The organism is Oscillospiraceae bacterium (assembly GCA_022483045.1).
Lineage (GTDB): Bacteria > Bacillota > Clostridia > Oscillospirales > Acutalibacteraceae > Caproicibacterium.
Window position 1 is genome coordinate 1,060,978 of sequence record JAKVOA010000001.1, and the last position, 115,343, is coordinate 1,176,320.

General features: G+C 47.7%; 100 protein-coding genes, 4 tRNA genes, 1 pseudogene and 1 CRISPR repeat array (2 of these 106 only partly in view). Of the genes and pseudogenes, 17 read left to right on the plus strand and 88 right to left on the minus strand.

The annotated features are described in order from the left end of the window. From gatA to LKE53_05155, 4 genes are all read right to left on the minus strand, one after another. A protein-coding gene (gene gatA, locus LKE53_05140; protein ID MCH3972139.1) for an Asp-tRNA(Asn)/Glu-tRNA(Gln) amidotransferase subunit GatA crosses the window boundary here: on the minus strand, nucleotides 1–991 show its 5' portion. It extends 491 nt beyond the left edge of the window; 991 of the gene's 1,482 nt are visible here — the first part of the coding sequence; its start codon is at nucleotides 989–991; its stop codon lies off the left edge, out of view. Between the two features lie 10 nt (nucleotides 992–1,001). Then, on the minus strand, nucleotides 1,002–1,280 hold the full coding sequence (gatC, locus tag LKE53_05145; GenBank protein MCH3972140.1) for an Asp-tRNA(Asn)/Glu-tRNA(Gln) amidotransferase subunit GatC: 279 nt from the start codon (nucleotides 1,278–1,280) through the stop codon (nucleotides 1,002–1,004). Nucleotides 1,281–1,292: 12 nt separating this feature from the next. Beyond that, the gene (gene aspS, locus LKE53_05150; GenBank protein MCH3972141.1) at nucleotides 1,293–3,044 is read right to left on the minus strand and encodes an aspartate--tRNA ligase; all 1,752 of its coding nucleotides are present in this window, start codon (nucleotides 3,042–3,044) and stop codon (nucleotides 1,293–1,295) included. 133 nt (nucleotides 3,045–3,177) lie between these two features. Beyond that, nucleotides 3,178–4,536 carry a PLP-dependent aminotransferase family protein gene (locus tag LKE53_05155; GenBank protein ID MCH3972142.1) on the minus strand — a complete coding sequence of 453 codons (1,359 nt, stop codon included), beginning with the start codon at nucleotides 4,534–4,536 and terminating at the stop codon, nucleotides 3,178–3,180. A 123-nt stretch (nucleotides 4,537–4,659) separates the two neighbouring features. Between LKE53_05155 and LKE53_05160 the strand changes: the two genes are divergently transcribed. Further along, nucleotides 4,660–5,451 carry an ECF transporter S component gene (locus LKE53_05160; protein ID MCH3972143.1) on the plus strand — a complete coding sequence of 264 codons (792 nt, stop codon included), beginning with the start codon at nucleotides 4,660–4,662 and terminating at the stop codon, nucleotides 5,449–5,451. A 178-nt stretch (nucleotides 5,452–5,629) separates the two neighbouring features. Continuing rightward, nucleotides 5,630–7,051 carry an Asp-tRNA(Asn)/Glu-tRNA(Gln) amidotransferase subunit GatB gene (gatB, locus tag LKE53_05165; GenBank protein MCH3972144.1) on the plus strand — a complete coding sequence of 474 codons (1,422 nt, stop codon included), beginning with the start codon at nucleotides 5,630–5,632 and terminating at the stop codon, nucleotides 7,049–7,051. Nucleotides 7,052–7,148: 97 nt separating this feature from the next. On the opposite strand, the gene sigE is transcribed toward gatB, so the two are convergent. The 16 genes from sigE to LKE53_05245 all read right to left on the minus strand — a co-directional run bounded on the left by sigE (nucleotide 7,149) and on the right by LKE53_05245 (nucleotide 23,017). After that, nucleotides 7,149–7,841, minus strand: coding sequence for an RNA polymerase sporulation sigma factor SigE (sigE, locus tag LKE53_05170; GenBank protein ID MCH3972145.1), 693 nt, complete (start codon nucleotides 7,839–7,841; stop codon nucleotides 7,149–7,151). After that, nucleotides 7,723–8,685, minus strand: coding sequence for a sigma-E processing peptidase SpoIIGA (locus LKE53_05175; protein ID MCH3972146.1), 963 nt, complete (start codon nucleotides 8,683–8,685; stop codon nucleotides 7,723–7,725). Before LKE53_05175 ends, sigE begins: the two co-directional genes overlap by 119 nt. A 161-nt stretch (nucleotides 8,686–8,846) precedes the next feature. Continuing rightward, the gene (srtB, locus tag LKE53_05180) at nucleotides 8,847–9,689 is read right to left on the minus strand and encodes a class B sortase (GenBank protein MCH3972147.1); all 843 of its coding nucleotides are present in this window, start codon (nucleotides 9,687–9,689) and stop codon (nucleotides 8,847–8,849) included. Nucleotides 9,690–9,825: 136 nt separating this feature from the next. Beyond that, complete coding sequence (locus LKE53_05185; GenBank protein ID MCH3972148.1) at nucleotides 9,826–10,455, minus strand: hypothetical protein; 630 nt, start codon at nucleotides 10,453–10,455, stop codon at nucleotides 9,826–9,828. A gap of 35 nt (nucleotides 10,456–10,490) precedes the next feature. Further along, a complete protein-coding gene (gene srtB, locus LKE53_05190; GenBank protein ID MCH3972149.1) occupies nucleotides 10,491–11,237 on the minus strand; it encodes a class B sortase in 747 nt (248 codons plus the stop codon). 52 nt (nucleotides 11,238–11,289) lie between these two features. Then, the gene (locus LKE53_05195; GenBank protein ID MCH3972150.1) at nucleotides 11,290–12,360 is read right to left on the minus strand and encodes a QVPTGV class sortase B protein-sorting domain-containing protein; all 1,071 of its coding nucleotides are present in this window, start codon (nucleotides 12,358–12,360) and stop codon (nucleotides 11,290–11,292) included. Between the two features lie 180 nt (nucleotides 12,361–12,540). Then, the gene (gene lepB, locus LKE53_05200) at nucleotides 12,541–13,110 is read right to left on the minus strand and encodes a signal peptidase I (GenBank protein MCH3972151.1); all 570 of its coding nucleotides are present in this window, start codon (nucleotides 13,108–13,110) and stop codon (nucleotides 12,541–12,543) included. Then, nucleotides 13,103–13,354: a hypothetical protein gene (locus LKE53_05205; protein ID MCH3972152.1), complete on the minus strand. Its 252-nt coding sequence runs from the start codon at nucleotides 13,352–13,354 to the stop codon at nucleotides 13,103–13,105. Before LKE53_05205 ends, lepB begins: the two co-directional genes overlap by 8 nt. A 35-nt stretch (nucleotides 13,355–13,389) precedes the next feature. After that, nucleotides 13,390–15,777, minus strand: coding sequence for a VWA domain-containing protein (locus tag LKE53_05210; GenBank protein MCH3972153.1), 2,388 nt, complete (start codon nucleotides 15,775–15,777; stop codon nucleotides 13,390–13,392). 453 nt (nucleotides 15,778–16,230) lie between these two features. Beyond that, nucleotides 16,231–16,965, minus strand: a complete 735-nt coding sequence (gene deoD / locus LKE53_05215; GenBank protein MCH3972154.1) for a purine-nucleoside phosphorylase — start codon at nucleotides 16,963–16,965, stop codon at nucleotides 16,231–16,233. A gap of 76 nt (nucleotides 16,966–17,041) precedes the next feature. Beyond that, entirely contained in the window at nucleotides 17,042–17,713 is a 672-nt protein-coding gene (locus tag LKE53_05220; protein MCH3972155.1) for a class II aldolase/adducin family protein, read from the minus strand. Between the two features lie 155 nt (nucleotides 17,714–17,868). After that, a tRNA-Lys gene (locus LKE53_05225) sits at nucleotides 17,869–17,944 on the minus strand. Between the two features lie 163 nt (nucleotides 17,945–18,107). Next, the gene (locus LKE53_05230) at nucleotides 18,108–19,199 is read right to left on the minus strand and encodes a spore germination protein (GenBank protein MCH3972156.1); all 1,092 of its coding nucleotides are present in this window, start codon (nucleotides 19,197–19,199) and stop codon (nucleotides 18,108–18,110) included. Between the two features lie 7 nt (nucleotides 19,200–19,206). Then, complete coding sequence (locus tag LKE53_05235; GenBank protein MCH3972157.1) at nucleotides 19,207–20,367, minus strand: Ger(x)C family spore germination protein; 1,161 nt, start codon at nucleotides 20,365–20,367, stop codon at nucleotides 19,207–19,209. A gap of 17 nt (nucleotides 20,368–20,384) precedes the next feature. Then, nucleotides 20,385–21,995 carry a spore germination protein gene (locus LKE53_05240; GenBank protein ID MCH3972158.1) on the minus strand — a complete coding sequence of 537 codons (1,611 nt, stop codon included), beginning with the start codon at nucleotides 21,993–21,995 and terminating at the stop codon, nucleotides 20,385–20,387. Between the two features lie 182 nt (nucleotides 21,996–22,177). After that, nucleotides 22,178–23,017, minus strand: a complete 840-nt coding sequence (locus tag LKE53_05245; GenBank protein ID MCH3972159.1) for a C40 family peptidase — start codon at nucleotides 23,015–23,017, stop codon at nucleotides 22,178–22,180. 368 nt (nucleotides 23,018–23,385) lie between these two features. Here LKE53_05245 and LKE53_05250 point away from each other — a divergent pair, with 368 nt between their 5' ends. Next, nucleotides 23,386–23,976, plus strand: coding sequence for a DUF308 domain-containing protein (locus LKE53_05250; protein MCH3972160.1), 591 nt, complete (start codon nucleotides 23,386–23,388; stop codon nucleotides 23,974–23,976). Nucleotides 23,977–24,067: 91 nt separating this feature from the next. Here the strand turns inward: LKE53_05250 and LKE53_05255 are convergent, their stop codons facing one another. From LKE53_05255 to LKE53_05275, 5 genes are all read right to left on the minus strand, one after another. Further along, nucleotides 24,068–24,988: an ABC transporter permease gene (locus LKE53_05255; GenBank protein MCH3972161.1), complete on the minus strand. Its 921-nt coding sequence runs from the start codon at nucleotides 24,986–24,988 to the stop codon at nucleotides 24,068–24,070. Nucleotides 24,989–25,002: 14 nt separating this feature from the next. Next, the gene (locus LKE53_05260; protein MCH3972162.1) at nucleotides 25,003–25,950 is read right to left on the minus strand and encodes an ABC transporter permease; all 948 of its coding nucleotides are present in this window, start codon (nucleotides 25,948–25,950) and stop codon (nucleotides 25,003–25,005) included. Between the two features lie 2 nt (nucleotides 25,951–25,952). Further along, nucleotides 25,953–26,969 (minus strand): ABC transporter ATP-binding protein, encoded by a 1,017-nt coding sequence (locus tag LKE53_05265; protein ID MCH3972163.1) that lies wholly within the window; start codon nucleotides 26,967–26,969, stop codon nucleotides 25,953–25,955. Further along, nucleotides 26,962–27,954 (minus strand): ABC transporter ATP-binding protein, encoded by a 993-nt coding sequence (locus LKE53_05270; protein MCH3972164.1) that lies wholly within the window; start codon nucleotides 27,952–27,954, stop codon nucleotides 26,962–26,964. Before LKE53_05270 ends, LKE53_05265 begins: the two co-directional genes overlap by 8 nt. A 71-nt stretch (nucleotides 27,955–28,025) precedes the next feature. After that, nucleotides 28,026–29,669, minus strand: a complete 1,644-nt coding sequence (locus LKE53_05275) for an ABC transporter substrate-binding protein (protein ID MCH3972165.1) — start codon at nucleotides 29,667–29,669, stop codon at nucleotides 28,026–28,028. A gap of 323 nt (nucleotides 29,670–29,992) precedes the next feature. Between LKE53_05275 and LKE53_05280 the strand changes: the two genes are divergently transcribed. Continuing rightward, nucleotides 29,993–30,250, plus strand: coding sequence for an HPr family phosphocarrier protein (locus LKE53_05280; GenBank protein ID MCH3972166.1), 258 nt, complete (start codon nucleotides 29,993–29,995; stop codon nucleotides 30,248–30,250). A 76-nt stretch (nucleotides 30,251–30,326) separates the two neighbouring features. Here the strand turns inward: LKE53_05280 and LKE53_05285 are convergent, their stop codons facing one another. From LKE53_05285 to LKE53_05295, 3 genes are all read right to left on the minus strand, one after another. After that, on the minus strand, nucleotides 30,327–31,121 hold the full coding sequence (locus LKE53_05285) for an ABC transporter ATP-binding protein (GenBank protein MCH3972167.1): 795 nt from the start codon (nucleotides 31,119–31,121) through the stop codon (nucleotides 30,327–30,329). Between the two features lie 4 nt (nucleotides 31,122–31,125). Further along, entirely contained in the window at nucleotides 31,126–32,130 is a 1,005-nt protein-coding gene (locus LKE53_05290) for an ABC transporter permease (GenBank protein ID MCH3972168.1), read from the minus strand. A 99-nt stretch (nucleotides 32,131–32,229) separates the two neighbouring features. After that, entirely contained in the window at nucleotides 32,230–33,270 is a 1,041-nt protein-coding gene (locus tag LKE53_05295; GenBank protein MCH3972169.1) for an ABC transporter substrate-binding protein, read from the minus strand. A 204-nt stretch (nucleotides 33,271–33,474) separates the two neighbouring features. On the opposite strand from LKE53_05295, the gene LKE53_05300 reads away from it, so the two are divergent. Beyond that, nucleotides 33,475–33,888: a helix-turn-helix transcriptional regulator gene (locus LKE53_05300; GenBank protein ID MCH3972170.1), complete on the plus strand. Its 414-nt coding sequence runs from the start codon at nucleotides 33,475–33,477 to the stop codon at nucleotides 33,886–33,888. A 32-nt stretch (nucleotides 33,889–33,920) separates the two neighbouring features. On the opposite strand, the gene LKE53_05305 is transcribed toward LKE53_05300, so the two are convergent. The 21 genes from LKE53_05305 to LKE53_05405 form a co-directional block, all read right to left on the minus strand. Continuing rightward, a complete protein-coding gene (locus LKE53_05305; protein ID MCH3972171.1) occupies nucleotides 33,921–34,274 on the minus strand; it encodes a helix-hairpin-helix domain-containing protein in 354 nt (117 codons plus the stop codon). Nucleotides 34,275–34,318: 44 nt separating this feature from the next. Beyond that, nucleotides 34,319–35,233 (minus strand): RluA family pseudouridine synthase, encoded by a 915-nt coding sequence (locus tag LKE53_05310; GenBank protein ID MCH3972172.1) that lies wholly within the window; start codon nucleotides 35,231–35,233, stop codon nucleotides 34,319–34,321. Next, entirely contained in the window at nucleotides 35,226–35,699 is a 474-nt protein-coding gene (lspA, locus tag LKE53_05315) for a signal peptidase II (GenBank protein ID MCH3972173.1), read from the minus strand. Before lspA ends, LKE53_05310 begins: the two co-directional genes overlap by 8 nt. Nucleotides 35,700–35,767: 68 nt before the next feature. Beyond that, nucleotides 35,768–38,563 carry an isoleucine--tRNA ligase gene (ileS, locus tag LKE53_05320; GenBank protein ID MCH3972174.1) on the minus strand — a complete coding sequence of 932 codons (2,796 nt, stop codon included), beginning with the start codon at nucleotides 38,561–38,563 and terminating at the stop codon, nucleotides 35,768–35,770. 56 nt (nucleotides 38,564–38,619) lie between these two features. Beyond that, nucleotides 38,620–39,504 carry a DivIVA domain-containing protein gene (locus LKE53_05325; protein MCH3972175.1) on the minus strand — a complete coding sequence of 295 codons (885 nt, stop codon included), beginning with the start codon at nucleotides 39,502–39,504 and terminating at the stop codon, nucleotides 38,620–38,622. Nucleotides 39,505–39,519: 15 nt separating this feature from the next. Then, nucleotides 39,520–40,275 (minus strand): YlmH/Sll1252 family protein, encoded by a 756-nt coding sequence (locus LKE53_05330; GenBank protein ID MCH3972176.1) that lies wholly within the window; start codon nucleotides 40,273–40,275, stop codon nucleotides 39,520–39,522. Beyond that, entirely contained in the window at nucleotides 40,275–40,793 is a 519-nt protein-coding gene (locus tag LKE53_05335) for a cell division protein SepF (GenBank protein MCH3972177.1), read from the minus strand. The genes LKE53_05330 and LKE53_05335 overlap by 1 nt, the downstream gene beginning before the upstream one ends. A 42-nt stretch (nucleotides 40,794–40,835) precedes the next feature. Then, nucleotides 40,836–41,582 (minus strand): YggS family pyridoxal phosphate-dependent enzyme, encoded by a 747-nt coding sequence (locus tag LKE53_05340; protein MCH3972178.1) that lies wholly within the window; start codon nucleotides 41,580–41,582, stop codon nucleotides 40,836–40,838. Next, nucleotides 41,560–42,804 carry a secretion protein HlyD gene (locus LKE53_05345; GenBank protein ID MCH3972179.1) on the minus strand — a complete coding sequence of 415 codons (1,245 nt, stop codon included), beginning with the start codon at nucleotides 42,802–42,804 and terminating at the stop codon, nucleotides 41,560–41,562. Before LKE53_05345 ends, LKE53_05340 begins: the two co-directional genes overlap by 23 nt. Next, nucleotides 42,801–43,748, minus strand: coding sequence for a tRNA (adenosine(37)-N6)-dimethylallyltransferase MiaA (gene miaA, locus LKE53_05350; GenBank protein ID MCH3972180.1), 948 nt, complete (start codon nucleotides 43,746–43,748; stop codon nucleotides 42,801–42,803). The genes LKE53_05345 and miaA overlap by 4 nt, the downstream gene beginning before the upstream one ends. 142 nt (nucleotides 43,749–43,890) lie before the next feature. After that, complete coding sequence (gene mutL, locus LKE53_05355; protein MCH3972181.1) at nucleotides 43,891–45,717, minus strand: DNA mismatch repair endonuclease MutL; 1,827 nt, start codon at nucleotides 45,715–45,717, stop codon at nucleotides 43,891–43,893. A gap of 36 nt (nucleotides 45,718–45,753) precedes the next feature. Then, nucleotides 45,754–46,395 carry an HD domain-containing protein gene (locus tag LKE53_05360; protein MCH3972182.1) on the minus strand — a complete coding sequence of 214 codons (642 nt, stop codon included), beginning with the start codon at nucleotides 46,393–46,395 and terminating at the stop codon, nucleotides 45,754–45,756. Next, nucleotides 46,382–46,879: a GNAT family N-acetyltransferase gene (locus tag LKE53_05365; protein MCH3972183.1), complete on the minus strand. Its 498-nt coding sequence runs from the start codon at nucleotides 46,877–46,879 to the stop codon at nucleotides 46,382–46,384. Before LKE53_05365 ends, LKE53_05360 begins: the two co-directional genes overlap by 14 nt. Next, on the minus strand, nucleotides 46,848–49,499 hold the full coding sequence (gene mutS / locus LKE53_05370) for a DNA mismatch repair protein MutS (protein ID MCH3972184.1): 2,652 nt from the start codon (nucleotides 49,497–49,499) through the stop codon (nucleotides 46,848–46,850). The genes LKE53_05365 and mutS overlap by 32 nt, the downstream gene beginning before the upstream one ends. A gap of 42 nt (nucleotides 49,500–49,541) precedes the next feature. Continuing rightward, nucleotides 49,542–49,946: a YlbF family regulator gene (locus tag LKE53_05375; GenBank protein MCH3972185.1), complete on the minus strand. Its 405-nt coding sequence runs from the start codon at nucleotides 49,944–49,946 to the stop codon at nucleotides 49,542–49,544. A 50-nt stretch (nucleotides 49,947–49,996) separates the two neighbouring features. Further along, entirely contained in the window at nucleotides 49,997–51,409 is a 1,413-nt protein-coding gene (gene miaB, locus LKE53_05380; GenBank protein ID MCH3972186.1) for a tRNA (N6-isopentenyl adenosine(37)-C2)-methylthiotransferase MiaB, read from the minus strand. A gap of 174 nt (nucleotides 51,410–51,583) precedes the next feature. Further along, the gene (locus tag LKE53_05385) at nucleotides 51,584–53,899 is read right to left on the minus strand and encodes a glycoside hydrolase family 25 protein (protein ID MCH3972187.1); all 2,316 of its coding nucleotides are present in this window, start codon (nucleotides 53,897–53,899) and stop codon (nucleotides 51,584–51,586) included. Between the two features lie 165 nt (nucleotides 53,900–54,064). After that, nucleotides 54,065–55,276 carry an aspartate kinase gene (locus LKE53_05390; protein ID MCH3972188.1) on the minus strand — a complete coding sequence of 404 codons (1,212 nt, stop codon included), beginning with the start codon at nucleotides 55,274–55,276 and terminating at the stop codon, nucleotides 54,065–54,067. A 32-nt stretch (nucleotides 55,277–55,308) separates the two neighbouring features. Further along, a complete protein-coding gene (thrB, locus tag LKE53_05395; protein ID MCH3972189.1) occupies nucleotides 55,309–56,205 on the minus strand; it encodes a homoserine kinase in 897 nt (298 codons plus the stop codon). Nucleotides 56,206–56,260: 55 nt separating this feature from the next. Beyond that, on the minus strand, nucleotides 56,261–57,505 hold the full coding sequence (locus tag LKE53_05400) for a homoserine dehydrogenase (protein MCH3972190.1): 1,245 nt from the start codon (nucleotides 57,503–57,505) through the stop codon (nucleotides 56,261–56,263). 254 nt (nucleotides 57,506–57,759) lie between these two features. After that, nucleotides 57,760–60,114 (minus strand): transglycosylase domain-containing protein, encoded by a 2,355-nt coding sequence (locus LKE53_05405; GenBank protein ID MCH3972191.1) that lies wholly within the window; start codon nucleotides 60,112–60,114, stop codon nucleotides 57,760–57,762. 134 nt (nucleotides 60,115–60,248) lie between these two features. Between LKE53_05405 and LKE53_05410 the strand changes: the two genes are divergently transcribed. Then, on the plus strand, nucleotides 60,249–60,647 hold the full coding sequence (locus tag LKE53_05410) for a BofC C-terminal domain-containing protein (protein ID MCH3972192.1): 399 nt from the start codon (nucleotides 60,249–60,251) through the stop codon (nucleotides 60,645–60,647). A 65-nt stretch (nucleotides 60,648–60,712) separates the two neighbouring features. Here the strand turns inward: LKE53_05410 and LKE53_05415 are convergent, their stop codons facing one another. From LKE53_05415 to rpsU, 11 genes are all read right to left on the minus strand, one after another. After that, on the minus strand, nucleotides 60,713–60,922 hold the full coding sequence (locus tag LKE53_05415) for an alpha/beta-type small acid-soluble spore protein (GenBank protein ID MCH3972193.1): 210 nt from the start codon (nucleotides 60,920–60,922) through the stop codon (nucleotides 60,713–60,715). Between the two features lie 268 nt (nucleotides 60,923–61,190). Next, on the minus strand, nucleotides 61,191–63,125 hold the full coding sequence (locus LKE53_05420; GenBank protein MCH3972194.1) for a polysaccharide biosynthesis protein: 1,935 nt from the start codon (nucleotides 63,123–63,125) through the stop codon (nucleotides 61,191–61,193). 118 nt (nucleotides 63,126–63,243) lie between these two features. Further along, nucleotides 63,244–63,861 carry an ATP-binding cassette domain-containing protein gene (locus tag LKE53_05425; protein ID MCH3972195.1) on the minus strand — a complete coding sequence of 206 codons (618 nt, stop codon included), beginning with the start codon at nucleotides 63,859–63,861 and terminating at the stop codon, nucleotides 63,244–63,246. Next, nucleotides 63,858–64,664, minus strand: coding sequence for an ABC transporter permease subunit (locus tag LKE53_05430; protein MCH3972196.1), 807 nt, complete (start codon nucleotides 64,662–64,664; stop codon nucleotides 63,858–63,860). Before LKE53_05430 ends, LKE53_05425 begins: the two co-directional genes overlap by 4 nt. Continuing rightward, entirely contained in the window at nucleotides 64,639–65,676 is a 1,038-nt protein-coding gene (locus tag LKE53_05435; protein MCH3972197.1) for an ABC transporter substrate-binding protein, read from the minus strand. The genes LKE53_05430 and LKE53_05435 overlap by 26 nt, the downstream gene beginning before the upstream one ends. Before the next feature lie 24 nt (nucleotides 65,677–65,700). Next, nucleotides 65,701–66,423 (minus strand): Crp/Fnr family transcriptional regulator, encoded by a 723-nt coding sequence (locus LKE53_05440; GenBank protein MCH3972198.1) that lies wholly within the window; start codon nucleotides 66,421–66,423, stop codon nucleotides 65,701–65,703. A gap of 176 nt (nucleotides 66,424–66,599) precedes the next feature. Beyond that, the gene (locus tag LKE53_05445) at nucleotides 66,600–67,049 is read right to left on the minus strand and encodes a hypothetical protein (GenBank protein MCH3972199.1); all 450 of its coding nucleotides are present in this window, start codon (nucleotides 67,047–67,049) and stop codon (nucleotides 66,600–66,602) included. A 70-nt stretch (nucleotides 67,050–67,119) separates the two neighbouring features. Next, nucleotides 67,120–67,677 (minus strand): elongation factor P, encoded by a 558-nt coding sequence (efp, locus tag LKE53_05450; protein ID MCH3972200.1) that lies wholly within the window; start codon nucleotides 67,675–67,677, stop codon nucleotides 67,120–67,122. A gap of 104 nt (nucleotides 67,678–67,781) precedes the next feature. Further along, nucleotides 67,782–68,222 carry a type II 3-dehydroquinate dehydratase gene (gene aroQ, locus LKE53_05455; protein ID MCH3972201.1) on the minus strand — a complete coding sequence of 147 codons (441 nt, stop codon included), beginning with the start codon at nucleotides 68,220–68,222 and terminating at the stop codon, nucleotides 67,782–67,784. A gap of 7 nt (nucleotides 68,223–68,229) precedes the next feature. Then, complete coding sequence (locus LKE53_05460; protein ID MCH3972202.1) at nucleotides 68,230–68,733, minus strand: YqeG family HAD IIIA-type phosphatase; 504 nt, start codon at nucleotides 68,731–68,733, stop codon at nucleotides 68,230–68,232. Nucleotides 68,734–68,825: 92 nt separating this feature from the next. Beyond that, nucleotides 68,826–69,002 carry a 30S ribosomal protein S21 gene (rpsU, locus tag LKE53_05465; protein ID MCH3972203.1) on the minus strand — a complete coding sequence of 59 codons (177 nt, stop codon included), beginning with the start codon at nucleotides 69,000–69,002 and terminating at the stop codon, nucleotides 68,826–68,828. A 222-nt stretch (nucleotides 69,003–69,224) separates the two neighbouring features. On the opposite strand from rpsU, the gene LKE53_05470 reads away from it, so the two are divergent. From LKE53_05470 to LKE53_05480, 3 genes are all read left to right on the plus strand, one after another. Continuing rightward, a tRNA-Trp gene (locus LKE53_05470) sits at nucleotides 69,225–69,300 on the plus strand. A 3-nt stretch (nucleotides 69,301–69,303) separates the two neighbouring features. Then, nucleotides 69,304–69,380, plus strand: a tRNA-Asp gene (locus tag LKE53_05475). A 3-nt stretch (nucleotides 69,381–69,383) separates the two neighbouring features. Further along, nucleotides 69,384–69,459 (plus strand) — tRNA-Thr (locus LKE53_05480). Between the two features lie 100 nt (nucleotides 69,460–69,559). Here the strand turns inward: LKE53_05480 and LKE53_05485 are convergent. The 5 genes and pseudogenes from LKE53_05485 to cas9 all read right to left on the minus strand — a co-directional run bounded on the left by LKE53_05485 (nucleotide 69,560) and on the right by cas9 (nucleotide 77,001). Continuing rightward, nucleotides 69,560–69,619 (minus strand): annotated as a pseudogene (locus tag LKE53_05485) (hypothetical protein). Nucleotides 69,620–69,882: 263 nt separating this feature from the next. Next, nucleotides 69,883–70,845: direct repeats of the CRISPR family, unit length 36 nt; unit sequence GTCAAAGACCGTTCGTTACTTACAAGGTTCTCAAGC. Between the two features lie 84 nt (nucleotides 70,846–70,929). Then, nucleotides 70,930–71,577: a type II-A CRISPR-associated protein Csn2 gene (csn2, locus tag LKE53_05490; GenBank protein ID MCH3972204.1), complete on the minus strand. Its 648-nt coding sequence runs from the start codon at nucleotides 71,575–71,577 to the stop codon at nucleotides 70,930–70,932. Nucleotides 71,578–71,600: 23 nt separating this feature from the next. After that, nucleotides 71,601–71,921 (minus strand): CRISPR-associated endonuclease Cas2, encoded by a 321-nt coding sequence (gene cas2 / locus LKE53_05495; protein ID MCH3972205.1) that lies wholly within the window; start codon nucleotides 71,919–71,921, stop codon nucleotides 71,601–71,603. Beyond that, entirely contained in the window at nucleotides 71,918–72,793 is an 876-nt protein-coding gene (gene cas1, locus LKE53_05500) for a type II CRISPR-associated endonuclease Cas1 (protein ID MCH3972206.1), read from the minus strand. The genes cas2 and cas1 overlap by 4 nt, the downstream gene beginning before the upstream one ends. Next, on the minus strand, nucleotides 72,790–77,001 hold the full coding sequence (gene cas9 / locus LKE53_05505) for a type II CRISPR RNA-guided endonuclease Cas9 (protein ID MCH3972207.1): 4,212 nt from the start codon (nucleotides 76,999–77,001) through the stop codon (nucleotides 72,790–72,792). Before cas9 ends, cas1 begins: the two co-directional genes overlap by 4 nt. A 515-nt stretch (nucleotides 77,002–77,516) precedes the next feature. On the opposite strand from cas9, the gene LKE53_05510 reads away from it, so the two are divergent. Beyond that, nucleotides 77,517–78,902, plus strand: a complete 1,386-nt coding sequence (locus tag LKE53_05510; GenBank protein MCH3972208.1) for a beta-lactamase family protein — start codon at nucleotides 77,517–77,519, stop codon at nucleotides 78,900–78,902. 180 nt (nucleotides 78,903–79,082) lie between these two features. Here LKE53_05510 and LKE53_05515 read toward each other — a convergent pair whose 3' ends face one another. From LKE53_05515 to LKE53_05545, 7 genes are all read right to left on the minus strand, one after another. Beyond that, on the minus strand, nucleotides 79,083–80,156 hold the full coding sequence (locus LKE53_05515) for an ATP-binding protein (GenBank protein MCH3972209.1): 1,074 nt from the start codon (nucleotides 80,154–80,156) through the stop codon (nucleotides 79,083–79,085). 19 nt (nucleotides 80,157–80,175) lie between these two features. Further along, complete coding sequence (gene urtE, locus LKE53_05520) at nucleotides 80,176–80,868, minus strand: urea ABC transporter ATP-binding subunit UrtE (protein ID MCH3972210.1); 693 nt, start codon at nucleotides 80,866–80,868, stop codon at nucleotides 80,176–80,178. Continuing rightward, nucleotides 80,861–81,616, minus strand: coding sequence for an urea ABC transporter ATP-binding protein UrtD (gene urtD, locus LKE53_05525; protein ID MCH3972211.1), 756 nt, complete (start codon nucleotides 81,614–81,616; stop codon nucleotides 80,861–80,863). The genes urtE and urtD overlap by 8 nt, the downstream gene beginning before the upstream one ends. Nucleotides 81,617–81,646: 30 nt before the next feature. Beyond that, complete coding sequence (gene urtC / locus LKE53_05530; protein MCH3972212.1) at nucleotides 81,647–82,717, minus strand: urea ABC transporter permease subunit UrtC; 1,071 nt, start codon at nucleotides 82,715–82,717, stop codon at nucleotides 81,647–81,649. Nucleotides 82,718–82,729: 12 nt separating this feature from the next. Further along, nucleotides 82,730–83,644, minus strand: coding sequence for an urea ABC transporter permease subunit UrtB (gene urtB / locus LKE53_05535; protein MCH3972213.1), 915 nt, complete (start codon nucleotides 83,642–83,644; stop codon nucleotides 82,730–82,732). A 14-nt stretch (nucleotides 83,645–83,658) separates the two neighbouring features. Further along, a complete protein-coding gene (gene urtA, locus LKE53_05540) occupies nucleotides 83,659–84,876 on the minus strand; it encodes an urea ABC transporter substrate-binding protein (GenBank protein MCH3972214.1) in 1,218 nt (405 codons plus the stop codon). A 233-nt stretch (nucleotides 84,877–85,109) separates the two neighbouring features. Further along, on the minus strand, nucleotides 85,110–87,416 hold the full coding sequence (locus LKE53_05545; GenBank protein ID MCH3972215.1) for an ATP-binding protein: 2,307 nt from the start codon (nucleotides 87,414–87,416) through the stop codon (nucleotides 85,110–85,112). A 311-nt stretch (nucleotides 87,417–87,727) separates the two neighbouring features. Here LKE53_05545 and LKE53_05550 point away from each other — a divergent pair, with 311 nt between their 5' ends. Next, a complete protein-coding gene (locus LKE53_05550; protein ID MCH3972216.1) occupies nucleotides 87,728–88,489 on the plus strand; it encodes a response regulator in 762 nt (253 codons plus the stop codon). Nucleotides 88,490–88,538: 49 nt separating this feature from the next. Here LKE53_05550 and LKE53_05555 read toward each other — a convergent pair whose 3' ends face one another. From LKE53_05555 to LKE53_05565, 3 genes are all read right to left on the minus strand, one after another. Further along, the gene (locus LKE53_05555; protein MCH3972217.1) at nucleotides 88,539–89,714 is read right to left on the minus strand and encodes a sugar ABC transporter permease; all 1,176 of its coding nucleotides are present in this window, start codon (nucleotides 89,712–89,714) and stop codon (nucleotides 88,539–88,541) included. A 5-nt stretch (nucleotides 89,715–89,719) separates the two neighbouring features. Continuing rightward, on the minus strand, nucleotides 89,720–91,258 hold the full coding sequence (locus LKE53_05560; GenBank protein MCH3972218.1) for an ATP-binding cassette domain-containing protein: 1,539 nt from the start codon (nucleotides 91,256–91,258) through the stop codon (nucleotides 89,720–89,722). 80 nt (nucleotides 91,259–91,338) lie between these two features. Continuing rightward, on the minus strand, nucleotides 91,339–92,454 hold the full coding sequence (locus LKE53_05565) for a sugar-binding protein (GenBank protein MCH3972219.1): 1,116 nt from the start codon (nucleotides 92,452–92,454) through the stop codon (nucleotides 91,339–91,341). A 231-nt stretch (nucleotides 92,455–92,685) separates the two neighbouring features. Between LKE53_05565 and LKE53_05570 the strand changes: the two genes are divergently transcribed. Continuing rightward, nucleotides 92,686–93,891 carry an ROK family transcriptional regulator gene (locus tag LKE53_05570; protein ID MCH3972220.1) on the plus strand — a complete coding sequence of 402 codons (1,206 nt, stop codon included), beginning with the start codon at nucleotides 92,686–92,688 and terminating at the stop codon, nucleotides 93,889–93,891. A 632-nt stretch (nucleotides 93,892–94,523) separates the two neighbouring features. Here LKE53_05570 and LKE53_05575 read toward each other — a convergent pair. From LKE53_05575 to LKE53_05610, 8 genes are all read right to left on the minus strand, one after another. Continuing rightward, a complete protein-coding gene (locus LKE53_05575; protein MCH3972221.1) occupies nucleotides 94,524–95,642 on the minus strand; it encodes an iron-containing alcohol dehydrogenase family protein in 1,119 nt (372 codons plus the stop codon). Between the two features lie 210 nt (nucleotides 95,643–95,852). Then, complete coding sequence (locus LKE53_05580) at nucleotides 95,853–96,623, minus strand: glycyl-radical enzyme activating protein (protein ID MCH3972222.1); 771 nt, start codon at nucleotides 96,621–96,623, stop codon at nucleotides 95,853–95,855. After that, entirely contained in the window at nucleotides 96,620–99,094 is a 2,475-nt protein-coding gene (locus LKE53_05585) for a glycyl radical protein (GenBank protein ID MCH3972223.1), read from the minus strand. The genes LKE53_05580 and LKE53_05585 overlap by 4 nt, the downstream gene beginning before the upstream one ends. A 17-nt stretch (nucleotides 99,095–99,111) precedes the next feature. Beyond that, entirely contained in the window at nucleotides 99,112–99,942 is an 831-nt protein-coding gene (locus tag LKE53_05590; protein ID MCH3972224.1) for an ABC transporter ATP-binding protein, read from the minus strand. A gap of 20 nt (nucleotides 99,943–99,962) precedes the next feature. Beyond that, the gene (locus LKE53_05595) at nucleotides 99,963–101,006 is read right to left on the minus strand and encodes an ABC transporter substrate-binding protein (GenBank protein ID MCH3972225.1); all 1,044 of its coding nucleotides are present in this window, start codon (nucleotides 101,004–101,006) and stop codon (nucleotides 99,963–99,965) included. Between the two features lie 22 nt (nucleotides 101,007–101,028). Further along, entirely contained in the window at nucleotides 101,029–101,814 is a 786-nt protein-coding gene (locus LKE53_05600; protein ID MCH3972226.1) for an ABC transporter permease, read from the minus strand. Between the two features lie 13 nt (nucleotides 101,815–101,827). Continuing rightward, nucleotides 101,828–103,162, minus strand: coding sequence for an aminotransferase class III-fold pyridoxal phosphate-dependent enzyme (locus LKE53_05605; protein MCH3972227.1), 1,335 nt, complete (start codon nucleotides 103,160–103,162; stop codon nucleotides 101,828–101,830). A 432-nt stretch (nucleotides 103,163–103,594) separates the two neighbouring features. Next, nucleotides 103,595–103,960 carry a hypothetical protein gene (locus LKE53_05610; protein ID MCH3972228.1) on the minus strand — a complete coding sequence of 122 codons (366 nt, stop codon included), beginning with the start codon at nucleotides 103,958–103,960 and terminating at the stop codon, nucleotides 103,595–103,597. A gap of 779 nt (nucleotides 103,961–104,739) precedes the next feature. Here LKE53_05610 and LKE53_05615 point away from each other — a divergent pair. Genes LKE53_05615 through LKE53_05635 form a run of 5 tightly spaced genes read left to right on the plus strand, consistent with a single transcriptional unit; the run spans nucleotide 104,740 to nucleotide 108,362 of the window. Then, the gene (locus LKE53_05615; protein MCH3972229.1) at nucleotides 104,740–105,624 is read left to right on the plus strand and encodes a hypothetical protein; all 885 of its coding nucleotides are present in this window, start codon (nucleotides 104,740–104,742) and stop codon (nucleotides 105,622–105,624) included. Beyond that, entirely contained in the window at nucleotides 105,621–106,361 is a 741-nt protein-coding gene (locus LKE53_05620; GenBank protein MCH3972230.1) for a hypothetical protein, read from the plus strand. Before LKE53_05615 ends, LKE53_05620 begins: the two co-directional genes overlap by 4 nt. 2 nt (nucleotides 106,362–106,363) lie before the next feature. After that, on the plus strand, nucleotides 106,364–107,161 hold the full coding sequence (locus tag LKE53_05625; protein ID MCH3972231.1) for a hypothetical protein: 798 nt from the start codon (nucleotides 106,364–106,366) through the stop codon (nucleotides 107,159–107,161). Then, nucleotides 107,158–107,805 carry an ABC transporter ATP-binding protein gene (locus tag LKE53_05630; GenBank protein MCH3972232.1) on the plus strand — a complete coding sequence of 216 codons (648 nt, stop codon included), beginning with the start codon at nucleotides 107,158–107,160 and terminating at the stop codon, nucleotides 107,803–107,805. Before LKE53_05625 ends, LKE53_05630 begins: the two co-directional genes overlap by 4 nt. Further along, on the plus strand, nucleotides 107,805–108,362 hold the full coding sequence (locus LKE53_05635; protein MCH3972233.1) for a hypothetical protein: 558 nt from the start codon (nucleotides 107,805–107,807) through the stop codon (nucleotides 108,360–108,362). Before LKE53_05630 ends, LKE53_05635 begins: the two co-directional genes overlap by 1 nt. 35 nt (nucleotides 108,363–108,397) lie before the next feature. Here LKE53_05635 and LKE53_05640 read toward each other — a convergent pair whose 3' ends face one another. The 5 genes from LKE53_05640 to purF all read right to left on the minus strand — a co-directional run. Continuing rightward, the gene (locus LKE53_05640) at nucleotides 108,398–109,450 is read right to left on the minus strand and encodes an IS30 family transposase (protein MCH3972234.1); all 1,053 of its coding nucleotides are present in this window, start codon (nucleotides 109,448–109,450) and stop codon (nucleotides 108,398–108,400) included. 727 nt (nucleotides 109,451–110,177) lie between these two features. Beyond that, nucleotides 110,178–111,725, minus strand: a complete 1,548-nt coding sequence (gene guaA, locus LKE53_05645; protein MCH3972235.1) for a glutamine-hydrolyzing GMP synthase — start codon at nucleotides 111,723–111,725, stop codon at nucleotides 110,178–110,180. Nucleotides 111,726–111,799: 74 nt separating this feature from the next. After that, on the minus strand, nucleotides 111,800–113,077 hold the full coding sequence (locus LKE53_05650; protein ID MCH3972236.1) for an adenylosuccinate synthase: 1,278 nt from the start codon (nucleotides 113,075–113,077) through the stop codon (nucleotides 111,800–111,802). A gap of 177 nt (nucleotides 113,078–113,254) precedes the next feature. After that, nucleotides 113,255–114,685, minus strand: a complete 1,431-nt coding sequence (gene purB / locus LKE53_05655) for an adenylosuccinate lyase (protein ID MCH3972237.1) — start codon at nucleotides 114,683–114,685, stop codon at nucleotides 113,255–113,257. A 15-nt stretch (nucleotides 114,686–114,700) separates the two neighbouring features. Continuing rightward, on the minus strand, nucleotides 114,701–115,343 hold the final stretch of the coding sequence (gene purF, locus LKE53_05660) for an amidophosphoribosyltransferase (GenBank protein ID MCH3972238.1). It continues 815 nt past the right edge of the window; only the last 643 of its 1,458 coding nucleotides appear in the window; its start codon lies beyond the right edge, outside the window; the stop codon is at nucleotides 114,701–114,703.

Genomic DNA, 115,343 nt, shown 5'->3' on the forward strand with positions numbered 1-115,343 from the left:
CTGCCTTCATACCATAGCGAATGCCATCATAACGGCCAAGGTTAGAAGAAGCCTCGGCACAGGCAAGGATATAATAAACCGGCAGCGCATACTTGATTTCCGGAATGGAAAGCGGTACAAGCTGCGCGCCAAGCCGCGTAAAGACCTGCTCGGCCTTTTCAAGGGCAGCACCTACGCCCCCCTGTAAGCCGTCAAAGTACTCAGCAGCAAGGCCAATTCGTTTTCCTTTCAGGCTTTGCTGCAAAGCGGGCACTGCGGCGCAGCGGGCACCCACGCTGGTGCTGTCACGTGAATCCTTTTGTGAAAGCAGGTCAAACAGAATTGCTGCATCCTCGGCACAGCCAGCAAGCGGGCCGATTTGGTCAAAAGAACTGGCGTAAGCAACCAAACCATAGCGCGAAACTGCACCATAGGTCGGCTTTAGGCCGACGATTCCACAGAAAGAGGCCGGCTGACGAATTGAGCCGCCGGTATCGCTACCAATGCCATAGGCTGCAAGTCCAGCAGAAACCGCGCTTGCAGCACCACCGGAAGAACCACCCGCTACACGCTGTACATTGTGCGGATTGCGAGCACCACCGTAGCAGCTGGTTTCACAGCTGGAGCCCATTGCAAATTCATCCATATTGCTCTTACCCAGCAAAACCGCGCCCTGCTGCTGCAAAATCTGCCACACGGCCGCGTCGTACACCGGCTTATAGCCGGCTAAAATGCGGGAACAGCAGTCCGTGTCAATACCGCGGGTACTAATGTTAGCTTTCAGTGTCATGGGAACGCCCTCTACAGGGCCAAGCGGATCGCCATGCGCGATTTTCTCATCGGCTTTTTCAGCCGCCTGCAGCGCAGTTTCAGGCGTAACGCAGGTAAAGGCATTGAGCTCACCGTTTTCTTTTTTAATGGCATTCAGATAGCGCTGAGTCAGCTCTGTGCAGGAACAGACTTTGCTGGTATATAAATTCTGTATTTTTTTAATTGTACTGAATGACTGCATGAGTTCCTCCTTACGCGTGCGGCCGCACGACAAAGCTGCTACCATCCGTATCCGGTGCATTGGCAAGCACTTCATCACAGGTAAGGCCCGGCTGTACTTCGTCTGTGCGCAGCACATTTTCAAGGCCGTTTTGGTCGGCGTACGCTTCTTCTTCGGCACTGACCGAGGCAATGGTGTCTGCAAAAGAGATGATTTCATTCATATCTTTTGTCAGGCCGTCCAGTTCTTCCGGTGCGACCTCCAGCTTGGCAAGCTTTGCAATTTTTAAAATCTCCTCATGCGTAACCATGCTGTTTCCTCCTTACCTAAGCTTAATATGAACTTCACGCAGCTGCTGCTCGGTCACTTTGCCGGGCGCACCCATCATAACGTCCTGCGCATTGGAGTTCATGGGGAACGGGATAACTTCACGGATGCTTTCTTCTCCGGTGAGCAGCATGACCATGCGGTCAATGCCAGGTGCCATGCCTGCATGCGGCGGAGCACCGTACTGAAAAGCATGATACAGTGAAGTGAACTTCGTGCGCAGGTCATCTTCGGTATATCCGGCAATCTCAAAGGCCTTTTTCATGATTTCAAGGTCATGGTTGCGCACAGCGCCAGAAGAAAGCTCTACGCCATCACAGACGATGTCGTACTGGTAAGCCAGTACATCTTCGGGGGCCTTTTCCAGCAGCGCCTGCATGCCGCCCTGCGGCATAGAAAATGGATTGTGCGTAAAGATATACTTTCCAGTTTCTTCATCTATTTCAAACATCGGAAAATTGACAATAAAGCAAAGCTCAAAGCGGCTTTTATCAATCAGCCCTAAACGGCGGCCGAGTTCAGCACGAATCTGCCCGGCAAGCTGCGGCGCATAAGCTTTGTCATCTGCGATAAAGAAGATGACGCTGCCCTTTTCCAATTTTCCGCGGCGAACCAGCTCCGCGCGCTGTTCTTCTGACAGGAACTTATCGATTGGGCCTTTGTAGGTACCGTCTTCCAGTACCTCTATATAGCCAAGGCCTTTCATACCGATAGACTCTGCAAAAGCGAGCATTCCTGCAAAGAAAGAGCGCGGCTGCTTAACGCAGTCCGGTACAGCAATGCCGCGCACGCACTTTTTGTGGAAAGGTTTAAATGCAGTATCGGTAAATAAATCGGAAAGGTCAACGATTTCCAGCGGATTGCGCAGGTCAGGCTTATCAGTGCCGTATTTCAGCATACTCTCTTGATACGGAATGCGGCGAAATGGCGCGGAAGAAACCTCTTTGCCGCCGCCAAATTTGCGGAACGTATCCCCAATTACCTGCTCAGCAATGGCAAAGACATCTTCCTGTGTAGCGAATGCCATTTCAAAGTCGAGCTGATAAAACTCACCGGGAGAGCGGTCGGCGCGGGCGTCTTCATCACGGAAGCAAGGCGCCACCTGAAAATAGCGGTCAAACCCAGAAACCATAAGCAGCTGCTTGAAAATCTGCGGCGCCTGCGGCAGCGCGTAAAATTCTCCTTTGTGTTTGCGGCTTGGAATCAGGTAATCACGGGCGCCCTCTGGTGAAGACGCGCTTAAAATCGGCGTTTGGATTTCCAAAAAGCCGAGGTCGGTCATTTTTTGACGCAGATAAGAGATAATCTGGCTGCGCAGAACGATATTATTGTGAACTTTGGGGTTTCGCAGGTCAAGGTAACGGTATTTCAGCCGGACATCTTCCTTTGTTTCACGGCTGGTAACAACATCAAACGGCAGTACCGCGCGGCACTTGCCCAGCACTTGCAGAGAGTCTGCTTTTACTTCCACTGTGCCGGTCGCAATTTTAGGATTGATAGTGTCTTCATCGCGCAGGATAACTTCACCTGAAGCAGTGAGCGTGCACTCTTTATTGACATTTTGAAGCATGGCTTCATCATGTACAACTACCTGTACAACGCCGTACTGGTCGCGCAGGTCAAGAAACTGTACGCCGCCGTGATCGCGGATATTTTCAACCCAGCCAGCCACACGGACGACTGTGCCAATGTCGGCTTCACTGATCTCGCCGCAGGATTTGGTGCGGTATTTGTTCTTACAGATCATTCCTGAGATTCCCCTTTATCTACAAAACTCAAGCTAAATGCAGCTGCCCACCGCAGAAAAAAAGGCACCTACACTGCTTTATAGTATTAAAGTATAACATCAATTTCATAATGATTCAACATAAAATGCAAGATTATAGGATTTTCCATGCTTCATGTAAAGCCTGCACACCCGGAGCAATATCTTCCAGCGGGATTCCCGCAAAGCCTAGAGTCACCTGGCCCTCAGGGCCGGGGCGCACCTGTACCCCGTGCGCAGCGGCAAGTTCTGTCAGGCGAGCGGGCGATGGTCCGTTTAAAACATGCAGGGTAACACACAGCGGTGTTTCCTGCAAATGCAGCTGCACCCGCGTGCCAAAGGTACTGTGCAGCTGCTGCATGAGCAGACTGCTCTTTTGTGCATAGACCTTGCGCAGGCGGCGCAGCTGCCGCTCAAGCTGCCCGCTTTGTACATAATCCGCAAGGGCAAGCTGCTCCACTTTAGAGGCTGTCTGGTTATAGTGTGCCGCCCGCGCAAGATACAGCGGCAGCAGGCGCTGTGGCAGCACCATATAACCTATGCGCACACTAGGCAGCAGCAGCTTTGAAAAAGAACCCAAATACACAACCCGCCCATCTGCAGCCATGCCCTGCATTGAAGGAATCGGCCGTGCACGGTAGCGCAATTCACCATTATAATCATCCTCAATCAACAGGCCACCGCATTCCGCAGCCCAGCGCAGCAGCTCCTGCCGGCGCAGAAGCGGGATAGGTGTACCGCTGCCCTGCCGACTAGAGGGAGAGACATAGGCAATTTTGACCCCGCTGCTGGAAAGGGCCTCTGGCAGCAGGCCGCTTTTGTCCCCGGGCAGGTGCAGGACCTCCATGCCGCAGTCTGTAAAGACCTGCTCTGCCTGCACAAAGCCTGGCTCCTCTAATGCGACTGCGCCGATATTCCCCTGCAGCAGGCCACAGAGCAGGTAAAGCAGTGGCTGTGTGCCGGCACCGATAACAATCTGCTCTGGCGAACAGACTACGCCGCGTGCGCCGTAGCTGTAGGCGCTCAGCGCCTGCCGCAGGGGCAGCTCCCCCTGATGTGCCCCATAACGGACCAGGACCTGTGGGCGGTTCAGCACCTCACGAATATGGCGGCGCCAAATTTTCAGGTCAGCGCAGGTACTGTCGACGGAATCCGTACCAAAATTATAGCGCAGCTGCGGCTGAGGCGACTGCGGTACAGCCGCTGGCTGTGCACCGCGTTTTCCGCCAACCGTTAAAACAAAAAAGCCGCGCTGAGGCCGCGCCTCTATATAACCCTCGACGCACAGCTGCTGGTAAGCAGTCTCAATCGTTGTGCGCGAAAGGCCCAAATCTTCGCTGAGGCGGCGAATGCTGGGCAGTTTCTGTCCGGGCTGCAGGCTGCCATTTTGTGCGGCTGCACGCAGCTGTTCGTACAGCTGCTCATACAGCGGCGTGCTGCTTTGCTTCTGCAGCTGAATATAATCGTACGTCAACAATATGCCCTCTTTTTAAACTGTACTCTTTGTTTTTTTACAAACTGTAGCTTTTATTATATACAGATTTTCTATATGATTATATCAAACTTCCACTGTGGAGTCAAAACTGGAGGGATTTTTATGGAACAAAAGGTCAAACAGGAAAAAGCAAAGGGAAACGCTGCGCGTACACTCATTTATTGGGTGCTGATTGTGGCATGTGCAGCGCTTTCTGCAGTTTTTTTCAATATGAAATCCTTTAAAGGCGCCAGTGCTTTTGGTTTTGCCGGCGCGATTGGGGCCGTACTCTTAGTGTGCCTGTATTTTGTTTTAAAGCATACGAATTACAACGTAACAGGCATGTCCAGTACGTTTAACCTGGCCTTTGGCGGTATGCTTGCGGCACTGGTACTGGCCGGATACTTTCTGACCATCCGCCTGCCGATAGCCGGAAAAGCACAAATCGGCTTTGGCAACGTTTTCTGCATCTTTTCAGGTCTGATGCTTGGGCCGATTTACGGAGGCCTGGCGGCGGGCCTTGGCAGCTTTTTGTATGACATTATCACTGGCTGGGCAGATAGCTGCGTCTTAACTTTTGTTACGAAATTTGTTATGGCATTTGTCTGCGGCCTGATTGCGTGGGGCCTGAGCGGCCAAAAACTGAATAAAACGGAAAACGGAAAATTTCAGCTTGGGCGCATTATCGCCGCGGCAGTCATCGGTTCTCTGTGCTACAGCGTCCTTTACCTGACGCACGGCTATATAGAGGGCGTTCTTTTGGGCAATGCTGCAAAGGCTTTGAACACGATTATGACTGTAAAGCTCGCAGCAACTGTAACCAACGGTATTATTGCAGATGTTGTTTCCATTCCACTGTTTTACCTAATCCGTGCGGCACTGCGGCGCAGCCATTTGGCTTTTCGCACACAGTAAGTGCTTTATCTTTTCTCTCCGCAGCCATAAGCTGCGGATTTTTTATGCCGCTTTGCCGTGCAAAAGCGTTGACAACCTTTTCGAGGTGCGGTATGCTAAAAGATAATTCCTGTTTTGTTTTAATTGTACGTAATTGTCTTCTTATTACATGGACAGGGCCAGGAGGTATCTGAACAGAATGAGCAAATATGAACTGGTGGCCGGACTGGAAACACACGTAGAATTGGCAACAAAAACGAAGATTTTCTGCGGCTGCACCACAGAATTCGGCGGTGAACCCAATACCCACTGCTGCCCTGTGTGCATTGGTCTGCCCGGCGCCCTGCCAAAGCTGAACCAAAAAGTAGTTGAGTACGCGATTATGGCCGGGCTGTCAACACACTGTGAGATTGCAGAGATCAGCAAAATGGACCGAAAGAATTATGTATATCCCGATCTGCCAAAAGCATACCAGATTTCGCAGTTTGATATGCCTTTGTGTACACACGGCTATATACAGCTTTCAAATGGGCGCAAGGTGCGCATTACCCGCATTCACATTGAGGAAGATGCTGGCAAGCTGGTGCATTCCCGCGGCAGCACCTATGTAGACTACAACCGCGGCGGCATACCACTGATTGAAATTGTCAGTGAACCGGATATCCGCTCGCCGGAAGAAGCAAAAGAATACGTGGAAAAGCTGCAGTTTTTAATGCGCTATATCGGCGTTTCCGACTGCCGCATGGAAGAAGGCTCTATGCGCTGCGACGTAAACGTTTCTGTACGCCCGCAGGGCCGCGATAAGCTGGGTACACGCACGGAAATTAAAAATATGAACAGCATCAGCTTTATCACGAAGGCAATGGCATACGAGTATGACCGGCAGTGCGACCTGCTGGAAAGTGGCGAAGAAGTGGTGCAGGAAACCCGCCGCTATAATGAATCCGAGGACTGCACCGAAAGTATGCGCGGAAAAGAGGATGCGCAGGATTACCGCTATTTCCCGGAGCCGGACCTGCCAACCATTCACATCTCGCGCCAATACGTCGAAAAGCTGCGCAGTGCTCTGCCGGAAGGCCCCACGGCACGTACAGAGCGCTGGACCACACTGCTCGGCCTAAATGAAGTAGACGCACAGCAGCTGCTGCGCTACCGCAACGTCGCAGACTATTTCGACAAAGCTGCTGCTGGACTGAAAAGCGGCAAGGCAGCTGCCTCCTGCATTTTAGGACAGATTTTCCGCCGCATGGAAACAGAGGCTGACAAAGAAACTTTTTCCGTTTCTGTACCGCCGGAAAATCTTAATGCACTGCTCAAACTGCTGGAATCCGGCAAGCTGCGCATGAATTTGGTGAAATCCACACTGGAAAAGATGCTGGACTCCGGCAAGCCCATGAGTGCTTTCCTGAGTGAAAAAGACTTGGCCGGAATTGACGACGAACAGCTGGAGAATCTGTGCAAAGAAGCTCTTGGCAAAAACCCGAAAGCTGCAGAAGACTACCGCGCAGGCAAAGAAAAAGCTGTAAAGGCCCTGGTGGGTTATGTCATGAAATCGACACGCGGCCGTGCGGACGCACAAAAAGCAGAAACCCTGCTGATTCAGCTGATAAAAGAATCATAAACAACGCAAAAACACAAAAAGGCGCCCTCTGTCGCTGTAAAACGCGGCAGAAAGGTGCCTTTTCTTGTTTGCTTTTATATTTTATACTAGAAGACTGTCACCCCGCTTTTTCTAGATCGCGCCGCAAGCGCGCAATAATTCGTTTTTCCAACCGGGATATGTAAGACTGTGAGATGCCTAGCGCATCCGCCACCTGCTTCTGCGTGTGCTCCTGATAGGAGTTTAGCCCAAATCTCATTTCCATAATCTGGCGCTCGCGCTTTGGCAGCGCACACACCGCCACCAGCAGCGTGCGGCGCTCGTTTTCTTCTTCGATACCGGAACTGACTGTATCACTGTCACTGCCAAGAACATCGGCAAGCAACAGTTCATTGCCGTCCCAATCGATATTCAGCGGGTCGTCGATGGAAATTTCGTTTTTTAACTGGCTTGATTTACGCAGATACATAAGAATTTCATTTTCGATGCAGCGGGAAGCATAGGTCGCCAGTTTAATCTTTTTTTCCGGCCGAAAGGTGTTTACTGCTTTGATAAGTCCGATGGTCCCGATGGAAATGAGGTCCTCAGCCCCCGCCCCCGGCGACTCGAACTTTTTTGCGATATATACGACCAGACGCAGATTGTGCGTAATCAGCGGTTCACGAGCATTGGGCACGTTTTCTTCAATTTGTTTATAAATTTTTGCCTCTTCCTCTTTGGTAAGCGGCGGCGGCAGGGTTTCTGGGCCGTTGATGTAGTGTATTGGTACAGCAAACAAATGGCGAAGCCAGTGCTTCAATTTTTCCAGCATATTCTTTTCCCTTTCGTATGATTTTGCCTTGTGGACCGTCATTTTCCTCCCCCTGCAGCAGAGCAGGCGGAACCAGCGCCTGATATGCCCCGCCGGCAAGGCTTTGCTTTGTATAAGCGATATAACAATCGGCCTGAAAAGCCGCTCCGCCCGGAAAAAGGAGTGTGCAGTCTTTTGCACGCCATGCTTTCAACAGTCCCTCACCGCCGACTGAGGTAAACGGCACAACCCGTGGCGCTTCTTTGGGCCGAGGTGGCAGTGCCCTCTCCTCTGCAACAATGACAGGCAGACCAGAAAAGGGTTCCCTCAAGTCACTGCCGGTGTCAATCTGCGCAGAAAGCACTGCGGAACCGCTTTCCAGTGACAGCTGTAGCTGACAACTACTTTGCCGCGGGGCGCGGCGCTCTGCGCTGCGCTGAAATAGGCGCAACAGGAAATAGCCAAAAAGTGTGAGTACCACCAGTAAAAGCGGCGGCACATAGAAATAAATAACGCTGTTCTTCACAAACAGCCCGCCGGGGGCAATAAAGTACCATACTGCAAGGAAGATTCCGGCCAAAGCGAAGCTGAAAAGGAACAGGGTCAGTACTTGACGCATAAATGCCGGAAATCCGCGAAAGCCAAACGACGCCAATGTAATCGGCAGCGAAAGCCCCAGCCGCAACAGCATTTCCGGGAGAGGCGCAAGCGGTGGCAGTAGAATAATCAAGGAGCCACCGGCGCCAATCAGCGCGCCAAAAAGCAGGCGGTAGCGGCGTACGCTGAGATGCAGAAACTTTGCCACAAGCAGCAGCAGAAAGTAATCAATCATTAGGTTTACTGCCAGCAATACATCAACATACACCGTCTGCAATAGGATCACCCCCTTGCTGACAAGTATAAAGCGGGCGCAAAAGAAAATTTGTCAAACCTCCTCCTATAAAACAGATTTTATAGACACTGTTTTCGGCAAAAAAAGAAAAGGCAGATACCTAAAATGAAAAGGTATCTGCCTTGTTTTATAAGTCATTTGGAGGAAGCTGTGCTCGTTTTTAATACTGCCTGCACAATCCAGCGCGTGGCGTGGCCATGCCCTGTACAGGTGGAAAGCGTGAGAACGTGATCGGAAGCCGTTGGGGAAATGCCAGTAGAAATCTGCGACATGATGCCACAAGCACGTAAATAGGACTGCCTAGAAGCAAGGTCCGGAAAACCGATTTGGTAGGTCTGCCCCTCTGTACTGACTTCATAGGCAGCAAAAATTTGGTATGTATGGCAACCGGTTTTATTCGTGATATAAATATTTGGGTGAGCTTTCCAGTAGCTTGAATCTTTATAATCCTTCAGGGAAGCAAACATAGAGCCGTTGTTCATGTGATGCCCGTAAAGAATCGTATTAAAATTTGAAAAATCCGCCGTGTTTTTGCATTCCATAAAAATGGAGCCGACAATCTCCTCATCCCGATTCCACGTATGCGTCAGGTAATAGGAATTATCAGAATGATGCAGAATTGGGTAAGAAATGACCGTATTGGGAATGGTGATCCAGCCAATAACTTCACTGTTTACCTTTTGCAGAGCGGCCAAATCCATCTTTTGCAGAGACGCTGAGTAATCCGCCGCAGCGGCACTCGCCTGCTCGCCACCAGATGATTGACTGCTGCCGCCGGATGATTGACTGCTGCCGCCGGAAGCTGCAACTTCGCTGCTAGAAGTGGAAAGTGTTGGGATTTTCGCAATGTTTGCCGCATTCGTGTATATATCTTTGCCGTTTTTGTACTGCATTTCGTTGTAAATTAGCATACATGCGCTTACCGCAAACACAGCCGCAAACAAAACGATAAAAACGGTCATTACTTTTTTCTTCAAGAGCTGGTTCCTCCATAGAGTCTGAAATTCCCTTTATTATACCAGTTTCCTAGTAGAATGACAAGAAGCCACAAAAACGAAGAACAGGCTCTCACCCATAGGGCAAAAGCCTGTTCTTTATTTAGCAAAGCAGAAATTACTGAACCTTTTTCCGTTTAGCACACAAAACGACTAAGCAGGCTGCACTGATGCAGGCAACTGCCGCAAGCAGACCTGTGTGACTGGAGTCACTGGTTACTGCTGGCTTAGCAGGCTCTGTCACAGCAACCGAAGTCACTGGTGTTGGAACAGAAGATGGTACGACAGGTGCGGCATAACTGTTGGTGAAAAGAACTTGAACGTCTTTGGAACCAACAGCATTTTTCTGAATTTTTGCTTGACTGGCAAGACCGCCATTGCTATCATTCGTAACAATAACTGTCAGCTTGTAAAAAGCCGTGTCATACGTAACGTTCTCTGCTGTGCCTTTTGTCTGGGAAATTCTGTACTCATAGTTACCAGGCATTGTGAAAGTGATTGGGCCAAAGCTAGACTTTCCGCTGCCTGAAATGGTAGCCTGAGTATCTTTGGGCATTGGGGCATTCGCAGTTACAGCAGTAATTGTGTACTGAAAATCAGGTATTTTATTTGGCGTACCTGTGAATACATTCTCGATAGGGCAAGTAAATGTAGTCGAATAATCAGACGACGCTGCTAATGCGGATACCGGAAACAATGCCATTACGAACATAAAGAGCGCTAAAACTGTGCAAAAACGTTTTTTCATAACCATGGTGTTCCCTCGGCACCTCCTTTAATGAACTATTTTTTGGGAACCAGCCGCCCAAACAGGACCGTGCGGCCGTTGGTAGTGGCTGTTGTACACGTAGACATAGCAATTATTTTATCATTTGCAGTAAGGCCCAAGTCGCGATAATTCAGAGATTTGCTTTTTATGTAAGAAAGCATTTCCTGTTTCTCGGCTGTTGTCTTTACTGCGGCAGGTGAGAATATTTTTGAGTCATAAGCGTCAGCTGAAACACAGGCAAACAAAGAAATGGAATATGTTTTGCCTGGCAGATACAGCGTACCGGTCTTGTGAGTATCAAAATATGACTGCTGACGAAAATCGGCTATGTCGCCGAACATTGCGCCATGCTCCATATGGTGACCATACAGAAGCGAATAGAAATCGGAAAAATCCGACGCATTGTTGCAATCCAGAAAAATGGAACCAGAAAAGGAAAACTGACCATATACATCTTTATTGATGTAATCCAAATTTGTTTTGCCCTGCACAACAGGATAATCGATATGCGTGCCATCTACCGTAAGCCATGCACGTACATCCGGGTTGAGCTTCATAAGCTCGGCAAGAGTCGGGTTGGAAGGATTGTCAGCACTTGGCTTATACTTTAAAAGGTCACTGGAAGTGTAAGCGCCCTTATACAGCATATAGGAATTCCATAGCGAATAACCGCCAAACAGCATGACCAGCACGATCGCCAAGCCCACAATGAAATCAAGCACTCTGTTGGCGCCACGGGCTACTTTTGCGGCTGTTTCCAAACCGAGGGTCTCTCCTTTACAGCAATGAAATAACCGATTGCGAAATTATGACTTACTTAGAAGCGCGGCGCTTTTTGGTAAAGTACACAGCTGCGAAACCGCCAGCCAGTACCAGCATGAGTGCATACGGTGCAACATGCATGACGACGCCGGTAATAACTACCTCCTGTTTGTCGTTGGTAACTGTTACAGTTGTTGGAGTAGTAGTATGAGTCTTAGCAGTTGCAGTCTTAACTTCGCCTGTGGTGGTGTAGCCATCTGTGCCAGACTCGATCTCTGTTACAGTATAGGTATCGTTTTTAGAAAGGCCGGTAACCGTGAGATACTCGCCACTTTTTAAGGTGTATGTAACAGCAGTGCCGCTAGTTAAAGAAGCAGCAGTGCTTGTGCCTTCTTTAGTGGTCTTCGAAACTGTGTACTTTTCGCCATCAGCACCCTTAACGGTTACTTTGAAATGAAAGTCTTTGTTCAGGTCGCCCTGGCCGCCGGTAACAGTCTTCTTGACAATCAAGTCATTGACACCATTTTCAGTGCCAGTTTTGTACTCATTGGTGAAAACGCCGTTGGCCTTGTCGGTCGTCTTGCCTTCAAAAGCAACGCCATAAACGACACCAGTGTTGTCAACATAAACATCCAGATACTTTGTAGTTGCATCATACGTAATACCATCGTAATTACCAGCAGTTTCCTTCACTGCATAGCGGAAAATACCAGGCTTAGCAGGATTAGTAAATGCTTCGGCATTAATTGCAATGGTCGCATCTTTCTGTGCGGTATAACCATCAGTTGCCGGGTCAAAAGAAATCGCAGCAGATTTGGCTACGCCGCCCTCAACACCTTTATAGATTGGGTTTGTCGGGCTGTCTATACCAGCTGCTGGCTCAATAGTGAAGTTGAAAGTTGTTTTTGGTGCATAGACATTTTTAGCTTTGTCTACGTCAGTTTTGTCTACGTCAGTTTTGTCTACGATCTTCGTGATCTTAAAACTTGTTACAGGTTTTACAGCTTTTACAGCTGTATCCTTATCATCGATAGCGGATGCGGAAATTGCGAACACGGAAACAGACATGGCGGCTGCTAATGCAACAGCAGCAATGCGTTTGAACATTTTCTTTTTTTGCATTACAATCTTCCTTTCAGGCCTCTAATGATTTGTTGTCTGTGGGCTATTAAGCTTACAACAGAGCTTTTGAACAGGCGAATGAAATCGGCTTATATCAACTGCACGAGGGACAAACACCAAAGGTTTACCTCCTCGCCCCAGGCAAAGCCCCAAGATGCAGTAAATATACGGAATGCAGTGCTAAAAATTGTTGCGGCGCAGGTCAGTAAAGACCTTACCCTTTATTTCGGAGGTATTTACCGCACCAAAATAGCGGCTGTCTTTTGCGCCCTCGCGGTAATCGCACAAAACGAAAACCTGGCCGGCGCCGAGCTTGAGCGGATATTTGACATAGCTGCCATACTGCGGTGTTTGGTAGAAGATTTTATCCTCTGACTGCACGCTGCCGTTGATCTTTACATGGCCGTCTTTCGTAATCTCCACACTGTCGCCGGCTATAGCGACCACGCGGCCGGTGTACGTGACACCGTTTTTCTGAAAGACAATAACATCACTGGCGGCACAGTCTTTATCCAGGCGGTAATACAGGAGTAAATCCCCCGCGCTGATGCGCGGATACATGTCTTCATTTGCAGCAACATGCAGGCCAAAGATAAAACTGAACACCAGCCAAACCACAATAACAACACTGGCAAGCTTCGTAAAGAACGTAATAACAGCATCTTTGTCGGCTAGGCGGCGCAAACGCCCGTCAATCACTTTTTCGGGTGTCAGCGGTTCTGGCGGCTGCTGTGGCTTTTTCTTAGCCATTGGCATCACCATGCCCGGCCTGCAAATCTGCGAGCTGCTGTTTTAGCCGGCAAATGTACGCCTGGCGCTCTTCGAGCAGCGCTTCATAACGCTCTGCCTGTGCGTCAAAGGCACTTTGATACTCCAGCTGAAGGGACTTAAGCTGTTTCCAAACGTCCGCTTCCTCTACCCCGCCAAAAGTTTTTTTGCGGAATTTCATTTCTTTGAGCAGGGCGGCGATCTCTTCCATTGACTTTGCAGGCATTTATACGCTAGACCTCTTACTTTCTGAAATTTTACTTAGACTCTCTTTTTGCGGGAAACAACGTATGCTGCACCTGCGGCAAGAGCGATCCCACAGATCACCGCATACGGTGCGGTATTGCTGCTGACCCCAGTCGGGACAACCGCTTCTTTTTCATTTGTGTAGGTCAAGGTCTGGTCCGAAGCGATTTGGCCATTCACAGAGGGGACCTCAATATCAACATGATTGGAATCAGAAGCTACAATCGTTGTTGTGTAGTCTTTATTATCGTTCTTGTCCTCGGTTACGGTATAAGAATAATTGTAAGGAAGGACAAGAGAAATAGAGTTACCACCTTTGAGTTTAAAGGTATAAGTGCCGTTGCTATTGGCTGCAAGCATTGTATTGCCGCCCTTTAAAGCATCAGTATAGGCTTTTCCATCTTTAGAAAGCGTCAGGGTAAAGGTAAACTCTTTATTGGTTTCACTCATCTTACCGGAAATAACTTTTTTAACAGTTAAAGTAGGCTGAGAATACTGATTCGTGAAACGAGCAAAGTAAGTTTGACCGGCAGTAACCTTTACTGCTACTGATGTGGAAGAAGCAGTTAGCTTATAGCCATCAATTTGGTTATTTGATTCGGTTACCGTATAAGAACCTTCTTTCAGATTCCGTACTAAATAAGAACCATTAGTGAAAGAATCATAAGTAACTGTCTTTACAGTTGCACCTGAAGAATTCTTTACCGTAAAGGTAACTCCTTTTTGCTGATCTGCTGACAGAGTAGAACCTGTAAAAGTTTTGCAGATTCTTATGGCCCCATCAGTTACCTGCAAAACAGGTTTTGCATAATTTGCTGTGCCATTGGTCGAACTTGTAGTATTGCCTTCTGTCCTTACGACCGTGAACGCAACTTTTGCAGTAGCGTTGGAGAAGAAACCGTCTTTGCCGGAACTTGTATTATTGCCTGGGGCATCTGTACCGGTATCGCCTTTATTTGGATAGACACCGTTATTATTCGTAAGATAGTCGCTAGCGGCATCGGTCGGTTTAATATTAAAACTAACCGTGTAGGTAGTGCCCTTTTCCAGAACCATATTCTCGCCGAGGTCCCATGTAAGCGTGTTGCCGCTTACACTTGCCTGCGGTGCAGTGGACCATGTTGTTGCTGTACCAGTTGCGTCTGTCGTTGTGTAAGTAAAGTTGTTTGACGCAAACTGTGCATACTGTGACAGCGTATCGGTAATGCTTACACCTTTATAGGTTGCGGTCTTGGTGATTGTCTTATAAATATTATTAAAAGCAGCATTCAATTTTTTTGCGTCAGTGCCATCATAATAGGCGCCTTTTGTAGCCGTGGCAAAGTCCGTCATTCTTGTGACACCGGCCGCTGCACTGACAGAGAATAAAGCGACACCTTCTCCACGCTTATTGGCTTCATCGACTGCGCACTTGTAGTTGGCGCTATATGGGTCATCATTACCACTGCCGTGAACACCCCAAGTCTGGAACATAAAATCTTCATCATCTCCGTCCTTCTTATTATAGGTGTTTCCCAAAAAATCTGTCTCTGTACTTGTCACCACAGAGGTGTTACGGTAAGTTGGGTCACCATCAGAAAGGAAGATAATATACTTTTCTGCGCCCCTGCGCGCCTGAATGTTGTTTGCAGCTTTCAGGCCAGCTTCCCAGTTAGTGCCGCCACCAGCATGTAAGGCATTAATGGTGGCGGCAACAGCGCTATAGTTGGTTGTAAGGGCCTGTGGTGTTGCGGCCCGGGTAGCAAAGTCCACAACAGCCACCTGGATATTTCCGTTGCTGTTGGTTTTGCTGTCGAGCAATTTTGTGGCAAGACTTTTAGCAGCAGCCTGAGCGGTAGATAAGCGCGTGGAACCGTTTCCACCGCCTTCATTCATACTGCCGGAAGTATCAATGACAAGCACGACATCGGCTTCCCCTGCTGTCTGACTTTCGCTGGACTGCGAGTCACCGGTCACGTTTAAAGACAGCGTATAGGTGCCATCGCTGTTTTTCTTAATGTACTTCTGATGTGCCGGAACACCCAGCTCAGCCTCACCGTTGGAATTCGTTAGGCCGTTGTTGCTGGGAGCGGCAACAGTCGGCACAGACATAATCTTCTTTTTTACCACTTGAGAACTGCTGGAAGACTGTGAAGAAGAAGCCGCGGCTTTTTCTGTCTGCGAAGAGGCAGTGGAAGAAGAACTATCCGCGCTATTTGCCTCCTGTACAGTGGTACTCGGCTCTTCTGTGCCGGAAGACGTACTGCTCTGCTGTGAGGACGCAGATGTGCCGCTGTCCTTGCCAGAGGAAGTGTCGGCGCTTACAGAAAGCACGCCCGCGCCGCTTGCTAAGGCAAGCGCAAGCACCACGGCCAGAGCCTTGCTGAAGCGGCCTTTTTTCTGAAACAGCTTGCTCAAAGTCATCTTTTCCTTTCTCTCCTAAGATTACGGGCAAGCGCCCGCAGGATTAGGTTTTTGTTTTGCTGCAGCTGCCCCGGCAAATTTCCGTAAGACTTACCCGAAAGCTGTAAAAGCAGTGCAGTGCTGGAAGAAACATGGACTTGAAAATTCGGCGCTATTTTCCGTGAAAGAACTTTTTTGCTGGGACAGGCTTTATTCAGCGGAAATACAGCTGTCTTATGTAACTATGCATATACTACCATTTTGTTCAACAACTTGTCAATGTATTTTCACATATTTTCCATATATACGTAAATTTCTTTTTCGCAATATTGCATAATTTTTAGGAGTACTTTTTTAAAAAAATGTCGTAAAATTGTTTTTTTGTACCGATTGATTCACTTTTTTGACAATTTAGTGAAAAGGGAATGCCATAAACCAGCAAAATTGCTGTATAAAATCCCATTAACTTTTATTTTACATTTCTGGTGTTGACTTCCATGCAGTCTCAAGCGCCACCTTCATCATTTCATGGAAAGAGTTCTGTCGGTCTTCTGCAGAAAGGGCCTCACCCGTAAAGATATGGTCGGAAATTGTAAGAATGCTGAGCGCTTTTTTGTGGCAGGCGGCGGCGATCCAATAAAGGCCGGCAGTTTCCATTTCTACTGCAAGATGACCAAAGTCGCGCAGCTTTTGGTTCAGGTCGGGCTGCGGATAGTAGAAGAAATCAGAAGTATACACATTGCCGACAACTGCATGTACCTTGAGCTGCTTTGCGGCCTCTACGGCATGCGCAAGCATTCCGTAGTCTGCAGACGCTGCCAGCTGCCCAGGAATGCCGTATGCGCTGCCGTATGAAGAATTGGTAGAAGCCGCCATAGCAATGACGACATCGCGCACCTTTACGTTGTCGGCCAGACCGCCAGCAGAGCCAATGCGGATAATCGCATCTACATCGAACTGATTATAAAGCTCTGTTGCGTAAATGCCCAGCGACGGCACACCCATGCCGCTGCCCATGACGGAAATCTTTTTGCCGCGGTACGTGCCGGTGTAACCCAGCATATTGCGCACCGTGTTGAAACAAACTGGATTTTCCAGGTAATGCTCGGCCACATACTTTGCGCGCAGCGGATCGCCCGGCATCAGCACGACTTTTGCAATATCTGCGTCCTGTACGGAAATGCTGGCTGAAATGGAGGTCTTTGTCATAATCTACAATCCTTTCTTTACTGACCGTTTGTGTATTGCATGATATAAAATCATTTACTTACATATAAAAATCCGCTTACTTGTTTTGGCCATAGTGATGCAGCAGAAAATCACGCATATAGGCAACATCTGCCGCAGAGATTGGACAGGGCCGGCCGATCTGCAGGGCCATCTGGTAGACGCGGGCAGTCATTTCCAGCACAGTGCAGGTACGAAACGCCTGCTCCATCTCGGTGCCCAGGCACACAGCGCCGTGATTTGCAAGCAGGCACGCCATACCGTCTTTTCCAAGGGCTTTCTGCACATTTTTTGCTAACTGATGCGTGCCGGGCAGCGCATACTCAGTAACCGGCACAGCACCGCCAAGCGCCTGTGCCGCCTCGTCAATGATCGGTGGAATCGGCCGGCGCAGTACGGCAAACACCATAGAATACACCGGGTGCGTATGAATCACAGCGTTTATTTCAGGTCGGCTGCGGTAGACAGCTAGGTGCATTTCCGACTCAACAGTCGGTTTGCGGCTGCCGGAAACAACAGCGCCACTCTCATCCATCACGACAACGTCATCTTCCGTCAATGTATCATACGGCATAGCCGAGGGGGTAACATAAATCAGACCAGCCGCGGGGTCGCGCAGACTCAGGTTACCCCAAGTCTCAACGGTTAGGCCGCTGTGCAGCATCTTTCTGCCCGCCTGCAGCAGTTCTGTCTGAAAATGACGCTGTACAAGCTTTTGATTTTTATTCATTTTTTCTCCTCACAAAATTACTAGTATATTTATAATAACTGACGGTGACAGTACAGTCAAATCCTTTTTTAGGAGATCTGGCTTTTTGATTTAAAAACATATAAAAAGCCGCGCGGCCAAACTACAAAAATAGCTTAACCGCGCGGTCTTTGTTTTGGTGAACCATCGGGGATTCGAACCCCGGACACCCTGATTAAAAGTCAGGTGCTCTACCGACTGAGCTAATGATTCATATCTGTTTTTTCGCTGCTTTTTTGAATCAGCTTTAACAGAATACACCTTTTACAGCCCTTTGTCAAGTGCTTTTCTCTCTTAAAATGAATTTTTTCTATTTCTTTTGCAGTGGTGCTTCCTTTAAGCGCAGAAAAACAGATATTCAAATACTTCCTACTGCTTATGCACAGCTTTCCCGTTTTTTCAGTACCAGTTGAATCCGCAAAAGCGAAATAAGCGGAAGTACTAACTCAAACAGCAGCCAAACCCAGCGCTCTACATTTTGTACCGCCGCAACCTGTGCCGAGACCGACTGAAAAAGGATACGGGAAAAAATGATAATTAGCACCCCTAAAATGACAATCAGCGGCTTTGCCCAAGACTTCTTTTGAAGCAGCTGCGTGATACCTGCTGTAAGAGCATAATACAGAATCGAAACTTTAAAGAACTCGAGCATTATCAATAAAACTGCATAGACAATATCCAGCCCCTGAAAAGCCTCTGAAAAGCCGGCCAGGCGTAGAGTTGCATAAGAAGGTGTTGCCAAGAACTGCGCCATAACACCCAGTACAGCGGTATCTCGGAGAGACACCATCACCAAAAAAACGCTGCCAACCCAAAAGCTTATTTTAAAGCATTTAGAGAGTTTGTCAGGTTGGTCCATAACCGGCGCAATCATCTGAAACACAATCATTCCCAAAGGCACAACCGAAACAATATTTGCACTCTGCAAAAGCTTTTGTGGAGAAGTTGTAAACATGGGAAGAAAGTTGTGCCAGTTCATTCTGCCACTGACCAAAATAGAAGTTAACGCGAAAGAAATAAAAGTGATCCAGGCAAACGCTGTACTGTACCTGACGATAACTTTTATTCCTTTGGTCACTGCCCAGCCACAAACCAATATAAAAGAGATTAAGATAACGAGTGTCGGCGTTTCCGGGAGAATATCCAAACCAACAAAGTTATTCATATCCCTTAGGTTTAAGGAAGAAAGAATAAAGAAGTAAGACAAATAAAGAATGGAAATAATTTTCCCCACTTTTTTACCGTACAGTTGCTCATTGATTTGAATCAGATTTTTTCCAGGGAAATACCGCATCACTGCAAGGTTAATCAACAAAAAGATAAACGCAAATGCACTGCCAAGCAAATAGGCAAACCAGGTATCTTTTCCCGACAGGCTAAAGGAAAAGGACATGAGCAGCGAGAAAGACTGAATATAGCAGATAACCGTATAGAAGAGTTGTGAATAACTGATTTTTTCTTTTTTCATTTTCGCCTCAATCAGTCGCTATATGCGTAATTTTGCCCATATCTTTTATCTGAACCTGAACCGTAATCTGTGGCTGAAGCTTTTTGTAAACCTGCTCCCATTTTCCTTTCAAGGGCTCCCATTTGCCCGGGTACTTTTCATACACCAGTTTTCCAATACCATAAATATCGGCTCCGCAGCGCTGCGTTTCATGAAAACAGTCAAGCATTTTTTTCTTTACAATTTTTTCTGCAGCGCTCTGAAGTGTTTGAAGAATTTCTTTATCGGAAAACCCGTGAAACTCTGTCATTTCGCGAACACCAAGGTTTGTGGAAACAGAAATAGAAACAGAAACCGTTCCATCAGAATGCACCTCCGGCACAATCTGGCTTTTGCTTTTCAGAATTTCTAAGCCCGCTTTTTCTTTTCCAACATTCACTTGCACAACACCGTTCTGTATTTGGTTCATCGTCCACAAAAAGCCACGTGTTTTATCTTCGTCCAATTCGCCCGCCAGCTTGTCTTTTTTAAAGACTGCAGTCCCAGAAATGACAAACCGCGGTTTTCCCGACTCTTTGTTCACCTTGATAATACTGGCAACAGGGCTGGTTGTTTCACTGGCCAGCTTCGATGAAAACTCCAGCAAATCCACATTTACGGACTCTGCATTGATTTTCTGCATTTTTAAAAGCTGAGAAATATCCAGTGCCGGCACAGAAGCGCCCTCTGTTTTCGCACTCAAAATATTTTCTGCAGTGGAATCAGATACTAAAATCCATACGTCCATTCTTGTGGAAGGATTTCGTGTGAAAAAATCGATTTGATTTTTGACGCCCCGCTTTGCCTCTTCCTTTCCGAATATGAGACACTGGTTGTGCCCCATAAACAGCCGGTGGCTACTCTCATGGGTCGTATCCCTGAGCATGTCAAACACGCTGTCGCCTGTTTTTTTGTAAACTAGAAATTTATCTTCTGACCCGCCCTGATCCTTGCTTGTCTGAGAATCTCCTTGATATCCGGCCTGCATTGTCAGAGCTGTCTGCCCCTTTTTTGCGCTGTCTAATCCCACTGCAATGACCGGAACCATTTCGGTCAGTTCTGTGCTGCTGGTATTGCCCACACTGCCCGTCACCAAAAAGCAAATAATCATAACCGCTGCAACTACCGAAAGCAGACGCTTGTGTTTCATTGAGCAGTGCCCCCTACTTATTCATTTAGGTCGGTCTCGTCCGGCGGAATCTTCCCCTTTTGACGCACAACATCGCTGTGCGCAATTTCTGTGGGGCGTTTTGTCATAGACCAAAGATGTGCACGAACAAAGATATCCTCCATATTCTGTTTGTTTACAGGCGCAATCCCAGAAAAATAAGGTACACCAAAAGACTCTAAAGAAGCAATGTGAATCAGCAGAGCCAAGGTCCCCAGCATAATGCCAAATCCACCCAAAAAAGAACCCGCCAGTAAAAATGCAAAACGCAATAGAGTGATAACATCTTGATTTTCCGGTGTAACGAATTCTGCCATAGCAGAAATGGCAACCGTAACGACCATGGGTGTACCAACAAGGCCGGCTGAAACAGCCGCATCGCCCATAACCAAAGCACCGACAATGCTGACAGCCTGCCCAATCGGCTGCGGCAGGCGCAGGCCTGCCTCCCGCAGAATTTCAAAAGCGAGAAGCAGTAAAAGGCCCTCAATGACGACCGGAAACGGCGTTCCACTTCTTGCTGCCGCAATCGTAAAGAGAAGCTTGATTGGAATCAATTCCTGGTGAAAAGTCGATATTGCAACATAAATTCCCGGTGAGAAAACAGCTATAAAAAAAGAAAGAAAGCGCAAAATGCGCACTGAAGTTGCATAAAAAGTTCTAGTATAATAATCCTCTGCCGTCTGGAAATTCTCTACAAACAGCATTGGTGCTGTCAAAACAAAAGGAGTGCCGTCTACAAGGATTGCAGCACGCCCCTCTAATATTTTTGCCGCTACAACATCTGGCTTCTCACTTTTGCCAATTGTCGGGAAAATACTGTATGGCGCATCTTCAATATACTGCTCAATATAGCCGGACTCTAAAATAGAGTCTACTTCCAATGCACTCAACCGCCGCTTGATTTCTTTTATCAAGGCGGGGTCAGCTACCCCCTCAAGGTACGCAATACTGACGGTTGTCCTGGTTTTGCGCCCGATTTTCAGGGTATCCATCCGAAGAGCCGGGTTGCGGATTTTCCTGCGCAAAAGAGATGTATTCGTGCGGTAGTTTTCGGTAAAGCCCTCTCGGGGGCCTCGTACAACCGCGGCAGTCTGCGGTTCCGTTACACTTCTTTTTTCCCACCCTTTGCTGCTGATGATAAGGCCCTGTTGAAACCCATCGATCAGCAGAACCGTGTCGCCACCAAGGCAACTGTCGATCAGCTCTTTTTCATTTGCACTCACCACAACGTCACCGGAACAGATAATTCTCTGCTGCACTTCGTCTACCAGATTAGCAGAACCGCTCTTGAGCGGCATCGTGCTTAACATCAGCGGCTTCATAATGCTTTCTGTAATAATTTCGTTGTTTACCATGCCGTCTATGAAAATCAACGCCGCTTTGACGGGAGAATCACTACCAAACATAAATTCCCGTATTTTAATATCGGTGCTTTCCCCTAAAATCTTACGAAATGTATCGACGTTGATTTTCAAGGAGCGATTGAGCTCTTTCTTTATTTTTTGCGCCTCTTCCTTTTCACTGAAGGCTTTTTCTGCATATGGGTCTGCATTTTTTGCAGACTTTCCTGATTTCCATTTATCAAAAAGTTCTTGTAATTTTTTCATGTATATGCCTCTTTTACAGGATAAAACAGCCGCCGAGTAATAGTATGGCTGCTTTTTCTAAAAAGATGCGCAGCAAATGCCTGCGTGGAATTTTACAGATGTCCTAAAACAGCATTAGGCTGCCCTTTTTCAGGGCAGCCTAATGCATCGGTCAGTCGCTTTTTATAAGTAAAAAATACTGTTCACTGCAAATGGAAGCAAGCGCTGCCGGACAGTGGAAACACCGTGCCGGCGGTCAACAGACTTTCATCCAGATCTTTTCGGTAACGGTCGCTTTTCGGGTCTAAGCTGTTAAGAGTAACGCCGCTGTCCCCTTTACGCCCGGTGGAGTGCACATACTTTCCACTGCCAATGTACATGGCTACATGCCCGGGGAAATAGAGCAAATCTGCCGGCTGCACTGCCGAACGGCCAATTCTGTGCACTGCATAGCCTTCCTGTATTTTGGCGTCTCGCCAAATAAGGATACCATTCAACAGATAGGCCATCTGCATAAGCCCAGAGCAGTCGATACCGAGTGGGCTTTTCCCGCCCCAGCGGTACTGCACATCGCTGTAGGAAAGCGCTGCCTTGATAAGGCTTTGGCGCAGCTCATCTTCCGGTACAGTTTCCGCTGCGGGAAGCTTTTTCAAAAAGCAGGCCGGCATCCAGCCGCTTTCGCCCCCCGGCAGACAAACCCGCTGCCAACCGTTCTCTCCGGCGTTCTGCAAGGCTCCGACGATACATCCACGCAGCATTGTCGCCACGCAAGTGCCTTGTACGCGCGGCTGTGACAGCAGATCGGCAGCGGCACGCACAACGATTCTTTTCGGTGCCAGATTCCACGCGACAGGTTCTGCAACCGCACGTAAATCAGTTCTTTGTACCCAGCCGCGGTACCCATAGCCGGTTTCTATAAAGCACCACTCTCCCTGCCGGCGCAAAACAGAGGCCGTCATACCGCACAGAGCCTGGTCCGTACGTTCGCCAGCTTCCGGGCTGCCGTAAAGGTCTGTCAGAGGACTGGTAAAAACCATATTCATACCTTCTTCTCCTTCTATAAAGTTACAGCAGAACATAACTTTCCGCTAAGCAGCAGGTACTCTGTATTTTCTGCGGTGCTGTCTTTCGTAATTCAAAATATAGGTATGCTGGCAGAAAAATAAAAGTCCGCAGCTATTGCATATATCTTCTGTATATTGAAAACTTTTGTTGGGCGGACTTTGCTCCGCCGGAAAGCATCTGCTACCTGAACGCTATTGCACATCAATACGGCAAAAAACCTGCAGAGGCAAAAAAAACAAATTAAAGGAAAAACATGCAGAGGACAAAGAAATCCGGTTGACAGTTTTTGGTATTGCGTTATAATAGCCATATGTTTTACTGAGAGAATAAATTGGAGGTTTTGAAAATGATGCAGTTTGGGCCGGACTTTGATTTTGCAAAAGAAGTCTCTGAAAAATGGAACAAAAAACGAAAATCTCTTCGTATTCTGAGCATTGTGCTGGCCGCGCTGATGGTTTTACTCGGCATTTTGTTTATCGCTTTTCCGCAGCAGTCTCTGGTGGTAATTGAGCGCATTGCCTCAGTGGTAATTCTTATATTGGGTGTTTATCTGCTGGTGGATTATTTTCAGACAGAAGTTTTTTTACGCCGCCCCGGCGTTTTAATTGACAGTATTCTCAATATCTTAATGGGACTGCTGCTTCTGTTTTCCCCAGCTACTATTACCATTGCAGCTTTTGCATTCTTATTCGGTATTCAAATGCTCATCTACGGAATCAGTCAGCTGGTTATGGCACAGCAAATCGGCTGCTTTGCTGTTTCCGGCTATGGCTGGATGATTGCCAGCGGCATTTTTAATATTTTAGCTGCCTTTGCATTCTTGGTTGCACCGCTGGTTTCAGCGATTGTAATGAATTACATTCTGGCGGTTTACCTGATTGTCGGTGGCATTACTCTGCTGATTGAAGCCATTTCTGTGAAAAACAGAGATTTCTAAAAAATAAAAATTGGAACAGGGCCTTAGCTGCTTCTAGCGGCTGAGGCCCTGTTTTTTCTGCCCTGTAGTGTAAAGGTTCTTTTTGCGCCGCTCAGGCAGCTTTTTTCATACGCTTTTTGGCTGATGGAAAGCGCACCGCTGCAGCGGCAGTTGGGTCGACCGCATCACGCAGAGCATCGCCGATAAAATTGATAGCCGTTACCAGAATGATAATGACCACGCCCGGCGGCACCCAAAGCCATGGCTTTGTCGTCAAGATAGTGAGCGACTGTGCACCGTTGAGCAGATTGCCAAGGCTTGCGGTCGGCGGCTGAACCCCCATGCCCAAAAAGCTGAGTGAGGCTTCATCCAATATGGAAAGCGCCAAAACCGAAGTGGCATACACCAGTATTGGGGCAATGGTATTTGGCAGAATCTCTGAAAACAAAATATGCCGCCGCGGCATACCCGCGACAATGCTGCTTTTTACGAAGTTTGTCTCGCGCAGAGAAAGTGTGCTGCCGCGCACCAGGCGCGCCACACCGGGCCAATCTACAAAACCTAAAATCCAGATGATATTCCACATGCCGGGTCTGAAAATTGCTGCCGCAACCAGAACCAGCAAAATATACGGAAATGACATCACCATATCGGTAAAGCGCATGATGACCATATCGAGCGCACCGCCAAAATAGCCGGCAAGCAGGCCAAGCAGCACACCGATTGCAGTGGAAATGGCCGTTGCCAACACGCCAACCAACAGGGAAACACGCGTGCCGTACAGCAGTCGACTCAAAACGTCTCGGCCAATCTGATCGGTTCCCAAAAGAAAGTGCACATTGGGAGCAGAGGAAAACGGACCGGCTATTTTCTGCGGGTCATACGGCGCAACCAGCGGCGCAAAAACTGCCAGCAGCACAACCACAGCGATAACCGCCAAACTGACCAGTGCCACTTTATGCCGGCAGAAGCGACGCCATAACAGGCGTCCGTAACTTTCGCCGGCAGTTTGCTGTAACTCAGGTTTTTTCATGATTTACCCCCTGCTTATTGATACTGAATAGAAGGGTCTGCTGCCGCATACAGAATGTCTGTCAGCAGATTTCCCAGCAGCACAACGACCGCAGAAACTAAGCTGACCCCCATAATAACCGGATAGTCCCGCGCAATAATGGCACTCATCGTCAAGAGGCCAAGGCCGGGCCATGAAAAGACCTGCTCTACGATGATAGCACCGCCAAACAGGGCCGGAATTTCCATACCAAAAACGGTGATAACCGGCACCAGCGCATTGCGCAAAGCGTGTTTGTTAATAACTCGGAAGCGGCCAATGCCTTTGGCGCGGGCTGTACGCAAATAATCCTGCTGCAAAATTTCCAGCACAGCACTGCGAATGTAGCGCAGATTCGTACCAGTCATGGAAACCACCAGTACCGTGACTGGCATAATCATATGCAGTGCAATATCCCCTGCACCACCCGCGGCACCAAGGGTTGTCATGCCGCTGGAGGGCAATATATTGAGCCGTACAGAAAAGAAATAAATAAGCACCAGTGCCAAAAAAAAGCTGGGAATGCTCGTCCCTAAAAAAGACAGGCCAACCACTGTATAGTCCCCTTTTTGATATTGATGGGTCGCGCTGTAAATGCCCGCAGGCAGTGCAATCAAAATGCTGATCAGCAGGGAAATGCCCATGAGCAACAGCGTTGGGCCTAAGTGAGTGCCAATCAGCGCTGTAACTGCCTCATGGTTTTGGATGGACGTGCCCATATTGCCGGTAAAGATCTGCCCAAGCCAGGTAAAATACTGCAGATAGACCGGCTGATTCAGCCCCAGTGAAGCGCTTTTCGCCGCTTTTGCCGCCTCGGAAACACGGGCGCCCTGAATCATATCCAGCGGGCTGCCGGCAAGACTCATCAGCGCATAATCAATAATCGTAATGCCGATAAGTACTGGAATGGCTATGAGAATGCGCTTTAAAATGTATTTTCCCATATTCACGAAGCTGTCACTTCCTTTTCTGCGGCAGAAACAGCAAATGGGCAGGCTGCAAGGTGTGTGCTGCCGGGGGAAACCGGACGAAGCTGCGGGGTAATGCCGCTGCACTCCGGTTTTGCAAATGGGCACCGGGGCGCAAAGCGGCAGCCTTTTTTCTGTGTTTCTTTTGCGGGGGTATCCCCTGCCTCACCTTTCAGCAGCGCTGGATGGCTGCGGTCAAGCGGGTCAGGATTTGGCACCGCCGCGCACAGCGCCTGCGTATAAGGATGGACCGGATTCGCAAAAAGTTCCGCCGAGTCCGCAATTTCGACTATCTTTCCCAAATACATCACGGCAATGCGGCTGCTGATGTACTTAACAGCACCTAAACCGTGCCCGATAAAAAGCATGCTCAGCCCCAGCTCTTTTTGCAGATCGCGCAGCAGATTGAGGATCTGTGCCTGAATCGACACGTCCAGTGCACTGACCGGCTCATCGCATACTAAAAATTTCGGCTGCAGGGAAAGCGCTTTTGCAATGCAAATGCGCTGCCGCTGCCCACCGGAAAACTCGTAGGGAAACCGCCCCTTGCTGCTTTTGGGCAAACCAACCATGTCCAGCAAACGCTCTACCTCCGCATCAGCCTGTGCACGCGTGACCAGTTTATGGTACAGCATTGGCTGCGCCAAAGCATCACGAATGCGCTTGCGGGGATTCAAAGAAGAATACGAGTCCTGAAACACCATTTGCAGCTGCGTGCGAAGCGGCTTCATTTGCCGCACTATAAGATTTGAAATCTCTTTTCCGGCAAACCAAACCTGCCCCGCCGTTGGCTTTTCCAGTGCGACAATCTGCCGGCCGGCGGTAGATTTGCCGCAGCCGGATTCCCCGACCAGCCCTAATGTGGTGCCGCGCGCAACCGAAAAGCTGACACCGTCTACTGCACGCACATAGCCGACTGTGTGTGGAACCACGCCGCCGCGAATTGGATAATACTTCTTTAAATTTTCTACTTTTAGGATAGCTTCCTCAGGCATCTGCTCTTTTGCCCCCCTGCCCTTTCCAGCGTATGCAGCGTGCCGCGTGGGTACTGCTGCCCGCCGGGTACATCGGCTGCGGCTCTTGACAGGCCGACTGCGCATACGGACAGCGCGCGGCAAAACGACAGCCGGTAATTTTCTGGTATTCTTCTGGCACTGTTCCCGGTATTGCAGAAAGAACACGGCCGGGTTCATCTTTGGTACCGGGCACGGTTTGCAGCAGGGCCTGGGTATAAGGGTGAGCCGGGTGGTAAAACAGGTCACGGACGTTTGCCTGCTCGACAATCTGCCCAGCATACATCACCAGGACGCGGTCGGCCATCTGCGCAATCAGCCCAATATCATGTGTTATGAGAATCATGGACATCTTCAATTCTTTCTGCAGGCTGCGCAGCAGCTGCATAATCTGCGCCTGAATGGTCACATCTAGGGCAGTGGTCGGTTCATCGGCAATAAGCAGCTTAGGACTGCAGGCAAGCGCCATGGCAATCATCACGCGCTGGCGCATGCCGCCGGAAAGCACAAACGGATATTTTTTGAGCATTGCGCGCGGCTGAGGCAGGCCCACTTTGCCCAAAAGGGAAACCGCACGTTCTTTTGCCGCGGCTTTGCTTAGATTTGTGTGCGCGCAAATGCTTTCGATCAGTTGGCTGCCAATGGGAAAGACGGGGTCTAAAGAAGTCAGTGCATCCTGAAAAATCATTGTAAGTTCACTGCCTCGGATTTTATCCAGTTCCTTTTCCGAGAGCTTCAGCAGGTCACGCCCCTCAAACAGCACCTGCCCACCGGTCACGCGGCCATTTACGGGCAAAAGGCCCATAATGGCAAGCGAAGTAATGCTCTTTCCGCAGCCAGACTCACCGACAATGCCGAGGATCTCTCCTTTTCCCACAGAAAAGCTGACTTTATCCAGCCGCACCGCTGTGTCGGTATCCCCTGCAAATGTGACTTCCAGGTTTTTTACTTCCAAAAGATTTGGCACACTGCTGCCCCTCTCTGTACACAGAGAATACACCGGCAGCAATCAACATGCCGGTGTATTCTGCTCTGACTTTATCCCTGCAATTCCCAATTTTGAATATTGTTAAACGAACCATAAACAGTTGGTTCTGCATTTTTCAGCCGTTTGTTCACCGCACCGAGGGCACTGATGACATAAGTGTTGATCATCGGCACATCTTTCTGCACAGTTTGGTTGATAGTGAGATACTGCTTTGCAATTTCGGCCGTACTGCTGGTGCGCTGTGTCTTTGCCAAAGCAGCATCGACTACAGAAGAGCTGTAACCAGTCCAGCTGTCTTTGCCGCCCAGCAGCCACTTGACATCCGGGTAAGGGTCTACCGGTGCATACGTGTACTGCACCGCCAAAAGGTCATACTTTCTGGAGCCCGCCGTAGACATCAGCGTAGCAAGGTCTACCGTACGAATATCCACCTTAATGCCAACCTGCGCAAGTTCTTCTTTAATAACGCTGCTGCCGTTGACAAAAGTGGCATCACCGGAATTGATATAAAAAGTCAGAGTTTTGCTGCTGTCCCAATTTGCCGCTTTTAAAAGCTCCTGCGCCTTCTGCGGGTTATAGGCGGTTTTTGCAAGGGCTTTATCGTAATACGGGCTTGCAGAAGTCAGGAAACCATCGTCGACCTCGCCTTTGCCATTAATTAGATTTTTCAGCAGCAGATCGCGGTCGATTGCGTACTGAATTGCCTGCCGTACACGCACATCCGGAATGGTCTGCGTATTGAGAAACAGAGACTGCGTGGTGACCGGGTCGCCATACTTTGCCGTAACATTGGAAAGCGAAGAAATGCTGGTGTAATCTTCCTGTGGAATAGCACCCATTGTCTGCTGCACAAAATCAATTTCGCCGGATTTCAGCCCAGCGTAAATCTGGCTTGCCGCAACGATTTTAATATTCATTTTGCTGATTTTCGGGGTACCTTTCCAGTATTTTTCATTTGCCTTGTAAGAAATATAATGATTGTTGTCAACAGCAGTCGCCATATAGGGACCATCTACAACCGTGGGGCTGTTGAACCAGGTGTATTTTGCGAGCTGGTCCTCGGCAACACTCTGCAGCACATGTTTTGGCACCGGCATGATATAACGCGCATAGCTGTTTTCAAAAGTCGTAAGGCCCATGTAATCTTTCATCGTCATGGTCAGCGTTTTGTCATCTAAAACCTTGACACCAGAAACCGACGAAGCGCCCTTTGTCACAAAGCCATCGTCTCCGGTGCCGACAAGAGAACTCATGGACATCGTTGTATTGGCAACAAGAGGACTGCACAGGCGCAGTACCGTAAATGCGACATCATCTGCTGTTACAGATTTTCCGTCTGACCAGGCAGCTTTGGAATTTACATGAATGGTAAACGTTTTGTTGTCTTTTGTTGTAATGGAATCCGCGAGCATACCCTCAAACTGCATTTTGCTGTTGAGCTCAACCAGCGGCAGAAACATCATAGCAGTCGCATTTTTGTTGATTTCAGTCGCGTCAATCGTCAAGGGATTGAGCGAGGCCAAAGAATCTGTAACCCCGATATTTACAATTTTACTGTCGGACACAGCCGCAGAGGCCGCAGACCCTGTCGCAGAAGTTGTCCCCGCGCCGCCGCAGCCAGCCGCCGCACAGGAAACGGCTGTCGCCAAAGCTAGACACAACAGACGTTTTGCAACTGTTTTCGCTTTTTTCATTCGGATCATTCCTCCACTCTTCTTTATCTCTTGGTTTCCACGCCGCCTACAAACAGGCGCAGCTGACAAGGCTGTTTTTGCAATGTGCAGTTTTATACTGCCCAAAAACACAACCTGTAGGATTTTTTGAAACAATCAACTCTAAAAGATGATTGCTTTAGTATAGGTTTTTCAGGCCGGTTTGTCAATAAAAGCCTGTAAATACCTTATAAAACCACTTTTATACATAAGAATTGGTTTCCTGCTTGCAGCTGGTTATAATTTTGTCTGCTGCTGAATAGGAATACAGCAAAGAAACCAAATGAGAAAAAGAAGGAGCAGAAATGACGGAATTTACTTATACGATTACAAAAAGCGATGGTCTGCATGCACGGCCAGCTGGACTGCTGGTGCAGTGTGCCGTGGCCTTTCCCTGTACAGTTACCCTGAAAAAGCATGAACTGCAGGCAGACGCAAAATCTTTCTTTAAATTGCTGCGACTCGGGGTGCAGCGCGGTGAAAAAGTTGCTGTGTGCTGCAGCGGAGAGCAGGAACAAGAGGCTGCTAAAGTCCTGCAAACATTTTTTCGGGAGAATCTGTAAATCTTGCAAAGCAAAGCGAAGCCGCTGCAAAAAAAATTCTGCAGCGGCTTCATTATGATAAAAATGTCTGAAAGGCTTAAGAAAGGAGCATACGGTCGTTGTCCAATTCTTTGCCTGCAGCGTTCTGGAAACGCTGCAGTAAATCTTCCACCTGAAGATTTTTCTTTTCTTCACCGGAAATGTCAAACAGAACACGGCCCCCGCCCATCATGATGATGCGATTGCCAAGCTGAATAGCCTGGCGCATATTGTGCGTAACCATCAGCGCGGTAAGCTTTTGGTCATCTACAATTTTTTGAGTTTGTTTTAAAACCGTATCTGCAGTTTTAGGGTCCAGTGCAGCCGTATGTTCATCCAGCAGCAAAAGCTTTGGCTTTTGCAGTGTCGCCATTAAAAGTGTCAGCGCCTGGCGCTGCCCGCCGGACAGCAGACCGACTTTACTGGTCATGCGGTCTTCCAGCCCAAGGTCAAGCACTTTCAGCTTTTCTTTAAACAGCTCACGCTCTTCATTGGTAATGCCCCAGCGCAAGGTGCGCGATTTCCCGCGGCGATAAGCCATTGCCAGATTTTCTTCGATATTCATATCCCCGGCAGTGCCGCGCATGGGGTCCTGAAACACACGGCCCAGATAATGCGCACGCTTATACTCGGGCAGGCGTGTAATGTCTGTGCCGCCCAGCAAGATCTTGCCGCTGTCACAAGGAAAAACACCGGCAATCAAGTTGAGCAGTGTGCTTTTTCCCGCGCCGTTGCCGCCGATTATCGTGACAAAATCGCCGGGCTGCAGGTGCAGTGTAATATTGATGAGGGCCTGCTTTTCGTTGACGGTCCCTTTATTAAAGGTTTTGCATACTTTTGTCAGCTGCAGCATTTCCTCACTCCCCTTCATCTATTTCGTCTGGATCTTTGTCAGAATTATCGATGCTGTCCTCTATTTGGCTGTCGGGCACAAGCACCGGCGCTGCCTTTTCGTGGCGAATGGCATTCCAGCGCTGAATGTCTTTTTTCATTTTCGGGAAAAACAGTGCAATCGCAACAATAATTGCCGTAATCAGCTTCATATCTGTGCTGCGCAGGCCAAAGAACAGGACGATTGCGATAACCGCACGGTAAATAACAGAGCCAAGCACCATACAGACAAGCCGCAGCAAGAAACTGACGTGTTTGCCCAAAACCGCCTCGCCAATAATTACAGACGCAAGGCCGATGACGATGGTGCCGACGCCCATATCCACAGAAGCGGAACCCTGCACCTGTGCAAATACACCGCCGGAAAGTGCAACCAAACCATTGCTGAGGACCAAAGCAGTCATGGTCATGCTGTCCGTATTAACACCCAGCGAACGCACCATATAAGGGTTGTTTCCCGTGGCACGGATAGAGCAGCCAAGCTCTGTACCAAAGAACCAATACAAGAATGCAATGATAACGACTACCAGAACAGTGCCTAAAAGCAGCTGGCAGTTTTTCGCGGACATGCCGGGAATCCACTCTCGTATCATTGTGTCGGCGGTATCTACACCATTCAGTGGAATCATAGCGCCGCTCATAATACGAATATTGATGGAATATAAAGCTGTCATGGTCAAAATACCGGCCAAAAGGCCCGGTATTTTCATTTTCGTTGTAAGGAAGCCAGTTACAAAACCGCAAAGCATGCCGGCAGCCATTGCCGCAAGCAGCGCTAAAAACGGATTGACCCCATGATTGCCTACCAGCATAGCCGCCACAGCACCGCCTGTCGCAAAGCTGCCATCAACGGTCATATCGGCGAAATTCAGGATACGAAAGGTCATATATACGCCGAGTGCCATAATGCTCCAAATAACACCCTGCGCAACGGCGCCGTGCAGTGCGCCAAAAAAGTTTGTAATGTCCATAGATTGATGCCCTCATTTTCCTGCAATTTTTAAACAGGAAGTACCCCGCAGCCACAGCCGCGGGGTAACTTGTTTGGTGTTCCTGTTGTTTCGTCCCTGTTACTTAGAGCTGCTTGAGCTGCTCTCGCTGCTGACATCCTTGCCGCTCTTGGTGATGCTGTCCGGCAGGGTCAGGCCCAGCTGTTTTGCAACAGCGCTGTTGTAAGAAACATCATATTGTTTCTGGTACTCAATCGGCATATCTGCCGGCTTTGACTCCCCTTTGAGAATCTTTGCCGCCATAGCGCCGGTCTGCTTGCCCAGTTCTTCATAGTTGATGCCAACCGTTAAAACGCCGCCATTGGAAACCATGCCGCTTTCGCCGACAAACACAGGCAGCTTTGCCGGTGTGGTAACACCGGTAACAACTTTCATACCAGAGGCCAGCATGTTGTCGGTCGGAATATAAACCGCCTGCACTTTACCAATCATGGACTGGGAAACCTGCTGAATTTCATTTGCCGCAGATACGGTAAATTCTTTGTATTTTAAGCCGTTTTTCGTGCATGCAGCCTTGGCCCAGTCTGCCTGCAGCTTTGAGTTTGTCTCACTGGAGCAGTACATAATGCCAACGGTGTCGACATTGGAAACGACCTGCTTGATAAGCTTTATCTGCTCCTCAACCGGGGTCTTGTCGCTAGTGCCGGTGATGTTTCCGCCCGGTTTTTCGTTGCTGTCTACCAACTTGGCCTGCGCTGGGTCGGTAACAGCGGTAACAAGCACCGGGGTGGTAGTGTCGGCCTTGGCAACCGCCTGAGCGATTGGCGTAGCAATCGCCAAAATCAAATCCGGCTTTTTGCTGGTCAAAGTATTTGCTACTGTAACACAGTTAGACTGGTCTCCCTGTGCATTCTGTACGTCGTATGTTACGCTGTCGCCCTCTTTAAAGCCTGCCGCAGTCAGTCCTTCTTTAAATCCCTTTAAAGAGGCGTCCATTGCCGGGTGCGTCATATACTGCGCAACACCGATTGTGTACTTTTTTGCGGATGTTCCTGAGCCTGCCGAACCGGCTGCTGATGAGGAGCTGCCGCCGCAGGCGGTCATGCCGGTCAGCATTGCCGCAGCCAGCACAAGCGCCGCTGCCGTTTTTATCTTTTTCATGTAGATCCCTCCTGTTTTTCGCGCCCCCGCAAAGAAAGAGCGTCACTTTAACGTTTCAAAGGCTTAAAGTTTATTTACATCTTACACAACATAGAACCGAATGTCAAGCGCGGAGACTTTGCTTTTTTAACGTTTTTCTTATATAATAAAAATAAAATAAAAATAAAAGAAATATCATCTCAGCAACAGACAGGAGATTTTAGCATGACAGCAACCATTTATATTTACGATACAGAAGGAAAGCGAAAAGCCTCCTGCTCTCTTTCACCCGACCCAAACGGCTGTGACGACGGCGGCAGAGAATACACACTGCCAAACGGCTATGAACTGGCAGACGGAAAAATTTTCTCAAAAAAAGGGGTCTGCTCTCTACAGATGCACAACGATATGCCGCTGCTGATTGATAAAGACAACAAGCTTGCCTTTCTGCTGCAGCAGGTGCGCAAAATAGAACTGTGCCGAAAAGCCGCCGGCATGACCCGCCAAGAACTGGCAGACAAGGTTGGCCTGACACAGTACGACATTTATCAGCTGGAGTACCATGAAGTGGAACCAGGCAGTGCTATTTTGGGAAAAATTGCCGCTGCGCTGGGTTGCGAAACGATGGACCTCACCTGACAGCAAACGAAAGCAAAAAGGCAGCGTACAGCCTATAAATCCACTTGGTCTTTTAGCTGCGCGTAAAGCTTGTTGCCTACGCCTTTGATGTTTTTCAGCTCCGCCACGGAATGAAAGCTGCCGTGGGCCTTTCGGTAGCTGAGAATACGCTCGGCAAGTGCACTGCCAACACCTTTCAGACTTTCAAGCTGTGCTTCTGTAGCGGTATTTAAGTGAATCTTGCCGTTATACGCACTGCTGAGTGGTGTAGAAGAAACGTCTGTCGTGATGACAGCAGCCGGGTCGCTGATGGGCGGCTCATACAGTACAGTATAGCCAATACACAAGGCCAGCAGAACAGCTGCAATACCGATTAAAATGCGAATATGCACTTTTTCTTCGTCCATATTTTATCCCCATATGATGCCGGCAGCGCTCGCTGCCGGCTCTTTTATGCCTGCAGTTTCTTTAAGAAATCGGTAAAATACGCGGGCAGCGGGCTGGAAAACTCCAGATACTCACCTGTACGCGGATGCACAAAGCCGATGACCCGTGCATGCAGGCACTGCCCCTGCAAACCCGCTGCCGGCTTTTTGGGTCCATAGACCGGATCGCCGGCCACGGGGTGGCCAATGTAAGCCATGTGTACACGAATTTGGTGCGTACGGCCGGTCTCCAGTTTCAGCCGGATATGCGTAAAGCCTTTGTAGTGCGCAAGGACCTGGTAATGCGTCACCGCGCGGCGGCCGTTTAAAACGACTGCCATTTTTTTGCGGTCAGAGGGGCAGCGGCCGATGGGTTCATCGATGGTACCACACTCTTTTTTTACATTTCCGTGTACGACTGCTTCATAAATGCGCGTAAAGCTGTGCACTCGAATCTGTTCTGCCAATTTTTTATGGGCTTCATCGGTTTTAGCGACAATCAGTAGGCCGCTGGTATCTTTATCAATCCGGTGTACAATGCCGGGACGAATGACGCCGTTGATGCCGGAAAGAGAATCGCCACAGTGGGCCAGTAGCGCATTGACCAGCGTACCAGTATAGTGGCCGGGCGCCGGGTGCACTACCATTCCTTTCGGCTTATTGACGACCAGCAGACTGCTGTCTTCGTAAACAATATCGAGCGGAATTGCCTCAGGCAGAACGTCCAATTTCTGCGGGTCTGGAATCAGGGCGTCAATCTGCTCGTCTGCAGTTACCCGAAAACTTTTGAGCAGCGGTTTTCCGCCGCGCGTCACACAGCCTTCTTCAATATATTTTTCCGCCAGGGAACGGGTTAGGTCAATTCCCTGCTGACTTAAAAATTTATCTAGGCGAAGCCCACTCTCTTCCTCTTTTACTGTAAAAGAATACGCTTTAGGCATTGGATTCTTTCGCCCCTTCTTCTGGTTTGTCTTCTAAAAACAGACTGAGAATCAGCAGCGCAACGCCGACAACAACACAGATATCTGCAAAATTAAAAATGAACGGGAAAAAGTGAAAATGAATGTAGTCGACAACATAGCCGCGCGCAAAACGATCAATGATATTCCCAACGCCGCCACCCAAAATCAGCGTAAAAGAAACCCGTAAAAGTCTGCTCTTTGCACGGTAATGAAAAATGGCATAAACAATGAAAACGCAGATGATTGACGTAATTGCCGCAATCACCCACTGCCTATTCTGCAAAATGCCAAATGCGGCGCCGCGGTTCTCTAAATACCGCAGTGAAAGGAAATGCGGAATCAGTGTCACACTGCCGACTGGCAGCAGATACCGAAGGACGAGCAGCTTCAGCAGCTGGTCAGCAGCCACCAGAGCGGCCGCAAGCAGCAAAGAAAGGATTGGCATAACGATAAATTCCTCCCCATTAACAAAAAGCGGAGCGGCTTAGCCGCCCCGCTTCTATTGATTATTTTTTACGAAAGCACATGTGCGCAGCGCTCACAGACATCCGAATGCGCAGCATCTTTGCCAACGGTGTCACTGTACATCCAGCAGCGGGCACATTTTTTGCCCTCAGCATGTGAAACGGTGACAGAGAAGTCTGGCAAAGCCACATCGGTAAAGGTGCCGGTACCTTCCTTTTGCACTTCAACATCTGACACAATAAAGACTGCGGTCAGCTGCGGCAGCACGCTCTGTACAAATTCATACAAATCACCTGTGCAGAAAAGTTCTACCTTTGCATCTAATGAAGAACCAATTACCTTTTGTTTGCGGGCCTGTTCCAAAGCTTTCTTCACATCGTCACGCACGGCGTGGATACGGTCCCAGCGGGCCACAAAAGCATCGTCCACCTGTACGCCGGTCGCTTTGGGGAACTCATTGAGCATAACAGAAGCAGCATCTTCGTCTTTTGTATGCTGCATCGCAAGCCAGATTTCTTCGCTGGTATAGGCAAGAATTGGCGCAATCAAGCGGGTAATACCGCTCAAAATTGTAAACATCACGGTCTGCGCCGCGCGGCGGGTCGGGCTGTCTGCTTTTTCGGTATACAGGCGGTCCTTTGCGACATCCAGATAGAAGTTGCTCATATCAACGACACAGAAATTGTGAATTGCATGGTAGGCATTGTGGAACTCCAAAGAGCTGTAGCCTTCCTCAACTTCTGCAATCAGTTTATCAAATTGATACAATGCCCAGCGGTCGATTTCCTGCAGGTTGTCCTGCCCGACAGCATCTTTATCCGGGTCAAAATCATGCAGGTTGCCCAGCATAAAGCGCGCCGTATTGCGAATTTTGCGGTATGCGTCAGACAGCTGCTTCAGGATTTCCCGGGAAATGCGGATATCCGCATGATAATCAGAAGAAGCAACCCACAGACGCAGAATATCAGCGCCGTATTTATCGATAATCTCCTGCGGAGCAATGCCATTGCCCAAAGATTTGCTCATTTTGCGGCCTTCACCGTCAACAACCCAGCCATGGGTGCAGACAGCCTTATACGGGGCTTGTCCGCGCCACGCGGTACTGGTCAGCAAACTGGACTGGAACCAGCCGCGGTACTGATCGGCACCCTCCAAGTAAAGGTCAGCAGGCCAATGCAGTTCCGGACGCTGGTCAGCTACAGCAGCGTGGGAAACGCCGGAGTCAAACCAGACATCCATAATGTCGTGTTCTTTGGTAAATTCTGTGCAGCCGCATTTTTTGCACACGGTGCCTGTCGGCAGAATCTCTTTTGCATCGGTCGTATACCAAGCATCACTGCCCTTTTCCGCAAACAGCTTAGAGACATTCTGCATTGCTTCTTTGCTCATCAGTGGTTCACCGCAATCTTTGCAGTAAAAGATCGGAATCGGCACACCCCAGCGGCGCTGACGCGAAATGCACCAGTCGTTGCGCTCGCGGACCATGGAAGTAATGCGATCGCGGCCCCATGCGGGAATCCACTTGACTTGGTTGATTTCTTCCACAGCCTTATCTTTAATTGCATCTACTGAACAGAACCACTGCTCAGTTGCACGGAACAAAATTGGCTTTTTGCAGCGCCAGCAGTGCGGGTACTGATGGATAATTTTTTTCTGTGCAAACATTGCGCCGATTTCCGTCAAATATGCAGCGATCTCTTTGTTTGCCTGCTGGGTTGTCATGCCGGCAAAGCGCTCGCCTGCTTCTGCTGTCATGCGGCCGTTTGCATCTACCGGCACGATAATCGGCAGCTCCGGGTAATGGTCATGGCAAACATTATAGTCATCGACGCCGTGGCCCGGTGCTGTATGCACGCAGCCGGTGCCGCTGTCCAGTGTAACATGGTCGCCGATAATAACCAAAGACTGGCGGTCGAGGAATGGATGCTGGGCTTTCATGTATTCACAGTCTTTGCCCTTAAAAACAGCAATGACGGAATAGTCGGTCTTGCCAGCTTCTTTCATGACAGATTCATAGAGTGCACTTGCCATGATATAGTACTCATTGCCGCACTTAATCAGAGAGTACTCGAAGTCCGGCCCAAGGCAGATCGCTTCATTTGCAGGAATTGTCCATGTTGTAGTGGTCCAGATAACGAAATAGGTGTGTGCAAGGTCAGCACCCTTAGAGGCAAAGAAGCCTCCCTTATCATCTGTTACACGAAACTTGACATAGATAGAATCGCAGGGATCTTCCTGGTACTCAATTTCCGCTTCTGCCAAAGCAGTCTTGCAATCCGGGCACCAATAAACAGGCTTGAGTCCCTTATAAATAAGGCCCTTTTCGCACATATTGGAAAAAATCTCAATTTGCTTTGCTTCATAGTCATGTGTCAGTGTAATATAGGGATGATCCCAGTCGCCGAGGCCGCCTAGGCGCTTGAACTCATTGCGCTGGCCATCAATATAAGAAAGCGCAAACTCACGGCAGATTTTACGCAGCTCAATATCAGAAATGGTATCGCTGTTTTTCACGCCGGCCTTTTTGCGAGCTTTCAGTTCTGTAGGCAGGCCGTGTGTATCCCAGCCGGGTACATAAGGCGCCTGGTAACCGGACATGTTTTTAGAGCGAACAATGATATCTTTGAGCACTTTATTAAGGGCTGTACCCAAATGAATATCGCCGTTGGCATACGGCGGGCCGTCATGCAGAACATAAACCGGCTTGCCCTCATTCTTTTTCATAACCTGACCATACAGGTCTTCTTTTTCCCACGCCGACAGGGTTTCCGGCTCACGCTTTGGCAGATGTGCCTGCATGGGGAAATCTGTCTTCGGCAAATTCAGAGTACTTTTGTAGTCCATTGAAATGTCTTCTCTCCTTCAATATTACGCTGCACGCAAGCTATTATTTATGAAATTCAGTGCCTTTTGCTGAAAATTTCAGAGGCATCTTCATCATCGAGGTCGTATTCGTCAGAAAAGGCACCCGCAGGCTTTTTCTTTTGGTCTTTTTTCGGCGGAACCGGATCAAAAGGTTTAGCAGTCAGATAGTCCGGTTCGTCAGGGGTAGTCGCAAAAGTAACCGGCTGCGGCTGCTGCCGCTTCACAGGTGCCGGATTGGGTTCTTTCTGCGACTGCACAGCAGGCACTGGAGCAGCGACAGCAACAGGGGCTGCCGGAGCAGCAGCTGGCTTTTCCGGCTCTACCGGGACGGCAGGTTCAGCCTGCTGCGGCTGGGCTGCAGCGACGGGCTGGGGCTTCTCTGCTGTTTGCGGGGCAGCGGGCTCAGCCTGCGGTGCAGGTTTTTTCTCCATGTGCGGAATTTCGTTAATCAATGTCAAATGCTGTTTGTACATCTGCATCAGCTTTGCGCGGAAGTCAGAAACGGCCTGCTTCATTTCGCGCAGCTTTTCCTGCTCGCTGACAATATTTTTGGAAGCGCCGTTTACAATAACATTTGCTTTTTCATTTGCCTGGTGAATGATTTCATCCGCCTGCTGCTGAGCTTCCTTTAAAGCAGTATCGCGCATTTTCTGCGCACTGAGCAGGGCTTCTTTAATTTCGTCCTCTTCCCCGCGGTACTGCTTAATCTGCTCTTCCAGCTCTTTTATTTTATCCTGCAGCTTGCTAACCTCATTGTTTTTGCGCTCAAGATTATCGCGCTGTTCTGCGGTCTTTTGAATCAGCGTATCATAGGAGGTTTCCACTTCGTCCAGAAAATCATCAACCTCTTCGCGCATATATCCGCCGCGCAGGCTTGCTTTTTGAAATCTTTTATGCTTGATATCATTTAAAGACAGCATTCCGTATACCCTCCATTAAATATATTTTCTTCCCTGAAGCCGCAAACGGCCCTTTTGTGTTTGCTGTGAAAGAGAATCGATGCGGTAGCGGCCTTTGCCGTGGATGGAAAGCAGCACGCCCTCTTCCACTGGGGAATCCGCACGGTCAGCCGGCATATGATTCATCTGTACGCTGCCGCTTTGCAACAGGGCCTGTGCCTTGGTACGGCTGATCCCCATACAGGCAGCAACGACACAATCGAGCCGTGCAGAAGCAACCACCGCAGAAAATGGCTGATAATGATGTGCCGGCGGCAGCGGTTCTGTTGCGCCAAGAGTAAGCTTTACGCCGACACGGCCGACTTTGGTAATCTGCGCTGGAAGAAACGACTTCATTTCACTGCGAAAGAAGAAAACACACCGGCCGGCCTCTACCAGGATATCACCCAGCACCTCGCGGCCGATACCCGCACCGAGCAGTGCACCGAGAAAGTCACGGTGCGTAAGGCTGTCGCATACCCGAAACGAGGCCGTAGCCGCACAGAGCGGAAACGCCTGTGGCTTCGGCTCCATCCATTCCGGAAATGCGCCAAAGCAGACACGCTCTGCCCCTGCGTATCCGCCCCAAAGCAGATAAGAAGCAAAGCGTGCCTGCCCTGCTGCCCTGGCGGCCAGCACTGCCTGACGCTCATCTAAAAAGCCCACAAAGTGTGCGCCGCGGCCGCTCTGTGCCAGCCGTATAGCATCTGCGACCTTAGCCTGCAGCACCGCATCCTGATCTTCTGTCGGCATCAGTAGTATGTACCGCCCTCTGTATCGGTTTCCTCAGCGCTGTCCTCTCCGGTCAAGTTGACATTGTATGGAGTAATGATAAACGTATTGGTCGCAACGCGCTTAATTTTGCCGCCGTTGGCGTAAGCGACACCGCTGAGAAAATCGATAATGCGGCGTGCAACATCTTTCTGGGTATCTTCCAGATTGAGCACAACCGTATTGGTGTGAATTAGTTCATCTGCAACCGCGCAGGTCTCTTCACCAAAATGCTCAGGCTTAAAAATAACGACCTGCAGCTGGTGTGAATTCAAATTGACGACTTTGCCGTCAGAAGAATGCGAATAGGAAGTCTGCGTGCGCTCGCGGCGGGGAGCAGGCTGCTCGGTGCTGCGGGCCTCGGGCTGGGGCTGCCTGGCAGGCTGCGCCTCATGGGGCTTCTCCTGCTGCTGGGGCTGTTCTTCTTCATAGTCATAGTCATCGTACTCTTCCTCCGGGGGATTCCAAAGGTCCTTAAATTTCTGCATCAGTCCAGCCATATTAAAATATGCCTCCTAAATACTTTTCATGTATATTTCAGATTATTTCTTTGAGTAGTCTCTTGCGCCAAACAGAGCAGAGCCGACGCGGACCATATTGGCCCCCGCCTCAATCGCCAACTCATAGTCAGCAGACATACCCATAGATAAAAGCTGCATACAGACATTATCTATTTTTTTCGAGCTTATGTCAACAAAATATTGATGCATTTGCGTAAAATAAGCGAAAGTTTCTTTGCGCTCTGCCTTTGCCGGCGGAATTGCCATAAGGCCGCAGACCTTAATGTTGGGCATTTGTGCTATTTTTAAGAGCAGTTGCTCGATGCTTTCCGGCAAAACGCCAGATTTATTTTCTTCGCGGCCAATATTTACCTCAATCAAAATATTTGTCGTAAGACCCGCCTTCACGGACAGGCGAGAAACCTCTGCGGCAAGTTTTTCACTGTCGATACTTTGAATCAGGCTTACCTTGCCGATTAGGTACTTAATTTTATTTTTCTGCAGGTGGCCGATAAACTGTACCTCCGCTAAATCTTTGCGGTAGCGGTCATATTTTTCGGTCAGCTCCTGCACACGGTTTTCCCCGATATAGCGGATGCCTGCCTCGATACCGTGATTGATCACCTCGACCGGCACGGTTTTTGTAGCTGCAAGCAATGTAATATCTTTGCGGCTGCGTCCGCTGCGCTCGGCTGCGGCTGTAATGTTTTCTTCGATGATTTTCAGGTTTTCCTCTACATCATGGAAACGCTGCTGCAGTTTCTCTTCACTCAATGATTCTTCCGTCATATAGATCCTTCCCTTCAATTACGACTTCATCATACAGCTGTAAACTTTCTTTTGTAGAAAGCTTGGTCAGATCGGGGCTGGGGTCACAGTAAACATAGTTGCTGTCACTGTACAGCGGGACGATCTGCTTGAATTTCATTACAATACCATACATGACAAACACGCCCTCTACAGTTTTGCCATTTACTTTTTCAAAGTGCACAGACTTTTGGCTGATTTGAATTCCTTTGTATGTATTGAGGGTAATTTTTGCGGTTTCGTGCCGGATATTGATTAGGTCCGCATCCATACTGTTACACTGCAGAATGACCGCGGCCTTTGCGGTTTTGCTTTTCTGGTTTACCCGCAGTACAGTTGCCTTAACCTGTGCAGAGCTGGCAAATGGAAATGTAATGGTAACGGTGGTATCCGTTTTAAATTTTGAGGCGTCCTCTGGGCTTACCACACAGGCAAAATACCAATTAAACTGGGAACAGACACGGCCAACAACATTGCTTGCCACTGCCACCGGTTTAATGGAATCCGAAAGGTTTTCTGGAAACAATTCCTGTACATTCTGATAGGAAAAAGCGGATTCATAGCCATCTGCTTTGCTGCTGAAATACCCGGAGCTGTCAGCAGTCACTGTTCCGAGTTCTTCGCCGTTGGTGCCTGCGGGCAGCGCGGCAATCTGCTTCTGCAGGGCCGCAATGCGCGCAGAAAAGTCCTTTACTTGGCCGTTTGCCAACTGCTTTTCGTTAAAAAGAGTAAGCAGGCGCTGGCGTGAATCGGAAATATCGGCAGAGCCATCGTTGGCGTCTTTAATCAGACGCAGCAGCTGCTCACTGAGCAGCGAATCTACATTTTCGGCATTTGCGTCCGCGTAAGAGCCCTGGCTAGCGAAAGACTGCAAAGCCTGCATTTCAGCGGTCATCTTTGCTTTTTTCTGCAGCACACCGGCATCTGCCACACTTTTATAGGCGTGGGCAACTGTGCCGCCTTTATTCACTTTGCCTCCGTCGGTAATATCATACTGCAGCACGCCGCCGTTTTTGTTTGTCAGCAGGGACTCCTGCCGCACTGCATAGCCGCTGGCGGTAACTGTATCGGAAACCGTTTTATAGAGGGCAGTTTCAGTCTTTTGGTGTACAAAATTGGCCCGGTACACCTGATACCCGATAAAGACCAGGATAGCAGCCGCTAAAAGAAGCGAAAGGACACGCTGCACTTTTATCTGCTTCATAAACTGCCTCCTTTTAGAAAATTCCGGATAAGATTTTCGGCCTGCTGTGCAAGAGCGAAAAAATCGGGATAATCATCCACATAAAGCCAACGAGCATCTTTTTCACGGCGAAACCATGTCAGCTGGCGTTTTGCATAGCGGCGTGTCTCGCGCTTGACCGACTCCACTGCCTGCGGCAGTGTGCACCTGCCCTGTAGGTACGGCAGCAGTTCTTTGTAGCCGATGGCCTGCAGGGACGTAGCGCCGCCGCTGCGCAGCGCCTGCTCCGCTTCCTGCACTAAGCCGGCATCGATCATCTGGTCGACGCGCGTGTTAATGCGCTCATAGAGTTTGGCGCGGTCGCGAAAGCCGAGACACAGCATGCAGGCGCTGTAGGGGCTTGCCTGTCCGTGGGAAAGGGCTTCGTTTTCTGCTAAAGTTTTTCCGGTCGTCTGGTATATTTCCAGTACACGAATCACGCGCTTGGTGTTGTTGGGATGAATGCTCGCCGCGGCCTGCGGGTCAATTTGCTTCAAGCGCTCGTAAAGCGCCTGTCCGCCTTTTTCGTCTGCATACTTTTGCAGGTCCGCACGCACAGCAGGGTCTGCATTGGGCTGCTCAAACGAAATGCCCTGCAACAGACTGCGAATGTAAAGTCCTGTACCGCCGGCAATAACCGGCAGCCTGCCTGCGGCGGCTATCTGCTGGATTGCCTCACCCGCCAGCTGAACATAATCTGCAACACTGAAAGCCTGCTGTGGCGGCTGAAAATCAATCAGGTGGTGCGGCACCCCTTGCATCTCGGCAGGAGTCGGCTTTGCTGTTGCAATCTGCATGCCGCGGTAAATCTGCATGGAATCGGCCGACACGACCTCGCCATGAAGCGCCCTGCACAGGGCAACAGCCAACCGTGTTTTGCCGGAAGCGGTAGGGCCGGCAACCACAGCAACAGATATTTTTTTCATCTTTGCATCATCCGATTTTCGCTCCCACGCTGAGGTTATGTAAACACAATCTTTATTTTAGCGGAGTAATGCCAAAAATGCAAATAAAAATCATGCACTTTCGTAAAAAAGATTCTGTTTATTCCTTTCTAAACAGGATAAATCAAATTCTTCCAAATTGATGCTCCAAATCTTTGCGCCGAAGAAGAATGGAAACCGGCCTGCCATGCGGGCAGTAGCGGATATCTTCTTTTTCCAGGCGCTCGACAAGGGCAATGAGTTCCTCTGGGGAGCTTTCGTCCCCCGCTTTTACCGCCGCACGGCAGGCAATGTTGTGGTAAAGCCAGTCAAGCTTTTCCGTAAGAATGCTGGTGCGGTGCTCAGCCAGATAACCGGCCATTTCCTCAACAGCAGACTGCAGATCTTCCTGCAGCATGACCGGCGCGCTGCGTACTAAAATTGTGCCGGGGCCAAAATCTTCAATGGCAAAGCCCGCTTTGGCAAGCAGTTCTGTATGCTCTAGGACCGCCGAATACTCTTCTTTAGAAAGCGTGACCGTCACGGGCGAAAGCAGCATCTGCTGCGGCAGAGAATCGGTCTGCTCTTTGAGCTGCTCATAGAGCATGCGCTCGTGCGCAGCATGCTTGTCAATAATCCGTATCGTGTCTTCTCCCTGCTGTACCAAAATGTAGGTACCGAAAGCCTCGCCAATCAGCTTTTCTTCTTCCGACTGCGGCGCAGCCAGCAAAACAGGCAGCTCATCTTTCTGCGCAGCAGGCTCTGCCACGCTCGGCGAATTCTGTATTTTGCCGGCAGGCGGCACTTCCCGCGCTCTCTCTTCCGTTTTTTGTAACGGCTTCTGCAGCGGTTCAAAATCCGTAAAGGAAACGCTGTCGTGCACCTGTGGCGCTGCAGGAAAAATGATCTGCTGCGGCACAGCGGGCGCTTGCTGCAAAAAAGGCTTTGTCTGCTGCGGTTTTAGTTTTAAGATGCTTGGGGTATCTTCCTGCTGTAACGCTGTCTTAACGCCATGATATACTGCCTCGAAAACCGGCTTCTCATTCAGGAAGCGAATCTCCATTTTGCTGGGATGTACATTGACATCTACAGCTGAAAAAGCCAGCTGCATATGCAGCACACAGGCCGGAAACCGCCCAACCATCAGGCTGCCTTTAAAGGCTTCTTCCAGTGCAACCATCGCGGTGCGTGAGCGGACATAGCGGCCATTTAAAAAGAAATTCTGCATGCTGCGATTGGGGCGGGAAGCAACCGGCTTGCTGATGTAGCCCCATACCTTTACCCCATTCAATTCATAGCACACCGGAATCAGCCCCTGCGTAAATTCACGACCAAACACCGCGAATACCGCATTTTTCAGCTTGCTGTCACCGGGAGTATGCAGCGTTTCCTTGCCATCGCGCAGAAAGCGGAAAGCAATTTCGGGGTGTGCAAGTGCCTCATGGTCAACAACACCGGAAACAGCGTTTCCCTCTGTCACATCTTTTTTCAGAAATTTCATACGGGCAGGTGTATTGTAAAACAGATCACGGACAACAATGGTGGTACCCACAGCACAGCCGGCATCTGTACAGGATTCTTCATCGCCACCGGAAATCAGGTAGCGGGTACCCGCCAGTTCATCTGCTGTACGCGTCAGCAGCTCGACATGCGACACCGCAGCAATCGAAGCCAGCGCTTCACCGCGAAAGCCAAGGGTACGAATATCGGAAAGGTCCTCTTGTTTCTGTACTTTGCTGGTTGCGTGGCGCAAAAAGGCAAGCGGCACGTCTGCCCGCGCAATACCGCAACCGTTATCGGAAACGCGCAGAAACGGAATGCCACCGTGCTGAATCTCAACTGTTACGGCCGCAGCGCCGGCATCTACCGTATTTTCCACCAGTTCTTTTGCGACAGAAGCAGGGCGCTCGACCACCTCACCTGCAGCAATCAACTCAGCAATGTGTTTATCCAGCACGTGAATTTTTGACATTTGAGTACCCCTTCCTTAAAAAATGCAGGTGCAAAATCAACCGTCGAAAGAATCTGACGACAAAAGCTGCGCACCCAATTCCCCGCGGGACTGTGCACGGGCGCATGCGGCAAAAGAAGCCTCTGTCTGCAAGCGGCGGCACATCTCCCGCCTAGCTGCTTCACTATGCAGCAGGGTCAGATACTGCGGCAGCTTTGCCTGTGCCAGTTCCATGCGGTCAAGGGACGCTGCAAGGCAGCGCTCATGCTTTGCACTGTAACCGAAAATGCTCCAAACACGTACAGTGCCAAAATGATCCAGCATATCGGCGTCCTGCACCAAATGAAGCGCCGCGCTGCGGCCGTCGCCGGGACGGCGGTCATCATGCACCGCAATGATTTCTTCCGCCTCTTGAAGCAGCGCTGTATCTACTCTGCCGCTGAGCAGCTGATGCGTGCGCGCCGCGCCGACTGGACCATGAATGGCATGTGGGGCGCTATCGTGTGCAACGTCATGAAAAAGGCCAGCGAGATACAGAAGAGAATCCATCTGTGGCAGAGCGCCAGTTTCTTTGCGCAGAGCGACCGCTAAATGCGCTGTGCGCACACAGTGGTCAGCTGTCCAAATGCCGCGCCCGGCGCTGTCTTTTTGACCGGACAGTTCTGCGCGAAGGAGCGCCTCCAGCTCAGCCGGCCGCATTATTTTGTTTCTCCTGCGGCAGGGACATTTCCATACAGTAATACTTCGGTATAAAGCCAAGTTTTTTATACAGATGAATTGCCGCTGTGTTAAAGCTCCATACTTTGAGTTCAATCTGATGCAGATGCTGCTTTACAGCATTTGCGCGGGCCGCATTCAATAAAGCTTCGCCGATTCCCATCTGGCGGTACTCCTGTTTGACAAATAAGTTTTCAACGATACCGACCTCGTGTGGCGTACAGATGCCGTCTTTTCCGTCAAATTGTTTCGTTTTCAGGACGCAGTACCCCGCGGTGCAGCCATTGTAAAGTGCCAAAAGGGCGCTGCCTGCTGTCAGCATTTGCACAAAATCAGCGTAAGAATACGAATGGAACGGAAGAAACTGGTCTGGCCGAGCCTGCGCGTGAAGATTCTGAATACCGACAAGCATCGGCTCTACTTCAGAAAAGTCTTCATCTACAATCGGCCGAATCTGAATCGGCATGTTTCTTTTCTCCTTTAACAAGCTTGGAAAGCGCAAAGAGCTGATTCATACACTCAATCGGCGTTAAGGTATTCACATCAATGGTTCGCAGGCATTCAAGTGCCTCTTTTTCACCGGGGGGTGTTAAAGTCAGCTGCAGCGGTTCTTCTTCTGTGCTGGTTTTCTGTGGTGCAGGCTTTTGTGGCAGAGCCGCCGGCGACTTCGTGATTTTTGCAAGGATCTGCTTTGCGCGCCGGATAACCTTATTGGGCACACCGGCGAGCTTTGCAACCTCAATTCCATAGCTTTCATCTGCGCCGCCGCGTACAATGCGACGCAGAAAAGTGATGTCATCGCCGTGTTTTTTGCAGGCAATATTGTAATTCTTTACGCCGTCCAGCAGATCTTCCAGCACAGTGAGTTCATGGTAGTGGGTTGCAAACAGGGTTTTCGCGCCCAATGTTTTTTTGTCTGCAACATATTCCACTACTGCACGGGCAATGCTCATGCCATCGTATGTAGAAGTGCCGCGGCCGATTTCGTCCAGGATAATTAAACTGTCAGAAGTCGCATTCTTTAAAATCTCGGCCACCTCGGACATTTCCAGCATAAAGGTAGACTGGCCCGCCGCAAGGTCGTCGGAAGCGCCAACCCGCGTAAAGATGGCATCGGTAATACCGACCCGCGCATAAGAAGCCGGCACAAAGCAGCCAATCTGCGCCATAATCGTAATCAGCGCAGCCTGCCGCATATAGGTGGATTTGCCAGCCATATTAGGCCCGGTGATGATGGCAACACGGTTTTTGTCTTTATCCAGTGTAACGTCGTTTGGCACAAACGGTGCATCCAGCAGCGCCTCAACAACCGGGTGGCGGCTGTCGCGCAGCTCCAGCCTGCCGCTCATATCAACAATGGGGCGTGTATACTGGTGCTCAACACTCACTTCAGCGAAAGACAGCAGAACATCCAGCTGCGCAATGGCAACGGCCGTTTTCTGCACACGCTCCATTTCACCGGCGACCTGCCCGCGCACTTTTTCAAAGAGCTGATGCTCCAGCTGAATACTCTTATCGTGTGCACCTAAAATGCGGCCTTCAAGCTGCTTTAATTCCGGCGTGATGTAGCGCTCGCAGTTGGTCAGGGTCTGCTTCCGTATGTAGGTTTCGGGTACCTGATTTTTAAAGGCATTCGGTACTTCAATATAGTACCCGAATACGCGGTTGTAGCCGACTTTCAACTTATTGATGCCCGTCTTTTGGCGTTCATCGGTCTCAATTTTTGCCAGCACCCCGCGGCCGCTGCTCATATCGCCTTTTAAGAGATCAAGTTCATTGCTGAAGCCCGACTTGATAATACCGCCCTCCCGCAGGGAAAACGGCGGCTCCTCTACAATCGCGCGGTCAATAAGGTCCGCAACGTCCTGCAGCGGGTCCAAATGGGCAAGAATACCACACAAAAGCTGAGACTGCACGTCTTTCAGCGCTGTGCGCAGCGGCGGCAAACGGCGCGCAGTGCTTTCCAGTGCACGCAGTTCGCGGCCATTTGCACTGCCGTAAACAATGCGGGACATCACTCGCTCTAAGTCATGCACACCGGAAAGCTGCCCGGCAACAGCGTCACGCAGAACAGGATCTTCGGTCAGCTCCTCCACCGCGTTCAGCCGGCGGCCGATTGCCGCCGGGCTTAAAAGCGGCTGCAAAATCCAACTGCGAATCAAGCGCTTACCCATTGGCGTATGGGTTTTATCCAGTACCCACAAAAGGGAACCGCGCTTTTCCCCGCTGCGCATAGTCTCGGTCAGCTCTAAATTGCGGCGGGCGGTCAGGTCAAGCCGCATATATTGGGCACCGCTGTACATTTGAATCTGCGAAATGCGCTCTACCCCACTGCGCTCGGTCTGCTTGAGGTAAGAAAACAGCGCACTCAAAGCGGCCGTCAGTTCCGGCTTGTCCGCAAGCTGCAAATCTTCCAGTGACTGCTTTTGAAACTGCTGCAAAAGCAGCCTACTGCTTCCTTCGCTGTAAAAAGTGTCGTCCTCTAGAAGCTCTAAAGATGCCGAAAGCCGGTCGTGAATGAACTTTGCCAGTTTTGAAAAATCGAGTACTTCCTGATTAACCAGAATTTCGCTGGGAGAATACCGGGAAAGTTCATTCTGCAGCTGCTCCTGCAAATTCTTGTGAAGCGTGGTCGCGTACAGTTCCCCCGTAGAAATGTCCGCAAAACAGACGCCCGCGGTTTCCCCGCGGACGCAGACCGAACTGATATAGTTGTTGCGGGATTCATCCAGCATGCTGCTTTCCAGCACAGTGCCGGGTGTTACGACACGAATAATGTCACGCTTGACCAGTCCCTTGGCCAAAGCCGGGTCTTCCATCTGCTCGCAGATAGCGACTTTATAGCCCTTTGCGACCAGCTTTGCAAGGTAGGTCTCATAACTGTGAAACGGAACGCCGCACATCGGTGCGCGCTCCTCCTGCCCGCAGTCGCGGCCGGTCAGGGTCAGGTCAAGTTCGCGGGAAACCAGCTTGGCGTCATCGTAAAACATTTCGTAAAAGTCGCCCAGACGGAAAAACAGAATGGTATCCGGGTATTGTTTCTTCATTTCAAAGTACTGCTTCATCATAGGCGAAAGACTTGCCATACTGCGGTTTCCTCCTCGTAAAAATACTTTGCCGGCTTGTGCTTAGTGGCAGCTGCCGCCGCAGGTGGAGCAGTCATGTGTGCAGGGGTTGTAATCCGCTGTGGCGGGGTCAGCACCCTGTGCGCACTGGTTGAGGATACCGTACATGCGGTTGAGCAGGTCCTGCATTTCTTTTTGTGCAACCGTGTACTGTGACATGCTGGGTCTGGCCATAGTCTTGTCATAGGCGGCCTGCAGCTCTGCCTTCATTTGGTTGACTTTTTCTGTATCCTGCGGCTCTTTCTGCATTTCTGCATTTAAGTTCATGCGCAGCAGATTAAAGTTTCCAATCATATCCTGCAGCTCTTTGTCCTGGTCACACTTTGCGGTGGCCTCCTGCAGTCTGGTGTAGCGGGCATCTCCCTGTAAGGTACGGCCAAGGTCTCTGGTTGCGTCGATGATATTCATGTGTGATCTCCTTTAAATAATATAATAAAAAATTTGGTAAACAAATTTGCTTATGGCAGCAGTTCGCCGGTTAAAATCCAGTTGCGAGCTTTTGTGATGCGTACCCTCTGGAACGTGCCGCAAAGGGTCCTTTCCCCCGGAAAATCGACTACAATATTGCCGCCGGTACGGCCGGTCAGCAGGCCGTTTTTAGGATTTCTTTCCTCTACAAGCACACGCTGTACAGTACCTACCGCGGCAGCGCAGCGCTTTGCGGCGATGTGCTCCTGTGTCTGACAAAGCTCGGTAAACCAGCGCGATTTTTCCTCAGCAGGGACCGGGTCCGGCATTTTAGCGGCGCGGGTGCCCTCGCGCGGAGAATAGATAAACGTAAACAGGCTGGTAAAATCGACTTCCTGAATCAATGAAAGCGTATCACAAAATTCCTCGTACGTCTCACCTGGAAAACCAACAATCACGTCACTGGTAAGGCTGATATCAGGCATAACTTTGCGTGCATAGCGCACCAGCTCCAGGTACTGCGCGCGGTCATAGTGGCGGTTCATCTCTTTGAGCACCCGGTCGTTTCCGGACTGAAACGGCAGATGCAGGTGGTGAGCAATGTGCCTGCCGGCGGCCATGGTATCGAGCAGCTCATGCGTACAATCTTTGGGGTGGCTCGTCATAAAGCGGATGCGGTAATCACCGGGCACGGCGTCAAGCATTTGCAGCAGCTTTGCAAAATTAACGCCGCAGCTGCTGTTTTTGCCGTAAGAATTGACATTCTGCCCCAAAAGCGTAATATCTTTGTATCCCTGCGCGACAAGCTGCTGAAATTCCGCCAAAACCGCCTGCGGAGTACGGGAGCGCTCGCGCCCGCGCACATACGGCACAATGCAGTATGAACAGAAATTGTTGCAGCCATACATAATGGTAAGCCAGGCCTTTACTTTGCCGTCACGGTAAGTGGGCAGTCCCTCGGCAATGGTGTGGTCCTGCTCCTCACCGCCGCGCACAAAGACACGTCGGCTGTCCGTAATGCAGGTAAACAAAAGCTTTGGAAAACGGCATATTTGATGGGTACCAAAAAGCATATTGACAAACGGATAACTGTCGTGAATCCGCTTTGCCACATGCTCCTGCTCCATCATGCAGCCGCACAGGGCAATGATCACGCTTGGGTGACGGCGTTTTATATTTTTCAGTGCGCCCACATTGCCAAAGACGCGGTCTTCCGCATGCTCGCGCACAGCGCAGGTATTAAATAAAATGAAGTCGGCATCTGCGGGCTGCTGCGTAAAGGAAAAGCCCATACGGGCAAGCATTCCTTTGATTTTTTCGCTGTCGGCAACATTCTGCTGGCAGCCATAGGTGTGCACAAAAGCAAGCGGAACTTCGCCGCGCTTTCGCACCTGCATAATCTGCCGCAGTTGCGCAATATACTTCCGCTCTTCCTCAAGCGGTATAAGAAGCTGTTCTGACAAAGGCAGAGCCCCCTGTTCTAATTCATGAGTCTTTTTATTATAACACATTTTCCATAAAAACAAAACGACAGAATTTGATAATCTGCGTTTTAGCCTCTGCTGCAGGCAAAGCTGGTAAAATAGAAACAGGCTGCTTCTGTAAAAAGAAACAGCCTGTCCTTGTTTATGTAAAAATCAAATTTTTCTCCACGTGGAAAAATCAGCATAGGAAACATCCAGAGCACACCCGCCGCTGCTGACATCGGCGCCATCCCACGCGCCACCGGTCTCTGGAAACTCACTCTGCCAAATGCTGCAGGTCTTGTCTGGTGCAGTCAGCCCTGGTCGTGCATACCAGAGAAGATAATCAGAAAGCTCGCTTGGAATAATGTAATTTTCGTACCAGTCTTTATTTACATAATACCCCGAAAGGTACCCGGCATTTTTCACACCGGCGCATACTGTTTTTGTAATCTGCGTCAGGGTCTCATTGCTCGGCATACCATTTTTCTCTCTGTAGTAATCCGCATCTTCCATATCAATAAAGACTGGAAAATCGGGTTTTTTACCGTTAAGCAGACGCAGAACATGCGCCAGCTCACTTTGTGCGTCATCTACTGTCAGTGCATAGCTGTAAAGATAGGTGCCCCAACGAATACCCAGGCGCTCGCATTCCGAAATATTTCTTTCAAATTGCTTGTCATCATGGCTTGTAGTGTCCGAACCATAGCCACAGCGCAGAATAGCGAACTGCAGTCCATCAGCCTTGGCTTTTTCCCAATCGACGATGCCGTTATGTTCGCTGACATCGATCCCTTTGAGATAAACCGCAGTGCTGTTTTGAATAATTGCAACTTTGCAGCGCTTTACTTTCTGCTGCTCCGGCAGCTGTGTGTAAATATCCGTCGTTAAGCCTGCACTGCCAACTGCCTTGATTTTATAGTAGTACACATCATGCCCGTTTTCTACGGTCTGTTTGATGCTGGTATTTTTAAAAGCTGCTGTGCTGATACTGAAAGTCGGGCTGAGTCCCCGCGGACCGATCACTTCAAAACGAAATGTGTATTCCCTGCCCTCATAAACAGAGAAATTGTAATCCGTATCGCCTTTGATACTAGCCGGCTTTATTGTGACCGTGCAGCGCTTTACCTTCTGCTGCCCCGGCAGCTGCGTGGAAATATCTGCCTGCTGCTCTTCGCTGCCGACCGCCTTGATTTTGTAATAATACACGTCACGGCCGTTTTCTACGGTCTGTTTGGTGCTGGTGTTTTGGAACGCCGCACTGCTGATACTGAAAGCCGGGTTAAGTCCCCGCGGACCGACAACCTCAAAGCGGAATGTGTACTCGCTGTTCTGATACATTGAAAAATTATAATCCGTATCGCCTTTGATACTAGCCGGCTTTATTGTGACCGTGCAGCGCTTTACCTTCTGCTGCCCCGGCAGCTGCGTGGAAATATCTGCCTGCTGCTCTTCGCTGCCGACCGCCTTGATTTTGTAATAATACACGTCACGGCCGTTTTCTACGGTCTGTTTGGTGCTGGTGCTTTGGAACGCCGCACTGCTGATACTGAAAGCCGGGTTAAGTCCCCGCGGACCGACAACCTCAAAGCGGAATGTGTACTCGCTGTTCTGATACATTGAAAAATTATAATCCGTATCGCCTTTGATACTAGCCGGCTTTATTGTGACCGTGCAGCGCTTTACCTTCTGCTGCCCCGGCAGCTGCGTGGAAATATCTGCCTGCTGCTCTTCGCTGCCGACCGCCTTGATTTTGTAATAATACACGTCACGGCCGTTTTCTACGGTCTGTTTGGTGCTGGTGTTTTGGAACGCCGCACTGCTGATACTGAAAGCCGGGTTAAGTCCCCGCGGACCGACAACCTCAAAGCGGAATGTGTACTCGCTGTTCTGATACATTGAAAAATTATAATCCGTATCGCCTTTGATACTAGCCGGCTTTATTGTGACCGTGCAGCGCTTTACCTTCTGCTGCCCCGGCAGCTGTGTGTAAATATCCGTCGTTAAGCCTGCACTGCCAACTGCCTTGATTTTATAGTAGTACACATCATGCCCGTTTTCTACGGTCTGTTTGATGCTGGTATTTTTAAAAGCTGCTGTGCTGATACTGAAAGTCGGGCTGAGTCCCCGCGGACCGATCACTTCAAAACGAAATGTGTATTCCCTGCCCTCATAAACAGAGAAATTGTAATCCGTATCGCCTTTGATACTAGCGGTTGCTGCAAAAGTTTCCGCCTTTGGTACAGGAGCTGTGGAAGAAGCTGCAGCTTTCTGAGAGGGAACTGTCTCTGCCTGCTGGCTTGCTGTTGATGAAGCAGATGAAACAGTACTCTCAGTCATTTTAGCTTCCTGTGAGCTGGAAACCGCAGCAGATGATGTACTGCTGCTTTTGGAGAAACTGTCATCTGCCGCACTGGCCGGCAGGACTGCTGCAAAAAGCATTGCGCTTAAAGTAAAGGCCAGCGCCAGTTTTTTGAAAAGGTTGCTCAAGATTTCGTCATCTCCTAAATTAAATTCTGCTGTTTTGTGCGCTCATTATAACATTTTCACAATTTTTATACAATATTAGACAGAAAAAGAGCTATAAATTATTGTTGTGCATAAAAAATCCGGTGGGAACATGTCCCGCCGGATTTATATACAGAAATTTTAATTTTAATCTTCGCCAAAAAACTTTTTGTGAATTACAGAAACAGCGCGGTCTGCGTCGTCTGCATTAATGAGCACAGAAATCTTAATTTCGCTGGTGGAAATCATTTGAATATTGATATCAGACTCAAACAGTGCCTCAAACATATCAGAAGCAACACCCGGGTGCGACTCCATACCAGCACCAACAATACTGACCTTTGCCACATGGTCATCATGAGTAACAGCAGAAGCGCCGATCATATCGACATACGGGTTGAGCAGGTCTGTTGCTTCCTGCAGGCTGTTTTTCGGAATGGTAAAGCTGATATCTTTTGTGCCATTGCGGCCGACTGACTGCAGAATAATATCAACGTTAATATTTTTTGCGGCCAGCTTTGTAAAGATTTTAAAAGCAAGGCCCGGGCGGTCTGGCACGCCAATAATGGAGATGCGCGCAATGTCGTCATCCTTTGCAACGCCGCTGATCAACATTTTCTCTACATGGCTGGTTTCTCTTACAATGGTTCCCGGTTCGTTTGTCATACTGGAAAGCACCTCCAACTCAATTCCATACTTTTTTGCAAGCTCTACAGAGCGATTGTTCAGCACCTGTGCACCCAAAGTTGCCAATTCAAGCATTTCATCATACGAAATAAATGCCAGCTTCTTCGCATTTTTTACCTTGCGCGGGTCAGCTGTAAAAACGCCCTCGACATCTGTGAAAATCTGGCACAGGTCTGCATGCAAGGCCGCCGCAAGGGCCACTGCACTGGTGTCGCTGCCGCCGCGGCCCAAGGTTGTCATATCGTCATAGCGGTTAATGCCCTGAAAACCCGCAACAATGACAATATGTTTTTTATCAAGTTCATTATGAATGCGCTGCGGCTTAATCCGATGAATACGGGCACTGCCATATGCAGTACTGGTAAAGAATCCCGCCTGCCAGCCTAAGAGCGAAATGACCGGAAAGCCGAGTTTTTCAATCGCCATAGCCAAAAGTGATGCACTAATCTGCTCACCGGCGGTCAAAAGCATATCTTTTTCGCGCTTGCTCGCATGCGGATTGATTTCATCCGCTTTTGCAAGCAGGTCGTCCGTGGTATCCCCCTGTGCAGAAACAACCGCAACCACCTGATTGCCAGCCTTATAGGTATTGGTGATAATTTCTGCCACATGGCGGACACGCTGCGCATTTGCCACGGAGCTGCCGCCAAATTTCTGTACAATGAGACTCATACCGTTCCACCCTCCATCTCTTTTGTCGGAACTTACTCAATAAAAATCTGCGCACCATTCGGCTCTGTGGTCAACAGTTTTACCTGCCAGCCATCCAGCTCTTTTTCGGCAAGCCGCGTCCGGGCGGACTTGGCGAAAGACTCTGCCTCTTCCGTTTTTACCATGGAAAGAATCGTGGGACCCGCGCCGCTGACACAGGTACCCAGCGTGCCAAGCTCGTAGCTCATGCGGCAGATGTCATTATAATTGGCGATCAGGCCGCAACGGTAGGGCTGATGAATCCGGTCCTGCACAGCGACCCGCAGATTTTCGAGATTGCCTGAAAAAAGCGATGCCGTCATCAAAGCAGAGCGGGAAAGATTGTAGACCGCATCCGCGCGAGAATAGCTTTCCGGCAAAACAGAGCGCGCCTTTTCCGTTTTCAATTCAAACGGCGGAATAAAAACGACAAAACGAATTTTTTCCGAAACAGGCACACTGACACTGTAAACCTTTTCCCCTTCGATTGCTGAAGCAACCAGCCCGCCCTCGATAGCGGGAGCAACATTGTCGGGGTGACCCTCGATTTTCGTTGCAAGCGACACCAAATCGGTGCGGCTGAGCGGGCGACCCAGCAGACGGTTTGCACCCAAAATACCCGCTACGATGCAGGCTGAGCTGCTGCCCAAGCCGCGGGCCATCGGGATGTTGTTGAGCTGCACAATTTTTAAGCCCGGCAGCTTTTTGCCGCACTGCTCATACAGGCGACTGGCGGCCCAATAAATCAGGTTATGTTCATCCAGCGGCACCTCAACATCATCTTTACAGGAAATATCGATGCTGTCGGATTCCTCCATCCAGACCTGATTGTACAGATTGAGCGCAATGCCCAAAGAATCAAAACCGGAACCAAGGTTTGCACTGGTTGCCGGCACCTGAATACGTATCATAGTCAACTTCTCCTGAGAGGTATTTACAAGTTAAATAATTGTTTTAATAATTTTATTACATATCGCCTATGCGAATGCGGCTATCGACAGAAATTCCTTTTTCTTTCATTTGCAGCAGGCATTCGTCACATTTCTTTTCCTGCAGCTGCTCCGTGACAAAAGCAAATTCATCTTCGGGGGCATCTGTGCGGTACAGGCGGGCCGCACCCGGGAACAGGGCTTCCACTTCTTCAAAAGCGGCATCCGGGTCTTTGGCACGTGCGCGAATATAGAACTTGCGGGACGCCTCACGGTAATCCACGACATAGTCCGGCGAACCATCGGACCAGTAAAGATATTTACGCGCTTTCAAGTGCTTGACGCAGTCAATAACATCGGCGACAACCGCGCTGGCAGTTGGCATTTTGCCGGCGCCCTTTCCGTAAAACACAATGTCGCCGGTAATATCGCCGCGCACCATAATGCCATTAAATACGTCATCTACATTGGCAAGCTGACTGTCGTGCTGGATAAACATCGGACAGACAATGAGGTCGACTTTTCCATTGTCAGTATGTCTTGCCTCACCAATCAGCTTGACCACGCCGCCCCAGTTCTGCGCATACTTTACATCTGCCAAAGTAATATGGGTAATGCCCTCGGTATGCACCTGCTGTGGATACACATGTTTGCCATATGCCAAAGATGCAAGAATGCAAATCTTGCGGCAGGCATCGTCGCCCTCAATGTCAGCGGTAGGGTCACGCTCGGCATAGCCAAGGCGCTGGGCATCTGCCAACGCGTCTTTAAAGGGAACGCCTTCCTGAAACATTTTTGTAAGAATGTAATTTGTCGTGCCATTAAGAATACCGGCAATGCCCACCACAACATTAGCTGCCAAGCACTGGCTCATCGGCCGGATAATGGGAATACCGCCGCCGACGCTTGCCTCAAACAGAAAGTTGACATTGTGGTCTTTTGCCACCTGCAGCAGGTCAGCGCCTTTGGCAGCGACCAGTTCTTTATTGGAAGTGACTACGCTTTTGCCTGCCTGCAGACAGCGGCGAACATAGGAATATGCGGGGTCCAGCCCGCCCATCACTTCAACGACAATACGAATTTCAGGGTCATTGAGAATCTGGTCAAAAGACTGTGTAAAAGTGCCCATCATGGGCGGTTCCGGGTAATCGTGGCGTACAAGAATATATTTTACATGGATCTGCTCATGTGCATGCATAGTAAGCCCTTTAGCATGCTGGGTAAGGACCTGTACCACGCCAGTCCCCACGACACCGTAACCCATGACTGCAATTTCGACCATATTCAGCACTCCCCCACCAACTGCATTTTTGGGACAAACTTTTCTTTACAAAGCGAATCTATTATAAATCCGGCTGTAAGACATCAGCCAAGATATTTACATGGACGCTTTATCAGTTTAACATGTTTTTTTGCATCTTTCAACCGTTTCTTATTCTTTTACGCGTTTTTCCTGCCCAAGCGGCGGGAATGCATGAAAGCAGAGTGGCAGCAAAATGCAAAAACACTTTACTGCCGCTCTGCCAAAAGCCAAAATTATGCGATTTTTTTAGAGCCCGTGGTATTTCCCTGCGGGGCTGAAGAGGCAGACTGTGAATTAGCAGGCGTCTGAGAAGCCGCACTTGTCTGAGACTGTGTGGAATTACCGGAAGAAGCCGAGCCGTCACCGGCATTTCCCTGACCGGAAGAGGAAGTGGTCGTATCGCCCCCTGCCGATTGCGAATCTGTGCCCGTACCAGAATCCGTGCCTGTTCCGCTGTCGGCAGCATACGCATGGTCTGCATTGCAGATCTGCGGCAAATTATTTTTATCATAATAGCCCGTTTGTGTATCCGGACAGTTGCTGCTTGCCAAAAGACCAGACTGCGGACAATAGGATTTTTCAACCATATCCTGGTCAAATGCATAGTCTTTATTGGTCTTGGTGGCAAGGTATGCTTTGAAAATGCCACGCCAAATCGCCTTGGAATAATGTGTATCGGACAAGGTCTTTGTCTTGCCATAACCTGTCCATACGGCGCCGGTGGCATAGGGCGAGCAACCGACAAACCAGCTGTTTACGTCTTTATCTGTAGTGCCGGTCTTGCCGACAATATCCCAGCCGTCAATATCAGCAGCTGTACCGGTTCCCTCTGTGACAACGGCACGCAGCAGGCGGTTCATAATAGACGCAGAAACAGAACTAATTGCCTGTGTCGGTGTCTCCGTTGTATTGTCAATAATGGTATTTCCATTATGGTCCAAAACTTTGTAAAAAGTATAAGGCTGATAATATTTTCCGCCATTACCGAAGATCTCATAGGCAGCAGCCATATTCAGCACAGTAACACCCTGTGTCTGGCCGCCAAGGGCCATGTTGCCCAAAAGCTGGCTGTCTTCCTGTGTCAAGCAGTTGGAAAAGCCTAATTTGCCGACCATAAAATTATAACTCTGCAAAGTTCCATAAGCTTTGCAGACCTGTACGGCCGCACAGTTGTAGGAATGCTCCAATGCTTCTTTCACAGTGACATTTCCGTGTAGCACCGATGACTGGGTGTCGGAACTGTAGTTGTTTGGTCCGGCAGTTCCGTTGGAGAAGTAATTCGGCACTTTTTCATCTTTTACCAGTGAAGAATACGTAATCTGGCCCTTATCCAAAGCCGGCGCATAAGTGGAAATCGGCTTGACAGAAGAACCTGACTGGAACTTCAGCATCGTAGCGTAAGAGTTGAGCAGATTTCCTGTCTTTTCACTGCGGCTGCCCACGGTTGCAAGCACTCTGCCGTCATAGCCGACCGCACAGAAGCCTGTCTGCACCTGCTGGTCGTCGCTGAGTACACCGCTTTTCAGAATATAATTCTGTGCGGTTTTTTGAAAATCCTGGTCCTCTGCAGAATAGATCTTTAAACCAGAACTGTAAATCATATTGCTGGCGGTACTTGCCGAGCAGCTGTACTTTTTCATCAGTGCACTCTGCACATCACGGATAACCGCCTCTGTATACCAATCCCATACCTGGCTTGTATCCGTTGCCGTTTTACCGACAAAGGTCATATTCTTACTTTCCTGCATAGCCTGGTTGTACTGGGCATCCGTAATCATTTTCTGGTCGTGCATGGCGGTCAGCACCGTCTGCTGGCGGGCGCGGTTGTTGTCTTTATGCACCAGCGGCGTGTATTTGGCTGGATTCTGCGTAATGCCGGCGATTGCCGCGCACTGCGCCAAATCACAATTTTCAATGTTTTTACCGAAATACAAATTTGCAGCCGCCTGCACACCCTGCGTACCAGAACCAAACGGCACACAATTTAGGTACGCCTCTAAAATCTGCTCTTTGCTGTATTTCTTTTCAAGGTTGATCGCACGGAAGATTTCCTTGACTTTACGAGTCAGGCTGACTTCATTTTCCTGTGTCAGGTTTTTAATCAGCTGCTGCGTAATGGTAGAACCGCCGTAATTCTCTGTGCCGCCCACCAGATTGAGCATAGCGCCGCCCGTGCGCTTCCAGTCGACACCCTTATGCTCCCAAAAGCGCTTGTCCTCAATGGCGACCATAGCATCTTTCATGTACTTGGGAATCTTGTTGTAATCTACCCACGTGCGCTGCTCGCCACTGTGCAGAGAGAGCTTCTGCACAGGCTGGTCTTTGTTGTCATTGGTGCCATTGACATAGAGGTAACTAGTATAAGTCTGCTTATAAGTAGTTAAGTCTACCTTTACTTCTTCATCTTTCATACTAAAAATAAAAGAAACAAGAGAGATGCCTACAATCAGCATAGTAATCAACAAAATTGCCAAAATTGTAAGCAGCACTTTGCCAATGATTCGGAAAACCGAGGCACCGGTCGCCGAGGCAGAGCGGTCTTGCATCTGCCCGTCGATAAAACTGGTATCCCTTTCCGTCTTTTTCATACTGCTTTCCTCCATTGCTGCAAAGAGCGCAAAATCCGCTTTGCGTACCCGCGGCATTCTTTGCCGGGAGAACCCCGAAAAGAAAAATGTATAAATTACCAAAAAATGCACAAAATACAGCAGAGGTGATAGCTGTGAAAAAGCTAAACACAGCCTTGCTGATGTGTGCAGTTGCCCTGGCTGCTGTACTGGTGGTATCCCTTTCTGTTGCAGTTGTCGGCAGAGAAACAGAAAAGACACCCTCAAGCACGTCTGTTTATTCTAGCTCAAATCCACTCTCAAGTCAAGGCAGCACTGCAGGGCAGGCCTCTTTGGGGTCTGCTGCCTCCGGTGTGCAAAAGCAGGCGCTCTACCTGGTAAAAACCTATAATGGAAAAATCGGGATTTTCCGGGTTGGCGAAACAAAGCCGTTCCGCGTGCTGGAAGTAGAAACAGCGTCTCTGCCACCGGCCGACCAGGAACTGCTGCGAAGCGGCATTTCCGTACAGAGCACGCAGGAGCTGCAGTCAGTAATTGAGGACTACGTAAGCTAACGGCACTAGTTTTATGTAAAAGGGGCGCTGCACCGCACGGCGCAGCGCCCCAAAAGGATCAAGTTTTATTTCATGTTTTCTTCGTAAGACTTGATCATTTTTTTGACCATCTGGCCGCCAATGCTGCCAGCTTCGCGGCTGGTAAGGTCGCCGTTATAGCCCTCTTTCAGGTTGACGCCAACCTCAGAGGCCGCCTCCATTTTAAACTTGTCCAATGCTGCGCGTGCCTCGGGAACGACCAAGTTGTTGCTGCTCTGAGAAGAACTGTTAGCCATTTCAATACACTCCTTTTTCTAGTGAAAGCTTTTTGCGTTTGCATTCACTAGTGTATGATTAAGAGCGCTGTTTATAGCTGTCAATTTCAGCCGAAAGCGTGAATTTTTGACTGTTTTCTATATAAAAGAATGCTATTTTGCATCTTTCGCGGCAGCTGAAATTATAATTTTGCAGCTCGTGTTCTGCACAGCAGGCAATGCAGACCGCCAAGGACAGCCTCCCTCAAAAAAGCAGAGCAGTCGGTATTTTTTACCGCTGCTCTGTTTTTTATGCTTCTGCTTTTTTACTATCCTCTACCGCCAGCAGGTCGGTCTTATCTGCATGGCCGGAATAGGTGGGAACCAAGCGGTGCACAACATTGATCATCTGACCATTGTCGACACCCGCAACAGAGCGCAGCTCTTCCAAATCGGAAAGGAAGCTGTTTTCATTAAAACGAATCGGCGTACCAATGTAAATCAGGTTATGCTCTGTCTTTTTGCACGTGCCCTCAGCATCCAGCAAAAGCTCTTCGTAAAGCTTTTCGCCGGGGCGCAGGCCTGTGTACACAATTTTAATATCCACATCCGGCTCATACCCGGAAAGACGAATCAAATTGCGCGCCAAATCGACAATTTTAACAGGCTGGCCCATATCCAGCACAAAGATTTCGCCGCCATGCGCCATGCCGCCCGCCTGAATAACCAGACGCGCCGCCTCTGGAATCGTCATGAAATAGCGGATAATATCCGGATGCGTAACTGTAACCGGCCCGCCCGCGGCGATTTCGCGCTTAAACAGTGGAATAACACTGCCGTTGCTGCCTAATACATTGCCAAAACGCACCGCCGCATACTCAGTGTGATTGCTGTGCCGGCTCATGTACTGAATAATCAGCTCACAGATACGCTTTGTTGCGCCCATGATATTGGTGGGATTTACCGCCTTATCTGTAGAAATCAGCACCATGCGCTTGACAGAATACTTATCGCAGGCCTGTGCAACATTTAACGTACCAAAGACGTTGTTCTTAACTGCCTCGCCGGGACTCAGCTCCATAAGCGGCACGTGCTTATGCGCAGCCGCATGAAAAACAACGTCCGGCTGATATACGCGCATGACGTGCTCGACACGCGCTTTGTCGCGGACAGAACCAATAATAACCTCAAGGTCCAGCTTATCGCCATACTTAATTTTTAATTCATTCTGCAGGTCGTAAGCATTATTTTCATAAATATCGAATACAACGATTTTCGCCGGGTGAAAGTGCGCAATTTGCCGGCAAAGTTCGCTGCCGATAGAACCGCCGCCGCCTGTCACCAAGATGGTCTTTCCAGTCAGGTAGCCGCTGATTTCCTCTGTATTCAGGCGGATTTCATCACGGCCGAGCAGATCAGTAATATCGACATCGTGCACCTGCATACTGGCAGGCGTATCTTCGATCATTTCGTAAAGCGCCGGAACAGTTTTCAGCTTGCAGCCGGTGGAGGAGCAGATTTTCATAATTTCCTGCTTATCCTGTCGTGAAACGGAAGACATGGCAAGCAGAATTTCATCGATATTATAGCGGGCAGCCATACGCGGAATGGAATGGCGGCCGCCTACAATTTTAATGCCATTGATACGTGTGCCGCGCTTTTTGGGGTTGTCGTCGATTGCAATAATCGGTGTCCCCTTGCTCTCCGGTGCACTCTTCATATCCTTAATGAGCATGGAACCCATTTCGCCGGCGCCAACAATCATAACACGGCGGAATTCGTCAGACATTTGGTTTGCGCGGTGTGAGCGGCGCAGCCGGTAACCAAACCGCACACTGATGCGGGTAAGACAAACAAAACCAAAAATCAACACATAGGCAAACACATAGATGCCACGCCAGAATTTGCGCACGTCAAACAGCGGGCTTGCAAACCAAACCAGCAAGAAGCAGATGGCCGCCGCCGCAGTGGTGCCGAGGAAAATCTGGAATATTTCATCAATACTGCAGTATTCCCAGCGGGTGTTGTAAAAGCGTGCGACAAAGAAGCAGGCTATGTGAATGAGAATCAGCCACGGAATCCAAAAAGTAAATGTTTCCCAGTTGTAATAATCAAACACGATAGAATCAAAACGTAAAACAAAAGCGAGCCAATAGCCCAAGTAAACAGTCAGGCCATCTGCAATCAGCTGCGGAATCAGGCTCTTCATAGATATATTCCGGAAAATCCGGTTTGCTTGTTTCATATATTTCATTCTCCAATGCAGGCAATATAATTGCAATCTAACGTATTATACCACAATTATTTATTAAATGAAACACAAAAAACCGCTTTTCAGGGTTTCTCCCCCAAAAGCGGTTTTGTCAGCGAAAATTCTTCTTTGAAATAATTTTAAGCGGAGGCCCCTGCAGAAAAATCATGCTGTCCGCAAACTGTTTGGCTTCTTCCAAATTGTGCGTCACCAGCAGTGTAAGCTTCTGCTGGCCCTGCTGGTGCAGAAGCCGCATGCAGGTCCTGCGGTTTTCGGGGTCCAGCGCATGAAACGGCTCGTCCAAGAGCAGCAGTTCCGGGCCAAAAGCCATCGCGCGCGCAAGCGCCACACGCTGCCGCATACCGCCGGAAAGTTCGCTGGGCAGCGCATCTTCACTGCCGGCAAGATTCAATTTTTGCAGCCACTCCCCTGCCTGGCGCAGGTTTTCCTTTCGGCAGCCATGTAAAACCGCCGCAACATTGCGGCGGGCAGTCATCCACGGCAGCAGGCGGTCCTCCTGAAAGACTACAGCAGTCTGCCGCGGCGCGGAAACCGTACCGCTCTGCGGGACTTCCAGACCTGCAAGAAGGCGCAGCAGCGTGGTCTTGCCGCAGCCAGAGGGTCCTAAAAGGCAGACTGTACCACAAGCAGGCAGACAAAGGCTGAAATTCTGCAAAACCTGTGTGCCGTTTTCATAGGTAAAAGACACCTGCCGCAATTCTGTACTCATAAATACCCCCGTGTGTGCAGACGCCTAAGCAGTATCTCAATCAGAGAGGAAATGCCTTTTTCCAGCAGCATACTGAGCAAAACAACCGAAGCAGTCCATACAAACAGGTCCGCTGTTTCAAAGTAGACTTTTGCATCGTAAAGATTGCCGCCGATAGAATTGTGCGTATTTGCGAGCACCTCGGCTGCCACGCCTGCTTTCCACGCCATGCCGAAACCAGTGCGGCAGGCCGCAGAAAAATACGGAACAATCGATGGAAGATAAATTTTTGCAACCGTACGCAGCCTGCCAAAGCGGTAAACCTGCGCCATTTCCAGCAGACTTTTGTCTGTTGCATCGATGCCGTTGGTGACATTCTGCCAAAAAGACGGCAGCACAATCAGAAAAGCCGTAAATGAAGAAATACGTGTAGAAGAGAGCCAGACCAGTGCCAAAAGGATAAATGAAGCGACCGGCGTAGCTTTCATGATACTGACAATCGGATAAAACAAAGCATAGCAAAGCTTGCTGCGGCTTGTCAACGCGGCAAGCAGCGTGCCGCAGACCATTGCCAGTAAAAAGCCCAGCAGAATGCGCAACATGCTGCCGGCAATTGTCTGCCAAAATGCTGCTGTACATGCCAGCTGTATCAAACGGCAGAGGACTGTACCCGGCGAAACCAACAGAATCTCTTGATGCACAGCATCGGCAGCAATCTGCCACACCAGCAGCCACACCGCCGCCGAAAACACGCCGCGCAAAAATCCGGCGCGGCGTGTTCCCTTTGATTTTTGTTTTTTACGGCTGGTAGTAAAGCCCATCATCCGGCAATTTTCCTCCCACTGATTTCGGGTTGTACTGATAAAGCACTTTGAAAAACGGCTGAATTTTTGTTTTCATTTCTGTACCATCCAAGTAGGTAATGCTGCAGTTTGGAATTGCTTTTTCGGCGATGGCAGCAGGCATACCCAGATATTTCTGTGCCAGCTTGCCGGCAGCCGCTGGATTCTGGTTGGTGTAAGTGGTACTTGACTGATATTCCTTCAAGAAAGTGTGCAATGCCTCTTTGTGCTGCTGCGCAAAGTCTTTGCGTACGGCAAGGCAACCCATGGAAAGCACACTGCCATCTTTAACGACCTTGTCCCATTCTTTTGTCAGGTTTAAAGCAGCCTTTGCTGTTTTGCATTTGGTGAGCGTCTGTGTCACAAAAGGTTCTGGCAGCACAGCGATCTTAGCTTTACCGGAAAGCAGGCGGCTGACTACTTCCGCATGCTCGGAAAGATACTCTACTTTTACATCTTTTCCGGGTGTAAGACCATTCTGCTGAAGAATGTAATCAAATGCGTACTCTGGCACGCCGCCCTGTCCGGAAGAATAAACGGTTTTTCCTTTTAAATCCTTTATTGAGGAAACCGTCTCACCGTTTGTAACAATGGAAAGAATCCCCAGGGTGTTGACCGCAAGCATTTGCACATTTCCGGAAGTCTTTTTGTACAGAAGTGCCGCCATATTGGTCGGCATCGCTGCAATATCCGCTTCGCCGGAAGTCAGTTTTGCAACAGCGGCATCTGGTGCGGTGTCCAGCGTAAAATGATAGTCATTCTGCGATTTTGCGTTCTCTGCGTCCTGCATCAGCTTGACCATACCTAAACCGGTAGGGCCTTTCAGAGCATCAATTTTAATGGTTGTCTTTTGTACCGACGACGATGCGGCCGCTGAAGCAGATGCAGCAGAGGACGCCGCTGAACTGCCCGAAGAACTGCCACACCCGGCAGCGCCCACAGCCAGCACAGCTGCCAGCAGCAGCGCTATAAAACGATTCTTAATCTGATTCATTTTCTTCTTCCTCCTCAAAAATTCTCACGACGTACTTTTCCCTGTTGGTGCGTCATGCTCTTCAATATATCCAACAAAAGAAGCCATCTTTTCCCGATTGAGCAGGCGAATCCGGCGGCCGTTCTGTTCCAATAAATCGGCATTTTCCAAGTCATCCAGCGCGCGGTACAGAGAAGCGCGGCTGATTCCCAGCAGGCCGGAAAGACTGGAAAGGCTGCACGGCAGGCAAAGGACACCGTCCTCCCCTACCTGCTGTGCCAAAAGCCACACTACCAGGCGCTGCTGCGCTGTGCCGCCGGAAGCGACCCGCAGCCGCTGCGTAAGAAAAGCGACCCGCCCAGAAAGATAGGCTATGTAATTTTCCGCTATTCTTTCATCTTTTGTAAACAGCTCGCGCAAAAGCGGCAGTGCTAAAAACATAGCAATGCTGGCGCGCTTCGCCCGCATAAGGGAAAGCGGCTCTTCCCTTCTTAAAAAAGTGCCTGCCAAGCCAAAGACATCATTCCGCTGAAAATCATTCATCAAGATCTCTCCGCCGGAAGCGGTGCGCTGATAGGCGCACAGTTCACCAGAACATACCAGACCTACGCAGCGCCACAGAGGCAGCTTCTCCCCCGCTGTAAAAGAGCAGCAGCGGCAGCCGTTGTCCTGAAACGCGGCAGATACTTCCTGCTCAGGGATATTTTCAAAAAGCGGTGCCCTGCGCAGCATTGTAAAAAATCTGTCTTTCTTTTCCAGCTGGAGCATGATACAAAGTCCTTCCGTTTTGTGTTATATGGGACAAATTTCTTTTATAATAATACCGTTTATAACCGTAATTGTCAAGTTTTGTAGGAATATAAGTTTAATTGAAGAGAATCAAAAAAATACCGCCTGCAGGCAAAAGCCCATAGGCGGTACTCATTTTATCTAGACTGGCTATTTTATTCCTGATCGTCTGTATCGGCATCTTCGCTGCCGCTCGGTTCATCTTCGTCATCGTCGACAACGTCGAATTCAAGTACTTCGCCGCAGTTGGGGCATTCCATCTGGCCATCCTCAACAATGTCCTGCGAAAGGCAGATCGTTTCGTGGCAATTCGGGCAGGTTACTTCGTAATAATCGTCCTCATCGCCGTCTTCATCGCAGCACTCATCGTCGTCTTCCTCGTCATCGCCATAGACAAAGCGCTCTAAATTGCCCAAGTCTTCGTCAACTTCGTCCAGCTGGCCCTCAACATCCGTAACGACATCTTCGGTATCAGTTACAGACTCTGAGAGATCCTCCAGCAGGTCAATAATCGCTTTGATAACCTTGACTTCCTTTTTGTTCTCATCCAGTTCCAAGCCCTCGGCCAAACCACGGATATACGCAACTTTTTCGGTGACTGTCATGATAAACCTCCTTTATTGTGACCACTTTTTATATGTGTCTGCAGGCAAAGCTGCCTGACAGCAGTATGGCTTACGCACGCTCCATATATTCACCGGTGCGCGTATCAATGCGGATCATTTCGCCCTCATTGATAAACAGCGGAACCTTGATCTCTGCGCCGGTTTCCAGAGTAGCAGGCTTTGTGGCGTTGGTTGCGGTGTCGCCTTTAAAGCCGGGGTCGGTCTTTGTAATCTGCAGTTCCACGAAAGTAGGAGGCTCTACACCAAAGACATTGTCTTTGTAGGAAAGAATCTTGCAGTCCATATTTTCTTTGACAAACTTAAAGTTGTCACCCAAAATATCTTTGCCGATCGGAATCTGCTCGAAAGTTTCCTTATCCATAAAGTAGTAAAGATCGCCATCGTTGTAAAGATACTGCATATCTTTGCGCTCGATATAGGCAACCGGGTACTTATCGTTGGGGTTAAAAGTACGCTCAACTACCGCGCCAGTAATGACGTTGCGGATTTTTGTGCGGACAAAAGCGGCACCCTTGCCCGGTTTTACATGCTGGAACTCAATAATGGAAACGACCTGACCATCCATTTCGAAGGTCACGCCATTTCTGAAATCACCTGCAGAGATCATCGTATATCCTCCAATTCAAAATAAATGACAATGCTATTTTATTCAGTTTATCGTATTTTCGGCAAGATTTCAAGTTGTTTTGCACGTTTTGCAAAAAGCAGGCCCTACAGCATCTCTTTTAGGGCATACATGGCAAGATAATAGCTGGTCTTGCCAAAACCGGAAATCTGGCCGGCACACACCGGTGCAAGCACACTGATGTGGCGGAAATCTTCACGGGCATAAATATTGCTCATGTGGGTTTCTATAAATGGGACTTCATGCACAGAAGCAATCGCATCTCGCAAAGCATAACTGTAATGCGTAAGCGCGCCGGCATTTAAAATGCAGCCGTCATAACAGCCACGTGCCGCGTGAATCTGGTCGATGAGGTCTCCCTCGTGGTTCGACTGATAGATTGTCAGCTCAAACCCGATAGACTGGGCAAACTGCTGCAGCTCGCGGTTAATGCTCTCTGCTGTTTCGGTGCCGTAAATTCCCTGCTCGCGCACACCAACCATATCCAGGTTTGGCCCAAGCAGAAGCAAAATCTTTTTCTTTGCCAACGAGCGGTCACTCCTTTGGTGAAAGATGACGACCGGTTTCTTTTAGTTTTCGGCGAATTGGGATCTCGCCGCGGCGCCGGCGCAAAAAAGAAGCACTCTCTTCTTTTACGAGTGGCGTAACCAAAATAGACTTGAAGCCGACAACATTTGCACCGATAATATCTGTATAGATCTGGTCACCGACTACCACCGTCTGTGCACGACCGACCCGCAGTTTGTGCAGAGCGCGCAAATAGCCCAACGGCAGAGGCTTCATTGCAAAACAAATATATGGCAGGCCGTACTGCGCCGCAAAGGGCGCTACACGGCTGCGAAAGTTGTTGGAAACAATGATAAGATGAAAGCCCAGACGAGTAAGCTGCTGAGCCCAATCGACTGTACCGGGAAAAGGCCGCTGGCTTTCTGGCGGAGAAAGCGTATTGTCAACATCCAGAATGACTGCCCGCGCCCCAAGGAGCTGCAGCAGCTGCGGCGTAATCTGCGTGACACGGTCAACAGAGCAGGTTGGCATTTTCAGCACCAGAGCAGTCACTCCTTTACGATAAAAAAGCGGGCTATAAGCCCGCTTTCCATGTACCTAAGAAACCGAACGCAAGTATAAGCTTACTTATATCTGCGCTTACGGGCTGCTTCGGATTTTTTCTTCCGCCGGACAGAGGGCTTTTCGTAAGCTTCTCTCTTGCGGACCTCGGCAATGACACCAGAGCGTGCACACTGCTTTTTAAAGCGGCGCAGAGCGCTGTCCAGAGATTCATTGTCCTTTACTCGGACTTCAGCCATGTATTTTCCCTCCCATCCGCCAAAAGGCAGGGGTTATCTGTAATCAATATCTGTTACACAATAAATATTATACCGACTAAAAAAACCGCTGTCAAGTATTCTTTCCAGAAAAGCAGCATTTTCAGGCTGCTGATAAAAAAAGGTAAAAAAGTGTTGACTTTTGTGAAGGTTCATGGTATGATTATTTTCGCGCTTGTGGATAACACAACGCAGAAGCAACAAAGGGGCATAGCTCAGTTGGTAGAGCAGTGGTCTCCAAAACCACGTGCCGAGGGTTCGAGTCCTTCTGCCCCTGCCATACGGCTCGGTAGTTCAGCTGGTTAGAACGCTAGCCTGTCACGCTAGAGGTCGACGGTTCGATCCCGTTCCGAGTCGCCATTTGCTGCTATGGCTCAGATGGCAGAGCACATCCTTGGTAAGGATGAGGTCACGCGTTCGAATCGCGTTAGCAGCTCCACAAAAAATCCACAAAGAAGCTGGGAAATCTTCGGGTTTCCCAGCTTCTTTGTTTTTGTATGTGTTCTTTTGTCAAATTCTCTATTTACTGTTTCCGGCGTCAAATTTTCAACGACACCCGCAAGCGTTTGAAACAGTGCCGACACTGCGGCGCAAACGATATTCTTGCCTTTCTCCGCATATCCTGCGTGTCCGGATACTGTAATACCGCCCGCCAGACGGTTACTTCAATCAATATGGCATTCACTTCTTTCAACACAAAAAGCGCCGTCAACATTTCTGTTAGTGGTGCTCTCTACATTTCCGGCCATTCGCTTAGTTTGTCACTTTCTTCTTTAAGATGCTTTAGTTCTTCCTCTCTTTCTTCCGGTTAAAGATTTCAATGTACTATGATTGTCAGTCGATGCCAGCCGCGCGGCTGACAGTCAAAGACCGTTCGTTACTTACAAGGTTCTCAAGCTGGTTCGGTCTGAACTGGTCGCTGGAGCTAGTCAAAGACCGTTCGTTACTTACAAGGTTCTCAAGCTAAATGGCAGAAACTAGCGGAATTTTTCCAAGTCAAAGACCGTTCGTTACTTACAAGGTTCTCAAGCTAGGTGGCGCCCATGACACACTATTCGTAAGTCAAAGACCGTTCGTTACTTACAAGGTTCTCAAGCACAATAGATGTTTTGATGGAGAAAAATTGAGTCAAAGACCGTTCGTTACTTACAAGGTTCTCAAGCACAATAGATGTTTTGATGGAGAAAAATTGAGTCAAAGACCGTTCGTTACTTACAAGGTTCTCAAGCTAGTCCGTTTCATCCGATATGGCCCTTTTGGTCAAAGACCGTTCGTTACTTACAAGGTTCTCAAGCTCAGCAATGCTTTTGTTAATTCGCTTATTTGTCAAAGACCGTTCGTTACTTACAAGGTTCTCAAGCCAATGTCGAACTTGTTTCTCCCGTGAGAGTGTCAAAGACCGTTCGTTACTTACAAGGTTCTCAAGCTCAGCGCTTACAAATTCTACGTTTTCAAAGGTCAAAGACCGTTCGTTACTTACAAGGTTCTCAAGCTCAACCTTAACATTATCAGTCAGCAAGCCAAAGTCAAAGACCGTTCGTTACTTACAAGGTTCTCAAGCAAGAGCGATGCACGGACTATCACTATAACAGTCAAAGACCGTTCGTTACTTACAAGGTTCTCAAGCCAATATCAAACTTGTTTCGACCGTGAGAGTGTCAAAGACCGTTCGTTACTTACAAGGTTCTCAAGCAAATGTACGTAAGTGACTTAGACTTGATTAGTCAAAGACCGTTCGTTACTTACAAGGTTCTCAAGCCTTCTGTGCGGATAAGGCGGGCGGCAGCGTGTCAAAGACCGTTCGTTACTTACAAGGTTCTCAAGCCTCAAATGCAGAATTTCGTCTGCATCTTGCTCTCACCGAACCTCTTTGCTTTGTGACAGCATTCAGAAACAGTCTTTAACAATATTAATAATAAATCAGGCACTGGTCTTTGTCAATTATGTAATTTCTTTCCCCTGCAGCCGCTGGATATGCATATCTCTCAATTAATAAAAGCTGCAATTTGTAATCTGCGGCTGTTTCATAAAATAATTTTATCTGTTTCTCGTCAAAGTAATCTTTAAAATGTACCAAAATAAAAAGCTTGGTATGCAGAAGTTCTTTTGCCAACTTCATATATTCAATTAGTCTTTCCGATACATTATTTGTATGATTCTCCAAAAATTTCACGTCAAAGACTTTCAATAGCTTTGAGAGGTCAAACTCTTCAGAATAAGAAATGGGGTAATCTAAGGCACTGCCGGCTTTTTCCAGCAGAATTTGGATCCCAGAAAAGGCTTCTGCTTTTTCAAGATAAAAATTTTCACTGACTGTATCCTCCATTTCTTTATAAAGTTTGGACAGCATTTTTCTTTCATTAAGCTCGACATTCAGCGGATTTATGATGATACTTGCAGCTTTACCGAATTCCAGCTCTTCTGAATTTTCAGACAGGATAATGCCGCCATTGTTTTCGGTATTTTCAGATAACATAAGCTGAATAAACTCAAGAAAATATTGGGAAGACTCTATGGAAATTACATCTACATTGTTTTCTTCTGTTTCAAAATTCAAGTTAAACTGGCTGCATAAAAATCTCAAAGTACTACCAGCCTTTCATCATCATTTAAAATACTAGTTGATAAGCTGCCCACCATATAATCCATCTTCTGAAACTGTTTTTCAGTTACTTTCAGCACCTGAACGCTTCCTTCTGGTGGTTTATTCTTTCTCAACCCTGCGGAAACCGCATCGCCTGCTGCTGAATTCGGTACCATCTTGCAATAGACAGATTCCTGCAGCATGATAAATCCGTTTTTAACCAGATACTTTCGGAAAAGCCTATATTTTTTCCTTTCCTCTGCTGTCAGCACAGGCAAATCGAACATAACAAAGATACGCATATATCTATAGCTCATTTCTGCATATTCCTATAAAATCGAATTTCTGAAACATCATGATCATTTAAAGCATCAAAAACGCTGCGACAATATATTTGTATTGCATTGTCGACATACTCACTCCGATCATTCATAATCACCTGCTGGCTTAACACCCCAACAAGTTCCATCTTTTCTGCATGCAAAAACTGCTTCAGCTCCATGGTTAGGACTATTCTGTCCACAAGTGGTCTGAATGGTTCCATAAGATCTGACGCAAGATTAAAAGGATTTGCTCTGTTATCATGAAACAAGCCAAGCTGTGTCAGGTATCCGTTTGCTGCCACTTCCCTTGTAAAAGCAGACAGAATAATGCTGTATCCATAGTTTAAGGCAGCATTTTCGTTGCAGTCTTCTGATCTTGTAAACTCATGTCCAAACAAAGCATTAAAGTAAACCTTTGCGGCATGTCCTTCGCGATTAGTCACATCACCGAATTCAATTTGATTCAAATATTCGCCAAGCAAAGATGCTTCCTGTTTTTGCATGGATACGAGGTGCTCTTTTTGTTTCCGTATTTTTTCTGTTACAATTTCTGTCCACACAGCTGTTTTGATGTCTTTATTCCAAGCAATCTGCGTTCGTATTTTTCCACTTGTATCAAACGAACCATAGTACGGAATAAGCTCTGAAGAAGGATTCCTTTTCTGGTCGCAGAAGATCACTTTCACTTTATTTTTTACAAGTTCTGCAAGCAAAGCAGCCGAAAGAGAAACAGCTGTTGATTCAATCATAACGCTTCTTATTTCATCAACTAAAATTTTAGTTGTTTCTGCCGAGCGCACAACCATATATCCCATTTGATAATCGAGCTTTGCGCTGGAGCTTATTACAACTGTACGCCAACTCATATTGTGAGCAGATCCTCTCTTGTTTCAACCAAGCCCGTAACTGATTGATGGATTAAGACGCACTCCTTCAGATCCGTAATATTTTTCTTTATTTTTGCCCCACCTGCTTTTTTGGAACCCCCGATATCAGACAAATTGACAGGATTTGTATTGGCTGCAAAGCCGAGCAAAATTTCCTGTATACTGGTGCATTGTTTAGGCAAAGACAAATTTGCAAATTTTTCTTTACCAGAAAACACGAGTTCACACAATTTACCTTTTTTGTTTCTGAAAATGTTTTTGCTTAATTTCTCAACGATCGTATTATAAAATTTAATATTCTTTTCTTCCGTCAAAATAGGGTTCTTATTCCTATCTTTTTCGTCGTAGTTTTGAGTTTTCACCGCTTTATCAATTTTTTTAACATAAAGTGATTCTTGATTATTAAAAAGGAGCGGTACAGCATTGTGAAGGATAATGTAGTCACCTGTTCTGCCTGCTAAGCAATAATAGTATCCTTCAATTTTAAAAAGGGAGTTGAATAAAATTTTCGGCTTTCTAAGAGAAAAGTCTGTAATTTCTTCCTTGCTTTCTCTTGTAACTGAATCAAGAAGGTAGGTGTAAACCACTTTTTCGTCAAATTCATTGTTTTTTATAAGAAAAGATGGAATGGCCTCAAGAGAGCGCTGGACCTTTCTTCCTGTTTTATATTCTATAAGACAATAGCAAGCTGTTTTTATGTCTTTTCTTCCGCCATACCGTGAAACTTTACAAAGTCGTTCATCAGATGATTTTATGGGGAAATAGTCCTTTTCCTTTGCATTTCTCGCTGGATATATGGTATCTTTTCCAGTAAGTTCTCCGCTCTGCATATAGCTTCTTCTAGTAATGATCGGCGTATTTTTAAAGACCTGTCCTTTTACAATCTGAATTGTATCTTCTTTACCTGATTCATTCGCATTCCAGGCAGTTTCGTTCTGGCTCCTAATGCTGTACTTAAAGAATTCACCAATATTGCCAAGATTGTATTGATAGAAATTTTTATTTTCTTTCCCTTCGGCATTACGCATAAACTGAAGCGGATTATTTGTAAATTTCACAAAGTAGGCGTTGCCTACAACAACATTTAAGTACGCATCTTTTGCATGATGCAGATCATTTATGCTTCTGCACTTATAAATACCAAATTCATTTCTAAAGTCACTGACAAGGCCGGCTTTTGAAAAGACCACGTCGGTTTCGTTTGGAAAACTCTCTTTTAATATTTGAGTAACTACTTTGGCCGACTGGCCCGTTTCAACGACCTGTCTTTGCACAAACTCAGCTTTTTCCTCCGCTGTGAAGGGCGTTGTTCTAATCAGTCTTTGATACTTTTCCTTTGTAATCAGACCTTTTTCCTTTAGTTCTTTCCACAACCCTTTGCATTCCTTTTGAATATTCGAATTCAATGGGGCATCTCTCTTATCGGAATTTATTGTTTTTTCAACGAGGACCAAATTATTTTGCAGGCTGTCGTCTTTTACAAAATGCCGCGGATAAATATGGTCAATGTCATAGTGGTCATTGTTATTCAGCAAATCATCAAGGCTGATGCTTTTTCCAGAGTACATACTACGCCCCATTTGGCTGTAATAGAGATATACTTTTTTGATTCTAAACTTGTCTTTTGGCAGTTTTTCTATCTCTCCGTTCCAATCTTTTTCCCCATCTTTTATATTTTCATAGAGTTTTGTGAAGAAGTCTTTTCTTGATTTTTTTCTGCCCTGAGCACCCTTTTTCTGGTCAGAACGGGTCATCTCAACAAAGACACGCTTTGGCGCATGTCCCATAATAGTTTCAATTTCGCGCAAAATTTTTATTGTCTGCCATGTCATTCGTTTTACCGGAGCAGACAAATACATGTCGTCAAAATCTTCTGGAACCCACTCAGACAGGATTTTATGTCTTTTAAGAGTTGCTTTTTCTATTTCTTCTGTGTACGTGTACTTTGAACTTAACACCTGCATTAAGTTGTCATTTGTTTCCCACATTGTCTGGATAATGCTTCTTACCACACCGTCCTCTTTACCGTCCTCTTTAAATACTCCCTGCAGCTCAAGGAATTTGCGCGACATTCTGCCCCAGCCTGCAAATTTAAAGCCCATAATTCTCTTAATTTGCTTTTCATCAAGTCTGTCTCCAAACTCTTTTTTTACGCGTGCTTTAAACATGTCTTTTAAGTCACCGTAAACCGTCCCTAAATAGATAATCCTTTCAATCATTTTTTTATGTTCTCGGTCAAAATAAGGAGATTTAAAAATTCCATTAAACTTGCCTACAGAGGAAAGGTAAGCTTTAAAATCGCCGTCTATTCCGGAAACCTGATCAGCGTTTTCTTTAGAAATATCTCCGTTGGTCTGCAGATAATCCAATAACTTTTTCTGCTTGACTGGGCGTCCTTTCATGAATAAATCGTTGTAAATATTCTGCTTCAGCTCTACAGAAACAGGCTTGCTATTAATCTTTAAGTTATTCAGTTCGTTTAAAACCATAAACTTTTCATAGAGAAGAGATTTTTTAGGCAGAACTTTCTGGTCGGAAAGATAAGTACATTGTCCAATTAAATTTTCAATAAAGGCTTCTGAAGTTTTATTTCTATCAATCACACTCCAAAAATTCCAAGGATAAACTTTGTCATTGCTTTTTCTGACAGCCCACCCATGGTCTTTCTTTGGATCACCAGATTTGCCTAAGGGACCCACATAATATGGAATGTGAAACTGAAAAAGTTCCACGACCTTTTCAGATACAGTATATCCCGAATGATCTCTTTCGCTGAGAAATGGCAAATACTTTTCAGCATTTTTCAGAATTGCTTTCATTTCATGGACATATACTTGATTTGGGATAACTCCATTTTCGAAAATAAGCTGCTTTTTAAGAAATGTTTTGTTTTCTATTTCCCAGAGTATTTTTTTTACATCGGGATCCTCAGGAAAATCTTTAAAAATTCTTTTGATTTTGTCGTACATTGCAGTTGGCTTATAATTATCTTCTTTTTTGCCGGCGACATAACGTCTCTGCTTACCAGAACCATCATCCGTATATTTCTTTTTCGTGTTTGTACTGCCTATGTAAGCGCTGTAGCTGCCGCTTGATATTTCTCTAAACATTCCATCATATTCGTCCGGAGAAAGGCGCCTAATTGTTTTTTTCAGCAGTTTCAGGTCTTCTTTGTGCTTGGCATATGCTTCTACCCTTGCTTCGCTTATAAATTCTTTACCGCACATAATATGGTCATGAATACTGTCGTAAACTTGTTTCATGGCCATCACAAACGACATATCGTCTTCCTCTACGACTTCACCCAACTCTGCAATTTTTTCTTCAAAGCTATTGTCTCTAAAGGAAATCTTTGTCAGGGCGCTGCTTTCTGCATCTTCAAATTTTTCTTTGCCAAAGATTGCGTCGAGATTTTGACTGCAGCCGCATAGTAAGCCCAGAATATTGTACAGGCGCTTATCCTTTTTTAAGACTCCAAGATACTTTGCGACGTTTTCAAAGATTGCTGTTTTGGAAGAATTCTTGTCATCTAATATATGTTTTAATTCATCTACATTTTCTGCCTTTGGAAAGGCCTCTATTTTTTCATCAGAAGAAAATAAGTCCTGGTATTCCTTTGAAAGTTCATTCCAGCTGTCTTTAAAGGAACTGCTGCTATTTTCATCGAGGTTATCATTTAAAAAATTTCCGCGATGTTTAAACATATTCAGCAGTGCAAGATAAACCAGCCGTACATCTTTTCGCATTGGCGAATTTGCATGTGTGCCATCTGGGCAGGCCAGTTCTTTTCTAAGGTGAAAGATTGTAGGGTATTCCTTAAAATAGTCTGCATCCGTATAATTCTTTTCACAGAAAATGGCAGATTTCTGTTGATTGCCGTCGCTTCTATCATCTAAAAAATATTTACTTTCGCTGAGTCTTTGATAAAATCCAGGATCGACCTGCTTTATTTCTGAGGCAAATAGACTTTTTAAAACGGATATGCGCTCTGTTTCTCTTTCCCGTCTGCGCCGTGCTACCCGCTGCATTCGCCTGCCCTGCGCTGTACCGGCTTCTTTAAACAGCCGCGCTCCCCACATATCTTTGCCTTTGCCGCGGATGATTTTATAAGATGTATCTGTGACAGCCCAGCCAACAGACGCCGTTCCTATATCCAAGCCCACATAATAATCTTTGCTGTATGCCATAATAATTTACCTCCATTATTTCAAAGCCTTGTGAAAACGTCTTGACATTTATCTCTTTGAGATGTATTATTGAAATTACTTACAAGGTGAGTTCAAGTAAGGATTCTTCCGAATACGTTTGCCCGCATTGTGCGGCACTATGAGAAAACAAGAAGTCGAAGGGATTGATTCCTTTCGGCTTTTTATTTTTCTGCTGTCTTGCTCGCACTAAAACAGAAGAATGGGCCCTGAAACAGCAAATATGAAATTCTCCTGCCTTTTTCAAAAATGATTTCCTTAACTCTATCAATAAATGAATATATTGTATTATATCACAATTATGTTAATTAACAAAATTATCGTATTGGATTTGATGCTTTATGTATTATTTTGGTGTTTGTTGACTCTATTCTTACTCTTAACCTGCTATATATAGACTATCTGCAAACAAATGCACGGGACGTCTTTCCTGTATTGACAAGCATCAGCGGGCACTTCATAATGAAGATACTGGATTTCAAAGGAGATGTATCAAAATGCTGCAGTATGTATCAGCACCGGAAGCGACAGGAGTTTCCTCTCTGGCCGTTATGCGGCTGCTGGATGAGATTTCCGCACACAAAATTGACGTCCATTCCATCATGATTGCCCGGCACGGAAAAATTGCTGCGCGTCTGGAGTGGGCACCCTACGACGCCTGTACAGCAAGCACGCTGTTTTCACTGTCAAAAAGCTTCACTTCCTGTGCGACAGGTTTCGCTGCTGCAGAAGGGCTACTGTCTTTTGACGACAAAATCTGCGAACTGCTGCCTGACAAAGTACCCGCTGATGCCTCGAACGCACTGCGAAAGATCACTATAGGCGACCTGCTCTGTATGGGAAGTGGCATGAGCGAAGAAAGTGATGTCATTCCTGCGGACTGCATCGACTGGGAAAAATACTTTTTATCCTGCCCCGTCAAGTATCCGCCCCGCACGCATTTTCATTACAATACCATCAGCACCTATGTCATTGCCTGCGCTTTGCAGCGCGTCACAGGAATGACGGTGCGCGATTATCTGCAGCCGCGGCTGTTTGACAAGCTTGGCATTCAGACGCCGCAGTGGGACTGCTCCCCCACTGGTGTCAACTGTGCAGGCTTTGGCCTGCACTTATCCTGTGAAGATATTCTGAAATTTGGGCAGCTGCTGCTGGACCACGGCATGTGGAACGGTGAGCGCGTGCTGCCAAAGGGCTGGGTGGAGCTGGCCTCTCGCAAACACATGGACAACGGCACAGACCCAAACAACGATTGGAACCAGGGTTACGGTTATCTATTTTGGCGCACCCGCGGCGGGCGATACCGTGGTGACGGTGCATACGGCCAAATCTGCATGGTAGACGAGGCAAACGACACAGTAGTTGCCGCAATCGCCGGCGTAGACAATATGGGCGATGAGCTGGATGCGGTCAACACTTTTTTCAAAAGCCTCAGCCTACCCATGGGAGATACAGCTGCACAAAAGCAACTGGCAGCACGCACTGCATCACTGCACTACGATTTTCCCCGCGATGATGGTTCTGGCTTTTCTATCAACGCAAGTTACATTGGTACGGAAGGGCGTTTTCTACGCATTGAAAACAACCCGGACGGCTCTATCTGCCTGCACCGCCATGTGCCCGGATCATACCCGGCCTTTCCTATGCTGTTTGGCCTGAGGAAACCGATTGTCGGTGAATTTATTTCCTTTGTACCCGGCGAGCAGCCCCAAAAAGCGCTGTGCGCGTACGGCTGGCAAAAGGGTTCCCTACATTTTGTCATGCGCACACCTGCCGCGCCATACATGCTTGATGCATGCTTAACTTTCTCCGGAAAATGTCTAACGGTAGAAATGACCGGAACCGTCACTGACTGTGGCATACAAAAATACACGCGCATCTAAAAGAAAAGCTTTCCGCTGCGGTTAATCCTGCAGTGGAAAGCTTTTTTATGATTGGCTGTACCCGGATTTTGGAACTGATACATCGGCTCTTCTTCCGAAAAAAAGCAGATACACGCGATGAATCATTTTTACGAATTCAATACATACAGAATGGAGAACACCGCCGGCTCCTTTATCAATTCATTTCTGTGCTTTTGCTGTCTTCTCCCCGCAAGCTGGCAGGGACAGCGAAAGCACAGCCCCACCCCGAGGCAAAGCATGCAGCTGTGCAGTTCCGCCGGCCCGTACAGCAATGGTGCGTATGATAAACAATCCTGCACCGCTTCCCTCAAATTCTTTTTCTGTATGCAGGCGGCTGAAAAGTTCAAATAAATGCTGAGAGCAAGATTCATCAAAGCCTGCACCGTTATCGGCAATCTGTAACTGCAGCATGCCGCCTGAACTGCTGCAGGTAACCGCAATTTTCGGTGCAGGACAGTTTCGTGTAAATTTCCAGCTGTTTGAGAGAGCCTCCCAAACAATACACACCGCCATATCCGGGTCCATCCAAACCCATGGAAGCATTTCCCGGCACAGCTCTACATGCCGCTTCGGTTCCCGCTCCTGAAGCTGCTGCGCGGCACGGTCAAACAGCGGATTCAAATCCACTGCTTTAGGAACGAGGGAGCGGCTGCAGACGCGCGAGACTTTCAGCAGCCTGTCAATTAACTGCTGCGCGGTTTGAGTGCACCCATAAAGCAGCTTCTTTGCCTCTTCTGTTTCCGCGGGAGGAAGTTCCCCGCTGTCTATTAAACTACCCAGTTGTGCAATATTCTGCATCGGCGCTTTGAGGTCATGGGCGGCGGCATAGCAAAACTGATTGCGCTCCTGTACAGCCGCTCCTGCGGCATTCTGCGCCTGTGCATATGCAAGGTACGGCTTCACCCGCGCGGCAAAAGCTTCAGCGCCGTCTGACGGCCTGATTAGGTCATTGGCACCCGCACAGACACATGCCGCAAACGGCAGGGTATCGGATACGACTAGGACCGGGATCTTGCACGTTTCTGTTTTGCTGCGCAGCTTTGTACAGAATTCTGTACAGGGCACATCTGCCGCCTCAAGGACGGCCAGAGCGGGCAAATACCGGCAGGCAAGCTGAAAACCTGCGCCGCTGTCGGCGGCGATTCTGACATGTGCACCCGCCGCCTGCAAAATATCGGCCGCAGGGCCAATGTATGCCGCATTTTTTGCAATAATGAGCACTTCCGGTTTCATGTACGCCTCCGATATAAAATCAAATAGAAACTTTCTGCTGAATGGCTTTCATATCCGCATTTTCTGTTTCGCCCTGCATAACAATGCTGCCTTTATCCATAACATAAAAATCGTCTGCAATGCCCATGACGAACTCTACATACTGCTCTACAATGAAAATAGTGAGCCCGCCACGCTGAATCAGTTTGCGGATAACGTCGCCGATCTGCTGAATAACTGAGGGCTGTATCCCCTCGGTCGGTTCATCGAGAATCAAAAGCTTCGGTTTTGATACCAGCGCCCGGGCAATGGCCAGCTGCTGTTGCTGCCCACCCGAAAGGTCGCCGCCTTTTCTTGCGAGGAACTCTTTCAAAATGGGAAACAGCTCAAACACAAAGGGATCAATTTCTTTTATCTGCGGGTTGGCTTCCAGCCCCAGCAGCAAATTTTCCCGCACACTGATCTGCGGAAAGATTTCGCGGCCCTGCGGCACATAGCCGATGCCTTTGCGCACCCGCACATTGGTCGGCTGCTTGGTGATATCCTCCCCAGAAAACGTAACAGAGCCGTTTGGTGTTTTCATAAGACCCATCACCGCCCGCAGGGTCGTGGTTTTTCCAACGCCATTGCGGCCAATCAGGCAGGTGACCCGCTCCGCGCGTGCTGTCAAGTTGACACCGTGCAGCACTAGACCTTCCCCATAGGTTGCGGTTAAATCATGAAGCTCAAGCACTGCATTCACCGCCTCTGCCAAGGTATACATCAATAACTTTGGGGTTTCTTTCCACTTCGCTGATATTCCCCTCGTCTAAAATCCGGCCCTCGTGCAGCACCGTCACGCTGGTGGAACAGCTGCGGACAAATTCCATGTCGTGTTCCACTACAACAATTGTACTGTATTTTGCAAATTTTTGCAGCAGCTCACTGGTGCGCTCTGTCTCTGTGCGGCCCATGCCCGCTACCGGCTCATCAAGCAGCATCAGCTTTGGTTTTGCTACAAACAGCATGCCGATTTCCAGCCATTGTTTCTGCCCATGGGAAAGCCGTGTTGGATAATCAAACCGGTGCTCGTAAAGCCCGGTCATTTTCAGTGTTTCGTCCAAACGGTCCCGCTGCTCACCAGAAAGGCGCTGGAACATGGAGGAATACAACGAATGCCGCTGTGTGCATGCCAATTCCAGGTTTTCATACACGGTAATGCCGGGAAAAACCGACGGGGCCTGGAACTTGCGCCCAACCCCAAGATGGGCAATTTCATAATCTTTCATTTTGGCAAGGTCGTGTGTTCCCTCAAAAATGATGTGTCCACCTGAGGGATGCGTCCTGCCGCAGGCCATATCCAGCAGGGTCGTTTTGCCCGCGCCGTTTGGCCCGATGAAAAAGTGAATCTCATTTTCCATCACCTGCGTACTCACATTTTTAATTGCCTGAAAGCCATTGAAAGAAACACTTACGTTTTGAAAATCTAAAATTGGCAGCATGAAAAAGCACCTCCGCAAATGAATAATAGTTTACTTGGAAACCACCGAAGCCGGTGAACCTTTTCGTCTGGCAAAACAGGATTTGAGTTTTTCCGGAATACCCATCAGGCCCTTTGGCAGGAAAAGAATCACCAGCACAAACACTGCACCAATAATATAAGACCACGCGTCTGGCACATTGGAGCTGACAACGAATTTAAAGACACTCACCAGCACCGCACCAAGTACCGCACCAAACAGCGTGACCTTACCGCCGACTGCGACCCAGATAACCATTTCCACAGAAGGCGTAATGCCCATTTCCGTTGGCGAAATAATGCCGGACTGCGGAACATACAGTGCACCGGCTAAGCCGGCAAGCCCAGCCGACAGGCAGTAGACAAACAGCTTATAAGTAGTTGGATTGTAGCCCGTAAAACGCATACGGTTTTCGCCATCGCGGATGGCCACCAGAATGCTGCCGGTACGGCGCCTAACTAAAAACGTACAGAACAAGAAAGAAAGAGCCAGCACAGCAAACGTCACATAATAGAGCGTCAGGCGGCCCGCATGGCTGTAAAGATTCAGTCCAAAGAGTGTGCGGAAATTCGTAAGGCCATTTGTGCCGCCCGTATATGCCTGCTGGCTTTCAATCAAGAGCGGAATAATCACCGCGAGAGCCTGCGAAATAATGGAGAAGAACACTCCTTTAATTCTATTGCGAAAAGTCAGAAAACCAATCAAAAGGGCCAGCAGCATGGGAATCAAAACCGCCATGACAATGGCAAACACCGGGTTGGCAAACGGCCGCCATACCGCCGGCAGCGTGCTCAGACCGCTCCACTTCATAAAAGAAGGCATTGCGCCACCTGTAGAGGAAAGCGTCATATAAATAGCCATGCTGTAAGCGCCAAGCCCAAAAAACACACCGTGCCCCAGGCTGAGAATGCCGGTATAACCCCAGATTAGGTCAAGCCCTACAGCAATAATTGCGTAACACAGGAATTTTCCCAAAAGATTTGTTTGAAAGTCGGAAGTAAAACCCGGCAGCACCGCCAAAATCAGGAACAGAATCATAGGTGCCAGGCGTTTTCCCGCTGGCTGTCTTTTTGTTTTCAGCATATTGTTCCCTCCTCAATCGTCTTCCAGGCTGCGGCTGTCGGTAGAGAACATACCGCGCGGCTTAAACTGCAGGAATGCGATAACCGCTGCCAGGATCAGCACCTTGCCGAGCGAAGCATTTGTCAAGAACTCGCACACAGTGTCACCGACACCCATAAACGCCGCACCAAAGACAGTGCCGAAAATGCTGCCGACGCCGCCGACAACTACAGTCATAAAGCTGTCTACAATGTAGTTGGTACCGAGCGTGGGTCCAATGGAGCCGAGCAGGGTCAGTGCACAGCCCGCAATGCCAGCAATTCCCGAGCCAACCGCAAAAGTCCATGTATCTACTTTTTTTGCAGGAACGCCGAGGCAGGCCGCCATTTCGCGGTTTTGCATCACCGCACGAACACTGCGCCCAACGCGCGTGCGATGCAGCAGCACGTACATTGCCGCACAGATGCAAACCGCAAGCAGCATAATGAAGATGCGCTTGACCGGCAGATGTAGCGTAGACGTGACATTGAGCGTACCGCTAAGCCATGCAGGCGAAGTCACATTGACATTCGCTGTACCAAAAATATTTCGCGCAAGCTGCTGTAGAATCAGACTGACGCCCCACGTAACCAGCAGGCTGTCCATTGGCCGGCCGTACAGGCGGCTGATAATCAGCTTTTCCAAAACAAGCCCTACCAGCCCAGACACGATAAATGACGCCGGCAGTGCAATAATATAATAGAAATCAAAAGCGCCGGCGGGCAGCGCACTGAGGAAAAGATTCTGTATACAGTAGGTCGTGTAGGCCCCTATCATCAGAAACTCGCCGTGTGCCATGTTGATAATCTTCATCAGGCCAAAAGTGATCATCAGGCCCAGGGCGGCAAGCAGCAAAATGGAGCTTAAGCTGATGCCGTTAAAAATCTGCAGAAAAACTGTTTCTCCCATCTGTCTTCCCCCTCTCAGCCCGCAAGTCCCGCGGCCCATGTGTAGTTTTTCAGGTACGGGTCCGGTTTCAGTGGGCCGTCCGACTTCCACACCTCGTCGATTAATCCGGCGGAATTGACCTGACCGATACGCACGGTCTTGTAAACGTGATGATTTTCGCCGTCAATCGTAATTTTTCCCTCTGGAGAATCAATTGAAATGCCGCCTGCCGCTTTGCGCACTTGGTCGACATCGGTCGTGCCGGCCTTTGTGACCGCCGACGCCCATAGATAAACGGCATTGTACGCCGCCTCAATCGGGTCATCGGTCACGCGGCTCTGGCCATAGCGCTTTTTATAGTTGGCAACAAAGGTTTGATTCACACTGTTTTTAGTCGTCTCATAATAGTTCCACGAAACATACTGCCCTGCCATATTAGCGGCACCGATTCCCTTGATTTCTTCTTCAGCCACGCTAACAGAACAAGTAGGCAGTGTTTTCGCGGTAAAGCCGGCATCTTTCATCTGCTTAAAGAAAGCCACGTTGCTGTCACCATTGAGTGTATTAAATACAAAATCAGGATCTGCCGACTTGATTTTGCTGAGCACGGTACTGTATTCCGTATGCCCCATCGGTGTGTATTCCTCACCGACAACAGTTCCGCCTGCGGCCGCGACCTGCTTTTTAATAACCGCATTTGCAATGCGCGGGAACATGTAGTCAGAACCAACTAAAAAGACTTTCTTACCAAATTTTTTCATCAACCACTGTACCGCCGGCACAATCTGCTGGTTTGGTGCTGCCCCCGTATAAATGATGTTGGGTGACGACTCCATTCCTTCGTACTGCACCGGATACCACAGCAGGCCATTATACTGCTCAAAGACCGGCAGCACTGCTTTTCTACTGGCCGAGGTCCAGCAGCCAAAGACGGTCACAACTTTGTCCTGCTGCAAAAGCCGCTGTGCCTGGTCTTTAAAAGTAGGCCAGTCAGAGGCACCATCAGCTACCACTGGCTCAATTTTTTTGCCCAGCACACCGCCTTTGGCGTTGATTTCATCAATCGCCATCATCTCAGCATCTTTTAGTGAAGGTTCACTGATAGACATGGTACCTGTCAAAGAATGCAGAATACCAACTTTGATAACAGACGCAGAAGAAGCGCCGGAATTGCCGCACCCCGAAAGCGGGACCACCGCAAGACTAGCCGCAAGGAGCAGGGCCGCCGCTTTCACCGCAAAGTGTTTTTTCATAAGTTCTCCCTCCTGTCTCGATAAGAAAAGGCGCCGCGGGTGAAAACTCACCTGCGGCGCCTTTGCCAATCTTCTGCTTAATAACTGGCTCCATTATACTCGATGAAAAAGGAATTGAAAACCTAACAAATCCTGATTTTTACCCTATTTTTATGGTTTCAGGCATAAACTTGCCTTTCCAGATAAGCTTTCTCTACAAAGATTTTGCATTTTGTCATACAGCTTGCAGTATCTCACTTACAAAAGTGCTGTACTGTTTTTTTGCATACAGGCCTCTGCACCCGGCACATTTTTCTCTTTGCCAAAACAGAACGCAGCAGGCTGGCACAGGCGGCCATGTCAAAGCTTTCGGCAGCCTCTTGCAGCCGGGCATAAGCAGGCGGCGGCAAAAGGCGCTGCAGCTCAAGTGCATTGCTTTTTACACACTGCACCGCATGAAAATCCCCATTTTCAAATTCTGCAGAGAGGGCTTCCAGTATTCCCTCCGGCTGTGCCTGCAGGGGCTTCTTTATGTTTTTTGGACAGTGCCGCGTTTGGCAGAGCTGCTCAAGATTTTGAAAAAGCCTGCCGCGGTCAATCGGCTTTAAAAGATAGGCGTCCATTCCCGCTTGTTGAGCTGCGCGAACAGAGGTGTCGACAGCATCTGCCGAAAGTGCAGCAATCGGCGTAAAGCGGTTGACACCGCTTCTGCGGATTTCACGGGCAGTGTCACAGCCATCCATACCCGACATGCGCACATCCAGCAGAATGACGTCATAACGATTTGTTTGGCAGAGCGCAATCGCTTTTTTTCCCCCGTCTGCCGTGGAAACTGACAATCTGCCCTTTTGCAGCATTTCTTTTTCCATCAGCAGGTTTACCTGGTCATTATCGACGACCAGTACTTTTTTGCCGAAAAGAAGCGAAGCATCGGAAAGCACAGGTAAATCGCGCTGCTTTCCCGGATGCAGCGGCAGAGAAACTGTAAAGACAGAGCCACTCCCTTTGCGGCTGGTAAGCGCTATCCTGCCGCCCATCAGCTTCAAAAAGCCGCTGGAAATACTGAGGCCCAGTCCGGTGCCGCCGGCTTTTTGGGACGCCGAGGCATCGGCCTGCTCAAACGACTCAAAAATGCGCTTTTGGTCCTTCTGCTTAATACCGGGGCCGGTATCTGCCACAGAAAGCTGCAGCACTGCAGGAGAAGGAACCCATACGCGCAGGGAAACACTTCCGTGTGATGTGAATTTAACCGCATTCCCCACTAAATTGATACAAATCTGACGCAGCTTTTTTTCGTCTCCGTAAATCCATCTGTACACAGGGGCCACTTCGTCCTGCAAAGACAGCTGTATTCCTTTTTGCTCTGCCTGTACACGAAACATGCCGTAAACGCTGCTGAGCATTTCGTGCAAGTCAAAGTCCGCTTCTATAAGCGTCTCTTGTCCCGCTTCCAGTTTAGAAAAATCCAGTACATTATTTAAAATGCCCAGTAAATTATGGGAAGCCTCACTTACGCACGCAAAACACCTGCGCTGGTGTACATTGAGCGGTGTGTCCTCGAGCAGCTGCAAATACCCCGTAATGGTGTTGAGCGGTGTGCGGATTTCGTGACTCATCTGCGCAAGGAAGAGGCTTTTTGCCTTGCTGCCGGCCTCTGCTTTCTCCTTTGCCTGCACCAGATCTTTTTCCAGTTCCTTTCGGCGGGTAATCTCCCCCTGCAAATTCTGTGACAAATGGTTCCAGCCGCCGGTCAGCTCCTGCAGCTCCCACGCACCACCTTCTTTCAGCTGATTTTCGCCGTTTTGCAGGTACTGAATGTTCTCTTTAATCGGTGCAAGATAGAAATGATGAAACAGCGCCGCCAGTGCGCTGACGAAAAACAGCGCTACAATATCCAGCCCTGCAACAAACCCAACCGACCGCGCAGTGCGTTCTTTTGCGGTTTTCAGCTGCAGTGCCAGGCGTGTGCTCATCATGGATTGAAACTGTGCTATAGGGTTTAAAATTCCATTTTTACTGTTTTTATAAAAATCGTCGAACATGAATTTCCTGGCCAGTTGACTCTTTGCATCTTTTGTAAGGCTGCTTTCGTCTGCCGGAAGCCGGTAAGCCGCCACCTCTTTGGACATCTGCGAAAGCGGCAGGCCGTCGCTTTCGGCAATCAGCCGCATGGAGTGTGTTTCTACTTTCATCAGCCGGTCCGAGTTTGCCTTTGCACTTTTTAAGGCGGCCAATTCCTTTGCCGGCAGATATGCGCCGGTCAGCTGCTGCACAGCTTTATCCCTGCGGCGGGAAACATCGGCTTCATACCAGTAATTCTGCATAGCCGCGCGGCTGTGTGTAACCACATAAGTACGTGCCTGGTCGGTGAGGTAGTCGGAACCGTCTTTGAGCTGCTGGCCAAGCTGCTGAAAAGAAGCCCGGTTTGTTTCCGCCTCATTCTGCGCCTGAATGGACTGGCACAGATCAGTAGCGCTGTCGAGCAGCACAAGCGCAATCAGTGTAATGATGGCGCCTGTCATACACAGAATGGTGCTTTGACGAATGCGTGCCTTTTTCACTGCCGGCCTCCCCTTCCTTGTCTGTACTTTGCTCCATAACAAGACAAAATGCCATTGGAAAAGCTTCGCTGCTCTTCCAATGGCATTACGGTTCTGTTTTATTATTCTAAATTCTAAATACCAAATTGTCAAGTTTTTTGTACAAGAATAGGTCTTTTTAGATGGAGCTGCAGGGGCTTCTGCACGCTTCTTTACAGGCAAAATGGCAGATTGTGCTTGACTCGCGCTGCGGCTGCCGCTATGCTGATAAAAGGAAAAGAATTTTCGTGCCACTCTGCAAAATTTAAAGCAGCCCTGAGAGGGATGAGAAAATGTATCAGATCCTACTGGCAGAAGACGACCCGGCACAGAGATATGTGTATACAAAACTGAAAACTTGGATACAGTACGGGTTTGAGATAGCCGACGAAGTCTCTAACGGAAAAGAAGCGCTGGATAAGCTGGATCAAAAGACCTATGACGCTGTAATTACAGATATACGCATGCCAGCTGTTGACGGCCTCACGCTTTTAAAAGAGATGAAGAAACGGAACATCAGCTGCAGGGCCATACTCATCAGTTCATACGATGAATTTGAGTATGCGAGGCAAGGCCTGATTCTCGGTGCATTTGATTATATTGTAAAGCCAATGAAGCCTGACAACCTGGGAAAAGTACTGAGCAGGCTGCACGAAGAACTGGCAGCCGCTGAATCGAAGCAGTTCATTCATACAAGCATTCTGCAGGTCCTGGAGAACAATCAGATCGATCTTTCTGAGAATCCCTTTTTATCAAATATCTGCACTTATCTTTCTGACCATATGGGTTCCTGGGTAACAATGGAAGACACTGCAAAAAAAGTGAAATACAGCAAGGATTACTTCAGCAAGACTTTTAAGCAGCAGACCGGAATGTCTTTTCATGCTTTTTATGAGATGGTCAAAGTAGAGTATGCCAAATACCTGATTGATACTGAAAATCGCAGGAATTATGAAATCAGCGAAATATTAGGATACTCTTCCCCCGACTATTTTACAAAAGTTTTTAAAGAAGTTACCGGAATGACGCCGGCACAGTACCGAAAAAGGAAATAAAAAGGGCTTGCTGTCTTTACCAAAAGCAGCAAGTCCTTTTCTAAACGGTTTATGCCTTGACGGTATGTTTTTTGGAAAGAATATCAAACACAACAGCTGCCAGCAAAACCAGGCCTTTAATAGTTTGGGTAATATCGCTGCCAACGCCCATAATGGAAAGGCCGTTGTTAATAACGCCCATCACCAATGCACCAACCACAGCACCGGCAATCGTGCCACTGCCACCCATGACAGCTGCGCCACCTATGTAACAGGATGCGATGGCATCCATTTCAAAGTTCTGGCCGGCAGAAGGTGTAGCCGCCTGCAAACGTGATGTAAAGACAATGCCACCTAAGGCTGCAAGTACACCCATGTTGACAAAGGTGAGGAACAGCGCCTTTTTGGTATTAATGCCAGAGAGGATAGCGGCTTTTTCATTTCCGCCCATTGCATAAAGCTGACGGCCTGGAACAGTTCTGTTCATAAAGAAAGAATATGCAATAATCAATACCAACATAATCAGCAGCAAAATCGGCACACCATTATAAAGGGCAAGCCAAACTGTCAACAGTGCAATAGCAGCGACAGCAATGATGTTTTTGCCCCAAAAGGCACCTGCAGACGAGTACTGATAACCTTTGTGTTTTTTCTTCTGCCTCTCTGCAATGGAAACTGCCAAATAAATAATTGCTGCAGCTGCACCAATAATGATTGAAGTCATATCCAGTTTACCGCCGCCTGTTTTTACTAGAAAACCGGAACTGATAGCTAGAAAGTCTTTAGGAAAAGGAGTTAAGGTCATACCCTGCAATACATAAAGCGTAATGCCACGGAAAATAAGCATACCTGCCAATGTTACAATAAACGCTGGAATGCGCATATAGGCAATCCAAAAGCCCTGCCATACGCCAACCAGTGCACCAGCCAAAAGTGCAATGAGAATGGCTAGCCAAGGATTCATGCCCTTTTGCACAATTAAAACGCCAAGCAGTGCGCCAACAAAGGCCACGACTGAACCAACAGAAAGATCGATTGAACCACTACTGACAATACACAGCAGCATGCCGATGGAAAGAATTATAACATAACTGTTTTGCAAAATTAGGTTTGTTATATTCTGCGGCTTCAAAAAGATGCCGCCAGTTAAAACCTGAAACAGGCCCATAATGACAATCAGCGCAATTACCATACTGTATCGTCTGAGGTTAACAGACGATCCTTTTTTTTCAGCTTTTGTTCCCATATTCCTCAGGCTCCTAACTTTTTATTTGCCACAATGCACTGCATAACCGTTTCAGCTTTGGCTGCTTCCTTAGGAAGCTCGCCAACCACGGTTCCTTCATTGATCACGTACACTCTGTCTGAAACGCCCAGCACTTCCGGCAATTCGGAAGAAATCATAATAACACACTTTCCCTTGGCTGCCAGATCATTGATAATTGTATAAATCTCATATTTGGCACCTACATCAATACCACGCGTTGGTTCATCCAGAATCAGTACATCCGGCTCTGTCATAATCCATTTACTCAGCACGACCTTCTGCTGATTGCCGCCAGAAAGACTACCTACTGGCTGATAAATGCTGCTGGACTTGATTTTGAGTTCGTCCCGGTACTGATTGGCATAAGCAATTTCCTTATCCGTATCCAAAATGCGGTTTTGGCTAACGCGCCCTAAACTGGAAAGCGAAATATTGGTACAGATATCATCTGACAAAATCAGGCCTGCATTTTTCCTGTCTTCAGTGACATAAGCAATTTTATTGGAAATTGCCTTTTCAACCGTACTGGTATCAATTTCTTTTCCGTCTTTTATTACTTTTCCGGTAATATTTTTGCCATACAAATGCCCAAATACACTCATAGCAAGCTCTGTGCGTCCAGCACCCATCAGGCCGGCCAAACCTACTACTTCACCTTTATGTACCTTAATTGAAATATCATTAAGGAACTTTTTGCCCTCAATAATTGGGCTATCTGCGGACCAGTGCTGGATTTCAAAGGCTACATCGCCGATTTTAACATTGCGTGGCGGAAAACGTTCGGTCATCTCACGGCCAACCATACCTTTAATAATACGGTCTTCTGTAATTTTATCTTTTCCCTGCACCAAGGTCTCAATACTTTGACCATCACGCAAAATGGTAATCGTATCAGATACCTCGGTAACCTCATTGAGTTTATGAGAAATCAATATAGAAGTTAAGCCGTGCTTTTGTAGATCTTTCATCAGTTGCAACAGCTTTTGTGAATCTTTCTCAGTCAACGCAGCTGTGGGTTCATCAAAGATCAGGAGCTTTGCATTTTTGCCCAAGGCCTTGGCAATCTCCACTAGCTGTTGGCGCCCCACATTCAAATCTTTCACCAGCGTATGCGGGTCCTCATCTAAGCCAACACGGTCCAGCAGTTTTTGTGCTTCATTATAAGTAAAGTCCCAGTTAATTACCTTTCCAGATGCCTTCTCATGTCCCAAAAAGAGGTTTTCTCCAATAGAGAGATACGGGATCAAAGCCAATTCTTGATGTATAATGGCTATTCCAGCTTTCTCACTGTCTTTAATTCCCCTAAAGCGGCATGGCTTGCCCTCGAAAACAATGTCTCCTGTGTAACTGCCAAAAGGATAAACACCGCTGAGTACATTCATCAAGGTAGACTTGCCTGCACCATTTTCTCCTACTAGAGCATGAATAGAACCTTTTTCCACGGTAAAATTTACATTTTTTAAAACACGAACCCCTGGAAACTCTTTGACAATATTTTTCATTTCCAGAATATTTTCTGCCATCATGCAGCCTCCTGCCAAATAGAATAGCCGTGGTTTACCTGCCCAACAAATTTGGCAGATATATCGCCAGCGTTTATCAATCAGTTAAGGCCCAGCTCAGCCTTTGTGTAATAACCAGAGTCGATTAAGACCTTCTGATAATTGTCCTTTGTTACCGCTACTGGATCACACAAATAAGAAGGAACCACTTTAACGCCGTTGTTATAAGTCTTTGTATCATTTACTTCTGCTTTTTTACCTTCAAGCAGTGCTGAAACCATATCTGCCACTTTATTGGCTAATGTACGGGTATCTTTAAAGACGCTCATGGAAATTTCACCTTTTGCAATAGAGGTAACATTTGCTTTTTCACAGTCCTGGCCAGTAATAATTGGCAGCGGCTTTGCAGAAGAACCATAACCGATATTCTTTAAAGAAGCCAGCACACCGCGGGAAATCGCATCATTTGGTGCCAATACCGCATCCAATTTAGCGCCGCTTGCATAGTTTGCAGAAAGCAGGTTATCCATGCGGGCCTCTGCAACTTCTGTCTTCCAGTGCTCGGTAGCACATTTTGTAAAATCATTCATTCCGCTACGTACGACCAGTTTTTTGCTGTCTAAATAGGGCTTTAAAACATTAAGTGCACCATTATAGAAAAACTTTGCATTATTATCATCGGGGGCACCAGTAAAGATTTCAATATTAAAAGGACCTTTCCCCTGTTTAAGTCCCAGTTTATCTACAATGTACTGTCCCTGCAGCTGGCCCACTTTGTAGTTATCAAACGTTGCGTAGTAATCAACTGCATCAGAATTCATGAGCAAGCGGTCATAAGCAATGACTTTTACATTGCTAGCTTTGGCTTGTTTTAAGGCATCCGTTAGGGCAGAGCCATCAATGGAGGCAACGACCAACACATTTACACCGCTGGTCACCATATTTTCGATCTGAGAGACCTGGGTATTTACATCATTGTTTGCATATTGAAGCTGTACTTGGTATCCTTTAGACTCCAACACCTTTTTCATGTTGTCGCCGTCCTGCACCCATCTCTGCAAATTTTTTTCCGGCATGCAAACGCCAACTTTTTTTCCGCCGGAAGCTGCTGTATTACTGCCGCTTCCAGAAGTACCCGTGTCTGTTGTAACTACTGAACAGCCCACACAAGACGCCAGCATACACAGTGACAAAACAGTTGCGACTACTCTTCTCATCCTTCTCATCTTTCATACGCTCCTTTACTTTTGTTAAGTGCTTCATATAACTTGTTATAGCATTACAGGAAAGGTTTGTCAATATTTGTTTATTAAAAAATTTCAAATTATATTATAATTTTATATATTTTAACCAAATTATTCTGTTTGAGAAATAAATCTTAAAAATTCGGTTTATTATTATACTTATAAAAAGTACTTTTTTAATGGTTTTTTGAGCAAAAAATCATTTTGGCTTTGAAATTTGTAAAACTATTTAATATTATTTTAATTTCTTTTCCCCTTGAGCGTTTTGCAAAAGCTATTTCTTTGAAAGAGATGAATGACATGAACAGTTTGAACCTTCGCTCAGAAAACCGCAGAAAAATCGTTAATTTCCTGTATGAAAACAGAGATGCCACCAAAAAAAAAATTGCAAAGAAATTGGGTCTTAGTGTCCCCACAGTCACCCTTATTCTTAAGGATCTTACGCAGCTTGGCCTCGTAAAGGAAACAGGCACGCTGCAATCTTCCGGCGGCAGAAAGCCGACCGCTGTGCACCTAGAATATGATGCAAAATATTCAGCAGGAATCGCCATTACTCAAAATCATATACGTTTTGCCATTATCAATCTGGGAGCAGAAATTGTTCATTATAAAAGTATAAAGCAGCATTTTTCTGCTAATAACCAATACTATCAGCTGCTTTCTAAGGAATTAGAAGCTTTCCTTACTCAGGCTAAACTGCCGCGGGAAAAGCTGCTAGGGGTTGGCATTGCCCTGCCGGGATTAGTAAACACTGATAAAAAGATATTGGAATACAGCCCCACTTTACAAGTGCAGGACCTGCCTATACAGGCCATTGCAAAAAATATTTCTTATCCTATTCTGGCAGACAATGAAGCAAACCTAGCTGGACTGGCAGAAATTTGGCACATTAATGACATAGAAAATGCCGTTTATCTCTCTGTCAATAAAGGCGTTGGCGGCGCAGTTATCCTGGGAAATAAAATTTTTAACGGAAGCAGCGGCCGTTCCGGCGAATTTGGGCACATGACGATTGTCAAAGACGGCCTAACCTGTTCCTGCGGGAAGCGCGGTTGTTTGGAAGCGTATTGTTCTACAAAAACTTTAACTGAACCAAACTTTAGTGATGTTGAGGAATTTTTTTCTGCACTTAAACTTGGAGACAAATACTGCATTCGTAAATGGGAAAATTACCTGGATTATCTGGCAACCGGCATTAACAACCTACGTATGATCTTTAATTGCGACATTATTTTGGGCGGTGAAATCTCGCAATATTTAGAGGCAGCTTCTCCCTTACTGAAAAAGAAACTTCTGTTATTGAATTCTTTTCATGAACAGCCTGATTATCTACGCTTCAGCAAGTTTAGAGAAAAAGCCAGTTCCACAGGTGCAGCACTGTTGTTTGTAAACAAATTTTTGGATTCCTAAAAGCGACAGATTAATAGCAGGGTCAGGGCTACTGTACAGGAAATTCTGTATAATAACCCTGCCCCTGCTATTGTTTATTCCCGCTACATCAAATAAGCGACGACTTCTTCTACAATTTTTCTGCACAGTTTAAGTTTACACTCCCATAAGTTGGCGGCCCCCTGATACATATCATAACTCCCCCTTTATAACAAATACATATGCTTCATCAAAGGAAATACTACTTCACTTCATACTATATAGAAATTTATATGAACTAGCAAAATCCATGTTTCAAACTTTTTTGCAATTGCAAAATGATAATATGAGTGTGTCAGAGCAATCTGCGGATTGAAAATATATTGTGTGTATTGATCTACAAAAATGTAAAAAGCATCCCACCGAAATCAATTAAAATTTCGGTGGGATGCTTTTTATCAACATATAAATTTACATATTGAATTGGGAACTGGGTTTCCGATCATTTTTATGACAATTTTTCTCCTTGTTAAACTTGAGCAAATACGGCAAAGACAATATTGACCGATGCCTATCGCCATTGTCCCCGTTAATTGATATTTATGATTATAAGTGTTTTGACAAGTCGGCACAAGTAGATACAAGCACAAGAATTTTTGTGCAGACACGCAGGATTACCGCATGCTCTGATACATTTGCGTAAGCATTTCATCGGTAATTTCGACTGGATTGTTGTACAAATTTGGATGACGGCTAATGCGCACCAGCTCCGCAATTTGCGTATCACTCAAATGCAGGTCTTTAAGATCTGTGCGCAGCCCCAGCTTCTTTTTCAGGGCAAAGATAGCGTCTGCCATATCATTCACATCATAAAATCCCAGCTTTTTCGCAAAAGTCTGTACGCGGCCATTCTGCGCATCTGCATTAATGCGTGCAAAGTAATCCAAAGTCAGCCCACACGCCTCGCCATGCGGAATTCCGTACAGGTTTGTCAGCGGAAAAGAACAGGCATGAGAAGAAGTCGTTTTCGGCAGCGTAAAAGCTAGACCCGCGATAACGGACGCCTCACACATTTTTTCCCGCGCTGTGCAGTCTTTTGGGTTATGATAAGCACACTCCAAATTATGAAAGACTAAGTCCGCCGCGTAAAACGCACAGGCGTCACAGACAGGCTGATGGCCTTTACTCCAGTAACCCTCAATTGCATGGGACAGAACGTCAATGCCCGTGCAGGCTGTCACATAGGGCGGCATGGAATACGTCAGTTTCGGATCAATGACCGCATAATCCGGGAAAAAAGCATCTGACACAATCGGTGCCTTTTTTCCTTTCGCGTGGTCGGAAAGGACAGATACGCAAGTCACCTCACTGCCCGTGCCAGCGGTAGTCGGTACGGCAATCAGCGGCAGATGTGCCTGCGGCATCGGCACACCAGTACCGTGATACTTACAGATAGAATCCTCTGTCAGACAAATACTGGCTGCTGCTTTGGCAAGATCCATGGCACTGCCGCCGCCAAGCGCCACCACAAATTCACATTTGCTAGCACGAATAGCCGCAGCGCAGGCATCCACTTCTGTTACATCCGGGTTTGGAGAAAGCTCACTGAAGCAGCAGGTAATAGTTCCTTCGCTTTCCGCAAGGATTTTATTTGCAAAGCCATTTTTACAGAAATGAGGTGTTGCTACCAGCATTCCATTTTTCAGCCCAAGCTTCTTTGCCAACTCTTTCAGTTCTGCAGCACGCCCGCTGCCAAAGCAAATCTTTACCGGCTGCATATAGTCCCAGAGCATGAAAATACCTTCTTTCAAATTAGTCGCAGTACGTTTTGTCGACCAGAGTCAGCACCTCATCCAAAATTGGCAGATAAGCATTGAATTCCTCCGCCGTAATCGTCAGCGGCGGGCAGACATTGATATTTGTCTCACGTCCAAAAGTGGAGAAACCGCGTCTTGATTATGCACTATGCCCCAATTCGTACAGAATTGCCTTGCAAAACGATCTTAGAAATCCGGTTGTAAATTCAGTCCATAAGTGCGCACGATTTTCTGCAGCTTTTTGAAGTTTTCCTGATCGAGCACAGCATCGCCCATTTCATAGGCGCGGTGAAGCTTGCTGTATTTGCTTTTTCCATAAGAATGATACGGCAAAAGTTCATAATGCAATGGAGGGAGCAGCTTTAAAAATTCGCAGATATTCCGAATGTCCCGCTCTGTATCATTAAATCCCGGAATAACAGGTGTGCGGACACGCACATCTTTTTCCGGAAAAGCTGCCAGCAACGCTTTCAAGTTTTCAAGAATCTGCTCGCTGCTTCGGCCAATCCACTCCCGGTGTTTCTCTGTATTCAGGCTTTTTACATCAAAATAAATTGTATCCAGATACTCTGCGGCCGCCAGAAGAATGCTTTGTGGGGCGCAACCGCTGGTTTCAATCGCGGTTGTCAAGTAGTGCTCTTTGGCTTTTTTCAGCAGCGCAACCAAAAACGCCCCCTGCAAAAGCGGTTCACCGCCGCTCACGGTCAGGCCACCGTCGCCATGACGGTAAAACGGTTCGTCTTTTTCCACCTCGGCCAAAATTTCGTCCACGCTCATCATCCGGCCTGCAGTTTCTTCGCCAAAGGGCTCCGCCTCTGTCCGCTGTGACTCAGGATTGCAGCACCACCGGCAGTGCAGCGGGCAGCCCTTAAAAAAGACGGTTGTCCGAATGCCCGGCCCATCCTGCAGCGAATAATGCTGGATATTAAAGACGCAGGCTCTCTCTGCATGTTTCATATTGCCTGCTGCTCGGTTCTTGCAATAATATCGTCCTGCAGGTCTTTAGAGAGTTCTGTGAAATAAGCGCTGTACCCCGCAATACGCACCAAAAGGTTTTGGTAATCTTCTGGGTGCTTCTGCGCCTGCCTAAGGGTATCTGTGTTAATGACATTAAACTGAATATGCCAAAGCCTGAGGTCGTGCCACGTCTGAATGAAATTGACCAGTTTCTTGGTACCCAAATCTCCCTCTACGCACGATGGGCTCAGTTTAATATTCAGCAGGCGGGACGCGCGCTGTGTGTAATTCTGGTTTTTAGTTGCATAGTTAGAGAGGAGCACCGCGGTCGGGCCGAATTTATCAGAACCCTGAGAAGCACTGCTGCCATCTGAAAGCGGTGCAAATGCCTTTCTACCATTTGGTGTGGCACTGACCACCTTACCGAATGGCACATGAGAGGTAAATGGAACCAGGCGCAGGTCAAGGTGCACCCCTAATTCAGCAGAATACTTTTTGGCAAAGTCCTGCGCTTCGCGATCAAGCAGTTTTCCGATACTGTCTGCATAAGGGTCGTTATTGCCGTATGCCGGTGCAGTTTTTAGAAGCTTTTGCACTTCTTCATAGCCCTCAAAATTATGGGCAAGTGCTTCTTTCAGCTGTGCAATTGTCAGCTTCTTATCCTCAAATATAATTTTTTTAACTGCAGAAAGCGAATCGATAACCGTGCCGTACCCGATAAACTCAAAATACCCCAAATCAATGCCGCCCGGTATTTTGGGCTGGTGAATATCTGTATAGCTGTCGCGGCAGAGTTTGTGCAGTGTAGAGCCAAGCGGCGACGCGAAGTGCTGTGCGCGCAGGCGGATAATTTCATGCTGCTGGACAAACGCATGGCGGATAAAATATTTCTGCTGCTTCAGGTATGCCTGCAGAAAATCATCAAAGGTCTGAAACGTTTCCGGCTCCCCTGTCTGCAGCCCAATAACTTCATTCCCGTATTTCAGCATTTTGCCATTGTAAAGTGTCATTTCCAGTGCGGCCGCAAAGTTGATGTAAGCGCACGGGCTTGTGTAAGTATCCCGGTTTGGCATACGGCACTCAGAGCAGCCCGAAACGCTGTAATCAAAGGCTTCCTCCGGCTTTGCGCCCTTTGCAAGCAAAAGCGGAATCACCTCGTCATCATTGATGAGTTTTGGAAAGCCGCTGCCTTCTTTGATGGTTTTAGCTACTTCATACAGATACCGCTTTGGGCTGAGCGTATGGATTCTAGCCGCAAGGTCTGGATAATTCAGTGGAAAATCGCGCTTGGATTTCAGCAACAGATAGGTCAGGTCATTCACTGCATCGTTTCCGTCTTTGTCAACGCCGCCGATGGTGACTGCCTCCCAGTGGGCATAGCCCTCATTAAAGGCACCGCCTGTCTCAGAAAGATACAGATCTATAAATTCGGACATTTCCACCCACATGCACTCCAAAAGCTCCTGTGCCTGGCTTTCGGTAATAGCGCCGCTGTCGATATCCTTTTTATAGTACGGGTAAAGGTACTGGTCCATGCGGCCATTGGAAATGACTGTGCCTGTCTTTTGTTCAATGCGCGAAAACATCTGGACATACCACTGTGACTGCACGGCCTGATAAAAGTTCTCCGGCGGAAACTCCGGCACACGCCGGCTGTTTTGCGCAATCGTCAGCAGTTCCCGCCGGCGCTGGTCGTCCATTTCCTTCTGTGCCAGCTTTTCGGCAAGGTCTGCGTGCCGGTGTGCCCAAAGTACAATGGCGTCGCAGATGGTAATTTCCGCCTGTAAAAACGGCTTCTTTTCCAGTGTATCAACTGCACTGTTTTCGTCCAGTGCAGCCAGCCTTTTTTCCGCGTCTTTTTTAATTCCGGAAAAGCCGAGATTCAAAACGATTTCATAGTCATGCACCCACTGAATGGAGGAACGGAAAGAGGCGGTCTCGTTCACAATAAAGCGGGAGCTTCCGTCAGGATTATAGGTGAGTTTCAGCGTGTCGTCCGGAAAAGCTTTTGCCAAATCCTCGTGGAATGTTTTGCCTTGCCAATATGGTTGAATCTTTGTTTTTACCGTCTGGGCATCTTCCGGAGCTATCTCAAACGGCGACGTAGCTCTTTCTGGAAGCTTAGCAATTGCATCGCCGAGAATATCGCCATCCAGCTCAGGGTACAGAATACCGTACCGGCCAAGCTTGCCGCTGCGTCCGGCCAAGAGCTGATCATCCTCTATGTAGACTGTGGCATGCTGTGCATAATGGTACATTGCCTTTGCCCATCTCAAAATCAGCGGCTGTCCCTCTGTTGTTTCAAAGGATTCTGTAAAATACAGGCCGCGCTCAATATCAATCTGTGGTTTTGTTCCTTTTACTTTTTCCAACAGGTCTGCCGCGCGGTTTTTCTGTGGGTAAACTCGTTTTTTCGTTTTTATTTCTTCCTGCAGACGCTTTTCCTGCAGCGACAATACTTTTGCAGACATATTTTTATCCCTTTCCGTTACTGCTGACTGTTGATAATGCCGAGCAGCTCTTCGCGAATTTTGTAATACTTCTCTGTATACTTAATTTTGCTGGACCGCTCTTCTTCAAACTCATTGGTAAAATGGAGCGGGATATCTTTAACAATTTTGCCCGGGCGCTTCGACAAAACGACAACTCTGGAACCAAGGACCATGGCCTCATCGATATCATGTGTAATAAAGAAAATTGTCTTGCCGGTTTTCCACCACAATTTCCGCATAAAGTTCTGCATCTGCTCGCGCGTCAAAGCATCCAGCGCACTGAAGGGCTCATCCATCAGAAGAATCTCAGGGTCATTGATCAAAGTCCTCGCAATACCTGCACGCTGTTTCATGCCGCCCGACAATTCATACACCTTTTTATCAGCGAATTCTTCCAGTCCAACTGTTTTTAAAATTGCGTCTGTCTTTTTGCGGATCTCATCTTTTGGGAATTTTCGCATACGCAGTCCAAAATTTACATTGTTTCGCACAGAAAACCATTCAAAAAGATTTGCCTGCTGAAACACAACCCCACGGTGCCAATCGATACTGTGAATTGGCTGGCCGTCAAGCAGAAGTTCCCCGGAAGTAGGGTTTTCAAAGCCGGCAATCAGCTTGAGCAATGTGCTTTTACCACAGCCGGAGGGACCGAGTACACACAGGAACTCGCCTTTGTAGATATTTAGATTCAGATTATCCAGCGCCTTGACCGTTCCCGTTTTTGTTTTGTAGTCGAAATTTACATTTTTTATTTCGAGCAGTGCATCATCCGCGTAATAAAAGTCATCCGGATTCTTTGTCTTTGCGGCCACAGTATTTGTATCCAATTTGCGGCGCCGTCCTTTCTTTATTTTTCACGGAGTGCTTTCTCAATAAATTCACTGGTTATGCCATTTTGGAAAGTGCTGAGCGGCGCTGATTTATCGATACTGCCCTGCTGTACAAGAAAGTCCGCTGTGTCTTTCAGTGTTTTGGCAAGTGCTCCCTTTTCTTTGGCTGTTCCAAGATAGCCTGCACCCAGCTGCTCTTTGCCGGCAGGATAGGTAAAGCCTTTCGCCTGATTTTTGGCCTCTGTCTCGGAAATACCAGCAGCCGAGGCAATCTCTTTGATTGCTTTGCTCTGATTGCTTTGGTACTGAGAAAGGCCATAAAGCTGCGCTTTGATATAGCCTGTCGCCACGGCGGGGTGCTTTGCCGCAAAGTCTTTGTTGATAACTGCCAAGTCCGCGGTCACGACGCCTTTTTTCACAAGGTCACCGCTGCCCATAATGACAGTACCGCTTTCCTTTGTGATTTCGCCGAGGACCGGATTCCAGACATACGCCGCATCAATATCGCCGCGCTGCCATGCAGCGTAAATATCATTCGGCTGCATATCTAAAAGCTGCAGGTCCGATGTTTTCATGTGCGCAAACTTCAGAGCATTGAGCAGGTTGTAATGTGCTGTCGATGCAAATGGAGTCGCCACTTTTTTGCCTTTCAGGTCTTCAATTTTATGTATGCCGGAGGCCTTTGTTGCGACAAGGGACTCTGCGCTGCCAATAACATCATGGTACCAAATCACTTCATACCCAAGGTTGTTTGCCAAACCGATGGAAACCGGCGAAGAACCAATCGAGGCAATATCAAGACTCTTGCTGGAAAAGGCTTTGTTGATATCTGCGCCGGAATTAAACTGTACGAGATTCACTTTCATACCAAGGTATTTCTCATAAAGCTTTTCATAGCGTGTAACCAATTCCGGCGTAATCAGCGTCTGCACACCGATGTTTACGATAGAGGCGGATGCCCCGCCTTTACTGCTGCCGGACACAGTGCCGCAGCCCGTGGCACCCAGCGCAACCGCCGCGGTAAGCAGAAAAGCTGTCAGTCGTTTCGTTTTATTTCTCATTGTGATTCTCTCCCTTTAGTCATTAGGATTTTCCGCTCCAATGGACGATCAGTTTTTCCAACAGCAAAAGAATTTGGTTGAGCAGAATGCCGGTAATGCCCATGATGATGACGCCGAAAAACACGACATCTGACTTCAGCCAGTTAGAAGCGTCCAACACAAGCCAGCCGATGCCGGTCTTTGCTGCAACCATTTCCGCCGCAACCAGTGTTGTATACTCAATGCCCACGGCAGTGCGCAGGCCGGTAAAAATGTCTGGCAATGTTGCGGGCAAAATGACATTGAAAAACACCTGCCGCTTATTGGCGCCCAGCATATAGGCACCGTTGATATAGTCCTCTTTAATGTGGTTTACGGACGATACACAAGTGATAAAAATGGGCGCAAACCCTGCAAGGTACAGCAGAATGATTTTTGAGCTCTCGTTGATGCCGAACCACAGCACCAGAATGGTATAGTACGCAAGCGGTGGAACCGGCCGATAAAACTCAATGATAGGGTCAAGCACTGCGCAGAACTTTGGAAAGCAGCCACTGAGCAGTCCCAGCGGAATCGCCGTGACAATGACCAGACCGAAAGCAGTCATCAAGCGCTGCATGGAACTCATCAGATGTGTAATCAGTTTGTCGCCGTTTGTTCCATAGCCATTCTCCGCAACATTGATAAAGCTTTTCCAGACTTTCTGGGGGGAAGGCAAAATGATATCGGAAACACTTGTAAAGTTTGACACAAGAAACCATGCCAGCAAGATGGCCGCAACTGTAACCAGCGTGATGCACTTCTCCGCTTTTTTATTCCGCTTTCTCAAAATGCCTTACCCCTTAATCGGTATATTTTTCATCGACAATACTCAAGACTTCGTCCAGCTTGGGGAATTCCTCTCTCAGCTGCTGTTCGGTAATAATCAGCGGCGGTGCAAGCGTGATGTTGTTTTCACGCCCCATGGCCGCAAAGCCGCGCTCCAGCAGTGCGCCCTTGATCTTGCCCATAATGCCCTTGCTGTCGTTTCCGTACGGCACCAGCGGCTCTGTTGTTCCTTTGTTTTTGACAAGCTCTAAATCACCAAAAAGCCCAATGTACCGAACATCGCCTACACTCTTATGTTTAGCTTTCTGTTCTTCCAGCAGTTCTCCCAGTACCTTGCTGGTCTTCTGCACATTTTCTTCTATATGCAGCCGGTCATACTCGTGCAGTGTCGCCACGCCAACTGCGCACGCAAGGCTGTGTCCACTGTAAGTTAAGCCGTACTGGAACGTGTGGTGTTCGTAAAAATCAGCAATCTCTTTGCTGATGATAATGCCGCCCAGCGGCACATAGCCGCAGGTAATCCCCTTTGCAAAAGTAATAATATCCGGCTCAATATCCCAATTCATAAAGCCAAACAGCTTGCCGGTGCGGTAAAAACCAGCCATTACTTCATCGCAGATCAGCAGGATATGGTACTTCTTCGTCAATGCTCGCAGTCCCTGCAGGTAGCCCTGCGGCGGAATCAAAATGCCGTTTGCACCGACAACCGACTCAACTTCTACCGCTGCAATTTCGTCTGGCCCTTCATAGACGATTTGTTCTTCCAACAGATTCAGAAAGAACTCCGTTTTTTCTTTGTCGTTGGCAAATTTCAGCTTGGTATGGTACGTGTACGGATTGAAAAATTTCAGGAACCCTGTGGCGGCCGGCTTTTCCAAAGACAGACGCCGCGGGTCGCCAGAGAGGTTGCCAGACCCCAGAGTTGAGCCGTGATAGCTGCGGTACATGGAGAGGATTTTGCTTTTCCCGGTATAGTTTCTGGCCATATTGATTGCCGCTTCATTGGAGTCTGACCCACCGCAGGCAAAAAACACTTTTGCCATATTCTGCGGTGCACGGTCAATCAGCATTTTGGCAAGCTCCGAGCGCGGGCCGCTTGCTCTGGCAGGGGCAATATACGGCAGGATTTCCAGCTGTTTCTGTGCCGCCTGAATCATAGCCTTATTTCCATAGCCAAGGTTAACATTTCCCAGTTGGCTGCACATATCTGTGTAACGCTTTCCGTTGTAATCCCAAAAATAAATGCCGCTGCCTTTTTCCACTGGAAGGGCTGCGCTGCCACCGGAAAGCCACGGATGCTGGTTGTACTTTTGGTCGTATGCAATAACCTGCTGTCTGTCGAGTGCCATAAGAAAATTCCTCTTTCCTACTCAGGATAAGCCTTGTTTTTTTGTGTTTTACGATAAATGGGTATAAAAAAGCCGCCTACAGTTTTACAGGCAGGCAGCATCAGAAAATTTTTTGCAGTTTTTAAAAAATGCAAAAGCAATCTCTTCGCTGTGCTGCCGTACGGCGCATACACTTTTCCTGCATACACACCGGACGACTTATCCCAAGCACATTTGCCTTTCCATTTTTCATCATATCTGCACCTCATTTCTAAAATATGCAATTAGTATAGCACTTATATATTACCAAGTCAATAAGTTTAGTATTATTTAATTCGCTAACTTGCTGCTGCATAAAACAAGCTATGCACCTGCATCTGTACAGCGAAGGGCGGCAAAGCCATTTTTAGTGGCTCTGCCGCCCTTTAAAAACAGGATTTGCAGAAATTTTCGCTAAAACAATTTCCCCTCCGCGTAATCACAGGAAAGCCCGCGGAAAACAGACGACTGACTGCAATCACGCGCGTCTGTGCTCTGCACATACAGGCCAATCAAAACACCCGTAAAACCATCGGCAACTTCTGTAGGAAGATATTTGGTGTGATTCTCTCCAAAAGAATGTTTTTTCCCATTGAGGACTGCACCAAAGGAGTATGTCAGATTTTCTGCGGAAATCTGCAGCGTAATCACAGCAGCAGAAGCAAAAAAGGTCCTTTCCTGCTGTACGAACTGCACATTGCCGATACAGATGCGCTTAAGGATATGGCAACCGCTGCGTGTTTTTTGCACCGCTAAATCATAGTGATGGCTTTCGTCCATATAAAAGGGTAAGGCCTGCCTCTCCCTGCAGCACAAAAACTTCGCAGGAAATTTCCCATTCATGTTTTTCCACACAAACTGACGCATTTGACTTGACGATTCAATAAATTAAACGAAAATTTCATGTTATTTTTTGATGTAAATTTTTGTTATATATTTACATTAGAATAATTGTGTGGTTATATTTGTCCAGGAAACATTCACAAGTATTTCCTAAATATATTTTTTATGGATGCGAATTGTATGAAAAAAAGTAAAAAGGTCTTTTTCGGTACTTGCCGCTGCCGCTGTTATAACAGCGTGTGCAGCAATTCCTGCAAGCGCAGTCCATGCAGGCAGAGATGGATGGACAGGTGTCTCGCTCTCTGGCAACAGGACGCAAAAAGTAGTTGCTGAAGCAAGTGTTATCAAGTGCAATTCAAAATATGCATTAGTTTCATTGGGAGCGAGTAGTGAAGTGTACTTTAACGTAAGAGAAAAGGTAAATGGCCATTGGACTAGCGCATCAACTTATGATAATGCGCAGCCTTGCAAACAACACATCCTTCAATATGCCTATCAATGCGCGCCCGGTATCGTACTGGATTTGTATACCGGTCTCCAATATCCTGATAGTAGAGGTGGGTCTACAAATGGTAATTGTCAGTTCGGAGGAATCTATAATTTCAATGATCAAAATTATTGTTAATTTGGATGATGTTACTATAGCATACTAAAATTTCAGTGAGAAGCATCTGCACAAACAGATACTTCTCTTTTTGTACATAAGGAGAAAATCAATGCTGAAAAATGAACTAAAACGAGATTTCAAAGACATGTTTCACTGTAAGGAATTTTTCTTTGCACTTACACTGTCTTTGGCTATAATTTTTATTCCTTTAATTGTGAATTTAACTACCGTGTACAAAGCAGATATAACAACAATATACCCAGCTTCTGATTATTGGGGGACTGGCGGTATGATACTGAAAAGTCACGGCGATGTTAACCCATTTAATTATGCATTTTGGAATATGCTTTTCATTGGAATTTTGTTTCCCTTTATTTCATCTTTTGCGTATTCCTTTCATTACTTTGATGACAGAAGTCACGGCATTGCAAACATTATTTTACCCAGAACAGGAGAAAAGGCCTATTATACCGCCCAATTGATTACTTCATTTGTAAGTGGCTTTCTTGTTATATTTTTGCCTCTTATCTTAGAACAGCTTGTCTTACTAATTAGCTGTCCTGCAACATCCTCTTTTAATATTTTGAGAAACGGAGTTATCGGTGATAATGTAATGAGTGTAAAATACAATTACACTCAAAATGGATTTTCTATTTTCCAAATGAACCATCCTTATATCAGTAACTTTATTTACAGTCTGGTTCCAGCTCTTGGAGGCGCTTTTATGGCTGCGCTTTCGTTTTGTATCTCATTTTTTGTAAAAAACAGTAAAGGAAGATTTTTGGTATTAACTCTGCCCGGAATCTTGTGGTTAGTCGGCGGATTTGCGAAGGACTATTTCGTAAGGACGGGGAATCAGATGGAAGAAACTATATTCATGATGTATCCTGTAGGAAATATCCTTTATTTTTTAGTATTTGCACTTCTATTAACAATTGTTTGCGTAATTCTTTTAACTGTCCATGGCGTTACACAAAAGGATGAGTCCATATGATAAAAGAATATTACAGCTTAAGATTAAAAGATAAAAAAATGTGGACAGCTATTACAATACCGTTAATTTACACATTAATATTATATCTGTTCCCACAGTTTGTTCCAACTACAACTTCACCAATATGGTTGGATCTTGGCTTCAAAAACATTGGTATTTGTACAAGATTATTTTTTGATGAAAACATACTGGCATTTTTCTTGGTTCCTGTTTACATAATCTTTATTATGTTCAGCCATTCTTATTTTTTAAATGCCTCTGTGATTTACAGAATGGGAAGCATAGAAGGACTGTGTCACAAATGGTTTTTAACTTCTCTCATTGATGCGGTAACTTTTAATATATATATATACGTATTAATGCTTTCCAGAGTCTTTTTCTTTAACTATACTGCAGAGCTTAATAAGTTTTCGCATATTTTGATAACAGCTTTCTTGCTTCAAATAGCAACTTTTTTCATTATTTCTATCATTCTCGATGCACTAATTTTTGCGACTGGAAACAGTGCAATCGGAATCATTTTAATATTAGGAATTATACTTTACGAGTCACATTGCGGTCTGCGTTCAGATGAATACTTTTTAGTATCTCTTCTGACACCTCTTGCTATATCCCCTGCCAGTGTAAACGCAGCATTCCATTACGCCCTTTCTTCTGCCGCAGAAATAGCGGCAGCAATTTTTCTTTTACCTCTTTTGGCTGAAAAGAAAGATTTTTTGGAAAGAAGGCATGACTAAATATGAAAAAAAGAAAACTTATGTCATTTATTGCGCCGTGCTTCATTTGTTTTCTGTTGTTTGTTTTTTTGATCTTTGCTAATCTACATACTTCTGACAAAAATTTGTCCTATTTATTCCTTCGTGTTTTTAAAGGTTCCGATTTAACATTCACCATACTGCCTTTCTTTCTTATTGAAATGGTTCCGAGTATACTTGTCTTATATGTGTTTTCTGGCGTCTTCTTAGCTGACTATGAAACTAACTACGTTTATGTTTTCACTAGAGTAGGCAGCAAACAGAGATGGCTGCTCCAAAAAACGTTGGAATTGTTTTTCAAAATAGTTTTTACTTATTCACTGGCATTCGCAGCTGCATTTATAATTGGAATCTCTTCTGGCCTTTCTGATAAAGCAAACTGTTCTGAAATATATATTAAACTGTTTTTGTTTCAATCATTAACCATGTTTTTTATGATTTTTCTAGAAAACTTTCTATCTCTAAGTCTCGGCAGAGCAACGTCTTTTTTGATTTTTATGATTTTATATTTTTCATGCACCACTTTAACAACACAACTCGCAAACACAAGTACGGTTGGGAACATAATTGCTTCACTGCTGCCGTCCAGCAGCCAAATGTACTTTTGGCACTGTGACAGCCCCCAGATACAGGATATCAGTGACGGGCAAACCATAAATGGCTTTACATCAGGCTTTTCTCTTGTCTGGCTGACTGTCTGTTTTGCAGTTTCCTACCTAGTCTGTTCCATTGTTTTAAAGAAAAAAGATTTAATTGTTCTTGTAAAAGGAGAATCAGAATGAACGCTATTGAAATAAATGACTTAACCAAAGTATTAAAAGAAAGAACGGTGTTGTCTCATATCACGCTAAATCTTGAACAGGGTGGCAGCTACGGTTTTTATGGCCACAACGGTTCCGGAAAATCCATGCTTTTCCGTGCGATTGCTGGATTAATCCATCCGACAGAGGGTACTGTAAAAGTTTTTGGCAAACAACTCGGCACAGACATTTCCTTTCCGGAAAGCATGGGACTCATAATCGAAAACGTTGGGTTTTGGTCTTACTACACCGGTTTCGAAAACTTAAAGGTGCTTGCTTCCATAAAGCATATTGCCACAGAAGATGACATTAAAAATGTAATGAGACAGGTTGCGCTTGACCCGGAAGACACCCGTACATACAAAAAATACTCACTTGGCATGAAACAGAAACTTGCCATTGCTCAGGCTGTCATGGAAAAACCTCAGCTTATCATTTTAGACGAACCGACCAACGCTCTGGACGAAGAAGCGGTTGACGCTGTGCGCAAACTGATCAGACAGGAACAGGAAGAGCGCGGCGCAACGGTTTTGATCGCAAGCCACAACAAAGAGGACTTAAAGCAGATGTGTGACAAGTTCTACAAAATGAATGACGGCAAATTGGAAGAAGGCGACCTGCAGTAATGAAAATAAAACTCTACCTAATTCCTTTGTCCATACTGCTTGTCGCTGTCATTACTGCGGGAATTGTCCGTGTTTCCTACACAGATGTAATCAGCAAGGAATACCAGACTTATCAATTTTCTTCTTCCCTTTATGACAGCATTGAAACGATATTTAAGAAGAATAAAATCAAAGATGAAGAGGATTTAATTAATCAGTCCGACCTGATTATAAAAGGAAAATTCACTGGTGAAAGGAAAATAACCACACACGCTTTTTATTCCACTGTAACAGCAGAGGATGTTTATAAAGGTGACAAAAGTTTTAAAGGACACAACATAATTTATACTGAATCTATTGAAGTTTTCAATAACACTAAATTTTTAAACAGCTTAAGTTTTATGTGCTTGCCACTGCAAAAAGGCCGCGAGTATATCCTTCTGCTTAAAAAGTATCCCTTTAACAAAGCCCGTAAACTTGACGACATTCAAAAAAAGCAGTATTACCTTATAACAAACTCAGCACTTGGCTACTTTCCGCTCAACAACGCAAAACAAACAGAACGAAAATTGCAATAACAAATTGAACACTCAGAAAGAATAAAAGTGTGGGGTCATGGCCGAGCACAAATCAAGTCAAGTTGGGCATCGAACAGTTCTTCTGGTGCGAGGTAACCAAGCCGCTTTCTCGGCAGTGCGTTTATCTCATCTGCAAACATTTGGACAGCTTCATTAAAGTAGTTTTGAATGGACACCCCTTTAGGTATGAAACGCCTCAAGACACGATTTGTACGCTCATTTACTGGCCGCTCCCAAGCGGAATAAGGATGTGCGAAATAGACGGTAGTTCCCAATGCCTCAAATGCAGAAAAAGCTGCGAATTCACTGCCATTATCCGTTGTAATACTGCGGAATATCTCGCCGAATCGTTCCCCAAACTGGTCGTGCAACTGCCTCATAGCATCGGCGATTCCGTTCGTTGTTTTCCCATCTACCCGAAAGGCGAGACAGTAGCCGGTCAATCGCTCCACAATGGTAAACACTACTGGCTCACCTTTCTTTTTTCGTCCAAGCACCGTGTCCGATTCCCAGTGGCCAAAGGTGTTTCGCTGATTCACTTCGGCCGGCCGTTCATCCAGACTTTTGCCGTTCAAACGTTTGGAAATGCGGGGGTTCCCACGCTTTCTCCTTGTCAGAGCCTCAGGAAGATCAAAGGGCGTAAGCACTATTTCGCCTTTCCAAAGAAGGTTATAGAGTGTTTTGGTACAGGAGATTTCATCTGCGGGAAACAAGCCTTTGCTCCTTGCATGGCCTACGCAGGCATCGAACGACCATTTATGCACACGCACCTGCTCCGCTGTCCAGCGAAGGAAGGCCGAGTCTCTTGGTATGCTTCTGGTGCGGCGGCAGTGGCTGCGGTTCGCACAGTATACGGCGGCTCCTCTCTTTGCAGTGTATCCGGGCCTGCGACCGTGACCGCAATAAGGAGGCGTTCCGCGCTGCAGCTCATAACCGACGGTTGATGGGCTGCAATTGATCATCCGGGCGACGGCTCTGTTTGAATATCCTAGCTTTTTTAGTTGTTGGATTGCTCCCCGTTCTTCTGCTCCCAGGTGCTGTCCACGCTTGCGTTCTGCCGAGATTATGATAGAATGACTATATTCCATGGCGTTTGGTCCCTTCTGTCAGAGTTTTGTGTGGTAACTTTATTCTAACAGATGAGTCCATTCACCATGGACCTTTTTATGTGTTCAATTCGATTTTACAATTTACCAAAACAAACAGAATTCTTTAAATTTGAAAATGGACTTTCACAAAAAACAACACTGGAGTCTATGAAAGGACTTGATATTTACGCTTCTTCTAAAGCCCAGCTTGACGATTACTACAACCTAAAAGACAAAGTCTTTTCACTGCTCAAAATTTCGTGAATCTGTACTTTTGCCTCAGCTTTGAAAATCTGGCAAAGCATCAGTTTAATACGGTACAAAAAACTTTTAAAAGCTGACTTTGAACTGCACCCCCCATTTGTTAGACAGTATGATATACTATCTAACAAATGGGGGGACTTTTTTGCCTAAGGGAACACCGAATAAGATAAGCCACACTAAGTTGGGCAAATTCAAAAAGGTGTAAGGAAAGGACAAGGTTTGTTGTGGTCAAGCATTTTAGTAACACCACTGTTTAAAATAATTCAAACCATACCTCACCTCTATCCAGACGATCAGGCCATGATGGTATCAGTCCATCGATTTTTGTTAAAAAACGCCCGATTTAACCTTAAAAGTTAAATCGGACGTTTAAAAAGGCTTATAGTGGTGTCACAATGGTATCATACAAGCAAACAAAACCCCCGGAATCGCATAGAAATGCGGGTTCCGGGGGTTTTGTTTGTTATTCCCACTCGATTGTTGCGGGCGGCTTACTGGTGATATCATAAACGACGCGGTTGATGTGTCCCACTTCATTGACAATACGGTCAGAAGAGCGCTCCAAAACTGGATACGGAATGCGCGCCCAATCAGCGGTCATAAAGTCACTGGTTGTCACGCCGCGCAAAGCAATTGTATAATCATAGGTGCGGCTGTCGCCCATTACGCCAACACTGCGTACATTGGTCAGCACTGCAAAGTATTGACTTATCTTTTTTGAGAGCCCCGCCTTTGCAACCTCTTCGCGGAAGATTGCATCTGCTTCCTGCAGGACCGCAATCTTTTCCGCTGTGACTTCTCCCAAAATACGAATGCCGAGTCCCGGGCCGGGGAACGGCTGACGCCAGACTAAGTTTTCCGGAATGCCAAGCTGTGTGCCAACCTCACGGACCTCATCTTTAAACAGGTCACGCAGTGGCTCAATCAAGCCCTCAAAGCCAATATCCTTGGGCAGACCGCCAACGTTGTGGTGGCTCTTAATGACAGCCGCGTCGCCAGTTCCGCTCTCAACAACATCTGGATAGATCGTGCCCTGGCACAGGAATTCGATTTTCCCGAGTTTGCGCGACTCCGCCTCAAAAGTACGTATGAACCCCTCGCCGATGATTTTGCGCTTCTTTTCCGGGTCGGTCACGCCTTTCAGCTTCTCTAAAAATTGTGGGGCGGCATTTACGCGAATCAAATTCATATCGAACTGCTTGCGAAATACCGTTTCCACCTGGTCGCCTTCATCTTTGCGCAGCATGCCGTGGTCAACAAAAATACAGGTCAGGTTTTTGCCGATTGCCTTATGCACCAGCACCGCCGCAACAGAACTATCTACGCCACCGGAAAGTGCACAGAGAACTTTTTTGCTGCCGACTTTTTTGCGGATTTCAGCAATGGTATCTTCAATAAAGGAAGACATAACCCAGTCGCCCTTACATTTACAGACATTGAACAGAAAATTGTGCAGAATCTGCTGTCCGTACTCGGTATGCTGCACTTCTGGGTGGAACTGAACAGCACACAGCTTCTCTGTGCGGTTTTCCATCGCCGCAACCGGGCAGGTTTTACTGGAAGCTGTCACCTGAAAACCGACCGGCGCCTTGCTGATACGATCGGTATGGCTCATCCAGCAGACAGAAGTTTTCGGCACACCTGCCAAAAGCGGGCTTTCACTGTCCGTGACCTCAAACGGCGTTTTGCCGTATTCGCGTACTTCGCTGCTCTCTACGCTGCCACCTAAGGTATAGGCCATCAGCTGCGCACCATAGCAGATGCCCAACACGGGTACGCCCATTTCAAAGAGCGCTTTCTCGCAGCGCGGGGCATTTTCGCCATACACGGAATTTGGGCCGCCGGTCAGGATAATTCCCTTATATCCCCTCTTTGCAAGCTCCGCTGCGGGCGTTTTATAGCTTTTGATTTCGCAGTAGACTTTGCACTCGCGCACACGGCGGGCAATGAGCTGGCAGTACTGGCCGCCAAAGTCCAGCACCAGCACGGCTTCATTCTTTACCATCAACATAACCTGCTTTCTTTATTAAAATAAAAGGGCGTCAACACCCGGGTTGCGTGTGCTGACGCTCTGTATCATACAGTTCAGCGATAAATAATATCGTCACGGCTCGGACCGTTCGAGATAATCTTAAAGGGCACGCCGACCGCTTTTTCTGCAAATTCGATATATTTGCGGCAGTTTTCCGGTAAATCTTCATACTTCTTAATGCCGCGGATATCGCACTTCCAACCGGGCAGCTTCTCGTAAATTGGCTTGCAGCGCTTGAGCTGTGGGGTAGGCGGGAAATAATCAATACGCTTGCCGTCCAGTTCATAGGCAACACATACCGGAATTTCGTCCAGATAACCCAGCACATCCAAAACCGTAAAGGCAACCTGAGTGGCACCCTGTGCCTGACAGCCATAGCGGCTCGCAACCAAGTCAAGCCAGCCCATGCGGCGCGGACGTCCGGTTGTTGCGCCAAACTCTCCGCCATCGCCGCCGCGGTGACGCAACTCATCTGCTTCTTTACCGAAGATTTCACTGACAAACTCACCTGCGCCGACAGCACTGGAGTATGCCTTGACAACCGTAATAATCTCTTTAATCTCATACGGCGGCAGACCTGCACCGACAGCACCATAGCCCGCCAAAGTTGAGCTGGAGGTGACCATTGGGTAAATACCCCAATCCGGGTCTTTCAGAGAACCCAGCTGGCCCTCAAGCAAAATTGTCTTGCCCTGTTTCAATGCATCGTGCAGCAATGTAAAGGTATTTGTAACATATGGTTTCAGCATTTCTTTATACTGCATCAGTTGATTATACACATCGTCCGCTTTCAGTTCCGGCTGATGATACAGCTCGCGGAAAAGAACGTTTTTGATGGAAAGCACATGGTCAATTCTTTCACGGATACTGGCCTCGTCATCAAAAAGTTCAGCAATCTGAAAACCAATTTTTGCATATTTGTCAGCGTAAAAAGGCGCAATGCCGCTTTTGGTGGAGCCAAAAGATTTGCCTGCAAGGCGTGCCTCTTCAAAGGTATCCTGCTGAATATGGTACGGCATAACGACTTGCGCACGGTCAGACACGACCACATGCGGCTTTGGCACACCGCGGGACTCTAGTGTAGCGATTTCTTCGACCAGCTTTTCAGGGCTGAGTGCCACGCCGTTGCCAATTACATTGGTCACGTGGTCATAAAAGACACCTGAGGGCAGCTGATGCAGAGCAAATTTACCGTATTGGTTCACAATCGTATGGCCTGCGTTGCAGCCACCCTGAAAACGAACAACGAAATCCGCTTTCTCTGCTTCAACATCGGTAATTTTCCCTTTGCCTTCGTCGCCCCAGTTTGCGCCTACAATAGCTTTGATCATATCGATAATTCCCCATCTAACACCGCGCCGCTACGGGAAAGTCCGTGAAAGCGGCGGCCAAGGTCCCCCCGTGCCGCCAAATGCTGTCTTACGGCTGGATTTAGGCAGCATTCTAAAGAAAAGAAGGACAAAAACATCTTAACACATAAAAGCCGGAAAGTAAATGACAAGAGCCCTTTAAACCGTAATGGCAACAGCATCTTCCGGTACATCTTCGTACTGTGCCAGCACAGGCGCCACAGTTTCTTGGAGAAATTCCTCCGTCTGCTGCGGGGCACATCCCACGTATTTTTCGGGTTTCACCACTTCGTTCAGTTCCTCTAAAGTGACACCGAAAATGGGGTCACCGGCAATGCGCTGCAGCAGGTCATTTTTGCCGCCCTCTTCTTTGACGACTTTGCTTGCCGCCATAGAGTGCTGGCGTATATGCTCATGCAGCTGCTGGCGGTCACCGCCGCGCTTGACAGCATCCATCATAATGTTTTCGGTTGCCATAAATGGCAGCTCATTGAGCAAGTGCTGCATAATGACCTTCGGGTACACAACTAAACCGTCTGCGACATTGCGGTACAGGTTCAGAATACCGTCTACTGCAAGGAAAGCCTCCGGTACAGAAATGCGCTTATTTGCGGAATCGTCCAGGGTGCGCTCAAACCACTGCGTTGAGGCAGTCATGGCAGGGTTGAGTGCATCAGCGATGACATAGCGCGAAAGGGACGCAATGCGCTCGCTGCGCATGGGGTTGCGCTTATAAGCCATGGCAGAAGAGCCAATCTGCTTTTTCTCAAACGGCTCCTCTACCTCTTTCATGTGCTGCAGCAGGCGGATATCATTGCTGAATTTTGCCGCGCTCTGCGCAATGCCGGAAAGAACATTGAGCACCTGGCTGTCCAGTTTGCGGGAATAGGTCTGGCCGGAAACCGGGAAAACATCTGCGTAGCCCATTTTTTCTGCAATCTTTTTATCCAGTGCTTTTACTTTTTCACGGCTGCCGTCAAACAGCTCTAAAAAGCTTGCCTGGGTGCCAGTAGTTCCCTTGCTGCCCAAAAGTTTTGCCTTGCTCAGCTGATAGCGCACGTCCTCTAAATCCATCAGCAGATCCTGCATCCACAGGGTAGCACGCTTACCTACTGTAGTTGGCTGCGCCGGCTGATAGTGGGTAAAGGCCAAAGTTGGCTGGTCTTTTTCTTTTTCGGCAAATTTTGCAAGTACGCGCAACACGCTGACGAGCTTTTGCTCGACTAAGCGCAGTGCCTCGGTCATGATGATGATATCGGTGTTGTCGCCCACATAGCAGGAAGTCGCGCCCAGGTGGATAATAGGCTCGGCCTTGGGACACTGCACGCCAAAGGCGTAGACATGGCTCATAACGTCATGGCGCACTTCTTTTTCGCGCGCCTCGGCGACATCATAGTTGATATCGTCCTGGTGGGCTTTCATTTCGTCTATCTGCTCCTGTGTAATCGCCAGACCCAGTTCTTTTTCCGACTCGGCCAGGGCAATCCACAGACGGCGCCAGGTACGAAACTTTTTATCCGGCGAAAACAGGTATTTCATTTCTTTGTCGGCATACCGCGCAGAAAGCGGCGATTCATACGTATCTTTCAAGTACAGGATTCCTCCTTAGTCCTTTACCCGCTGAATGGGCTTGGAATAGTAATCAAACTGCTTGTCCGCAACAGAAACTTTGGGCGTAGGCGCCGGGTAATTGCCGGTAAAGCAGGCGTCACAAAAACCGTCTTTTACCCCCAGCATAGGCGCCAGATTTTCTACATGCAGATAATCAATGCTGTCTGCCATACTCATTTTCCCAATTTCCTCTACCGTATGGTGGCAGGCAATCAGGCAGTCTTTGTCGGGAATATCGGTGCCATAATAGCAGGGCCACAAAAACGGCGGTGAGCTGATACGCAGATGCACTTCTTTTGCGCCTGCGGCGCGCAGCATGCTCACCATATGCGCACAAGTCGTGCCGCGCACGATCGAGTCATCCAGCAAAACTACGCGCTTGCCGCGAAAGGCGTTTGGAATCAAGTTGAGCTTTAGGCGAACACTCTTTTCGCGCTCCCCCTGCGTCGGTTTGATGAACGTACGGCCGATATATGAATTCTTTACAATGCCTTTCTGGTACGGAATGCCGCTGGCCTCAGAGTAACCAATGGCAGCGTCTATGCCAGACTCTGGCACGCCGACCACCATGTCTGCCTCGACCGGCTTTTGTTCCCACAAAAGCTTACCGGCACGCTTGCGCGCCTCGTAGACATTG

Bases quoted from the DNA above. Each gene is read 5' to 3' on its own strand.
- LKE53_05245 (MCH3972159.1), bottom strand. From the start codon at position 23,017: ATGAATATGGTTTTTACCAGTCCTCTGACAGACCTTTACGGCAGCCCG.
- LKE53_05235 (MCH3972157.1), bottom strand. From the start codon at position 20,367: ATGAAACACAAGCGTCTGCTTTCGGTAGTTGCAGCGGTTATGATTATT.
- LKE53_05250 (MCH3972160.1), top strand. From the start codon at position 23,386: ATGATGCAGTTTGGGCCGGACTTTGATTTTGCAAAAGAAGTCTCTGAA.
- LKE53_05195 (MCH3972150.1), bottom strand. From the start codon at position 12,360: ATGCAAAAAAAGAAAATGTTCAAACGCATTGCTGCTGTTGCATTAGCA.
- LKE53_05260 (MCH3972162.1), bottom strand. From the start codon at position 25,950: ATGGGAAAATACATTTTAAAGCGCATTCTCATAGCCATTCCAGTACTT.
- LKE53_05390 (MCH3972188.1), bottom strand. From the start codon at position 55,276: ATGAGTCTCATTGTACAGAAATTTGGCGGCAGCTCCGTGGCAAATGCG.
- aspS (MCH3972141.1), bottom strand. From the start codon at position 3,044: ATGATCTGTAAGAACAAATACCGCACCAAATCCTGCGGCGAGATCAGT.
- LKE53_05295 (MCH3972169.1), bottom strand. From the start codon at position 33,270: ATGAAAAAGATAAAAACGGCAGCGGCGCTTGTGCTGGCTGCGGCAATG.
- LKE53_05300 (MCH3972170.1), top strand. From the start codon at position 33,475: ATGACAGCAACCATTTATATTTACGATACAGAAGGAAAGCGAAAAGCC.
- cas9 (MCH3972207.1), bottom strand. From the start codon at position 77,001: ATGGCATACAGCAAAGATTATTATGTGGGCTTGGATATAGGAACGGCG.
- rpsU (MCH3972203.1), bottom strand. From the start codon at position 69,002: ATGGCTGAAGTCCGAGTAAAGGACAATGAATCTCTGGACAGCGCTCTG.
- LKE53_05425 (MCH3972195.1), bottom strand. From the start codon at position 63,861: ATGAGTACAGAATTGCGGCAGGTGTCTTTTACCTATGAAAACGGCACA.
- cas2 (MCH3972205.1), bottom strand. From the start codon at position 71,921: ATGAGCTATAGATATATGCGTATCTTTGTTATGTTCGATTTGCCTGTG.
- LKE53_05160 (MCH3972143.1), top strand. From the start codon at position 4,660: ATGGAACAAAAGGTCAAACAGGAAAAAGCAAAGGGAAACGCTGCGCGT.
- LKE53_05420 (MCH3972194.1), bottom strand. From the start codon at position 63,125: ATGAAACAAGCAAACCGGATTTTCCGGAATATATCTATGAAGAGCCTG.
- cas1 (MCH3972206.1), bottom strand. From the start codon at position 72,793: ATGAGTTGGCGTACAGTTGTAATAAGCTCCAGCGCAAAGCTCGATTAT.
- LKE53_05360 (MCH3972182.1), bottom strand. From the start codon at position 46,395: ATGCGGCCGGCTGAGCTGGAGGCGCTCCTTCGCGCAGAACTGTCCGGT.
- LKE53_05205 (MCH3972152.1), bottom strand. From the start codon at position 13,354: ATGCCTGCAAAGTCAATGGAAGAGATCGCCGCCCTGCTCAAAGAAATG.
- LKE53_05280 (MCH3972166.1), top strand. From the start codon at position 29,993: ATGACGGAATTTACTTATACGATTACAAAAAGCGATGGTCTGCATGCA.
- LKE53_05305 (MCH3972171.1), bottom strand. From the start codon at position 34,274: ATGGACGAAGAAAAAGTGCATATTCGCATTTTAATCGGTATTGCAGCT.
- LKE53_05515 (MCH3972209.1), bottom strand. From the start codon at position 80,156: ATGAAACCGGAAGTGCTCATTATTGCAAAAAATGCGGCATACATTGGC.
- efp (MCH3972200.1), bottom strand. From the start codon at position 67,677: ATGATCTCTGCAGGTGATTTCAGAAATGGCGTGACCTTCGAAATGGAT.
- LKE53_05595 (MCH3972225.1), bottom strand. From the start codon at position 101,006: ATGAGAAATAAAACGAAACGACTGACAGCTTTTCTGCTTACCGCGGCG.
- mutL (MCH3972181.1), bottom strand. From the start codon at position 45,717: ATGTCAAAAATTCACGTGCTGGATAAACACATTGCTGAGTTGATTGCT.
- miaA (MCH3972180.1), bottom strand. From the start codon at position 43,748: ATGAAAAAAATATCTGTTGCTGTGGTTGCCGGCCCTACCGCTTCCGGC.
- LKE53_05255 (MCH3972161.1), bottom strand. From the start codon at position 24,988: ATGAAAAAACCTGAGTTACAGCAAACTGCCGGCGAAAGTTACGGACGC.
- LKE53_05400 (MCH3972190.1), bottom strand. From the start codon at position 57,505: ATGGTCGAAATTGCAGTCATGGGTTACGGTGTCGTGGGGACTGGCGTG.
- urtC (MCH3972212.1), bottom strand. From the start codon at position 82,717: ATGCTGAAAACAAAAAGACAGCCAGCGGGAAAACGCCTGGCACCTATG.
- LKE53_05405 (MCH3972191.1), bottom strand. From the start codon at position 60,114: ATGAAAAAGACGGAAAGGGATACCAGTTTTATCGACGGGCAGATGCAA.
- sigE (MCH3972145.1), bottom strand. From the start codon at position 7,841: ATGCTGGAAAAATTGAAGCACTGGCTTCGCCATTTGTTTGCTGTACCA.
- LKE53_05220 (MCH3972155.1), bottom strand. From the start codon at position 17,713: ATGAATAAAAATCAAAAGCTTGTACAGCGTCATTTTCAGACAGAACTG.
- LKE53_05335 (MCH3972177.1), bottom strand. From the start codon at position 40,793: ATGGCTGGACTGATGCAGAAATTTAAGGACCTTTGGAATCCCCCGGAG.
- thrB (MCH3972189.1), bottom strand. From the start codon at position 56,205: ATGATACGTATTCAGGTGCCGGCAACCAGTGCAAACCTTGGTTCCGGT.
- LKE53_05650 (MCH3972236.1), bottom strand. From the start codon at position 113,077: ATGATCAAAGCTATTGTAGGCGCAAACTGGGGCGACGAAGGCAAAGGG.
- LKE53_05330 (MCH3972176.1), bottom strand. From the start codon at position 40,275: ATGCCGACAGAAGATCAGGATGCGGTGCTGCAGGCTAAGGTCGCAGAT.
- LKE53_05445 (MCH3972199.1), bottom strand. From the start codon at position 67,049: ATGACAGTCACCGAAAAAGTTGCGTATATCCGTGGTTTGGCCGAGGGC.
- LKE53_05435 (MCH3972197.1), bottom strand. From the start codon at position 65,676: ATGAATCAGATTAAGAATCGTTTTATAGCGCTGCTGCTGGCAGCTGTG.
- LKE53_05625 (MCH3972231.1), top strand. From the start codon at position 106,364: ATGAAAAAAAGAAAACTTATGTCATTTATTGCGCCGTGCTTCATTTGT.
- LKE53_05285 (MCH3972167.1), bottom strand. From the start codon at position 31,121: ATGCTGCAGCTGACAAAAGTATGCAAAACCTTTAATAAAGGGACCGTC.
- LKE53_05560 (MCH3972218.1), bottom strand. From the start codon at position 91,258: ATGGCAGAAAATATTCTGGAAATGAAAAATATTGTCAAAGAGTTTCCA.
- LKE53_05415 (MCH3972193.1), bottom strand. From the start codon at position 60,922: ATGGCTAACAGTTCTTCTCAGAGCAGCAACAACTTGGTCGTTCCCGAG.
- LKE53_05555 (MCH3972217.1), bottom strand. From the start codon at position 89,714: ATGGGAACAAAAGCTGAAAAAAAAGGATCGTCTGTTAACCTCAGACGA.
- LKE53_05375 (MCH3972185.1), bottom strand. From the start codon at position 49,946: ATGAATATCATCGACGCAACCAGAGACCTTGGCCGTACCTTACAGGGA.
- LKE53_05210 (MCH3972153.1), bottom strand. From the start codon at position 15,777: ATGACTTTGAGCAAGCTGTTTCAGAAAAAAGGCCGCTTCAGCAAGGCT.
- LKE53_05240 (MCH3972158.1), bottom strand. From the start codon at position 21,995: ATGAAAAAATTACAAGAACTTTTTGATAAATGGAAATCAGGAAAGTCT.
- LKE53_05635 (MCH3972233.1), top strand. From the start codon at position 107,805: ATGAAAATAAAACTCTACCTAATTCCTTTGTCCATACTGCTTGTCGCT.
- guaA (MCH3972235.1), bottom strand. From the start codon at position 111,725: ATGTTGATGGTAAAGAATGAAGCCGTGCTGGTGCTGGACTTTGGCGGC.
- LKE53_05290 (MCH3972168.1), bottom strand. From the start codon at position 32,130: ATGGACATTACAAACTTTTTTGGCGCACTGCACGGCGCCGTTGCGCAG.
- lspA (MCH3972173.1), bottom strand. From the start codon at position 35,699: ATGCCAATCCTTTCTTTGCTGCTTGCGGCCGCTCTGGTGGCTGCTGAC.
- LKE53_05185 (MCH3972148.1), bottom strand. From the start codon at position 10,455: ATGAAAAAACGTTTTTGCACAGTTTTAGCGCTCTTTATGTTCGTAATG.
- LKE53_05430 (MCH3972196.1), bottom strand. From the start codon at position 64,664: ATGATGGGCTTTACTACCAGCCGTAAAAAACAAAAATCAAAGGGAACA.
- urtD (MCH3972211.1), bottom strand. From the start codon at position 81,616: ATGCTGCCAATTTTAGATTTTCAAAACGTAAGTGTTTCTTTCAATGGC.
- gatB (MCH3972144.1), top strand. From the start codon at position 5,630: ATGAGCAAATATGAACTGGTGGCCGGACTGGAAACACACGTAGAATTG.
- urtA (MCH3972214.1), bottom strand. From the start codon at position 84,876: ATGAAAAAACACTTTGCGGTGAAAGCGGCGGCCCTGCTCCTTGCGGCT.
- LKE53_05580 (MCH3972222.1), bottom strand. From the start codon at position 96,623: ATGAAACATGCAGAGAGAGCCTGCGTCTTTAATATCCAGCATTATTCG.
- LKE53_05615 (MCH3972229.1), top strand. From the start codon at position 104,740: ATGCTGAAAAATGAACTAAAACGAGATTTCAAAGACATGTTTCACTGT.
- LKE53_05310 (MCH3972172.1), bottom strand. From the start codon at position 35,233: ATGCCTAAAGCGTATTCTTTTACAGTAAAAGAGGAAGAGAGTGGGCTT.
- LKE53_05610 (MCH3972228.1), bottom strand. From the start codon at position 103,960: ATGGACGAAAGCCATCACTATGATTTAGCGGTGCAAAAAACACGCAGC.
- LKE53_05630 (MCH3972232.1), top strand. From the start codon at position 107,158: ATGAACGCTATTGAAATAAATGACTTAACCAAAGTATTAAAAGAAAGA.
- mutS (MCH3972184.1), bottom strand. From the start codon at position 49,499: ATGGCAAGTCTTTCGCCTATGATGAAGCAGTACTTTGAAATGAAGAAA.
- LKE53_05265 (MCH3972163.1), bottom strand. From the start codon at position 26,969: ATGCCTGAGGAAGCTATCCTAAAAGTAGAAAATTTAAAGAAGTATTAT.
- LKE53_05550 (MCH3972216.1), top strand. From the start codon at position 87,728: ATGTATCAGATCCTACTGGCAGAAGACGACCCGGCACAGAGATATGTG.
- lepB (MCH3972151.1), bottom strand. From the start codon at position 13,110: ATGGCTAAGAAAAAGCCACAGCAGCCGCCAGAACCGCTGACACCCGAA.
- LKE53_05640 (MCH3972234.1), bottom strand. From the start codon at position 109,450: ATGGAATATAGTCATTCTATCATAATCTCGGCAGAACGCAAGCGTGGA.
- deoD (MCH3972154.1), bottom strand. From the start codon at position 16,965: ATGACAAAGACCTCCATTTCAGCCAGCATTTCCGTACAGGACGCAGAT.
- LKE53_05440 (MCH3972198.1), bottom strand. From the start codon at position 66,423: ATGCTCCAGCTGGAAAAGAAAGACAGATTTTTTACAATGCTGCGCAGG.
- LKE53_05230 (MCH3972156.1), bottom strand. From the start codon at position 19,199: ATGAAAAAAGAAAAAATCAGTTATTCACAACTCTTCTATACGGTTATC.
- LKE53_05605 (MCH3972227.1), bottom strand. From the start codon at position 103,162: ATGGCACTCGACAGACAGCAGGTTATTGCATACGACCAAAAGTACAAC.
- LKE53_05365 (MCH3972183.1), bottom strand. From the start codon at position 46,879: ATGCCGATTCAGATTCGGCCGATTGTAGATGAAGACTTTTCTGAAGTA.
- gatC (MCH3972140.1), bottom strand. From the start codon at position 1,280: ATGGTTACGCATGAGGAGATTTTAAAAATTGCAAAGCTTGCCAAGCTG.
- LKE53_05345 (MCH3972179.1), bottom strand. From the start codon at position 42,804: ATGAAGCAGATAAAAGTGCAGCGTGTCCTTTCGCTTCTTTTAGCGGCT.
- LKE53_05565 (MCH3972219.1), bottom strand. From the start codon at position 92,454: ATGAGAAGAGTAGTCGCAACTGTTTTGTCACTGTGTATGCTGGCGTCT.
- urtB (MCH3972213.1), bottom strand. From the start codon at position 83,644: ATGGGAGAAACAGTTTTTCTGCAGATTTTTAACGGCATCAGCTTAAGC.
- ileS (MCH3972174.1), bottom strand. From the start codon at position 38,563: ATGGACTACAAAAGTACTCTGAATTTGCCGAAGACAGATTTCCCCATG.
- LKE53_05620 (MCH3972230.1), top strand. From the start codon at position 105,621: ATGATAAAAGAATATTACAGCTTAAGATTAAAAGATAAAAAAATGTGG.
- LKE53_05460 (MCH3972202.1), bottom strand. From the start codon at position 68,733: ATGCCAACCTGCTCTGTTGACCGTGTCACGCAGATTACGCCGCAGCTG.
- LKE53_05275 (MCH3972165.1), bottom strand. From the start codon at position 29,669: ATGAAAAAAGCGAAAACAGTTGCAAAACGTCTGTTGTGTCTAGCTTTG.
- LKE53_05585 (MCH3972223.1), bottom strand. From the start codon at position 99,094: ATGTCTGCAAAAGTATTGTCGCTGCAGGAAAAGCGTCTGCAGGAAGAA.
- LKE53_05340 (MCH3972178.1), bottom strand. From the start codon at position 41,582: ATGACGGAAGAATCATTGAGTGAAGAGAAACTGCAGCAGCGTTTCCAT.
- LKE53_05325 (MCH3972175.1), bottom strand. From the start codon at position 39,504: ATGCTGTCTTTAAATGATATCAAGCATAAAAGATTTCAAAAAGCAAGC.
- LKE53_05575 (MCH3972221.1), bottom strand. From the start codon at position 95,642: ATGCTCTGGGACTATATGCAGCCGGTAAAGATTTGCTTTGGCAGCGGG.
- LKE53_05510 (MCH3972208.1), top strand. From the start codon at position 77,517: ATGCTGCAGTATGTATCAGCACCGGAAGCGACAGGAGTTTCCTCTCTG.